Annotated in this window: 97 protein-coding genes, 1 other RNA gene, 1 pseudogene, 1 riboswitch and 1 other annotated feature (2 of these 101 only partly in view); of the genes and pseudogenes, 11 read left to right on the top strand and 88 right to left on the bottom strand. The window is 53.4% G+C overall.

Going from position 1 to position 115,343, the window contains the following annotated elements; all coding sequences use genetic code 11:
- From hpf to C6362_RS08740, 7 genes are all read right to left on the bottom strand, one after another.
- On the bottom strand, positions 1 to 38 hold the 5' end (the start) of the coding sequence (gene hpf, locus C6362_RS08770) for a ribosome hibernation-promoting factor, HPF/YfiA family (RefSeq protein WP_014017019.1). Its footprint begins 487 nt before the window's first position; the window shows 38 of its 525 coding nt (coding positions 1-38); its start codon is at positions 36 to 38; its stop codon lies off the left edge, out of view.
- 759 nt (positions 39 to 797) lie between these two features.
- Positions 798 to 1,892 carry an outer membrane insertion signal gene (locus C6362_RS08765; RefSeq protein WP_014017020.1) on the bottom strand — a complete coding sequence of 365 codons (1,095 nt, stop codon included), beginning with the start codon at positions 1,890 to 1,892 and terminating at the stop codon, positions 798 to 800.
- A gap of 167 nt (positions 1,893 to 2,059) precedes the next feature.
- Entirely contained in the window at positions 2,060 to 2,707 is a 648-nt protein-coding gene (locus tag C6362_RS08760) for a hypothetical protein (RefSeq protein ID WP_014017021.1), read from the bottom strand.
- Between the two features lie 90 nt (positions 2,708 to 2,797).
- Positions 2,798 to 4,135: an S-layer homology domain-containing protein gene (locus C6362_RS08755; protein WP_014017022.1), complete on the bottom strand. Its 1,338-nt coding sequence runs from the start codon at positions 4,133 to 4,135 to the stop codon at positions 2,798 to 2,800.
- 396 nt (positions 4,136 to 4,531) lie between these two features.
- Entirely contained in the window at positions 4,532 to 5,575 is a 1,044-nt protein-coding gene (locus C6362_RS08750) for a protein-tyrosine phosphatase family protein (RefSeq protein ID WP_014017023.1), read from the bottom strand.
- A 410-nt stretch (positions 5,576 to 5,985) separates the two neighbouring features.
- Positions 5,986 to 6,561, bottom strand: a complete 576-nt coding sequence (locus C6362_RS12205; RefSeq protein ID WP_014017024.1) for an RpnC/YadD family protein — start codon at positions 6,559 to 6,561, stop codon at positions 5,986 to 5,988.
- On the bottom strand, positions 6,558 to 6,770 hold the full coding sequence (locus tag C6362_RS08740) for a hypothetical protein (protein ID WP_014017025.1): 213 nt from the start codon (positions 6,768 to 6,770) through the stop codon (positions 6,558 to 6,560). The genes C6362_RS12205 and C6362_RS08740 overlap by 4 nt, the downstream gene beginning before the upstream one ends.
- Before the next feature lie 544 nt (positions 6,771 to 7,314).
- Between C6362_RS08740 and C6362_RS08735 the strand changes: the two genes are divergently transcribed.
- Positions 7,315 to 7,596 carry a transposase gene (locus C6362_RS08735; protein ID WP_014015018.1) on the top strand — a complete coding sequence of 94 codons (282 nt, stop codon included), beginning with the start codon at positions 7,315 to 7,317 and terminating at the stop codon, positions 7,594 to 7,596.
- On the top strand, positions 7,593 to 8,507 hold the full coding sequence (locus tag C6362_RS08730) for an IS3 family transposase (RefSeq protein WP_014015019.1): 915 nt from the start codon (positions 7,593 to 7,595) through the stop codon (positions 8,505 to 8,507). The genes C6362_RS08735 and C6362_RS08730 overlap by 4 nt, the downstream gene beginning before the upstream one ends.
- A gap of 886 nt (positions 8,508 to 9,393) precedes the next feature.
- On the opposite strand, the gene C6362_RS08725 is transcribed toward C6362_RS08730, so the two are convergent.
- From C6362_RS08725 to C6362_RS08660, 14 genes are all read right to left on the bottom strand, one after another.
- Entirely contained in the window at positions 9,394 to 9,612 is a 219-nt protein-coding gene (locus tag C6362_RS08725; RefSeq protein WP_014017026.1) for a DUF3006 domain-containing protein, read from the bottom strand.
- A gap of 1 nt (position 9,613) precedes the next feature.
- Positions 9,614 to 10,546, bottom strand: coding sequence for a ComEC/Rec2 family competence protein (locus C6362_RS08720; RefSeq protein ID WP_014017027.1), 933 nt, complete (start codon positions 10,544 to 10,546; stop codon positions 9,614 to 9,616).
- Between the two features lies 1 nt (position 10,547).
- Positions 10,548 to 12,200, bottom strand: coding sequence for a bifunctional ADP-dependent NAD(P)H-hydrate dehydratase/NAD(P)H-hydrate epimerase (locus C6362_RS08715; protein WP_014017028.1), 1,653 nt, complete (start codon positions 12,198 to 12,200; stop codon positions 10,548 to 10,550).
- A 528-nt stretch (positions 12,201 to 12,728) separates the two neighbouring features.
- Positions 12,729 to 13,097, bottom strand: a complete 369-nt coding sequence (gene acpS, locus C6362_RS08710; protein ID WP_014017029.1) for a holo-ACP synthase — start codon at positions 13,095 to 13,097, stop codon at positions 12,729 to 12,731.
- A 424-nt stretch (positions 13,098 to 13,521) separates the two neighbouring features.
- Complete coding sequence (locus C6362_RS08705) at positions 13,522 to 13,821, bottom strand: hypothetical protein (RefSeq protein ID WP_014017030.1); 300 nt, start codon at positions 13,819 to 13,821, stop codon at positions 13,522 to 13,524.
- Positions 13,822 to 13,830: 9 nt separating this feature from the next.
- The gene (locus C6362_RS08700) at positions 13,831 to 15,054 is read right to left on the bottom strand and encodes an aspartate kinase (RefSeq protein ID WP_014017031.1); all 1,224 of its coding nucleotides are present in this window, start codon (positions 15,052 to 15,054) and stop codon (positions 13,831 to 13,833) included.
- A gap of 291 nt (positions 15,055 to 15,345) precedes the next feature.
- An RNA gene (gene rnpB / locus C6362_RS08695) (RNase P RNA component class A) lies at positions 15,346 to 15,693 on the bottom strand.
- 516 nt (positions 15,694 to 16,209) lie between these two features.
- Entirely contained in the window at positions 16,210 to 16,857 is a 648-nt protein-coding gene (gene thiE, locus C6362_RS08690; protein ID WP_014017032.1) for a thiamine phosphate synthase, read from the bottom strand.
- A 217-nt stretch (positions 16,858 to 17,074) separates the two neighbouring features.
- On the bottom strand, positions 17,075 to 18,193 hold the full coding sequence (locus C6362_RS08685) for a Nif3-like dinuclear metal center hexameric protein (protein ID WP_014017033.1): 1,119 nt from the start codon (positions 18,191 to 18,193) through the stop codon (positions 17,075 to 17,077).
- Positions 18,178 to 18,867, bottom strand: a complete 690-nt coding sequence (locus C6362_RS08680; RefSeq protein WP_014017034.1) for a tRNA (adenine(22)-N(1))-methyltransferase — start codon at positions 18,865 to 18,867, stop codon at positions 18,178 to 18,180. Before C6362_RS08680 ends, C6362_RS08685 begins: the two co-directional genes overlap by 16 nt.
- A gap of 187 nt (positions 18,868 to 19,054) precedes the next feature.
- On the bottom strand, positions 19,055 to 19,372 hold the full coding sequence (locus C6362_RS08675; protein WP_014017035.1) for a hypothetical protein: 318 nt from the start codon (positions 19,370 to 19,372) through the stop codon (positions 19,055 to 19,057).
- A gap of 81 nt (positions 19,373 to 19,453) precedes the next feature.
- The gene (locus C6362_RS08670) at positions 19,454 to 20,992 is read right to left on the bottom strand and encodes an ArnT family glycosyltransferase (RefSeq protein WP_014017036.1); all 1,539 of its coding nucleotides are present in this window, start codon (positions 20,990 to 20,992) and stop codon (positions 19,454 to 19,456) included.
- 120 nt (positions 20,993 to 21,112) lie between these two features.
- Entirely contained in the window at positions 21,113 to 21,799 is a 687-nt protein-coding gene (locus C6362_RS08665) for a response regulator transcription factor (protein WP_014017037.1), read from the bottom strand.
- Entirely contained in the window at positions 21,796 to 23,277 is a 1,482-nt protein-coding gene (locus tag C6362_RS08660; protein WP_041647322.1) for a sensor histidine kinase, read from the bottom strand. The genes C6362_RS08665 and C6362_RS08660 overlap by 4 nt, the downstream gene beginning before the upstream one ends.
- A 186-nt stretch (positions 23,278 to 23,463) precedes the next feature.
- On the opposite strand from C6362_RS08660, the gene C6362_RS08655 reads away from it, so the two are divergent.
- Positions 23,464 to 25,026, top strand: a complete 1,563-nt coding sequence (locus tag C6362_RS08655) for a nitrite/sulfite reductase (RefSeq protein WP_014017039.1) — start codon at positions 23,464 to 23,466, stop codon at positions 25,024 to 25,026.
- Between the two features lie 111 nt (positions 25,027 to 25,137).
- Here C6362_RS08655 and C6362_RS08650 read toward each other — a convergent pair whose 3' ends face one another.
- A complete protein-coding gene (locus C6362_RS08650) occupies positions 25,138 to 26,493 on the bottom strand; it encodes an MATE family efflux transporter (protein WP_014017040.1) in 1,356 nt (451 codons plus the stop codon).
- A 195-nt stretch (positions 26,494 to 26,688) separates the two neighbouring features.
- On the opposite strand from C6362_RS08650, the gene C6362_RS08640 reads away from it, so the two are divergent.
- Positions 26,689 to 27,171, top strand: coding sequence for a transposase (locus tag C6362_RS08640; RefSeq protein WP_014017041.1), 483 nt, complete (start codon positions 26,689 to 26,691; stop codon positions 27,169 to 27,171).
- 233 nt (positions 27,172 to 27,404) lie between these two features.
- Here the strand turns inward: C6362_RS08640 and recO are convergent, their stop codons facing one another.
- Genes recO through C6362_RS08605 form a run of 7 tightly spaced genes read right to left on the bottom strand, consistent with a single transcriptional unit; the run spans position 27,405 to position 34,574 of the window.
- Positions 27,405 to 28,148: a DNA repair protein RecO gene (gene recO, locus C6362_RS08635; RefSeq protein ID WP_014017042.1), complete on the bottom strand. Its 744-nt coding sequence runs from the start codon at positions 28,146 to 28,148 to the stop codon at positions 27,405 to 27,407.
- Positions 28,138 to 29,487 (bottom strand): hemolysin family protein, encoded by a 1,350-nt coding sequence (locus C6362_RS08630; RefSeq protein WP_014017043.1) that lies wholly within the window; start codon positions 29,485 to 29,487, stop codon positions 28,138 to 28,140. Before C6362_RS08630 ends, recO begins: the two co-directional genes overlap by 11 nt.
- Positions 29,488 to 29,498: 11 nt before the next feature.
- On the bottom strand, positions 29,499 to 30,392 hold the full coding sequence (gene era, locus C6362_RS08625) for a GTPase Era (protein ID WP_014017044.1): 894 nt from the start codon (positions 30,390 to 30,392) through the stop codon (positions 29,499 to 29,501).
- Between the two features lie 18 nt (positions 30,393 to 30,410).
- Positions 30,411 to 30,884 (bottom strand): rRNA maturation RNase YbeY, encoded by a 474-nt coding sequence (gene ybeY, locus C6362_RS08620; protein ID WP_014017045.1) that lies wholly within the window; start codon positions 30,882 to 30,884, stop codon positions 30,411 to 30,413.
- Between the two features lie 14 nt (positions 30,885 to 30,898).
- On the bottom strand, positions 30,899 to 31,861 hold the full coding sequence (locus C6362_RS08615) for a PhoH family protein (protein WP_014017046.1): 963 nt from the start codon (positions 31,859 to 31,861) through the stop codon (positions 30,899 to 30,901).
- Between the two features lie 14 nt (positions 31,862 to 31,875).
- Complete coding sequence (locus C6362_RS08610) at positions 31,876 to 32,826, bottom strand: TIGR01212 family radical SAM protein (protein ID WP_014017047.1); 951 nt, start codon at positions 32,824 to 32,826, stop codon at positions 31,876 to 31,878.
- On the bottom strand, positions 32,823 to 34,574 hold the full coding sequence (locus tag C6362_RS08605) for a B12-binding domain-containing radical SAM protein (protein ID WP_014017048.1): 1,752 nt from the start codon (positions 34,572 to 34,574) through the stop codon (positions 32,823 to 32,825). Before C6362_RS08605 ends, C6362_RS08610 begins: the two co-directional genes overlap by 4 nt.
- Before the next feature lie 165 nt (positions 34,575 to 34,739).
- Between C6362_RS08605 and nadE the strand changes: the two genes are divergently transcribed.
- Positions 34,740 to 36,644 (top strand): NAD(+) synthase, encoded by a 1,905-nt coding sequence (nadE, locus tag C6362_RS08600; protein ID WP_014017049.1) that lies wholly within the window; start codon positions 34,740 to 34,742, stop codon positions 36,642 to 36,644.
- Positions 36,645 to 36,873: 229 nt separating this feature from the next.
- Here nadE and C6362_RS08595 read toward each other — a convergent pair whose 3' ends face one another.
- The 8 genes from C6362_RS08595 to smc all read right to left on the bottom strand — a co-directional run bounded on the left by C6362_RS08595 (position 36,874) and on the right by smc (position 48,238).
- Complete coding sequence (locus C6362_RS08595) at positions 36,874 to 40,026, bottom strand: efflux RND transporter permease subunit (protein ID WP_014017050.1); 3,153 nt, start codon at positions 40,024 to 40,026, stop codon at positions 36,874 to 36,876.
- A gap of 12 nt (positions 40,027 to 40,038) precedes the next feature.
- Positions 40,039 to 41,211: an efflux RND transporter periplasmic adaptor subunit gene (locus tag C6362_RS08590; protein WP_014017051.1), complete on the bottom strand. Its 1,173-nt coding sequence runs from the start codon at positions 41,209 to 41,211 to the stop codon at positions 40,039 to 40,041.
- Between the two features lie 2 nt (positions 41,212 to 41,213).
- The gene (locus C6362_RS08585; protein WP_014017052.1) at positions 41,214 to 41,804 is read right to left on the bottom strand and encodes a TetR/AcrR family transcriptional regulator; all 591 of its coding nucleotides are present in this window, start codon (positions 41,802 to 41,804) and stop codon (positions 41,214 to 41,216) included.
- A 133-nt stretch (positions 41,805 to 41,937) separates the two neighbouring features.
- Positions 41,938 to 42,441, bottom strand: coding sequence for an energy coupling factor transporter S component ThiW (gene thiW, locus C6362_RS08580; RefSeq protein WP_014017053.1), 504 nt, complete (start codon positions 42,439 to 42,441; stop codon positions 41,938 to 41,940).
- Positions 42,434 to 43,246 (bottom strand): hydroxyethylthiazole kinase, encoded by an 813-nt coding sequence (gene thiM, locus C6362_RS08575; RefSeq protein WP_014017054.1) that lies wholly within the window; start codon positions 43,244 to 43,246, stop codon positions 42,434 to 42,436. The genes thiW and thiM overlap by 8 nt, the downstream gene beginning before the upstream one ends.
- Positions 43,247 to 43,260: 14 nt before the next feature.
- The gene (locus C6362_RS08570; RefSeq protein WP_014017055.1) at positions 43,261 to 43,725 is read right to left on the bottom strand and encodes a YhcH/YjgK/YiaL family protein; all 465 of its coding nucleotides are present in this window, start codon (positions 43,723 to 43,725) and stop codon (positions 43,261 to 43,263) included.
- An 11-nt stretch (positions 43,726 to 43,736) separates the two neighbouring features.
- Complete coding sequence (gene ftsY, locus C6362_RS08565) at positions 43,737 to 44,681, bottom strand: signal recognition particle-docking protein FtsY (RefSeq protein WP_014017056.1); 945 nt, start codon at positions 44,679 to 44,681, stop codon at positions 43,737 to 43,739.
- A gap of 2 nt (positions 44,682 to 44,683) precedes the next feature.
- The gene (gene smc / locus C6362_RS08560) at positions 44,684 to 48,238 is read right to left on the bottom strand and encodes a chromosome segregation protein SMC (protein ID WP_014017057.1); all 3,555 of its coding nucleotides are present in this window, start codon (positions 48,236 to 48,238) and stop codon (positions 44,684 to 44,686) included.
- Positions 48,239 to 48,484: 246 nt separating this feature from the next.
- Between smc and C6362_RS08555 the strand changes: the two genes are divergently transcribed.
- Positions 48,485 to 49,438, top strand: a complete 954-nt coding sequence (locus C6362_RS08555) for a magnesium transporter CorA family protein (protein WP_014017058.1) — start codon at positions 48,485 to 48,487, stop codon at positions 49,436 to 49,438.
- Here C6362_RS08555 and C6362_RS08550 read toward each other — a convergent pair.
- The 9 genes from C6362_RS08550 to C6362_RS08510 all read right to left on the bottom strand — a co-directional run bounded on the left by C6362_RS08550 (position 49,430) and on the right by C6362_RS08510 (position 62,041).
- Positions 49,430 to 50,218 carry a ribonuclease HII gene (locus C6362_RS08550; RefSeq protein ID WP_014017059.1) on the bottom strand — a complete coding sequence of 263 codons (789 nt, stop codon included), beginning with the start codon at positions 50,216 to 50,218 and terminating at the stop codon, positions 49,430 to 49,432. The genes C6362_RS08555 and C6362_RS08550 overlap by 9 nt on opposite strands.
- 2 nt (positions 50,219 to 50,220) lie before the next feature.
- Positions 50,221 to 51,084, bottom strand: coding sequence for a ribosome biogenesis GTPase YlqF (ylqF, locus tag C6362_RS08545; protein WP_014017060.1), 864 nt, complete (start codon positions 51,082 to 51,084; stop codon positions 50,221 to 50,223).
- Positions 51,085 to 51,192: 108 nt separating this feature from the next.
- Positions 51,193 to 53,100, bottom strand: a complete 1,908-nt coding sequence (gene thrS / locus C6362_RS08540) for a threonine--tRNA ligase (RefSeq protein ID WP_106699296.1) — start codon at positions 53,098 to 53,100, stop codon at positions 51,193 to 51,195.
- 37 nt (positions 53,101 to 53,137) lie between these two features.
- Positions 53,138 to 53,356: a binding site (T-box leader), on the bottom strand.
- Between the two features lie 221 nt (positions 53,357 to 53,577).
- Positions 53,578 to 54,594, bottom strand: a complete 1,017-nt coding sequence (locus tag C6362_RS08535; protein WP_014017062.1) for an electron transfer flavoprotein subunit alpha/FixB family protein — start codon at positions 54,592 to 54,594, stop codon at positions 53,578 to 53,580.
- A 20-nt stretch (positions 54,595 to 54,614) separates the two neighbouring features.
- The gene (locus tag C6362_RS08530) at positions 54,615 to 55,427 is read right to left on the bottom strand and encodes an electron transfer flavoprotein subunit beta/FixA family protein (RefSeq protein WP_014017063.1); all 813 of its coding nucleotides are present in this window, start codon (positions 55,425 to 55,427) and stop codon (positions 54,615 to 54,617) included.
- Positions 55,428 to 55,500: 73 nt separating this feature from the next.
- Positions 55,501 to 56,652, bottom strand: a complete 1,152-nt coding sequence (locus C6362_RS08525) for an acyl-CoA dehydrogenase (RefSeq protein ID WP_014017064.1) — start codon at positions 56,650 to 56,652, stop codon at positions 55,501 to 55,503.
- Between the two features lie 349 nt (positions 56,653 to 57,001).
- A complete protein-coding gene (locus C6362_RS08520; protein ID WP_014017065.1) occupies positions 57,002 to 57,616 on the bottom strand; it encodes an NUDIX hydrolase in 615 nt (204 codons plus the stop codon).
- A 90-nt stretch (positions 57,617 to 57,706) separates the two neighbouring features.
- Positions 57,707 to 60,187 carry a leucine--tRNA ligase gene (gene leuS, locus C6362_RS08515; protein ID WP_014017066.1) on the bottom strand — a complete coding sequence of 827 codons (2,481 nt, stop codon included), beginning with the start codon at positions 60,185 to 60,187 and terminating at the stop codon, positions 57,707 to 57,709.
- 87 nt (positions 60,188 to 60,274) lie between these two features.
- Complete coding sequence (locus tag C6362_RS08510) at positions 60,275 to 62,041, bottom strand: glycosyl hydrolase family 18 protein (protein WP_014017067.1); 1,767 nt, start codon at positions 62,039 to 62,041, stop codon at positions 60,275 to 60,277.
- Between the two features lie 125 nt (positions 62,042 to 62,166).
- Between C6362_RS08510 and lgt the strand changes: the two genes are divergently transcribed.
- Positions 62,167 to 62,955 (top strand): prolipoprotein diacylglyceryl transferase, encoded by a 789-nt coding sequence (gene lgt / locus C6362_RS08505; protein ID WP_014017068.1) that lies wholly within the window; start codon positions 62,167 to 62,169, stop codon positions 62,953 to 62,955.
- A gap of 174 nt (positions 62,956 to 63,129) precedes the next feature.
- Here the strand turns inward: lgt and sufU are convergent, their stop codons facing one another.
- From sufU to mutY, 18 genes and pseudogenes are all read right to left on the bottom strand, one after another.
- Complete coding sequence (gene sufU, locus C6362_RS08500) at positions 63,130 to 63,567, bottom strand: Fe-S cluster assembly sulfur transfer protein SufU (RefSeq protein WP_014017069.1); 438 nt, start codon at positions 63,565 to 63,567, stop codon at positions 63,130 to 63,132.
- Positions 63,568 to 63,581: 14 nt separating this feature from the next.
- Entirely contained in the window at positions 63,582 to 64,802 is a 1,221-nt protein-coding gene (locus tag C6362_RS08495; RefSeq protein ID WP_014017070.1) for an aminotransferase class V-fold PLP-dependent enzyme, read from the bottom strand.
- Positions 64,765 to 65,901 (bottom strand): SufB/SufD family protein, encoded by a 1,137-nt coding sequence (locus tag C6362_RS08490; RefSeq protein WP_014017071.1) that lies wholly within the window; start codon positions 65,899 to 65,901, stop codon positions 64,765 to 64,767. Before C6362_RS08490 ends, C6362_RS08495 begins: the two co-directional genes overlap by 38 nt.
- A 15-nt stretch (positions 65,902 to 65,916) precedes the next feature.
- The gene (gene sufB, locus C6362_RS08485) at positions 65,917 to 67,374 is read right to left on the bottom strand and encodes a Fe-S cluster assembly protein SufB (RefSeq protein ID WP_014017072.1); all 1,458 of its coding nucleotides are present in this window, start codon (positions 67,372 to 67,374) and stop codon (positions 65,917 to 65,919) included.
- A gap of 14 nt (positions 67,375 to 67,388) precedes the next feature.
- The gene (sufC, locus tag C6362_RS08480; protein WP_014017073.1) at positions 67,389 to 68,126 is read right to left on the bottom strand and encodes a Fe-S cluster assembly ATPase SufC; all 738 of its coding nucleotides are present in this window, start codon (positions 68,124 to 68,126) and stop codon (positions 67,389 to 67,391) included.
- 164 nt (positions 68,127 to 68,290) lie between these two features.
- Positions 68,291 to 68,497, bottom strand: coding sequence for a hypothetical protein (locus tag C6362_RS08475; RefSeq protein WP_014017074.1), 207 nt, complete (start codon positions 68,495 to 68,497; stop codon positions 68,291 to 68,293).
- Positions 68,490 to 69,923: a thioether cross-link-forming SCIFF peptide maturase gene (gene scfB / locus C6362_RS08470; protein ID WP_014017075.1), complete on the bottom strand. Its 1,434-nt coding sequence runs from the start codon at positions 69,921 to 69,923 to the stop codon at positions 68,490 to 68,492. The genes C6362_RS08475 and scfB overlap by 8 nt, the downstream gene beginning before the upstream one ends.
- Before the next feature lie 69 nt (positions 69,924 to 69,992).
- Positions 69,993 to 70,133 carry a six-cysteine ranthipeptide SCIFF gene (gene scfA, locus C6362_RS08465; RefSeq protein WP_014017076.1) on the bottom strand — a complete coding sequence of 47 codons (141 nt, stop codon included), beginning with the start codon at positions 70,131 to 70,133 and terminating at the stop codon, positions 69,993 to 69,995.
- Between the two features lie 71 nt (positions 70,134 to 70,204).
- Positions 70,205 to 70,600 (bottom strand): hypothetical protein, encoded by a 396-nt coding sequence (locus C6362_RS08460; RefSeq protein WP_014017077.1) that lies wholly within the window; start codon positions 70,598 to 70,600, stop codon positions 70,205 to 70,207.
- Positions 70,601 to 70,821: 221 nt separating this feature from the next.
- Positions 70,822 to 70,983, bottom strand: a complete 162-nt coding sequence (locus tag C6362_RS08455) for a rubredoxin (RefSeq protein ID WP_014017078.1) — start codon at positions 70,981 to 70,983, stop codon at positions 70,822 to 70,824.
- A gap of 106 nt (positions 70,984 to 71,089) precedes the next feature.
- Positions 71,090 to 71,737, bottom strand: coding sequence for an RsiV family protein (locus C6362_RS08450; protein ID WP_014017079.1), 648 nt, complete (start codon positions 71,735 to 71,737; stop codon positions 71,090 to 71,092).
- A 39-nt stretch (positions 71,738 to 71,776) separates the two neighbouring features.
- Positions 71,777 to 73,603 (bottom strand): excinuclease ABC subunit UvrC, encoded by a 1,827-nt coding sequence (gene uvrC, locus C6362_RS08445; protein WP_014017080.1) that lies wholly within the window; start codon positions 73,601 to 73,603, stop codon positions 71,777 to 71,779.
- A gap of 3 nt (positions 73,604 to 73,606) precedes the next feature.
- Complete coding sequence (gene uvrA, locus C6362_RS08440) at positions 73,607 to 76,462, bottom strand: excinuclease ABC subunit UvrA (protein ID WP_014017081.1); 2,856 nt, start codon at positions 76,460 to 76,462, stop codon at positions 73,607 to 73,609.
- 174 nt (positions 76,463 to 76,636) lie between these two features.
- Positions 76,637 to 78,753, bottom strand: a pseudogene (gene uvrB / locus C6362_RS08435) (excinuclease ABC subunit UvrB).
- 11 nt (positions 78,754 to 78,764) lie between these two features.
- The gene (locus C6362_RS08430; protein ID WP_014017083.1) at positions 78,765 to 79,046 is read right to left on the bottom strand and encodes a hypothetical protein; all 282 of its coding nucleotides are present in this window, start codon (positions 79,044 to 79,046) and stop codon (positions 78,765 to 78,767) included.
- 11 nt (positions 79,047 to 79,057) lie between these two features.
- On the bottom strand, positions 79,058 to 80,059 hold the full coding sequence (locus C6362_RS08425) for a nucleoid-associated protein (protein WP_014017084.1): 1,002 nt from the start codon (positions 80,057 to 80,059) through the stop codon (positions 79,058 to 79,060).
- A gap of 16 nt (positions 80,060 to 80,075) precedes the next feature.
- Positions 80,076 to 81,308 (bottom strand): metallophosphoesterase, encoded by a 1,233-nt coding sequence (locus C6362_RS08420; protein WP_041647330.1) that lies wholly within the window; start codon positions 81,306 to 81,308, stop codon positions 80,076 to 80,078.
- A gap of 3 nt (positions 81,309 to 81,311) precedes the next feature.
- Positions 81,312 to 82,370: an A/G-specific adenine glycosylase gene (mutY, locus tag C6362_RS08415; RefSeq protein ID WP_014017086.1), complete on the bottom strand. Its 1,059-nt coding sequence runs from the start codon at positions 82,368 to 82,370 to the stop codon at positions 81,312 to 81,314.
- A gap of 323 nt (positions 82,371 to 82,693) precedes the next feature.
- Between mutY and C6362_RS08410 the strand changes: the two genes are divergently transcribed.
- Positions 82,694 to 83,920, top strand: a complete 1,227-nt coding sequence (locus tag C6362_RS08410) for an RNA-guided endonuclease TnpB family protein (protein WP_106699295.1) — start codon at positions 82,694 to 82,696, stop codon at positions 83,918 to 83,920.
- A 404-nt stretch (positions 83,921 to 84,324) separates the two neighbouring features.
- Here the strand turns inward: C6362_RS08410 and nadC are convergent, their stop codons facing one another.
- From nadC to C6362_RS08315, 19 genes are all read right to left on the bottom strand, one after another.
- Positions 84,325 to 85,176 (bottom strand): carboxylating nicotinate-nucleotide diphosphorylase, encoded by an 852-nt coding sequence (gene nadC, locus C6362_RS08405; protein WP_014017090.1) that lies wholly within the window; start codon positions 85,174 to 85,176, stop codon positions 84,325 to 84,327.
- Positions 85,145 to 86,488, bottom strand: a complete 1,344-nt coding sequence (locus C6362_RS08400) for an L-aspartate oxidase (RefSeq protein WP_014017091.1) — start codon at positions 86,486 to 86,488, stop codon at positions 85,145 to 85,147. Before C6362_RS08400 ends, nadC begins: the two co-directional genes overlap by 32 nt.
- Before the next feature lie 15 nt (positions 86,489 to 86,503).
- The gene (gene nadA / locus C6362_RS08395; RefSeq protein ID WP_014017092.1) at positions 86,504 to 87,409 is read right to left on the bottom strand and encodes a quinolinate synthase NadA; all 906 of its coding nucleotides are present in this window, start codon (positions 87,407 to 87,409) and stop codon (positions 86,504 to 86,506) included.
- Between the two features lie 391 nt (positions 87,410 to 87,800).
- Positions 87,801 to 89,159, bottom strand: a complete 1,359-nt coding sequence (locus C6362_RS08390) for an alanine/glycine:cation symporter family protein (protein WP_014017093.1) — start codon at positions 89,157 to 89,159, stop codon at positions 87,801 to 87,803.
- A gap of 1 nt (position 89,160) precedes the next feature.
- Positions 89,161 to 89,883, bottom strand: a complete 723-nt coding sequence (locus C6362_RS08385) for a glycerophosphodiester phosphodiesterase (protein WP_014017094.1) — start codon at positions 89,881 to 89,883, stop codon at positions 89,161 to 89,163.
- Between the two features lie 222 nt (positions 89,884 to 90,105).
- Positions 90,106 to 91,359: an NAD(P)-dependent malic enzyme gene (locus C6362_RS08380; protein ID WP_014017095.1), complete on the bottom strand. Its 1,254-nt coding sequence runs from the start codon at positions 91,357 to 91,359 to the stop codon at positions 90,106 to 90,108.
- A gap of 26 nt (positions 91,360 to 91,385) precedes the next feature.
- Entirely contained in the window at positions 91,386 to 92,798 is a 1,413-nt protein-coding gene (locus C6362_RS08375; RefSeq protein WP_014017096.1) for an aldehyde dehydrogenase family protein, read from the bottom strand.
- A 126-nt stretch (positions 92,799 to 92,924) separates the two neighbouring features.
- Entirely contained in the window at positions 92,925 to 94,247 is a 1,323-nt protein-coding gene (locus tag C6362_RS08370; protein WP_014017097.1) for a branched-chain amino acid transport system II carrier protein, read from the bottom strand.
- A gap of 89 nt (positions 94,248 to 94,336) precedes the next feature.
- Positions 94,337 to 94,435: riboswitch (SAM riboswitch) on the bottom strand.
- A 66-nt stretch (positions 94,436 to 94,501) separates the two neighbouring features.
- Positions 94,502 to 95,134: an endonuclease III gene (gene nth, locus C6362_RS08365; protein WP_014017098.1), complete on the bottom strand. Its 633-nt coding sequence runs from the start codon at positions 95,132 to 95,134 to the stop codon at positions 94,502 to 94,504.
- A gap of 1 nt (position 95,135) precedes the next feature.
- Positions 95,136 to 95,969 carry an ATP-dependent sacrificial sulfur transferase LarE gene (gene larE / locus C6362_RS08360; RefSeq protein ID WP_014017099.1) on the bottom strand — a complete coding sequence of 278 codons (834 nt, stop codon included), beginning with the start codon at positions 95,967 to 95,969 and terminating at the stop codon, positions 95,136 to 95,138.
- Positions 95,966 to 96,778, bottom strand: coding sequence for an ADP-ribosylglycohydrolase family protein (locus tag C6362_RS08355; RefSeq protein WP_014017100.1), 813 nt, complete (start codon positions 96,776 to 96,778; stop codon positions 95,966 to 95,968). The genes larE and C6362_RS08355 overlap by 4 nt, the downstream gene beginning before the upstream one ends.
- Positions 96,779 to 96,789: 11 nt before the next feature.
- Complete coding sequence (locus C6362_RS08350) at positions 96,790 to 98,241, bottom strand: nicotinate phosphoribosyltransferase (protein WP_014017101.1); 1,452 nt, start codon at positions 98,239 to 98,241, stop codon at positions 96,790 to 96,792.
- 202 nt (positions 98,242 to 98,443) lie between these two features.
- Entirely contained in the window at positions 98,444 to 99,379 is a 936-nt protein-coding gene (locus C6362_RS08345) for a transketolase family protein (RefSeq protein WP_014017102.1), read from the bottom strand.
- Entirely contained in the window at positions 99,379 to 100,200 is an 822-nt protein-coding gene (locus tag C6362_RS08340) for a transketolase (RefSeq protein ID WP_014017103.1), read from the bottom strand. Before C6362_RS08340 ends, C6362_RS08345 begins: the two co-directional genes overlap by 1 nt.
- A 229-nt stretch (positions 100,201 to 100,429) precedes the next feature.
- Positions 100,430 to 101,269, bottom strand: a complete 840-nt coding sequence (panB, locus tag C6362_RS08335; RefSeq protein WP_014017104.1) for a 3-methyl-2-oxobutanoate hydroxymethyltransferase — start codon at positions 101,267 to 101,269, stop codon at positions 100,430 to 100,432.
- Positions 101,238 to 102,134, bottom strand: a complete 897-nt coding sequence (locus C6362_RS08330) for a Rossmann-like and DUF2520 domain-containing protein (RefSeq protein ID WP_014017105.1) — start codon at positions 102,132 to 102,134, stop codon at positions 101,238 to 101,240. The genes panB and C6362_RS08330 overlap by 32 nt, the downstream gene beginning before the upstream one ends.
- A gap of 417 nt (positions 102,135 to 102,551) precedes the next feature.
- Entirely contained in the window at positions 102,552 to 103,943 is a 1,392-nt protein-coding gene (gene ltrA / locus C6362_RS08325) for a group II intron reverse transcriptase/maturase (protein WP_255411282.1), read from the bottom strand.
- Between the two features lie 476 nt (positions 103,944 to 104,419).
- Positions 104,420 to 107,215, bottom strand: a complete 2,796-nt coding sequence (gene ileS / locus C6362_RS08320; RefSeq protein ID WP_014017106.1) for an isoleucine--tRNA ligase — start codon at positions 107,213 to 107,215, stop codon at positions 104,420 to 104,422.
- A gap of 321 nt (positions 107,216 to 107,536) precedes the next feature.
- Positions 107,537 to 108,943: an alanine/glycine:cation symporter family protein gene (locus C6362_RS08315; RefSeq protein ID WP_014017107.1), complete on the bottom strand. Its 1,407-nt coding sequence runs from the start codon at positions 108,941 to 108,943 to the stop codon at positions 107,537 to 107,539.
- A gap of 171 nt (positions 108,944 to 109,114) precedes the next feature.
- Here C6362_RS08315 and C6362_RS08310 point away from each other — a divergent pair, with 171 nt between their 5' ends.
- From C6362_RS08310 to C6362_RS08300, 3 genes are all read left to right on the top strand, one after another.
- The gene (locus C6362_RS08310; RefSeq protein ID WP_014017108.1) at positions 109,115 to 109,606 is read left to right on the top strand and encodes an HD domain-containing protein; all 492 of its coding nucleotides are present in this window, start codon (positions 109,115 to 109,117) and stop codon (positions 109,604 to 109,606) included.
- A 14-nt stretch (positions 109,607 to 109,620) separates the two neighbouring features.
- Entirely contained in the window at positions 109,621 to 110,343 is a 723-nt protein-coding gene (locus C6362_RS08305; RefSeq protein ID WP_014017109.1) for an NAD-dependent protein deacylase, read from the top strand.
- 129 nt (positions 110,344 to 110,472) lie between these two features.
- Entirely contained in the window at positions 110,473 to 111,819 is a 1,347-nt protein-coding gene (locus tag C6362_RS08300; RefSeq protein WP_014017110.1) for an S-layer homology domain-containing protein, read from the top strand.
- 232 nt (positions 111,820 to 112,051) lie between these two features.
- On the opposite strand, the gene C6362_RS08295 is transcribed toward C6362_RS08300, so the two are convergent.
- The 5 genes from C6362_RS08295 to C6362_RS08275 all read right to left on the bottom strand — a co-directional run.
- On the bottom strand, positions 112,052 to 112,261 hold the full coding sequence (locus C6362_RS08295) for a hypothetical protein (RefSeq protein ID WP_014017111.1): 210 nt from the start codon (positions 112,259 to 112,261) through the stop codon (positions 112,052 to 112,054).
- Positions 112,262 to 112,266: 5 nt separating this feature from the next.
- Positions 112,267 to 113,058, bottom strand: a complete 792-nt coding sequence (locus tag C6362_RS08290; RefSeq protein ID WP_014017112.1) for a protein-ADP-ribose hydrolase — start codon at positions 113,056 to 113,058, stop codon at positions 112,267 to 112,269.
- Positions 113,045 to 113,947, bottom strand: a complete 903-nt coding sequence (locus C6362_RS08285) for an SIR2 family NAD-dependent protein deacylase (RefSeq protein ID WP_014017113.1) — start codon at positions 113,945 to 113,947, stop codon at positions 113,045 to 113,047. Before C6362_RS08285 ends, C6362_RS08290 begins: the two co-directional genes overlap by 14 nt.
- Positions 113,948 to 113,979: 32 nt before the next feature.
- Positions 113,980 to 114,618 (bottom strand): NAD(P)-dependent oxidoreductase, encoded by a 639-nt coding sequence (locus C6362_RS08280; RefSeq protein ID WP_014017114.1) that lies wholly within the window; start codon positions 114,616 to 114,618, stop codon positions 113,980 to 113,982.
- 303 nt (positions 114,619 to 114,921) lie between these two features.
- Positions 114,922 to 115,343 carry the 3' portion of an endonuclease MutS2 gene (locus C6362_RS08275; RefSeq protein WP_014017115.1) on the bottom strand. The gene runs 1,942 nt beyond the window's last position, so only the last 422 of its 2,364 coding nucleotides appear in the window; its start codon lies beyond the right edge, outside the window; the stop codon is at positions 114,922 to 114,924.

Raw genomic sequence — 115,343 nt, 5'->3', positions numbered from 1 at the left:
GTAATTTCTAAATTTTTACCTCTAACGATGGTTGCCATAAAACATCCCTTCCTTTCGTGGGGAGATCCTGTCTAAGAAATGTATGGCTTTCATTCCTTGTGGTCTCTTCCCTTATATGTATAGTATTCAACACGGAGATGCAAATTCCTTCTAAAAAAACAAAAAAATTTGAAATTTTTTTATTTTGGGCCTGACGGCCAGGCCGGTCGCAGGTCGTCTCGGACTCAGATGCCGCTTTGCGGCAACAGATTCAAACTAACAACATCGCCTCGAGTAACCCTCGACTCGTAAAAATAGTGGTTCGTGGTTCGTGGTTCGTGGCTCGTAAAAGCCCGCCATTATACCAGAATGGGCTGTGGGCAAATCTCACAGCGGGACGCCCTCTGGGCGTCCCCTACGCACACGGCCGATGGCCGTGCATTTTTTTGCGGTCTGTGCTCATTTCCATCGCCTGTATGCGATACTCGTAGGGGACGTCCTGAACAAGGCGTCCCGCTACGTGCTGAGGGTTTCCCGAAGCGTCGTTGTCAGTCTGAATCTGTCGCGGCGGAACGCCGCATCTGAATCCGAAGAAAAAGCCGTGGTAGCTCGTGGTTCGTGGCTCGTAAAAACATACCATTAAAACCGGATAGGCTGTGGTCAAATCTCTCTAGCGGGCTCGCCACGTGCGAGCCCCTACGAATACGGCCACGGGCCGTATGTGTTTATGCGGCTATCTGTGTCTTTTCCATTTTTGTGCAAAAAAAGACCACCCATTTCTGAGTGGTCTTTTTGTAATCTTCCTGCAAAAGGAAGGATTAGAATACGAATACGAACTGAGCACGTGTTTCTTCGCCCGGATCAGCATCGCCGTCTTTTGCGCTGGAAGCGAAGGACTGCATTACCTGGAACTGAGCATTCTTAGCGAAGGTGTAGTCGATACCAGCACCCCAAGATTTAACATTGTTCAAGAGGCTGCCTTCTCTCCAGCCATAGGTGAATCCAATGAAGTAGCCATTATCAGCGAAACCATCGTCAGCATTGAGGTATTCAACCCAAGCGTCCCAAGATTTCGGCGTAGCGAAGTTGGCAGCACCGTAGGTCAGGCGGCCAACCCATACTTCGGGATCGTCCTTAGAGCTGTCCGTATTGTTATATTTTTCATAGTTAGCCAAGGCATTCCATTTACCGAAATTAGCACTAGCATAAGCGCCCCAAGAATCATCAAAACCAAAGCTACCTGTACGATCCTTGCCACCAGCAATAGTATAATCGTTGTAGTAAACACCAACGGCCGAACCAGCTGCACGGCCACCGCCGAAGAAGCCATCTAATTCACCGTAGCCGGTCTTGACACCATCGGTATCCGTAGCCATCGAGTCTTCTTTAAATTTACCATAACCAGCGGTGGCAGCAAATTTGTCGTTGTGATACTGCAACTGAGCGCCGTCGAAGGTATCGCCATAGAGGAAGCCATAGCCGTGGCCATTGCCCATGTCGTATTCATAACGGCCTACAAGGAGGTCCCAGTTGTTGCCGCCGAAGTTGTAATCGACGTTAGCGAGATCCGTGTAGATGTCATTATCTTCATCAGAAGCCTGAGAATTATCGGAGAAGGTCTTGTCATCCGAGCTGATACCGTAAGTTACTTTCGTACGGTCGTTGACCTGAGCATTAGCGCGGACGCGGACACGGTAGGACCAGGAGTCATCGTTCTTCTTAGCTGCATTGACCGGATTGCCTTCTTTATCTTTATCGCCTTCGCTCTGGTGAATGTAACGGATACGAGCATCACCGGTGAGTTTTACGTTGCCGACGCGGTTTTCCAAAGCGCTTACGCGAACGCCGAGGTTATTGAGTTCGTCAGAATATTCGTCAGCGAGTTTGCTGATATTCGCATATTTCCAAGACACCAAATAAATCGCATATCTAAGCCATATATTATCAGTTATATCAATTTAACATATACACAAATGGCTATATTATTTCATTTACCATTATATGTGTAGAAAGTATAGAAACACTAAACATTCTTCAAAATTACTATAGTTTGCTTACTCAATATGTGAAAAAAAAGTTACTATAAATTGCCATAATTTTTTATAGTTAAATCAGAAGGTGTAACTACTAAAAACACAAACCAAAATAAAAAGGCGGCAACTCCCTTATAAAAAAAATACATCAACCTATCTATATGATTATCTTTAATATTAGGCAATGCAATTGCTATAATGAAAAACAGTGTTATTACCCATAAAATCATATGTATTGAATAAGCCGGCAGAATGGATTTTATACACATATCCAAAAATATACAGAGGACACCTGATACAATAAAGAAAAAAATACCTTCATTTTTGTTTTGAGCTATTCTCCATATCCATAAAATAAAGATTAAAAAGAATATCTCTAGTGCAATAGCAATAATAGATTGATATTCCAAAAAAATGGCTGAAGAATAGACGGAAAGCAACGTAATCCAAGAGCAGATTCCTAAACAAAGAAAAGGATGGCTTACTATTGTCCTTTCACAATATTCCACAATTTCATTTGGATAATTTTTAATCTGATAATAAATAATATTTTTTACACACTTTCTCATGTCAAAAAATATTATTTTTAAGTTTCTTATCAAGCTAAAAAAATGATTAATAGTCACAAAAACATAAACAGTCCAAAAAATAATTGCTAAGGAAAATATAGCAAAATTAACTTCACGAGATATCATAATTCAGCTCCTTCAGGCAAAATATTTCTCAAAAAAAAAGACCACCCATTTCTGAGTGGTCTTTTTGTAATCTTCCTGCAAAAGGAAGGATTAGAATACGAATACGAACTGAGCACGAGTCTGTTCTTCCGGATCTTTTGCGTTGCCGTCTTTGGTATTCGTGCCGAAGGACTGCATAACCTGGAACATAGCATTCTTAGCGAAGGTGTAGTCAGCGCCGACACCCCAGGATTCGATATTATCCATGTGGTTGCCCCATCTCCAACCATTAGTGGAGCCGCCGACGAAAGCACCATCTTCAGCATTGATGTATTCAACCCAAGCATCCCAAGATTTCGGTGTAGCGAAACCAGCTTTGCCATAAGTCAATTTGCCAATCCAAACGTTAGCGCTATCATCGTTGCCATTAGCAGTCTTGATATCCTTTGCATAACTTACGTTTTCATAGTTTGCTAAAGCATTCCATTTGCCAAGGTTCAAGCTAGCATATGCACCCCAGAGGTCATCAGCCTGGCCACCACGAGTTGCATCATTAGCGCTGAAGTCATTGTAATAAACACCGAGAGCCGAACCAGCTGCACGGCCGCCGCCGAAGAAGCCTTCCAATTCGCCATAGCCAGTCTTGGTACCTTCAAGACCTTCGTCATCGTTAGTTTTTGCAATACCAGCAATATCGCCTTCTTTAAACTTACCGTAACCAGCAGTAGCAGCAAACTTGTCGTTGCCATATTTCAACTGAGCACCATCAAAGGTATCGCCATAATTGTAACCATAAGCACGATCGCCGCCGAGAACATAATTATAACGGCCAACTTTCAAATCCCAGTTATTGCCACCGAAGTTGTAGTCAACATTAGCACGGTCAACATAGATACCGTTATTTTCCTGGTTTTCAGCATTACTAGCAGTACCGTTATCAGCGAAATTATGATTGTCAGTGCTTACACCAAATTCAACTTTTGTGCGATCATTGACTTGCGAATTAGCACGAACGCGAACACGGTAATCCCAAGAGTTATCATTTTCTTTGGAACCATCCTGATAACGATAACGGACACGAGCGTCACCGGTCAATTTAACGTTGCCAACGCGGTTTTCCAGAGCGCTTACGCGAACGCCGAGGTTGTTGAGTTCGTCAGCATATTCGTCAGCAAGTTTGTTGATGAGGGCACGCTGTTCGACAGAAGCTTTGTCCATGTGAGCCATAGCTTTTGCGACCATTTCAGCAGCTTCATAACGAGTGATGTTACGGTTGCCCTGGAAATACTGGCCGTCGACACCCTGGATGATGCCAGCGTCAGCGAGTTCTACGACGGATTTGTAAGCCCAGCTGTCAGACGGTACGTCGACGAACGGGTTAGCTGCGAAAGCGCAAGTTGCGCCAACAGCCATAGTTGCTGCGAGAGCTGCTAATACTTTTGTTTTCATGAGGATTACCCCTTTTCCAATAAAAAATAAGTTTCGTAAAAAGTCTTACACCGTTACTAGCGAGCGCCGAAACGTATTTTTTCCAAGGGTTCATTGGCGAGTTGTCCTAGTTTCCTCTCTTTTACTGCCTTGAAAAAGGTACTGTTTTTTTGCTCTTTTCGCAGGTGTTGCCTGCGTCTGCACCACACCTGTTGCGATTATTATACAACTTTTTTCGGCACTTGTCAAAATTTAATGCTTGCTACCCTCTTTTATCATCGCAAAAATTGGCTCAACAAAGCCATTTCCCCTTCATTTTTTAATCACCATTTTTAAAAACTCAAAGGGTGATTTTGCATAAAAATTTTATTTGTGTTTATTTATTCACAGTTCATTGTCTTTTATGGCAGTTTTATTTCAACTGTTATTGACTCTCATTCTTTTATTCTTCAGCCATTGCGACCACGACTGGCTCCATCCCTGTTTCGTCTGGTCTTGCACATACTGATAAAATAAAGACACCATTTCGTGTTTTTCATGATAATACGGTCCTTTCCAATCGCTCTGTTTAGGATGTGCCACGTCGTGCGGCGTGTAGTTGCCGCCGATTTCATACTGACGGTAGACGATGTCCTTATAGGGCAGGTCGGGATTTTTAATCATGTCGTACATAACCATGTAAGCCGTCGTCCGCCCGGCACCGGCTTCGCAATGGAAATGGAGCCAGGCGTCATCCGGCAAGGTGCGGACGAAAGCTAAGAAGGCGTCGATTTCGCCCGGCGTCGGCCAAAGGTGATCCGTGTTAGCCAGGCGGACGTAGTGGATGCCTTTGCTGTCTGCCATTTCCTGTTCCGTCTGGACATGGCGGACGACTATTGTCTGGGGATGAATGGGCAAATCGCCTTTCCCCTGGTCGTAGACGATGACGTCCTTTCCCAAAGCGGCCTGCAAGCGCTGCTGTTCATCAGCCAAGACGGCCGTCGGAGATTTGCCGATATTGCCCCAATCGTGGCGGCCATACCAGCTGACAGCCGTGCCGTTAAAGAAGCCATGCGATTCCTGCCGTAAGTCGACATCATAAATAGGGCCCTTGGTCTTCTTCCGCAACTCATGGACAAGGGCGTCGAACTGGCGGGCCGAAAACTGGCCGGACCCGGAAATACGCAAATCATCCAGTCCTTTCCGCGATGGAACATAAGACGAATCGACTTCCGATGCATATTTATGTTCCACCTTATGAAAAGGTGACTGACACGTGCGGAAATTCCGAGGCAAGCCCCCATTATTTTCCGCATCGACACGCCAGAAATGCCCTTCATAAGCGGCCGGCGCCAAAGCCGGCAAAGGCGTGCGTGCACCTTGAGAAAAAGTGATATTATCGCCATTTCCTTGACCTTGAATAACCATACCCATGGCCGAAAAAACAGCCAGGATGACTGCAATTTTTTTACATCTAATCATAATTTTTCCTTTCGATTGTAATAATTTGTTTTTATGCATTATACGTGTTTAGTAAAACGTGTGAGGGAATATATATAAAAGGGACCTGACCGCCCCGCAAGGCCGCCATTCGTAGGGGACGCCCAAAGGGCGTCCCGCGTGAATCCTGTGTACATCCCCAATGCCACAATGCGACGTTAAACTCAAGTAGACGACATCACCTCAGGAAACCCTCGGCTTGTGGAAAGGGCCCCATCCGGGGCCGTCGTAGGGGCCGGCCAAAGGGCGGCCCGCTATGCGCTGAGGGTTTCCCGAAGCGTCATTGTCAATTTGAGTTTGTCGCGGCGGAACGCCGCATCTGAATCCGAGGGAATTTCAACAAAAACACCGCCAATGGTTTCTTGCCCCGTAGCGGTGTTTTGTAATTATTCCTAAATCAATTTATTTTGTTTAGCAAGTTCCTTGATGATGGAAAGTGATAATTTGCTATACTTTGCTACTTTTTCTAAGGCCATCCCATCCTTCAACATTTCAAGAGCTAATTCCAATTTTCCTTCCCTTCTGCCTTCTTTTCTGCCTTCTTTTCTACCTTTCTCCCATCCTTCTTGTTTGCCTTTCATCAGGCCATCTTCGTAGATTCCTTCTCCTAAGTTGCACATGACTTCCAAATCCCCCTCTCCTTCTTGTGTCAAATCAATCCCAAAATCATTATGCAGGGTCGTAATCTTTTCACTGGCGTTCTTTGATGATTTGAACATCAAATCAAGCAGGTTTATCAGCCGGTCTTTGACTTTGCTGTTTCCCAGATAGACAAAGATGATGCCCATGAGGTCATAATTCTGACAAGGTTCCTTATAGCGGTGCAGCAAATGCTGTTCTTTCAGCTGATAGCGGTTGATAGCGCTTTTTCCCTGCGGGGCTTCCATGCAAATCCAGATGGTATAGACCTTCTTTATTTTATTGTAGTCGCTATTGGTAAATTCGGTTCCTTTTTGTGAAGAAATCAATTAGAAACCGGAACCGTACTGACTTCCGGCGTCCCTTCGATGTAGATATTGGCAATATCGTCGAGGCTGGCCGATTCAAATTCGGGAACCGTCCGTTTCAAGATATAAGCCAGCACCATTTTCTGTGACAAAACGCCTTTCGCTGCTTGATCATAGTCCAACGCGCCCACCAGCTGCTCCTTTACATCCTGCATCATCTCTTCATCCATCGGCCACACCTCCTTGAGTTTATTGTATCAGATTTCAATTTCTTTGTACAACCGGGAAATCGCTCATCGAGAAAAGCTCACCATTATGCTCGAATAGGCTGTGGTTGAATATCACAGAGCGGTCTGCCCAGCCACAGCTGTCCGTTTTGGCAGCCGTCCTGCGACTCCTATTAGTCGGCACCTGACGGGCCAAAAAGGCTTGGTACAGCCCCTACGCACAAGGCCGTTAGCCGTGTATTTGGGTTATATTCGGTAAACGGCCTTCCCAATCATCGCCTGTATGCGATATGTAGGGGGCGACCTGTCCAAGGCGGCCCGCCGTGACTTATGTGAACAGCCGGAATTTATGGCAAATGGCACACGGTCATAATATAATCATGAGTTTGACGCAGCTCGGCTGCATCGCAGGGACCGTCCTGTGAAGGCGGCCCGCTACGCGCTGAGGGTTTCCCGAAGCGTCGTTGTGGTGTTAGCATATAAATAGGACAAGTCAAACTGAGGTTCCTAATGGTGGTACAATAGGATTAACTAAGGAGGCCTCAGTATGGCAAAATTCAACAAAGAATTCAAAATCAACGCAGTTAAATATTATCATGAACATCGGGAACTCGGCTTGGTTGGCTGTGCTACGAATCTAGGTATTGCTCCACAAACCTTGTCCCGTTGGCAAAAGCAGCTGAAGGACAATGGCGAAATGCCTTATCGTGGTTCCGGCAACTATGCTTCGGATGAAGCTAAGGAAATCGCCCGTCTGCAGCGTGAACTGCGGGATGCGAAGGATGCGTTGAATGTCCTAAAAAAAGCTATCAGCATTCTGGACAAATGACCATTGCCATCTATCGCAGTGTCCAGGAAGAAGCCGAAAATGCCCATCAGGCAGAACGTCGTTTTTCGGTGTCCGGAGTGCTTTCTGAACTCGACGTTTCTTCTTCAGGATATTATGACTGGGCGGCGCGCAAACCATCGAAACAGGCCCAGCACCGCAAGGAGATGAAGAAAAAGATTCAAACTATCTACGACGATTCCAAGCAGATTTACGGAGCCCCGAAGATTGCCCAAGTTATGCAGCAGAACGGGGACAGTATCTCTGAACGCACAGTTGGCGTATACATGCGGCAAATGGGCATTCAGGCCTGCTGGGTAAAGCATTACACCGTAACGACCCGTAACAGTGACTTTGACGTGGCGCTGGTGAATATCCTTCAGGAATGCTTCAATCCTGAAGAACCGGATCAAGTATGGTGCAGCGACATCACCTATATCTGGACAGCTGAAGGTTTCGTCTATTTGGAAAGCATTATGGATTTGTTCTCCAGGAAAATCATCGCCTGGAATCTGGCCCGTAATCTGGACGTCGCCGGCATCGTCAAGATGCTGCAGGAAGCCAAACAATGCCGGAAACCCGGACAGCTGTTGGTTATCCATTCGGACCGTGGCTGCCAGTATGTTTCGCAGGCATATATTCGGGAGACATCCCAAATGCGCCGCAGCTATTCGAAGAAAGGCTATCCATGGGACAATGCCTGCATCGAATCCTTCCACTCCCTGATTAAACGGGAATGGCTCAATCGCTTCAAGATTCAAAATTATCAGCAAGCGTACTTGTTGGTGTTTGAATACATCAATACCTTTTACAACACCGTACGCATTCATAGCCATTGCAACTACATGTCACCGGATGACTATGAAAAGCTGTATGCTGATTTCCAGAAACATAATATGCGTCTGGGAATCTAAGAAACGAAAAACCTCAATTTAATTTGTCCGAAATCTTGACATAGGACCATTGTTAGTTTGAGTCTGTCGCGGCGCAGCCGCATCTGAGTCCGAGGAAAAGCCGTGGGCTCGTGATTTGTGGCTAGTAGCTTGAAAAGCCTGCTTATACTCAGATAGGCTATGGTCGAATCTCACAAGCGGGACGCCCTCTGGGCGTCCCCTACGCACAAGGCCGCTGGCCGTGATTTTTTTTGCGATCCATAGGACCGCGCAGACTGCGACCGACCGCCTGCGAACTGCGTTCATTTCATGAGTTTATTGCAGTGTAGCCGCATTCGTAGGGGCCGCCCAAAATATTCTAACACGTCAAGTACAGAACGGTTACCTGGACAGATGGTAGCGGCGGGCGGCCCGCTACGCGCTGAGGGCTTCCCGAAGCGTCGTTGTTAGTTTGAGTCTGTCGCGGCGCAGCCGCATCTGAGTCCGAGGGAAAAGCAGTGGCTCGTTGTTCGTGGCTCGTAAAGGCCTGCCATTATACTCGGACAGGCTGTGGTTGAATATCGCAGCGGGCCGCCCTGACCGGGACGGCCCCTACGCACAAGGCCATGGGCCGTGATTTTTTTGCGGTCCACAGGGCCATAGCGGCCTGCCATCTGCGACCGGCGAACTGCGTTCATTTCATGAGTTTGTTGCGGCGCAGCCGCATTCGTAGGGGCCGCCCAAAATATTCTAACACGTCAAGTACAGAACGGTTACCTGGACAGATGGTAGCGGCGGGCGGCCCGCTACGTGCTGAGGGCTTCCCGAAGCGTCGTTGTTAGTTTGAGTCTGTCGCGGCGCAGCCGCATCTGAGTCCGAGGAAAGGCAGTGGCTCGTAATCCGTAAAAAGCAAAAGAAAAAACCTCTCCTATTGGGAGAGGCTTTCTTTTAGGGTTGCGATTTCTTCGGCCAGGCGTTTTTCTTCTTCTTCGTTGCGTTCGATGGTGATGGTGAAGGCCATGCCTTCATCGGCGCCGTCTGGCAGGAGTTCGAGTGGAATCTGGAGCTGGTGTTCATCGTCGTTGAGGATGATGCAGGCTGTCTGTTCGGTAATGCGGTCGATACTTCCGATGAGTTCCTTTTTCATATCAGTGCTCCTTTGCGATGCTGTACGACGAGCCGTCGGTGGTGATGGTGATGGTACCGTTGCGGTCGGTGCGATAGACTTCGACGTTGTATTTCTGCAAGGTCTTCAAGGTCGGTTCATGCGGGAATTTGTACTGATTACCGGCAGCACAGGAGATGGTTGCCGCTTTCGGCGCGATGGCTTTGACGAAGGCGTCGGACGACGAGGTCTTGCTGCCGTGATGGCCGACTTTGAGGACGTCCGATTTGAGGTCGGCCGGTTTGTAAGCCTTGAGGATCTGGTCTTCCGCTTCTTTCTGGGCATCGCCAGTAAACATCATGGAGAACTGACCATAGGTCATCTTGCAGACGATGGAATTATTGTTAGTCAGGCCGCTTTCGGAAACACCTTGGGTATTTTCTTTGGTAAAGGGTTTGGCCGGCGACAGGACTGTGAATTTGACGTCATCACCAAGGGTGAAGGTATCGCCTTTCTTCAAGACTTTATAGGCGATGTTCTTGGCTTTGATGTTCTTCAGATAATTGCGGTACATGGCCGTATTGGCGCTCTGGCCATTGTCGTAAATCTGTTTGATTTTGAAATCTTTGAACAATTCTGCCATGCCGCCCATGTGGTCACCGTGGGGATGGGTGATGACGACGATGTCCAGGTCTTTGACCTTGCGTTCTTTGAGCTGTTTTACCAAATCAGCCCGGCTGTCGACGTCACCCGTGTCGATGAGCATGTTCTTGCCTTTATACTGGATAAGCGTCGCATCGGCCTGGCCGACGTTAAGGACGGACACGCGCAAATCTTTGTCAGAAGCCGTCAAAGACTGAACGGCTTTGGCTCCGCCAGACGAGCTGGACGAAGCGCTGTTGCCACAGCCGGCCAGGATGAGCATGAGGCTCATGACCAGGGCCAGAGCGGCTGTAAAGAAGCTTCTTTTTTTCACGTTATTTTCCTCCAATCAAGGGCTGCTGCAAAATGGGCAGGGCCAAATCTTCTTCTAAGGATGCCAGGACCTGCGGCAGGACATCGGCTGTTTCCATGGGGGTAAAACCATAAGGGCCGTGGTCCTTGCGGCAGGCATCGCCAGCAGCCCCGTGGAGATAGACACCGGCGCAGGCAGCACTGCACAAGTCGCTCATGCCCTGATGAGCTATCATAGCGGCAATCATGCCGGTCAGGACGTCTCCCATGCCGCCGCAGGCCATGCCGGCATTGCCTGTGGAATTGACGTAGACATTGCCCGTCTTGGCTGAAACGATGAGCGTCGGCGCCCCTTTGAGGACGAGGTTGACCTTCCATTCCGAAGCAAACTGCCGGGCTGCCGCGATGGGGTCCGCTTTGATTTCTGCCATAGACAGACCGCTGATACGCGAAAATTCAGCCAAGTGCGGTGTCATGATGATGCGGCTGCCGCGGGAAGCGATGAGGGCCTTTTCGCCGGCCAGCAGGTTGAGGGCATCGGCATCGAGGACGACCGGGCAGGTCACGGCGGCCAGGACTTTCAAGAGAAATTCTTTCGTCTCTGCATCACGGCCCAGGCCGGGACCCATGGCCAGGACGGACCAATTCTTGCTTTCGGCAATGATTTCATCGGCATCAGCGGCAGTAAAATGGTCGCCCGTACCGACGCCGCGGACCATGATTTCCGGCTGGACGCCGATGCAGTACGGCGCCGTCGCGCCCGGTACGCGGAGAAAGACCTTGCCTGCCCCGCTGCGGACGGCTCCATGAGCGGCCATGAGGGCGGCGCCGGCCATCTGGCTGCTGCCGGTGACGATGGCAATGGTACCGTGCGTCCCTTTATGGCTGTCCGGGCTGCGGGGTACGACGATTTCGGCGATATCCGATTCCTGCAACAAGTAAGCCGGATTTTCTTCGAGCTGCATGAGCAGCGGGCCGGGCATACCGATGGGATCGACTTCGACGTGGCCGGCACAGGCCCGGCCGGGATAAAGGACCAGGCCCCGCTTGAGGGCGCCAAAAGTGACGGTCATATCGGCAAAGAGCGGCCCGTCTTCATCATCGTCGCCATTGCTGACAGCGCCTGTATCAGAGTTGACGCCAGTCGGCATGTCGACGGCAATGACCGTGACGGCACCGGCGGCGGCAGCAGCATTGACTTCGGCAACGATGGAAGCAAGGGGCTGACGCAGGCTGCCGTGGAAGCCCGTCCCCAACATGGCGTCGATGACGACGGACGAGGCCAGGAGCCGTTTTTGCAGGAGCTGCCAGTCGGCATCGGATTGCGGCGCCGACAAGAGCAGGCACGTTTCCTCATCAGCCAGCTGCTGCAAGGTGTGCAAGTGCTGACGCGCTTCATCGCTATAATCTTCTTCCTTGCCGAGGACATAGACATAAACCCTGGCACCGGCAGCTAAAATATGGCGGGCAATGACGAAACCGTCGCCGCCGTTGTTGCCTTTTCCGCAAAAGAGGACGACGTCCTTGCCGTCCCAGCCGTCAAGCCAGGCACCGGCCCGTTCGGCCACGGCGTGGCCGGCATTTTCCATGAGGACAACCGGAGCCATGGCATATACGCCATGCATGGCGATCCGGTCCATATTCCGCATCTGAGCAGCAGTAGTAATTTTTTGCATAATATATTTCTCCTTTTTGTAAAGGGGTCTGATGGCCCCGCAGATTGCATACCGCCAGTCGCAGTCCGCCTTGGAATCAGATGCCGCTGCGCGGCGTCAAACTCAAAGTGACGATATCGCCTCGGGATACCCTCGGCTCGTGGAAAAGACCGTGGTTCGTAACTCGTGATTCGTAAAAACATACTATCAGGGCTGAATGGGCTATGGTTGTACCTCACAGCGGGACGCCCTTTGGGCGTCCCCTACGCACCCGGCTGTAGGCCGTGCATTTTTTGTGACCTGTGGCCGTGTCCTTTTCCATCGCCTGTATGCGATACCGTAGGGGACGCCTGAAAGGCGTCCCGCCACGGCTGTCCGTTTTGGCAGCCGTCTTGCGCCTTCCGCTGGTCGGCACCTGACGGGCCAAAAAGGCCGCAGCGAATCCTGTGAACAGCCGGAATTTATGACGAATAGCACACGGTCGTCATACAATCATGAGTCTGTCGCGGCAGAACGCCGCATCTGAGTACGAGGGAACAACGGCCCCTTCTACCCCAACACAGTGAAAGCAATGGCGTAATCGCCGTCGTGGGCGATGGACAGGGACGGAGGCTGTTCGGTCTTCAGTGGGACAGCCTGGGCGTAGTAGCCGTGGAACTGGTAATATGGGGCGCCCAGTGAATCATGACAGACTTCAACGTCCGTCCATTTCCCCTGGCGGAAACCCGTGCCCAAGGCTTTGAACAAGGCTTCTTTAGCGGCAAAGATGCCGGCCAGTGATTCAGCCCGCCACGTGCCATCGGGCCGCTGGCAATAGGATAATTCCTGGGCCGTGAAAAAGCGTCCTAGTGAATGGCCGTGACGCGATGCCATATCCGCAATACGGCTGATTTGTACGATATCGGTTCCACAATGCATCGGTTTCCTTCCTTTCGGGGAGAGATGGGGCCTAATTGGCCCCCGTTTTCGTTCATCGTTCGTGGCTCGTAAAAGCTCACTATTAGACCCGAATGGGCTGTGGTTAAATTTCACAGCGGGACGCCTTTTAGGCGTCCCCTACGCACAAGGCCAAGGGCCGTGTATTTTTTTTGCGGTCCACAGGACCGCGGCGACCTGCCATCTGCGACCTGCGTTTATTTCATGAGTCTGTCGCGGCAGAACGCCGCATCTGAGTCCGAACGAACAGCGGCATTATCTGACAGGAAATCAACCTCTCAGTCAGCTTTGCTGACAGCTCCCCTATCAGGGGAGCCATTGCGGACGGCCATCTGCGGCCTACGATTTCCCTCTTTTACCGCAAAAAGGAGGCTGCCGCATTGGCGGCAACCCCCTCTGTATTTCACTACCACTTCTGCATTCGGATACAAACGCCCAGTCCTTCCAGGATGACCCGGAAGGTCATAAAGGACACGGTCATATCGTCATGAAGGCCGCGGGCTACTTTATAGGAAATGGTGACGGTCTGGTTCTGGTAATCGTAACGGAAGCCGTGCAGGTTCGTTTCAAAGGTGTACTTCGGAGCCGGGATGGCAAACTGCGGCGGCTTTTCGACTTCCAGGCCGTGGGTCAGGCGTTCGAGGATGACCCGTTTGGGCAGTTCAGACTGCAGCATCTCTTCTGTAAAGCTATCCAATACAGACATGTATCCCCCTTAGTCTTCGTCGAAGAAGTGCGCGTGGATAGCTTTGACGGCTTTATCGATGACGTCTTCAGAAATGAGGCAGGTAATGCTGATTTCCGAAGTGGAAATGATTTCGATATTGATGCCGTTGTCACCGAGGACGCCGAACATGCCGGCAGCGATGCCCGGATGGCCGGCCATGCCAGCACCGACGACGGAAACTTTTGCCATTTTGTCATCGATGAGGACGTCTTCGACAGGCATTTCCTTACGCAGGTTAGCCAGGACAGCCTTAGCCTGTTCGAGGTCCGTGCGGGCGATGGTAAAGGTGATATCCGTAACGCCTTCGTTGGCAATGCGGACACTTTGGACGATCATGTCGACATCGACGTGTTTTTCTGCCAATTCAGCGAAAACGCGATAAGCAAAGCCCGGTTTATTGGGAATCCCTAAAACGGTGATTTTTGCAACATTTTTATCCGAAGCGACGCCGCGGATGAGATACTGTTTGACTTCCATAGAGCAATCCTCCTGTATCATAGTTCCTTCATCTTCAGAAAAAGTCGAGCGTACGTGAATGGGGACGCCAAAGCGGCTGCCCATTTCTACGGCACGGGGCTGCATGACACCGGCGCCGAGTTTCGCCATTTCCAGCATTTCGCCGTACGTAATCTGGTCGATTTTCTTCGCATTGGGAACGACACGGGGATCGGACGTATATACGCCGTCAACGTCGGTATAGATTTCACAAACATCAGCATGGATGGCACCGGCAATGGCAACTGCCGTCGTATCGGAGCCACCGCGGCCGAGCGTCGTAATATCACCATGACCGGTGATACCCTGGAAGCCTGCGACGATGACGATATTGCCCTGGTCCAAAGCCTTCATGATGCGGCCCGGTTTCAATGCCAGGATGCGGCCTTTGTTAAAGGCGTCGCTGGTCTTGATACCGGCCTGTGCTCCCGTAAAGGAAATAGCCTTCTGGCCAGCTTCCTGGAAAGCCATAGCCATGAGGGCGATGGAGACCTGTTCGCCCGTCGTCAGGAGCATGTCCATTTCACGGCCGTAAGTCTTCGAAGTGATCTGCTTGGCTAATGCTACTAATTCGTCTGTTGTATCCCCCATTGCTGAAACAACGATGACGATTTTGTCTTCCGGCTGTTTGCCTTTCAAGACTCGTTGTACAATAGCCCGCATTTTGTCCGGCGTCGCAACGGAGCTGCCACCGAACTTCTTAACGATTAATGCCAACTTAAATCCCTCGCTTTTGTTTGTTTAAGTATTCATTATCATGGTAATTCATTCTTATGGTTTATTACCATCTGAAACCACTTATTGAAATAATATCATGGACAAGGGGAAATGTAAAGGCGCTGTCGCATAAAGACAGCGCCTTTTGAGTGCTAAGTTTGTAGTTTGTAGTGAAGTTTTTTAAATTTAAAGTCATCTTCTACTACAAACTCCGTACTATAAACTATAAAGAGAAAGGGGTCTCGCATGATGGCAGGAACCTTCGCACGACAACCCCTTTACATTCACAAGGTGATGAGTAATCAGTAAGCCGAGTTTTGTTCTGCTTGCGCAGCAGCAATCATCTATCTAGACATACCGTTGCCGGCATGTTCAAGCGACACAACCCGGAAGATCAGCGGGCCGCTTCATCCCTCCCCTATTCGGTCTTGCTCCAGATGGGGTTTACCTAGCCGATGCATTACTGCACCGCTGGTGCGCTCTTACCGCACCGTTCCACCCTTACCACTTGCGTGGCGGTACACATTTCTGTGGCACTATCCCTAAAGTCACCTTCGCCGGCCGTTAGCCGGCATCTTGCCCTACGGAGCTCGGACTTTCCTCTAATGCAAAAGCACTAGCGATTGCTTTTCATACTCATCATTCGTATAGGATAGCATATTTATGGATGAGAGTCAAGGGCCTGACGGCCGCAGACCGCTCGCCTCGAACTCAGCTGCCGCTACGCGGCGACAAGCTCAAATTGACGACATCGCCGCGGGAACCCCTCGGCTCGTAAAAAATAGTGGCTCGTGGTTCGTGGCTCGTAAAAACCTACCATCATACAAGAATAGGTATGGCCAAATCTCATAACGGGCTGCCCAGCCACAGCTGTCCGTTTTGGCAGCCGTCCTGCGCCTTCCGCTGGTCGGCACCTGACGGGCCAAAAAGGCCGCGTGAATCTTGAGCACAGCCGGAATTTATGACAGGTAACACACGGTCGTAATACAATCATGAGTCTGTCGCGGCGGAACGCCGCATCTGAGTCCGAGCGGACGGCGATACTATTTGACAGGAAATCAACCTCTCAGTCAGCTTTGCTGACAGCTCCCCTATCAGGGCCATTGCGGACGGCGGCCTGCCATCTGCGCTATATTCGCTATATTCGCTTTATAGCTAACACCCCAATGTCTGGCGGATTTTTTCTACGGCGCCTTTGATATCCTTCTGGCCTACGATAGCGGAAATCATGGCGAAGGAGCGGAAGCCTTCGTCGTAGAGGCTGCGGATGTTTTCCAGGCTGACGCCGCCGATGGTGACGACGGGCAGTTCATAGTGCAGTGCATAGGCTTTGGCTTCCGGCGTGACGACTTCGTCGGCGTCTTTTTTGGACTGCGTCGGGAACATAGGGCCGAAACCGACGTAATCGGCGCCGTCAGCCAGGGCCTGTTTCATTTCGTCGATGGTATTGGTCGATACGCCGATGAAGACGTCCGGGCCGGCGAGTTGGCGGACAATCTGAGCCGGGGCATCGTCCTGTCCGACATGGATGCCATCGGCACCGCAGGCAATGGCCAGGTCCGTCGAATCGTTCATGATGAAAGTCACGTTGTGGTCGTGGCAGAGCTGGGCAATGGCCTTGGTTTCTTCGTACTTGGCGCGCCATTTCTTATGTTTTTCCCGGTACTGGATAATGGTGACGCCGGCAGCAATCAGTTCTTTGGCGACGTCCATATTGCTCCGGCCCAGGCAAAGCTCTTCATTGCCCATGATGGCATATACCGGATCTTCTAATAAATGTTTTACATGTTCTTCTTTAGTCATGATAGATTTTCCTTTCTATGGGAGATGTGGGGCCTGATGGCCGTGAAAAAGGCTGTGGCTCGTGGTTCGTGGCTCGTAAAATCCCGCCATTGGATAAGAATGGGCTGTGTTTAAACTTCACAGCGGCACTATCTGCCAGGAAATCAACCTCTCAGTCAGCTTTGCTGACAGCTCCCCTATCAGGGGAGCCATTGCGGACGGCGCGCCGCAAGGCACCTTACATATACTGCAGCATGTCTTTACTGGTCGGGTCGGTTTCGCAGGTGATGTTCCACTGGTTTTTAGCTGCGGCTTCTTCCAGGCGCTGGCAGAGGTCGGCTACGACGGGAAATTCGGTGCCGAAGTGGCCGCCGTCGGCGACGACGATGCCTTGGCGGATGGCTTCCTGGGCGTCATGGTATTTGACGTCGCCTGTAAGGTAGAGCTGGGCGCCGGCCTCTTTGGCCAGTTTAATGAAGCCGGCTCCACCGCCTCCGAGGAGAGCGACGCGGTGAACGGTGACGTCAGGGTCGCCGGCATAGGATAAGGCATCGCGATGGAGGAGGGTCTTGATTTTCTTCAAGACGTCCCTTGCCGGTTCCGGCGTCGGCCAGGTCCCGACGCGGCCCATCATGAAGGGATGGCCGGCATTTTTCAATGGATAGATGTCGTATGCCGGTTCTTCATAGGGATGAGCGGCCACCATGGCCTGTACGGTCTGATGGAGTTTGCTTTCGGGAACGATGGTTTCAATCCGTTCTTCTGCCGCCCTTTCGACTTTGCCGATTTCACCGATAAAGGGATGCGTCCCTTCATGGGCTTTGAAACGACCTTCGCCTTTGGCCGTGAAAGAGCAGTCACTGTAGTTGCCGATATAACCAGCACCGGCGTCAGCCAAGGCCTGGCGGACAGCATCGCCGTGGCTTTCGGGAACGTAGACGGCAATCTTATAGAGCTTATCTTCGGCAACGGGAACGAGGCCTTGCAAATCAGTCAAGCCCAGGAGACGGGCCAGGACGTCGTTGACGCCGCCGTCGGCACTGTCCAGGTTGGTATGGGCGCTATAGACGGAAATATGATGGGCCAGGAGCTTCTGATACAGGCGGCCGCTGTACGTATCGGTACGCAGGGACTTCAAGCCGTCAAAGATGACGGGATGATGGCTGACGATCATCTGGATGCCGTGTTCGATGGCATAGTCGACGGCTCCCATCATGACGTCCAGCGTGACCATGAGCTTATCGACCTTTTCATCGGGACTGCCGATGAGCAGGCCCGGGTTATCCCACGATTCTTTGAGCGATAAGGGCGCCCATCCTTTCAAGACGTTAACGATTTCACCTACGGTAGTTGACATTTCAATTCCCTCCAGAAGCGTAATTCGCTTTCTATTTTTTCAATTCGTTCGTGCACATCTTTGCGGCTCTTTCTCAGGCCTTCCAGGATATGCCCTTTTGTCTCCATGAGAATATCAATCTTACGGCCCAGCAAGGGGTCGCGGCGCTGCCAGTTCACGGGGCCGATATCATAGAGCCAGTCTGGCAAGGCGTCGGCCTGACCCGGTACAGCCCGCATCATTTCATAGAAGCGGCCGTCGTCGATAACCAGCCGTTCGTCTTCGATGTGCCAGCCGTGCTGGTAAAGATAGCGGCGCAAAATGCCGGCCTCGCTTTGGGGCTGGAGGACGGCAAAGTGCAGAGATTGCCAGACCTCATACGAGTTTTGCAGGATTTTGACCATCAGCGGGCCGCCCATGCCACAGATGACGGCGCCATCGACTTCCCCTGCCTGGATGCAGGTCAGGCCATCGCCAAGGCGGCAGTCGATACGGTCGGTCAAACCGGCACCGCGGACATGAGCTACAGCCGCGGCCAGCGGGCCGGGAACGATATCGGCAGCAATGGCCGATGGGCAGTGTCCGCTTTGACAAACGGAGACGGGGATATACGCGTGGTCGGTCCCGATATCGGCAATGACGGCTCCCTGCGGAATGAGAGACACAGCCGCAGCCAGGCGGTCCGTTAATTTCATGACATACACTTCCTTTATGACAGAATCTAATTGCACCCCCTATTATAACAGACGGGACGAGAATTAAAAGGGGCTGTCGCATGTGCGACAGCCCCTTTTTGTATGCAAGGAATTAAGCGGGCCGCCCTTTGGGACGCCCCTACGAAGCACGAGCCACGAGCCACTAACTACTAGCCACTATCCCCACTCACTTCGCCAGGGCGATGATGGTGGCTACGGCGGCTACGCCGATGGCGATGTTGGCCTTACGGTTGGCTTTATCGACTTTTTTCTGAGATTCTGATTTGTGGTCCTTTTCCCATTGTTTCCTGTCTTTTTCCCAATGTTTCCGGTTCTTTTCCCAATCGCCGTCGTGATGGCGGTAGTCGCGGTCATCGCGCTGTTCCCAGCGGTGGGAATGGCTATGCGGTTCGGCAGCCTGTGCCGTCAGGGCGGCGCCGCTGAAGGTCATGAAGGTGACGACCAGAACCAGCATCATGCGTACTATATAGTTGAATTTCTTCATCGTTATCACTCTCCCTTTCAAGGTTGACTATAGTATACGCACGGGCTGTTACAATTCAGTCACAAGGCCTTTCCAGGAGCCTTACAAATCCGATGCTTTTTGGTAAATGACCCAGACGCCCTTCTGAGCGCGCCACTGCCATGTCCCTGAGACGTCCTGCAGGAAACGGGCTTCATCGCGGTCGCGGACGACGGCTAGGACTTTGCCCTGGTCCGGCAGGTCTTCGATGGCCATGAAGGGCATGACGTTCTTGGCGTTCCAGCTGATGCCGCCGGGCAGCATCCTGGCGATGTTGTCCCGTTCCGCCAGGCGGTACGCCGTATGGCCGGAATAGTATGTCAAGGATACGGGATAGCGGCCACCATAGGTGACGACCGTCGTTTCGTCATCGGCCAGGCTGCTGACGACCTGGGCGGCGCCATACGCCGAGGCCTGTCGGCACTGGGGAACGATGACGGTAAAGGTCACAGCCACATAGATGGCGATGACGATGCCGGCCAGGTTGAGGACCAGTCGGTCATATTTCTTCAGATACGACGCAAAACCAATAGCCAAAGGAATCATATAGGGAAAGGTATAGGTCATGTATTTCGTCGCCATGAGCTGATAAGTCACAAAGATCGTAGCTGCCCAGACGATGAGGAACTGCGTCTTCATAGATAAAACAGGCAGGTGCAGCCGCTTTGCCCGCCAGGCCGCTGCGACTTTCCGGGACAGGCCATAGTCACGCCAAGCCAGGGGCAGCGTGAAGACCCAGGGCACGAAGCCTGCCAGGAAGACGGCACTGTAATAATACCAGACATTATATTGGGGATGTTCCGAGACGGTAGCCCGCAGGATATTATGGACGCCGATGAACTGACTGATGAAATCACTGCCGTGGAGGGCGTACATCGGTCCGTACCAGACCAGGGTCGTCGCCAGGAACAGGGTCAGGCCGGAAACGAGCTTGATATGCCGCAGCGCCTTGAGGTCCCGGCGCCATACGAGGAAGAGCAGGATGATGAGCCCCGGCTGGAAAAGGCCGATAGGTCCTTTGGTCAAGACAGCCAGGCCGGCAAAGAAATAGGCCAGGTAGTACCAGCGTGGCTTCCCTTCGCTGTAGGCAATGTAAAAAGCCATGAGGCAGGCCGAATAAAAGACGAAGAGCGTCATATCGGTAATGATGGCCTTGGACAAGTAAAAATATTCCACTGTCGTCAGCAAGATGAGGCCCGTCAGGAATCCCGTCTTCTTATCATACAGACGAGCCGTAAAGCCATAAGCCAAAACGATACCGGCCATACCGAACAGGGCCGGAAAAAAGCGGGCTGAGAAATCGCTGATGCCGAAGAGTTTGAAAGCAGCAATGATTTCCCAATAGAAGAAAATTGGTTTATCGTACCAGTAATTACCAAAGATGCGCGGCGAGAAGTAGTCGCCAGAAAGGAGCATTTCCTTGGCCGTCAGGGCATAATTCGATTCCACAGGGTCCGTGACGACCAGCAGGTGATTTGCCGCAAAGCAGAGAACCCCTGCCAGGACCAGGAGGATGACGGCTGGTGAAGCCAGGATTTTCTGCCACAAACGCTGCCATACCGACAGGGCCATGTCTTCCTTTTTCGCATGAAATTCATACATAACAAAAACTCCCCTTTCTATTCATGACCATTTTGTTGGTATCAGTATAGGAAGGGAAGTTAAATAAAAGATAAACAGAGCGACAATAAAGCGAGAAAGGACTAAAAAAAATCCGTCAACTCAGCTTCGGAAGCGGTAGCCTGCGCCCCATACCGTTTCAATATAGCGGGGGTTGGCCGTATCTTCTTCGATTTTTTCACGGATGCGGTTGACATGGACCGACACGGTGGCCGTTTCCCCCAGGGCCTCGCTGCCCCAGACGCGATCGAAGAGGGTTTCCTTGCTGAAGACGATGTCCGGATTCTTGGCGAAGAACAAGAGAAGTTCGAATTCCTTATTAGGCAAGGCCACTTCCTTCCCCTTGACAAAGACGCGGTGACCGCTTTCGTCGATTTCCAAATCCCCATAGCGCAGGACGTCACGATGGGTTTCACGGGATGTGAGCTGTTCATACCGAGCCAGATGGCCTTTCACCCGGGCTACGAGTTCATTCGGGCTGAAAGGCTTGACGATGTAGTCATCGGCGCCGAGGCCGAGACCGCGGATTTTATCGATATCTTCCTGCCGGGCCGATACGATGAGGATAGGGATATCCTTCGTCGCACGGATGGTACGGCAAATCTGGAAGCCATCCCGGCCAGGCAGCATGATATCCAGCAAGATGAGGTCGTAAGCCTCTCCCAAGGCTTTCGCTTCGCCTGTTTTGCCATCAGCGGCGATATCGGTACTGAAGCCATTGGCTTCTAAGTAGTCCCGTTCCAATTCGGCAATGCCCTGATCGTCTTCAATAATCAAGATACGTTTCATCTATGTGATTCCCCTTTCGGTAAAGAAATGCAAATAGTCAGGCCTTTAGGCACTGTCGCCTGGGCCCAGATTTTCCCTTTCATGGCTTGAATAATCTGCTGGACCACAGCCAATCCCAAGCCGCTTCCCTTGGCAACATTGGTCCGAGCCTTGTCAGTGCGGTAGAAACTTTCAAAGAGTTTCGGCAATTCCTTCTCTGCGACGCCGCAGCCGTCATCGGCAAAAGAAAGCAGGTACTCCCCTTCCCCGCTCTCAGTCAAGGTAATCGCCATATGGCCGACGGCCTGGTCTTTGTACTTCAAGCTGTTGCCCAGGATGTTTTCTATGACCCGCTGGAATTGTTGGCGGTCTATGGAAATAACGGCCTTTGTCAGGGAGGACTGGAAAGTCACATCCAGCCCTTGCTGATGGAAATGGTCAGCTTGTTCACTGATATAATCCGTTAAATATGCAGCGATGTCAACATTTTCCCAATGGAAAGGGACCTGCCCCAGGTCAAGTTTGGAAAAGAGGAAGAGTGTACGGACCAGGCTGGCCATGTGGTGCGACGTATCGACAATCATGTCCAGGTAATGGCGTTCTTTTTCTGGCGTATTGGCGATACCGTCGAGGATGCCGCTGGCATAGCCTTCGATTTTTGTCAAAGGCGTCGATAAATCATGGGAAATACCGGCCAGGAGTTCTTTGCGGTTCTGGTCGTATTTCTTCCGCGTATCCCGCGCTGCCCGCAGCTGGAGGCGCATCTTTTCAAAAGCCTGGCACGTATCGCCGATTTCGTCGTGCGATAAGATTGGGACGGGATGATCCAAATCGCCCTGGCTGATGGCATCGGCCATATTGCGCAGCCTTTCGACAGGATCGACAATCTGACCTGCCATCCATCGCGACAGCTTCAGACCGACGAGGATGGTCAGCAAGATAGTCAGGATAGTCAGGACATAAAAGGCGATTTTCAAAATATCCTTCGACGACAAGTCGATGTACTCGTTTTCAGGATAACTCGGTACGGCGCCGGCAACGGCCAAATGGATGTCCGTATGAGGAGAAATATAGTAAAAGCGCAGGCCTTCGCCAGTCCAGTTGAAGTCCGCATGACCCTGGCGATGGCCGGCCATGACTTGTTGGCGCAGGTACACCTTGTCGATGCCAGCCGTATCGTAAAGGTCTTCCTTATCGCGCCAAATAGACACATTGAGGCCTTGGTCTTCCAAATGGTCCGCAGCCTGGAGGAGACGGCCCATGTCGCCATGATACTGGTCGGCCCGGACGCGGAGGCGGCTCAGCTCGAATTGGATGGACATGTTCTGCCCGCTCTCTGGCCAGATGAAGGAAATGATATTGGCTCGATTGATATTGCCGAATTGCAGGGCCAAAAAGATGGCCATACTGACGACAGCCGTAAACAGGACAGGAATGAAAATCATGATGAAGTTGGAAAAAAGGAGGCGCTTGCGCAGCGGCCAGTCCCGGAGTTTCATAACACTCACCTAATCTTTCCTAATCTTTCTAAGTTTGTTATATTTTACACTATATTATTAAACAAAAATACAACAAAAGGCAAATTTCTGGCGAATCTTTTTGCCCTCTTTAAAAAAGTCTGTTATAATAAGACACAAATCTAGTATAGTTTTAAGAACTAGAATTAATTAAGGGGTGTTTATGAAATGACTCAGATCACGAAGGAAACAAAAGAAGAAATACGCAGCCGTTTCCCGCAGTTCGCCGAAGCGACGCGGGCTTTTTATGCCAAGGAATTGCCGCCGGCCAAATATAAGGGCACGTCGGGCAAGTTCGGCAGCTATGGCGAACGGGGGGCCCATAGCAACATGCTGCGCCTGCGTTTTTCTGGTGGTGCCATCGAACCGGCACACATCGCCTTTTTGAAGGATGTCCTCGACCGCTATGACATCGACCTCATCCACTTCACGACGGGTGAAGCCCTGCAGCTCCACCACCTGAACGAAAAAGAAGTCCTCGACCTCTATCAGGAATGTTTCGACCACGGCATTTACTGCGTCGGCGCAGGCAGCGACAACCCGCGTAACATCACGGCCAGTCCGCTCCACGGCGTCGCTCCGGGCGAATACTTCGACATGACGCCGTACATCAAGGCAGCAGCTAATTTCGTCATCAACTGTATTCCCAAGTTCAACTTGCCGCGAAAATATAAGATCAGTTTCTCCAGCGGTCTCGACAACGAAGGCCACGCTACCTTCAAGGACCTGGGCTTCGTGGCCCGTCCGGACCACACCTTTGATGTCTATGCCGGCGGCGGTTTCGGCCTCAACGGCTCGCGCTTCGGCATCCTCATCGACGAAGGCGTCGCTCCGTTGGATATTTCCTACTACATCCTGGGCTATGGCCGGGACGTCTACATGAAATACGGCGACTATGAACACCGCGGCCAGAACCGTTCGCGCTTCATCCTCAATAAGCTCGGCGACGATGCGTTCCGTCAGGCCGTCCGCGATGCCGTAACGAAAGCCAAGGCTGAAGACGATTACCGCCTGACCATTGAAGAAGAAACGCCCCTGGCCAAGAGCGGTGCCGACGACAGCATCCTCGAAAATGGCCGCATTGGCAAACAGAAACAGGAAGGTCTTTATTACGTCGAATACAAGCCTTTGGGCGGCACGCCGGAAGTAGCTGTCTTCCATGAACTGCTGAAGACGCTCCAGACCATGGAAGGCGCTGAAATCCGTCTCAACGCCGACGAAACGGCTTATATCATCAACCTCACAGCCGACGAAGCCCGCAAAATCGCAGCCCTTACGGCCGACGACACGGCGACGACGACTTTTGAACATTCCGTCAGCTGCATCGGCGCGACGGTCTGCCAGCAGGGCCTGCGCGATTCTCACGGCACCTTCGTCAAACTGGCCAAGATGTTCAAAGACCGCGGCATCGACAGCCACTTCCTGCCGAAATGCCATTTCTCGGGCTGTCCGTCGAACTGCACGGTCCAGCAGCTGGCTCCCCTGGGCCTGCGCGGTGCCAGCAAGAAAGTCGGCGACAAAATGGAACCGGCCTTCAACATATACGCCGGCGGCAACTACGCCATCGGCAAAGGCGTCATGGGCGAACAGATCGGCGTCATCACCATCGAACACCTGCCGAACTTCTTCCTGGCCCTCAACCAGGCACTCCTCGATGCCAACCAGTCCTACGACGAATGGTATCCGCAGCATAAAGAAAAACTCATAGAATTAGTCAATCAGTTTGAATAGAAAAAAAGGGCTTGTCGCACGACGACAAGCCCTTTTTGAGTATTAAGTTTGCAGTTTGTAGTTTTTAGTAAAGGTTTTTAAATTGTTAGTGGCTAGGGGTTAGTAGAACCTTTATGCTTCCACTCTTCTCTCAACACCTTTGGCTTTCATGGTGTGCATGACCCAGAAGTAGGAGCCGCCTGTGAACAGGCAGGCCATGACCCAGCAGATGGGACTGGCACAGCAGATGCCGAAGTAGCCCCACATGGCGGCCAGGACCAGGGCCGAAACGCTGCGGCCGCCCAGTTCCAGGATGCTGCTGATGAGGGGTACGCTGGAAATACCCATGCCCTGCAAGGCGTTGCGGTAGACGAAAATCTGGCCCAGGAAGATATAAAAAGGAACGGACATCTTCAGATAGAGGAAGGCCTGTTCCATGAGGATTTCGTCATGGTCCGTCGTGAAGACGCTGATGAGTTCCCGCCCATAGCTGTACATGGCAACGGCTGCGACCAGGCAGAACGCCAGGGACACGAGGGAGCACTGGCGGACGCCCTGGCGGATGCGGCCGTACTGGCTGGCGCCGTAGTTCTGGGCCGAATAGACGGCCATGGCGATGCCGAAGGAAATCATGGGCTGCAAGGCCAGCTGTTCGATTTTCGTCGCCGATACGAAGCCGGCAATGGTTTCGGGTCCAAAAGTATTGCAGACCGACTGGAGGACCAGGATGCCCATGGAGATGATGAGGAACTGGACGGCCATGGGCAGACCCAGGCGCAGGTGCTGCCAGGCAAAGGGCCAGTCGAAGGCCCAGTCGGCCCGGGTCAGGCGCAGCATGGGAAAACGGCGGCGCATGAAACACAGACAGAGTATGGCCGAAACGGCCTGAGCGATGACCAGGGCGATGGCCGAACCGGGAACGCCCCAGCCAAAGACGACGATGAACAGCAAGGCCAGGGCGATGTTCAAGAGGGACGACACGATGAGGAAATAGAGTGGAGTCCGGCTGTCGCCGAGGGCCCGGCAGATACAGGACAGGAGATTATAACTCATCATGGCCACCAGGCCGAGGACGACGATGAGCATATAATGATAGGCATCGTCGTATAAAACATCAGATATGTTCATAAGCCGCATGATGAGCGGCATGGCCAGGCTGACGCCAAGGGTCAGCAGAAGCGTCAAAGCCAGGGCCAGCATGGCTGACGTCGTCACAGACCGGCGCACGCCGTCCATATCTTCAGCGCCGAAGCGCTGGCCTGTGATGACGGAAAAACCGGACGACAAGCCGATGGTCAGACCAAAGACGGCCATGAAGACCGGCGCGACGGCACCGACAGCAGCCAGGGCATTGACACCGATGGTCCGGCCGACGATGATGATGTCGGCGATATTATAGAATTGCTGGAAAACGTTTCCTATCAAAAGGGGCACGGTAAAAGCCAGGATGAGGCGGATGGGATTGCCCGAAGTCATACTGCGAACCATAGAATCGTCCTTTCTGCACAACGTGCACGAAGTGAAAATATTTTTATTATACCACGCTGTCCAGCAAAAACAAGTTCTAATCTTTTTTTAATGAAGTTCTCCCTTTTTTTAATATTCCTCTCATAATTGTCCGGTACAATCGAAGCAACGACACAGCTTGTTTTAAAGGTTTTGTTATCTTGGAGGTGCAGTCCCATGTATCACAGACCGTTTTTTTCTATCCCCTCATGGCTGGAACCATTCTCCACCGTTCCCCGGTACCAGCTCATCACGCTCTGTACGTACCAAAAGGAAGAGACTTTAGGGAAAGTCCGGCGCCATCAGGGACAGCATGTCTGGCAGCCGACGGACTGGGGCATGGCTGCGACGCGGGCCCTCAAAGCCATGCAGCGGAACAACCAGATTGCCATCATCAAAGAATTTACGGTCATGCCCAACCACATCCACTTATTCATCTTTTATAAGAAATTCCATCCCCGCCTGCCAGAATGGTTCATCGAAAAGGTCAAAGAATTTCTGCTCTACTACATCGAGCCGCCCCGCGAATGGCCGTCTCCCATCTGGGAAGAGCCGGTAGAGGCTCAGATGGTCTATACAGATGCGGCTCAATACGCCGTCGCTGAAAGTTTAAAAGAATATGCCCATCACTGGAAATACGACCCGCTGCATAAACGGTGAAGGGAGCAAAAAGAGGCTGCCGCATGTGCGACAACCTCTTTTTAGTTGTTAGTTGTTAGTTGTTAGTTGCTAGTGGTTAGCGGATGGCTTTAAATTTAGGGTCCTCTTCTACAAACTCCGTGCTACAAACTATGTTGAAAGAGCAACCTCTCAGTCAGCTTCGCTGACAGCTCTCCTATCAGGAGAGCCAGGCGGGCCGATCCTACGAACCACTAGCCACGAACCACGAACCGCTAGCCACGAGCCACTAATAATTCCGGTGTCTTCATCTGGCGTTCGCTGCATTGGTTTACGTAGTTGTAGAGCAGGGCTTCCAGGAATTTCAAGTCCGATCCGCGCAGGTTCACTGTTTTTTCGGTTCCCCAGGGATAATGGACCAGGGTCTTCCAGGTCTGGCGGACAGTCGGCGTCAGTGGCAGTTCTTTCATGTTTTCCGGCATTTCGTCGTCGATGTAATAGACGGGCTGCTGGCAATAGCCCTGGCCCTGATAGAAGACGCGGGCCGTGTCGATGTCCGGCAGGAAGCCGGTCAAGGCCATGAGCTGCCAGCCGGCGATGAGGGTGACGATGCGGACGTCCTTGAGTTCAATGGCCCGGCCGTAGAGGCGGACCAGGTTATACAGGACTTCGTCGGCTTCGCCGCCGGCCATGAAGAGGACTATTTCGACGAAGATCTGCGAATAGACATAGCCGTCCCAGGTCAGCTGGCGAAGGCGCTTGTTGCTGCGGCAGTCGTATTCCGTCAAGGTGTAGACGCCATCCTTTTCAAAGACGTCGAAGGTCATCTCCGCCAGCGGAGCCAGCGTCCCATAACCCATCTTGCCCTGGGTACTGCGGCGGGCCAGGACATGGAGGATGCCGGCCTGCCGGGTCAGGACGGTGACGACGAGCTGCTTGGCACTGGTCTTGCGGACGGTCAGGATGATGCCTTCATAGGACCGCGACGGCTTGCGGCCGTAATACCCGCTACGCCTCATGGTCCGCCTCGGCGTCTCCTTCCTCTCCGTTTCCCGCCCCTTCCCTTTCCGGAAGGGGTTCCGCTTTCAGACGGACAATGCGGAACCGCTGCATTTCCAGGACCGTAAAGCGGTACATCCCGATAGTGACTTCATCGTGAACTTTCGGCGTATGGCCCAAGGCATTGAAGACATAGCCGCCGATGGTATCCGTATCGACGTCGTCTTCGACGGGGATGTGCAGCAATTCTTCTACGTCTTCCAATAAGACCGTGCCGGCAAATTCATAGGCACCGTCCGGCAGGGGCTGGATTTCTTCTTTTTCCTGGGTGTGTTCGTTCTGGATCGTGCCGACCAGTTCTTCCAGGATATCTTCCAGGCCGATGAGGCCGACGGTGCTGCCGTATTCATCGACGACCATGGCCAGGTAGGTCCGGCGCGTCCGCATGAGCTGCAGGAGTTTCGACGCCGGCATGATTTCCGGCACCATGAGGATGGGCCGCTTGATGAGATTCAAATTGCTGCGCTTATGGATGTAGAGGTCCATGATATCCTTGATATGGACCAGGCCCAGGACGTGGTCCTTGTCGTCTTCGCAGAGAGGATAGCGCGTATGGCGCGACTGGCGGATGGTCTGCATATGCTGACTCATCGTATCTTCCGTATAGAGGCAGACGATGTCCTGACGGGGCACCATGATTTCCTTGGCCAGGCGGTCGGCGAAATCGAAGACGTTGCCGATGAGTTCGCTTTCGACCTGATCAATCTTGCCTTCTTTATGGCTGGCCGTGACCAGCATGCGGATTTCGTCTTCAGAATGGGCCATGTCGATTTCATTGGTCACATCGAGGCCGCGGCCGGCCAGGATGGCCCGGCCCAGCCAGTTGCCGAAGAGGATGAACGGCATGAGCGGGCGGCTCCAGGGCTGGATGAAACGGCGCAGGGCCTTGAGGCTCTTTTCCGGGCGCTGGAGGCCGATGGACTTGGGGATGAGTTCGCCAAATACCCAGAGGATGAAACAGAGGACGATGCCGGCACAGATTTCGATGAGCCAGATGAGCCACGTGTGGCCGATGTAAGGCGCCAGGAGGCCGTACAGACCATAGAGGCCGCAAAAGCCGGCAGCCCCGGCGATGAGACCGGACAAGGCCATGCCGAGCTGGGCCGTCCCGAGAAAGACGATGGGCTTGTCATAGAGGGACAAGAGCGGCTTCAGCGACGTATCGCCATCGCGGACGAGTTCTTCCAGATATTCCCGGCGCAATTGGGCAAAGGCGAACTTGCCCGTAACGCAGATGGCGCTGACGGCCAGGCAGATGAGGAAGACGAGGAGACATTGGACGATTGATTGTACTTCCATCGTACTGCCCCCTACTCGTTCTTGTAGCCCAATTCACTGAGGGCGCCCGACTTGTTGCGCCAGTCCCGTTTGACCTTGACCCAGATGTCGAGGTAGACCGACGACCCCAGGAGGTTTTCGATTTCCTGGCGGGCCAGGTTGCCCACTTCTTTGAGGACGGCGCCATTCTTGCCGATGACAATGCGTTTCTGCGAGTCCCGTTCGACGTAGACCGTGACCCGGATATAGACCTTGTTCTTGCCGCGCTGGGTCATTTCTTCGACATAGGCGGCGATGGCGTGGGGTACTTCATCGCGGGTGCAGCGGAAGAGCTTTTCCCGGACGATTTCAGCGACTAAGAGCCGTTCCGGCTGGTCCGTAATCATGTCGTCCGGGAAATACTTCGGCCCTTCCGGCAGGATCTTGCGCAATTCGTCGACGACGGCATCGACATTGTCCCCTTTCAGCGCCGAAATGGGGATGACCTGGGCAAAGGGATAGAGTTCGGCATATTCCGTAATCTTTTTCAAGATTTCTTCCTTGCTCATGACGTCGATTTTATTGATGATCAAAAAGACCGGAACGCCGACGTCTTTCAATTTTTCCAGGACGAAGAGGTCGCCAGGGCCTTTCTTTTCATTGCCGGAAATGAGGAACAAGACGGCATCGATGTCGCGCAGGGACTGGTAAGCCGCTTCATCCATAAATTCCCCTAACTTGTGCTTCGGCTTGTGGATGCCCGGCGTATCGAGGAAGACGATCTGACATTCGTCGTCCGTATGGATGCAGAGGATGCGGTTGCGCGTCGTCTGGGCCTTATCGGAGACAATCGAGACTTTGTGTTTGATGATATGGTTGATGAGCGTCGACTTGCCGACATTCGGGCGGCCGACGACGGCGACGAACCCCGATTTAAATGATTCCATAGATATAGTGACTCCTCCTTATAATTCTTCGCCTTCGCGGACGTAGCCCAGGCGCTGTAAAATAAATTCTTCTTCTTTACGCATTTCGGCTTTATCGTCCGGTTCCATGTGGTCATAGCCGAGGATGTGCAGCATGCCGTGGATGGTCAGGTAGGCCAGTTCCCGTTCAAAGGAGTGGCCGTATTCATCGGCCTGTTCCTGGACTTTTTCCAGAGAAATGATGATGTCCCCCAAGAGGGCCGTGTCCGGGCCGTCATACCCGTCGTCTTCGCCTTCATTGAGGGCAAAGGACAGGACGTCCGTCGGCCGGTCGATATTGCGGTACTGCTTGTTCAGCTGATGGATGTAATCATTGTGGCACAAGAGGATGCTGATTTCCGCATTGGGCCCCAGGCCGTAGACCAAAGCTGCTTCTTCACAGACGCGGTCGATGACTTTTTCATATTCATCATGCTGGAACGACGGATCTTCGTAATTGATGTTGATATTCATGGATATCCCCCCAATCAGTGGTCTTGTTTATAATAAGTTTCGTAAGCCCGGATGATGCGGCCTACCATATCGTGACGGACGACGTCTTCATCGCTGAAATAGACCATGCCGACACCGCGGACGTCTTTGAGTATCTTTTCGGCTTCGGTCAGACCCGACATGCGCCGGTCGACGAGGTCGATCTGCGTGGCGTCGCCGTTGACGACAACCCGCGAGTGGTTGCCCATACGGGTGAGGAACATCTTCATCTGTTCCCGCGTCGTGTTCTGGGCTTCATCGAGGATGATGAACGACTCTTCCAGAGTCCGGCCGCGCATGTAAGCGAGCGGCGCGACTTCGATGATGTTGCGGTCGATCATCTTCTGGAACTGGTCGTAGCCGAACATATCGGCCAGGGCATCGTACAAGGGGCGCAGGTAGGGATCGATCTTTTCCTGTAAGTCCCCGGGCAGGAAGCCCAGCTTTTCCCCGGCCTCGACAGCCGGCCGGGTGAGGATGATCCGTTCAACTTCGCGGTTCTTCAAGTAAAAAGCCGCCAGGGTCACGGCCAGATAGGTCTTGCCCGTCCCGGCCGGCCCGATGCCGAAAGTGACCAGGTTCTTGCGGATGGAATCGACGTAGCGCTTCTGGCCCAGCGTCTTGGGTTTGATGAGACGGCCCCGGGCAGAAATGCCGACAGTGTCTTCATAAAGGTTGTGCAGGGCCTCTGACTGCCCTTCTTTGATGAGTCTGGCCGAATAGCGGACGTGCTGCGTCGTCAAGTACGTATTTTCCCGGAATAAGTAGCGCAGGACGCGGAAGACTTCGGTCACGCAGGCCACATCCTGTTCGCTGCCGACAATCATGGCCGTATCACCGCGGACGGCAATACGGCAGTCCGGAAATTCGCGCTGCATCGTCTTGAGAAATTCATCTTTCATGCCCAGGACGGCCCGGGCTTCACGCAAATCGGAAAATTGCAGTTTCTTTTCTACCAAAATGAGATGCTCCTTTATGTCATGAATTTACGGACGGCTTTGCCGTGCAGGTAGTCACAGCGGGCTCCCTGCCGGGTGTCCCGTCTTTCCAGTTCTTCGTCGATCATGTCGCGGATGCGCCACCAGCCCATGCCCCAGTTGGCGAAATCCGTCGCTTCTTTCGGCGCCCGGCCGATGAGGCGCTGGAAGACCGTATCGGGCCGGCTGTATTCGAGGAAGGCCACGACGCGGCGGACATATTCTTCGCAGGTCCAGAGCTTGATATCCCCTTGGGCGTACCATTCGGCCATGGCCGTGTGCTTGATGATGTACAGGGCGTGGAGTTTGACTTCGTCGGAACCGAGGGCAGCGATGATTTTGGCCGTTTCGATGGTATCTTCCATCGTGTCCCATGGCAGGTCGAGGATAACGTGCGTACAGGTCCGGAAGGGATAGGCCCGGAGCATGATCATGGCATCGATGTATTCCGCGACAGTATGACCGCGGTTGATTTTGACCAAGGTCTTATAGTTTACGGTCTGCAAGCCCAGCTCGACGAGGATATCGACGCCGTACTTTTCTTTGATATCGGCCATGATATCCAGATAGGTCCTATTGAGGCAGTCCGGCCGGGTCGCTACGGCCAAGGCGACGATATCGGGCTGGCAGGCGGCGACGAGGTAATCCCGGAAACGGTCCGGCGGCAAATAGGTGTTGGTGAAATTCTGGAAATAAGCGATGAACTTGTTGGCCTTGTATTTCGGCTTGATGTGGGCCATGTTCTGTTCAATCTGCTGGCCAATGGTCACCGTCGCCGGCAGGTTTTCATACCCGGCGCCGATAGAGCCGCAGAAGGCACAGCCCCGGACGCCCAGGGTCCCGTCGCGGTTGGGACAGGTATCGGGGATGCTGATAGGCAGTTTATAGACTTTTTCGCCATAAGTCTCTTTTAAATACGTCGAATAGACGCGATAGCGTTCGTTCACAATGATTCTCCTTTGACCGGGATAAGGCACCAATCGGCCCGGTCTTTCTTCTTTTCTGCCAATACATAGGCATCGTCTGCGGGCACGGCTCCATAGCGGCTCAATTCGGCCTTCAGGGCCGGGCTGGCCGGCCAGATGCGATAGCGCATCTTGATATCGCGCCAGTTGGTAAAACGATAGTCTTTCGCATAGGTCTGCAGCCAGGCTTCGTCGCGGAAGATGGCGTCGGTCTCACTGCGCGGCGCTTCGCTCCAGCCGAGGAAGCCGGCCTGGAGGCGGAAGCGGAAAAAGGTCAGCATATCCAGGGCCAGCAGTTCTTTGGCCAACGCCTTCTGGTCTGCCGTCAGCGGCAGGACTTCTTCAAGGCAGTGGCAGAGGAAATGACATAAGGACTCATCAGACAAGGCCTTTTGGTCATTATGCAGGACGAGCCACTCCCCTGTCAAGGCTTCGTAGAGTTTCATATAATCCGGTGCAAAGAGGCGGCCGAGCCAGTTGAAAAGATATGTGAATTTCCCGGAGTTATAGGTCCGTTCAAAGACGTCTTCCAGGACCTTCAGATAAGCTACTTTTTCATAAGGCAGCCACGTCGTCGCCAGGACTTCATACGGCCCCTGGGGATCATAGCGGTAATCGCCGGGATAGTCGCGGCGGATGCCGGAGCCCTTGAGGAGCTTCAAGAAGCCAATCTGCAGCTTGTGCGGACGGAGGGCATAGATATCGTTGAAGGACTGGCGCAGATGGTCGTAGTCTTCATAAGGCAGGCCGACGATGAGGTCCAGATGGAGGTGCATCGTCCCCAAAGCGACGAGGCGTTCCATGATGTGCGTAATGCGCGGCCAGTCATTATGGCGGTGGATGGCCTGAAGCGTCGGCTCATATGTCGTCTGGATGCCCATTTCCAGCTGAATCCGTCCTTTCGGCGCCCGGGCCAGGAGATCGATATCGTCATCGGTGAGGACGCCGGGCTCGATTTCCAAGTGGAAATTGATGGGCTTATCGACGCCGATCATGTATTCGATGAGGGGCCGATGATGAGCGGGACTGCAGTTAAAGGTGCGGTCGACGAACTTGACCTGATGGACGCCGGCATCGACGAAGGCCTGCAGTTCCTTCAGGACCAGCGGGACTGAGCGGAAACGGACGCGGTCGTTCATGCCGGACAGGCAGTACTGGCAGTGGAAGGGGCAGCCCCGGGAACTTTCATAGTACATGATGCGGTGGTCCAGTTCGCGGAAATCCTGGTGTTCATAAGGGAAAGGCAGGCTGTCCAGGTCTTCCACTTCCTGGAAGGTTTCATCGCCTTGGATGACGCCGTGGACGCGGCCCAGGACGCCGGGCACTTCCGTCCCGTCGCGGCCGGCGGCCAGGGATTTCAGGAAGGCCGGCACCATGTCTTCCCCTTCCCCCTGGAGGACATAGTCGATGTGTTCGTAGTCTTCCAGGATCTGCCGGGCCGTATAGGATACTTCCGGGCCGCCGACGAAGATTTTCGTGTCCGGGAAGACCTGTTTCACCAAGTCGATGAGATGGCAGGTCATGTCGATATTCCAGATGTAGCAGGAAAAGCCGATGGCATCAGCCCGAAAAGACGCGATGTGGCGCAGGATGTCATAGACATTCTGATTGATCGTGTATTCAGCCACAGCCACGTCGACGCCCTGGTGTTCGCAGGCCGTCGATAAACAGCGCAGGGCCAGGGACGATTGGATGAATTTGGAATTCAGGATAGTAAGCAGTGTGTTCATGGAAGACCTTCTTTGAATTGTTATATGTATATATAAGTATACCGCAAGGACGGCGTTCTGTCATGTCTTTTCCGCCCCTGGCCGGGGACAGCCTTTTCGCCGGCCCCTTTTTATGATAAGATGAGATAGTATATAGATTTTCCCCTATGAAAAGGAGGCTTTTCCTTGTTTAAAATAGCACTTGCCCAGACAAACGTCCACCCTGGCAATCCACGGCAGAACACGGCCGTCATGAAAGACTTCATTGCCAAGGCCAAAGCCGCCGGCTGCGACCTCATCGTCTTCCCGGAACTCGCCATCCCGGGCTACCTCATCGGTGACATTTGGGACCAGCCCGACTATATCGACGACTGCGCCCGCTTCGGCGAAGAAATCAAAGCCTTGTCGGATGGCATAGCCATCATCTTCGGCAACGTTGCCAAAGAAACGGACCGGGTCAACCTCGACGGCCGGACGCGGAAATACAACGCCATGTTCATCGCCTATAATGGCCGCTGGATTTCGCCGGCCCGTTCGCCTTACCCCTTCTACATCAAGACGCTCCTGCCCAATTACCGGGAATTTAGCGACATCCGCTACTTCACATCGCTCATCGAAGTCGCCCAGGAACGCCACGCCTTCCCAGAAGACTTCCTGTCGCCCGTCCAGATTGCCTTCGACGACGGCCGGAAATTCCGCATGGGCCCTCTCATCTGCGAAGACAGCTGGGATGAAAATTATCCCTTCAAGCCCATGAGCTATTTAGGGAAAATGTACGACATCGATATGTTCATCAACATTTCCAACTCGCCCTTCACCCTGGGCAAGACCCAGCGCCGCCACCGCCTGTTCGGCCAGGCCATCGACAAGGTCCACTGCCCGGCCATCTACGTCAACTGCACGGGCATCCAGAACAACGGCAAGAATATCTACACTTTCGACGGCGCCAGCAGCACCTACCAGAAAGATGGCTCGCAGCACGTCGAATGTACGCCGTTCACTGAAGAAATGACCATCGTCGATTTCGATGAAACGACGCAGCGCTTCGTCTCGCCGGCCCACTTGCAGCCGGAAAAGAGCCAGATCGATGACATCTACGCCAGCCTGCACTACGGCCTGAAATCCTTCATGGATGCCATTGGCGTCCACAAAGTCGTCCTCGGCGTCTCTGGCGGCATCGACTCGGCGGTCAACGCCGCCCTCTATGCGACGGTCCTGCCGCCGGAAAACATCCTCCTGGTCAACATGCCCAGCTGCTACAACTCGGACATGACCAAGAGCCTGGCCAAGGAACTGGCCGACAACATCGGCTGCCTGTATACGGTCGTCCCCGTCCAGGACAGCCTGGAACTGACGCGGAGCCAGTTCAGCCAGGCAAAGCTCAGCCAGGGCGGCCAGGACAAGGGGCAGCTGGAACTGACGAGCTTCATCGAAGAAAACATCCAGGCCCGCGACCGATCCAGCCGTATCCTGGCCGCAGCCGCTGCCGCGTTCGGCGGCGTCTTCACGTGCAATGCCAATAAAGCCGAACTGTCCGTCGGCTATGCGACCCTTTACGGCGACAGCGCCGGCTACCTGGCTGCCACGGCAGACTTGTGGAAGCATCAGGTCTACGACCTAGCCCGCTATCTCAATGAAACCGTCTTCCACCGCGAAGTCGTCCCGCAAGGCAGCATCGACATCGTCCCCAGTGCCGAACTGTCGGACAAACAGGATATCACCAAAGGCCAGGGCGACCCGATCATCTATCCCTATCACGATTACCTCTTCGCCGCCTTCGTCGAACGCTGGCAGCGGGCGACACCAGAATCGATTCTCGAATGGTACATCGACGGTACCCTGGAAAAGAACATCGGCTGCTCCGTCGACGTCCATCAGCTCTTCCCGACGGCCAAAGCCTTCATCGACGACCTGGAACGGTGGTGGCGCCTCATCGCCGGCTTCGCCGTCGCCAAGCGCATCCAGAGCCCCCCTATCCTCTCCATCAGCCGCCGCCCCTTCGGCAACGACCTGCGCGAATCCCAGCTGACACCGTACTACACGACGCGCTACCTGGAAATGAAAGAACGCCTTTTGGCAAATGAAGCGTAAAAAAACGCCTGCTGTTTCTGCAGCAGGCGTTTTTTCGTGGTTCGTTTGGCGTTTGCCGTGGTTCGAAAGATTCACCCAAATCCAAAGAATAAGGCTGTACACAGGATTCGCACGGGCCGCCGATTAAGGCGGCCCCTACAGCTCGCGGACTGCGTCCGCTTCGATGAACGACCCACGACAAACGAACCACAAAAGGGGCTTGTCGCTTAAGGCGACAGCCCCTTTTTCACTACATATCTTTCAGTCTTCCGACTTCTTGTTTAGGACGGACGCGTTTGTGTCCGAATGTTTCTACGATGATGAACATCATGGGGATGAGGAAGACACCGAAGATGGTGGCGATGGACGTACCGAAAACGACGGTAATCCCCATAGTGACTCGCGACGCAGCACCGGCGCCGGTAGCGATGGCCAGCGGGACAGAGCCGACGACGAAGGCCAGGGACGTCATGATGATCGGGCGGAGACGGATCTTGGCCGCTTCGATTGCAGCCGATACGGGATCCATGCCGCGTTCATCGACACGGACTTTGGCGTATTCGATGATCAGGATGGCATTCTTGGCGGCCAGGCCGATGACGGCCAGCAGACCGATCTGGAAGTACAGGTTATTCTGCTGGTTCATGAGATAGGCAAAGACCGAAGCCCCGAAGACGCCTGCCGGCAGGCTGAACATGACGGCAAATGGTACTTTCCAGCTTTCATAGAGGGCAGCCAGGACGAGGAAGACGAAGAGGATAGCCAGGGCAAAGACGTAAACCGTCTTGTTACCGGCTTCGATTTCTTCACGGCTCATGCCACTCCATTCGTAGGCATAGCCTTCACCGAGGGTGTCCTTGGCGACTTCTTCCAGGGCTTTCAGAGCATCACCGGAGCTATAGCCATTGGCCGGAGCCCCTTGGATCTTGATGGCCGGATAGTCGTTGAAACGGTTGAGGATCGACGCCGAACCGATAGCTTTCGGCCGGACGAAGTTGGCCACCGGCACGAGCTGGTTGGCGCTGTTGCGGACGTAGATGTGGTTATTGGCATCGATGGTTTCACGAAATTCCGGAGCGGCCTGGACGACGACCTTGAAGTTACGGCCGAACATGGTGAAGTCGTTGACCTGATAGGAACCGTAGAAGGACTGGAGCGTCGAATAGAGGTCGCTCAGGGAAACGCCTTCTTTGGCGACTTTATCGCGGTCGATGTCGAGCTGATAGCCCGGCGTATCGGCAGCGAAGGCCGTGTAGACCGAACCGATTTCCGGACGTTTGCGAGCAGCGGCGATGAATTTCTGAGCCGTCGCCGACAGTTCTGCCGTCGTATGGCTGCCGCGGTTTTCCAGCTGCATCGTAAAGCCCGACGACGTGCCCATGCCGTCGATAGGCGGCGGGTTCATGGCGATGACCGTAGCCTGGGGAATCTGATTGCCCATGGCCATGATCTTGCCGACCAGGGCATCGACGGACAGGGATTTATCTTTACGCTGATCCCAGTCGCTCATGCCGATGAAGGACGTAGACCCGTTCGATTTCGGCCCATTGGCCAGGATACTGAAGCCGACGACGTTCATGACATTGGTTACGCCGGGCTGCTGTTCCAGCCAATTACTAATCTTTTCGCTGACTTGTTTCGTTTCCGTCTGGGAAATGCCTTCAGGCAAGGTGACGTTCATCATGACGAAGGCGTTATCTTCTGACGGGACGAAGCCCGTCGGCATGACTTTGAAGACGCCTGCCGTAAGGGCGCTGATGATGACCAGGAAGGCCACGCACCATTTAAGGTGGAGCTGCAAGTGAGCCAGGCGCAGGCCATACCAGGCGATGAGTCTGTCGAAGGCATCATTGAATTTCTGGAAGAACTTGTAAATGCCCTTGGGATTGTCATTGGGTTTGTGAACATTCAAAATAGACGCACACATGGCCGGTGTCAGGGTCAGGGCGACGAAGGCCGAAATGAGGACCGACACGGCAATGGTCAGGGCGAACTGGCGGTAGAGGATACCACTCATGCCGCTGATGAAGCCGACAGGAACGAAGACGGCGGCCAGAACGCAGGCGACACCGATAACCGGGTTCTGTACGTTCTGCATGGCAATGATCGTCGCCTCCCGCGGACTTCGGGCGTTATACTTGATTTCATATTCGACGGCTTCGATGACGACGATGGCATCGTCGACGAGGAGGCCGATGGCCAGTACCATAGCGAACAGGGTCAAGGTGTTGATGGAGAAATCGAGGACCTTGAAGCAGGCAAAGGTACCCAGCAGGGATACCGGGACGGCGATGAGCGGAATCAGCGTCGACCGGCCACTCTGAAGGAAGAGGTAAACGATGAGGGCGACCAGCAGCAGGGCTTCGATGAAGGTTTCAATAACTTCGTGGATCGACGCCGTAACGAAGGTCGTGCTATCGTAGACAACTTTATAATCTAAATCAGACGGGAAAGAAGCCTTTGCTTTTTCCAGGACTTTACGGGCACCGCTGACGGACTGCATGGCGTTGGCATCGGCCGTCAGGCTGATCATGAAGCCGGCTGCCTTGCCGCCGCCCAGATCACTGGTAACGGAATAATCCTTAGAGCCCAGGCTGACGTCAGCAATATCGCCGACGCGGACCATGGTGCCGTCGGGATTGGTGCGGATGATGACGTTCTTGAACTGTTCTGCCGTCTGCAGACGACCGTCTGTACGCATGGTGTACTGATAGGTCTGGTTATTGGGCGACGGCTGGGAACCGATGGTGCCGACAGCGGCCTGTTTGTTCTGGGCGCTGATGGCCGAGATGACGTCGGTCGGCGTAATCTTCAAGATACTCATCTTCATCGGGTTGAGCCAGATACGCATGGCGTAGTCGGACCCAAATTCCTGGACATCGCCGATGCCCGGGACGGATTTCAATTCATCCATGAAGTACTGCGTGGCATAGTTCTTCATGAACGTCGCATCGTAAGAACCATTGGGCGACACGAGGGCGAAGACCATGGCCATGGAACTCGTCGATTTCTGGACAGTGACGCCGGTCTGAGTGACTTCCGACGGCAGCGTCGACTGGACCTGGCTGACGCGGTTCTGGGTGTTGACCGTATCCATATCGCCATCACTGCCGGACTTGAACTGGACCGTCATGGAATAAGACCCGTTATCGTTCGTCGAACTTTCCATATTGACCAGGTTATCGACGCCGACGAGCTGGCGTTCGATGACACTGGCTACGGTCGTGCCGACGACTTCGGCGTTGGCGCCGATATAAGTAGCCGAAACGCGGACCTGCGGCGGCGTGACCTGCGGATACTTGGCGACTGGCAGGGTCGCAATCGCCAACAAGCCGAAAATGGAAATCAGCAGGGAAATGACGATGGCGAAAATAGGCCGGTCGATAAAGAACTTAGATATCACGGTCTCGCCTCCCTACTGATTGGCCGACGAGTCCGACGACGTATCGGAACTGTCGTTATCGATGTCTTCCTTGGTCAGCAAGTGCTGGTCCAGGGAAGCGCCTTTGGCCTTCTGATAGCCGTCGACGATGATCGTATCGCCGTCCTGGAGACCATCGTTGATGATCCAGAACTTGCCGACTTTCTGGCCCGGCGTGACTTCGCGGTTCTGGGCTTCGCCATTGCCGTCGATGACGGAGACGTAATATTTCCCCAGCGTCTGCTGGACGGCGCGCTGCGGTACGGACAAGGCATTGCGCTGAATCTGTGTATCCGAGATGACCGTCGCATAGAGACCCGGGATGAGGAGATTGTCCGGGTTGTCGAAGACAGCCTTGACGACGATAGAACCGGAGTTGCCGTCCATGCCGTGGTTGACCTGGGTGACATGGCCTTCATAGGGATAGGTGGAACCATCGCTCAGACGGAGCAGGAGATGGTCGCCCCAGCTGCTGCCGGTACTATCAGCGGCCTGTTTGGTCATCTGCAGGTATTCCGATTCACTGATGGAAAACTCTACGTAGACCGGGTTCGTCGAAGAAATGGTGACCAAGGCCGTCGAACCGGCTGTGGCAAAGGTGCCGACGGGGACGTCGTCGACGTTCAGTTTGCCGCTGAACGGCGCATAGACGATGGTATCGTCGACGTTATCCTGAGCGGCATCGACCTGGGCCGCATTGGCTGCGACGACGGCCTGCTGCTGCTGCGTAGCCGCTTCCTGGTCGGTAACGGTCTGCTGCGGGATGGCATCCTGGCTGGCCAGGGTCTGGTAACGGCGCAGGTTCAGCTGCTGATTGGCCAGGTTGGCTTCGGACTGGGCCTGGGTCGCTTTGGCCTGGGCCAGGGCAGCGTCATAAGTCCGGCTGTCGAGGCGGAACAAAGGCTGGCCTTCCGTGACTTCCTGACCGCCCTGGACGTATTTCTCCACGACGCGGCCGGAAATCTTAGGCCGGACGGGCACTTTGTCCGTCGCCGTGACGGTACCGCTGTACTCGGCCTTGACCGGCGTGTCTGCGGCGACGACTTTATACGTGTTGACGGCAACAGGGGCCTTGGTCGCACTCTGTTGGGCACCACAGCCGGCCAGGAGCGCGGCAATGGTGAGAACGGTGACGCTCATCGTCGCAAATTTGCGTTTTTGTATCATCTTCACTTTCCTCCTATTTCTTTCGATTCCTGATTCTTAATGCCATAGAGCAAGACCTTGATGCAGCGCTTCATATAGTCACTAAAAGAGGAATCGTGATTGACATCATTAAAATAATCGATAATGTCGTCGGCTGCGCTATGCAAAAGGCGCAAGAACAGGAACTTATCAAAAGGCTTAAATTCGCCTGTCTCCTGAGCTTCATCGAGGAGCTGTTCCAAAAGGCGCCAGTCTTTTTCGTAGCGGGACTGCAGGCGGTTCCAGACATCGGGCATTTTCGTCAGAAGTTCCGATGCTTTCCGTACGGACAGGACCTGCCAGTTGTCACTGGGCACGTCGAAATAAGCGATGAGCTTGGCTTCGCAAGTCATGGTGCTGTCACTGACGATGCGCCGATGATAGGTATAGATCTTATTGGTAAAATCAGAGATAGCCTGCTCTATGATTTCTTGTTTCGACGAAAAATGTTCGTACAAGGTCCGCTTGCTGATGCGCAGGTTACGGGCCAGATCGTCCATGTGGAAATCAGCACCATGGCGGTTGATTTCACAAAGGGCTTCTGCCAGGATCTTGGCGCGGATATTTTCTGTCATGTAAACACGTCCTACTTAAAAAAAATACAAGGTGCTGTCATTGAAACTCAAACTACAAAACTCAGTACCAATTTATAGTTTAATATACAGCACCTTATAAGTCAATAAACAAGTCGATATTATTATTTCTTTGTTACTTCTTCAATTCTTCGGCAAATTTCCGGATGGGCAGGATCTTGTACAAGACGGCACCGCAGGCTGCACCGATGCAGGTATTGGGCAGGAAGGCGACGACGAAGAACCACAGGGCGACGACTTTGGAATCGAGGACGAAAGCGGCGACGGGATAAGCGATGAGGCCGCCCAGGATCCCGGTCCCGACGATTTCTCCGACGACGGCGCCCCAGATGGAATTTGTCTTCTTATACAAAAGGCCGGACAAGGCGGCGCCAATCATGCTGCCGGGATAGGCCAGGACGGTACCGACGCCCATGGCGATGCGGATGGATGAAATACAGAAAGCACCGGCCGTCGAATAGCGCCAGCCCACGAGGACCGACAAGAGGACGTTGATGAGGTGCTGCAGCGGGAAGACCCGGGCACCTCCGAAGGGAAAGGACACGAAAGGCGCCAGGAGGACGCCGATGGCGATGAAAATCGCCGTAACTGTCATTTTCTTGAGTTCACCATTATTCACGATTGATCAAAACCTTTCCATACTGTTGCAACAGCGTATCATTTAAGGCATAAAACGTATCAAAGAGACGGGCGTGGAAGGTCCCAGGTCCAGCCTGGCCGCCCCGTTCCAGAGCCAGCTCGCCGCCGATTCCCATGGCCAGGACGCCGGCAGCGGCCGCCGTGAAGGGATCGGTCACGGCCGCAAAGGACGCGATGAGGGACGTCGTCATACAGCCCGTACCGGTGACATAGGTCAACATGGGGCAGCCGTTGTGGACTTCTGCCGTCCGCTGCCCGTCGGCAATGACATCGACGGCACCGGTAATGGCGACGGTCGTCCCCAAATGCCTTGCCAGAGATGCTGCCAGGTCCGGGTCAGCCGCTCCGATGCGGCTGTCGACGCCGAAATCCTGACCGCTCTTATGGGCGGCCAGACAGGTGATTTCCGAAGCATTGCCGCGGATGACGGCCAGGGGCAGTTCGTCCAGCAGGCGCTGCGCAGCCTGGGTCCGGAAAGTCGTGCCGCCGGCGCCGACGGGGTCGAAGACGATGGGAACACCGTGAGCCGCAGCGGACCTGCCAGCTGCCACCATGGCTTCCAGCGTCCATTGCTGGAGCGTTCCCAGATTGAGGACCAGGGCCTTGGCGGCGGCCGCCATTTCAGCTACTTCCTCGACGGCATTGGTCATGGTCGGCGAGGCGCCGATGGCCAAGGTCGCATTGGCGCAGTCGGTCATGGTGACGAAATTAGTGATGTGGTGGATGAGGGGCCGCTGGCGGCGCAGTTCCTGAAGGGCCTGGGCCACAGCCGGGATGAGTTCCATCGTCAGGCCCCCTTTCAGACGTGGATCTTGAGGATGGCTTTTTTGATGGCCTTCCCCTGCCCATCGGGCGCACAGAGGCAGCGATGGCCGTCAGCCGGCGTAAAGACGGCATAGGTCCCGGGCGTCATGGCAATGACGGTATCGGCTGCGACATCGGGATTGTAGAACCAGGCATCGCTATCGGCCCGGCTGTCGTCGACGACGGGCCCGGCCTGGCATAAAGGCTGCCAGCCAATAGTTTCTTCGCCATCCAGGACATACTGGATATCGATGTAATCGCGATGGGCTTCCATCAGGCGCTGGCCGGCCGGTGCCGTTTCCGTGACGTCGACGTTCATGTAGTTCACCGTATCGAAGGTGTGGCGCCCGGGCTGCAAGTCCGACTTGGCCAGGGAGACCAGTTTTTCGATCCACGGCCGGATATATTCCGGCAGGAAACGGCTTTCCTTGTCATATTGGGAAATATTACCTACGAACATGAGGATTCCTCCTAATCTTCGTCGCTGGCTTCGCGGGCGGCGACGTTTTTATCGAACAGAGCATCGGCGAACTGAGCTGCATCGAAGGGGCGCAGGTCGTCGACGCCTTCGCCGACGCCGACCCAGCGGACAGGGACGCCTAATTCCCGTTTCACCGACAAGATGACGCCGCCTTTGGCTGTTCCGTCGAGCTTGGTCAGGACGACGCCCGTCAAGGGAACGACGTCGCCGAAGAGCTTGGCCTGGCTGACAGCGTTCTGCCCCGTCGTGGCATCGAGGACGAGAAGCGTTTCCTGCGGCGCCCCTTCGATGTTGCGGCCGGCGACGCGGGCCATTTTCCGCAATTCTTCCATGAGGTTGGACTTGGTCTGCAGGCGGCCGGCCGTATCGACAAGGAGGATATCCATGCCCTTGGCCTTGGCCGACGCCGTCGCATCGAAGACGACAGCCGCTGCGTCCGCCCCTTCCTGGTGCTTGACGATGGGTACGCCGACGCGGTCAGCCCAGATGGTCAGCTGTTCTGAGGCAGCGGCACGGAAGGTATCGCCGGCGGCGAGCATGACCGATTTCCCCTGCTGTTTGTAATACTTGGCCAGTTTGCCGATAGTCGTCGTCTTACCGACACCATTGACGCCGACGATGAAGATGACCCGCGGCCCTTCCGTTTCCGGGAGGGGTTCATCATTTTCATTGAGCAAGGCGACGATGCACTTTTCCAAATACGGTACGACGTCGTTGCCGTCTTTGATTTCCTTCGATTTGACGCCGGTCCGGATCTGGTCCAGGAGGTATTCCGTCGTTTCTACGCCGATGTCGCCGGTGAGCATGACCGCTTCCAGGTCATCGTACATGTCGTCGTCTATTTTGGCATAGCCGCGGACGACGGTTTCGATATTCTGGATGAGCGAGTGTTTCGTCTTTTCTAAGCCTTTTCGAAGTTTTGAAAAAAATCCCATAGTTATGTTCCTTCCTTTAACAATTCATCTACTTTGACAGTCAGCAGGCGCGATACGCCTTTTTCTTCCATCGTTACACCCAACAAGGTATTGGCCGCTTCCATGGTCTTGCGGCGGTGAGTGATGACGATGAACTGCGTCGCTCCGCTGTAATTCTTGAGGTATCGGGCCATGCGCTCGACATTGGCTTCGTCCAGAGCCGCATCGACTTCGTCGACCAGGCAGAACGGTGCCGGATGATAGGCCAAAAAGGCCAGGAGCAAAGCGATGACCGTCAGGGCCCGTTCGCCGCCGGAAAGGAGCGTCAGGGACTGCTGTTTCTTTCCTGGCGGGCGGATGTAGATTTCCACGCCGGCTTCCAAGATGTGTTCCTTGTCGGTCAAGGCCAGGTGGGCCGTGCCGCCGCCGAAGAGGCGGCTGAAGATATCCTGGAAATGGACGCCGATTTCTTTGAAGGCCTTGGCGAATTGTTCGGCCATGGCCGCGTCGATTTCAGCGACGACAGTCCGCAATCTTTCCCGCGATTCCTTCAAATCGTCGCACTGGCGGACGTAAAAGTCCCGTTTTTCCAAAGCCGTCTTGTATTCGTCTTCGGCAGCCGGGTTGATGGTCCCTAGCGCCGTAATCTGAGCCTTCAAGGAAGCGACCTTGTCATGAAGCTCTTTCAACGAGCCCTGACGGCGCCGTTCCATAGCTTCCTGGCGGCTCAGACCCTGCATGGCCAGCCGTTCTTCGTGATGGCTGATATCGCCTTTATACTTTTCCAGCTGGACTTCAGCCGCATGGCAGCGCTGCTGCCACTCCTGATGGCGCCGGCGAAGGTCGGCGACGACACCGTCCAGGGCCTGGCTTTTTTTCAGGGACTCGTTGCGGGTCCGGTAAAAAGCCTCTTTGGCCTGGTCACAGCGGACCGTATCGGCTTCTTTCACGGTAATATTTTTCGACAGTTCTGTCAACAGGCGGGCCGCTTCTTCCTGGCGGCGTACCAGGTCCTGGCGGCGCTGGGACAGGGCTTGTTCCTGGGCCGTCAATTCCTGCTGCCACGTATCATGCTGGCGCAGCTGGTCATCGCCGTGACGGACCTGTTCGGTCAGCTTGGCAACGGCAATCTGCCGCTCCGTCAAGGTCTGACGGCACTGGGCCGCTTCGGTCCTGGCGGCGTCACAGGCGTCCTGCCATTGCTGGACGTCGGCGGCCGGCCCCGTTTCCATCGCCGACAGCGCCGCTTCTTTCTCAACCAGCCGGGCCTGCATATCGGCCCGGTCCTTTTCCAGTTTTTCCACGCGCTCGTCGAAAGCAGCCAGGGTCTGACGGATGTCAGCCAGGGCCTTCTCTTCCTGGCCGGCCTGCCAGCGGGCCTGGTCCGCAGCCTGCCGGGCCTGGCGCAGCCCTTCTTCGGCCTGGGCCAGGTCCCGTTCAGCCCCTTCGGCCTGTTGGCGCAGGTCTTTGCCTTCGGCCAGCAAGGCTTCCAGGCGCTGCTGGCCGCAGCGGCACGTTTCCTGCAACTCCTGCAGCAGGGCCCGCCGGCTGATGAGGGATCCTTCCTGATTGCGGGTGCTGCCGCCAGTCAGGGAACCGCCGGCGTTGAACTGGGTGCCATCGAGGCAGACGATGCGCAGGCGATGACCGTATTTCCGGGCTACAGCCGAGCCCGTATCCATGGTGTCGGCCAGGAGGGTCTTCCCTAAGAGCGACGAAAAGACTTTCTCATATTTCGGCTCATAAGAAATGACGTCTGACGCGAAACCGAGCATCCCCGGCTCGCCAGCAGCCCGTTCTTCATCGGCCGTCCGCGACCGGCTGCGCAGCGTATCGAGCGGTAAGAAGGTCGTCCGGCCGGCTTTCTTTTCTTTTAAATAAGAAATAGCCTGTTTGGCAGCCCTTTCATCTTCAGCGACGACGTAGCGGACGGCACCGCCTAAGGCGACGTCGATGGCGACGGCGAATTTCGACGGGATCTGGCAGAGTTCGCCGACGGCACCGCACAAACGGCTGCGCCAGGGCTGACTGGCCGTCAGGACCACTTTGACAGCCCGCCCCAGGCCTTCGTGTTCCTGTTCCATACTCTGGAGGACGCGCATGCGCTGGGCGGCTGCGTCGATATCGCCGCGCAGGCGGCGGTATTCTTCTTCCCCTTGTTTTAGGCGCTGGCCTTTTGCACGGGCGTCGTGCCGCAGGGAAAGGGCCTGCTCTTCAAAGGCAGCAGCCTTTTCCTGCCAGTCTTTCTGCTGTATCCCGGCTTCCTGATGCCGCGCTTCGGCCTCTTTCAGGGCTTTCTTCTTTTCTTCCCACTGCTGCAGGGCCTGCTGGCAGGCGGCGTCATTCTCTTCCAGCCGGCGGCGCAGGTCTTCGCTGTCCCGGCGCAGCATGAAAGCGTCACGGCTGCGCTTGGAATTGGCATCGACCCGTTCCTGCAGGGCCTTGGCCGCCGCTTCAGCCTTGGCTTCGGCCTGGCCGAACAAGGTCTGGGTCAGGGCCAGGGCCTGTCGGGCCGCTTCCAGTTCAGCTGCTTTCTGCGCTTTCTGCGCCCGCAAGGCCTCTTTCTGTTCCTGCCAGGCATTCTGGCGCTGCTGCAGTTGTTCTGCATCAGCTCCTGCCTGGGCTTCGTTCTCGGCGAGTTCGGCCTGCCGCTGACGGCAGGCTTCGCGACGGTGGACGAGGCTGTCCAGTTCATTGTGAACGACCATGGCCTGTTCATCGAGATGGCGCAGTTTTTCGTCATCGGCAGCCATGGCGTCCAATAAGGCCTTGCGCTTGCCTTCGGCAGCGGCCAATTCCCGGGCTGCTTTCTGTTCTTCGGCTTCGGCCGTCATGCGGCCGTTCTCGGCCTTGGCCAGGAGGCGTTCGCTGTTGCGCAGTTCCTGCAAGGTCACGGTCCCTTCATAAGCCAGGCGTTCGCTGTCGAGGCAGCGGAATTTCTGCAGCGTTTCTGCCTGTTCCTGTAACGGTTCCAGCCGTTCTTCGAGGACGCTCATGAGGTCGCGGATGCGTTCCAAGTTGCGTTCGGTCTCGGCGATCTTGCGCAGGCCGTCGGCTTTGCGCCCTTTGAAGCGGCTGATACCGGCCACTTCTTCAAAGATGACCCGCCGTTCTTCCGGTTTGCTGTTGAGGATGCGGTCGACGCGGTTCTGACCGATGACAGCCATGGAATCCTGGCCGATACCCGTATCGGCAAAGAGGATGTGGATGTCTTTCAGGCGGCACGGCCGGCGGTTGATATAGTATTCACTGTCGCCGGACCGGAACAGGCGCCGCGTGACGACGACTTCAGTGAACTCCGTATCCAGGGCGTGGTCGCTGTTGTCGAAGTACAGTGAAACTTCGGCTGCCCCCTGGGGCCGGCGGGTCTGGGTCCCGGCAAAGATGATGTCTTCCGACTTCTGCCCCCGCAGCTGACGGACATTCTGTTCGCCCATGACCCAGCGGACGGCGTCAGAAATATTGCTCTTGCCGCTGCCATTGGGCCCGACAATGGCCGTAATGCCCTTGTCAAAGGTCAGCGTCGTCTTATCTGCAAAGGACTTGAATCCCCGCAGTTCCATTTTCAATAATTGCATAATGTCTACTCTCTCTGTGGACGGCCTCGACGGACACGGTACGGCGCCGCGCGGCAGTCCTGATTATTTACTCGTACAGTTAATCATACCATAATTACCGGCCTGCCGCTACTATGGCCTCCCTAGCCGACGATCGGCAAAGTTTCTGTAAAATATCGGGGAAAACCTTGACGAGTCCTGTCTTAATGGATTATATTAGAATTTGGGTTTGAAGGCCCTTATTCTGCAGAAAGGGAGAGTACCGTAATGATTCAAGTTTATAAACACAGCAACGGCCATCTGGAAGACAACATTTCCCTGGCATCGGCTGAAAAAGGTTCATGGATCCACGTCGTAAATCCGGATTCCGAAGATTTACAGCTCGTATCCATGGTCACGGAAATCCCCACTGATGTCCTGAAAACCGCCTTGGACACGGAAGAACGTTCGCACGTCGAAATCGAAGACAATTACATCTTCGTCGTCATCAACATCCCGATTATCTTGGAAACGGATAGTTATGACACCTTGCCGCTGGGCATTTTCATCACACCGGACTTCATCATCACCCTCTGTATTCAAGAAACAGAAGTCATGCGCGCTTTCACAGAGAACAAGTATCCCCTGTTCTATACCTTCAAGAAGACGCGTTTCCTATTCCAGATTCTCTATCGTTCGGCGACGCTGTTCCTGCGCTACTTGATGCAGATCAACCGCCGGACCGACGACATCGAAGAAATCCTGCGCCATTCCATGCGCAACAAGGAATTTTTCCTGCTCCTGGAATTACAGAAATCACTGACCTACTTCACGTCAGCCCTGCGCAGCAACGGCATCGTCATGGAACGGCTCATGCGCCTGCGCCGCAATACGTCGCTCCACCATCTCATCAAGATGTATGAAGAAGACGAAGACCTCCTGGAAGATGTCATCATCGAGAACAAGCAGGCTATCGAAATGGTCGAGATGTATTCCAATATTCTCATGAATATGTCCGATACCTTCGCCTCGATCATTTCCAACAACCTGAACCTGGTCATGAAATTCCTGGCATCCATTACGATCATGCTGGCCGTCCCAACGATCATCTTCAGCTTGTGGGGCATCAACGTCCCTGTCCCCTTCCAGGACACAGCAGCCGGTTTCTACTACGTCGTAGGCATTGCCATGTGCTGCACCATCGTCGCCGTCATCATGCTCTGGCGGAAGGACCTATTCTGAAAGGCCCTTCACCATGCTCTTGATGGGTTCAAAAGAGCGGCGGTGAATCGGACACGGTCCGTATTCCCGCAACGCTTCCATATGCATTTTCGTCAAATATCCCTTGTGGACGGCAAAGCCGTACTGGGGATATTTTTTATCGTATTCCACCATGAGCCGGTCACGGGTGACCTTGGCGATGATAGAAGCGGCGGCGATAGATGCGCTCAGGGCATCGCCATGGACTAAGGACTTGTGGGGCACGGTCAGTTCCCGGAGGGGCATGGCATCAACCAGGACCGCTTCCGCCGGCACAGCCAGGCCGTTGACGGCGTCGTACATGCCCTGCATGGTAGCGTGGTAAATGTCGAGCTCGTCGATTTCTTTTTCCGACTTGGCCACGCAGGATACGGCGACGGCTTCGGCCATGATCTTATCATAGAGCAGGTCCCGCTTGGCTGGCGGGACTTTTTTACTGTCATTGAGGCCGGGACATTCCCAATATGGCGGCAATATGACGGCGGCCACCATGACCGGTCCGGCTGCCGGACCGCGGCCAGCTTCGTCGATACCGGCCACGTGGTACAGGCCTTGGTTATAATAGGCCGTTTCCTGGGCATACATATGGAGGACCCGTTCCCGCTCAGCTTCTTCCCGGATTTTCTGGCGCATATAGGCAGCGGCCAGTTTGCGGACCGACACGCGGCTATCTTCTTTCATGGCTGCCAGGAGTTCCTGTACGTCATCGCCAGCGGCTAACTGAGCTTTAAGGTCGGCGACTCGGAATTTCTCGATATCCATGGTCAGTCCTCCCCTTCGAAATCGCCCAGGCGGTCCAGGGAAATGGCACCGATCTTGCCTTCACGAAATTCCTTGAGGATGAGTTTATAGGTCTTTTCCAGGTCGACGACGCCGCCCGATACGATACAGCCCCGCTTGCGGCCGATAGCTTCGATCGTATCCAGGGGCTTTTCACAGAGGCTGTCCAATTTATAGCGGCCTTTCAGTTCATCCGGATACTGGGCCGACAGCTGTTCGACGAGCTGCAAGAGGACCGTTTCCATATCGAAGACCGTGTCGGAAATGGCGCCCGTCGCAGCCAGGCGGTAGGCGCTGACCTGGTTTTCCAGTTTCGGCCACAAGACGCCCGGCGTATCCAGGAGGTCGAGCTGGTCGCCGATGTGGACCCACTGCTTGCCCTTCGTTTCGCCCGGTTTATCTGCCGTCTTGGCCGCACTGCGACGGGACAATTTATTGATGAGCGTCGACTTGCCGACATTGGGGATGCCCAGGATCATGGTCCGGACGGCACGGTTCTTGAGGCCCCTTGCCTTCCAGCGGGCCAGCTTCGGCGCTGCCAGGGAACGGACGAGGGAAATGAGCTGTTTCACGCCCTTGCCGCCTTTGCTGTTCAAGGCCAGGACTTTGCGGCCTTGCTGTTTGTAATGGGCCACCCATTCGTCGAGGACAGCCGGATCGGCCAGGTCGGCCTTGTTCAGGACGACGATGGACGGCTTGTCACCGATGAGCGACTTGATCATGGGATTGGTGCTGCTCATGGGGATGCGGGCATCGACGAGCTCGATGACGACATCGATAATCTTCAGGTTTTCTTGGATCAGGCGCTTTGCCTTCGCCATGTGACCGGGATACCAGTTGATAATCATGATATTTCCTCCTTGAAAAATAAGAAAAGGGATTGCCGCAAAGCGGCAGTCCCTTTTCGTAGTTCGTTTGGCGTTTGTCGTGAAACGACCCACGATGAACGATTTTAATTAGCCTTTTCTCGTTTTGTTCAGTTCGAGGATGTGGGCTACGACTTCGTCGATGGGTTTGTCGCCCAAGTCGCCTTTGCTGCGGTCACGCAGGCCGAAGCTGCCGTTTTCCATTTCCTTGTCGCCGACGACGGCCATGTACGGAACTTTTTCCATCTGGGCCTTGCGGATCTTGTAGCCGAGTTTTTCGCTGCTTTCGTCGACTTCGACGCGGATGCCCTGGGCTTCCAGTTTCTTGGCAACATCCTGGCAGTAAGCGAGGTGTTTTTCCGAAATCGGCAGGATCTTAATCTGGACCGGTGCAAGCCAGGTCGGGAAAGCGCCGGCATAGTTTTCCGTAAGGATACCGATGAAGCGTTCGATCGAACCGTAAACGACGCGGTGAATCATGACTGGACGATGTTTCTGACCGTCTTCACCGGTATAGGTGAGGTTGAATTTTTCCGGCAGGAGCATATCGAGCTGGATAGTACCGCACTGCCAGGTACGGCCGATGGAGTCTTTCAGGTGGAAGTCGATCTTCGGGCCGTAGAAAGCGCCGTCGCCTTCGTTGACGGAATAATCGAGGCCGAAGTCGTCCATGGCTTTGCGCAGGGCGTTGGTCGTCATTTCCCAGGTAGCGTCGTCACCCATGGAGTTGTCCGGACGGGTCGAGAGTTCAGCGTGATACGTGAGGCCGAAGGTAGCATAGACTTCGTCGAAGAGGCGGATTGTTTCCTGGATGACGTCTTCAATCTGGTTCGGCATCATGAAGATGTGCGCATCGTCCTGGGTGAAGCAGCGGACGCGGAAGAGGCCGTGCAGGGCGCCGGAAAGTTCATGACGGTGAACGAGGCCCAATTCGCCGACGCGGAGCGGCAGTTCCTTATAGGAGTGTGGTTCGTTGGCGTAGACGAGCATGCCGCCCGGGCAGTTCATCGGTTTGATAGCGTAGTCTTCGCCGTCGATTTTGGTGAAGTACATGTTTTCTTTATAATGATCCCAGTGGCCGGAAGTTTCCCAGAGCTGACGGTTCATGATCATCGGCGTCATGACTTCCTGATAGCCATAGCGGCGATGGACTTCACGCCAGTAGTCGATGAGCAGGTTGCGGACAATCATGCCCTTGGGCAGGAAGAACGGGAAGCCCGGGCCGTAATCGCTGAGCATGAAGAGGCCGAGCTGTTTGCCCAGTTTACGGTGGTCGCGCTTTTCTGCTTCTTCCATCATGTGCAGGTATTCGTCGAGTTCGGATTTCTTTTCAAAAGCGGTCCCATAAATACGCTGAAGCATCTTGTTGTGTTCATCGCCGCGCCAGTAAGCACCGGCAACAGTGCGCAGCTTAAAGGCCTTGACAGCACCGGTCGAAGCACAGTGCGGACCGGCACAGAGGTCGACGAAGTCGCCCTGGCGGTAGAGGGAGATGACAGCATCTTCCGGAAGGTCTTCAATGAGTTCTACTTTATAATCCTGACCGGCGTCTTTGAAGAGCTTCAAAGCATCGGCGCGGGACAAGACTTCTTTAGTGATAGGGAGGTTTTCTTTGACGATCTTGGCCATTTCAGCTTCGATAGCGGCGAAGTCTTCCTGTGTGAAACGGTGTTCTGTATCGAGGTCGTAGTAGAAACCGTTTTCAATGGACGGGCCAATAGCAAATTTAACACCCGGGAAGAGGTGCTGGATAGCCTGAGCCATGACATGAGATGCTGTATGGCGGAGGGTATCTTTCCCTTCCTGGTCGGCGAAGGTGAGAAATTCAACGGTCGAACCGTCGACGATAGTTTCACGGAGGTCCGTGACTTCACCATTGACTTTTGCTACTAATACTTTCTTTGCAAGACTATTGCTGAGCTGTTTGACAGCTTCGGCAAGAGAGATGCCATCGGGAAACTGTTTTTTGCTTCCGTCTTTTAATACTAATTCTGCCATTACAAACATCCTCCTTAATAAAAAAAAGCTCTCGTCCTCAAGGGACGAGAGCTTAACTCACGTGGTTCCACCCTAGTTCACCAGAAAAAAATTCCGATGTACTCAAGCGCGATAACGGGGCGGCCGGAATCCCCTACTCAGTTCGGAGATTCAGCTCCAAGGCGGTAACTCGCTAGGCTTCATAAGGCACTCACACCACTGTGCCTCTCTCTGGAATAAAGGGACTATCGAGTCATATCCTTTTCAAAGCTTCTTACATATCTCTATGTATGCGTAAATTATACGGCACGAGATGAGGCTTGTCAAGGGTGTGGTGTGCAAAGGTTTCGGATATCATACAAATATTCGTCTGGCAATCGTTTGTCGTGGGTCGTTTGCCGTGGTTCGAAGAATATTCGCCAAACGGCAAACGCCAAACGAACCACAAAAAGGCTACTGCAAATGCAGTAGCCTTTTTATTATGCACGGTTAGATAACTTATGCAATGCCTTTCTGTTTCTTGATGGCTTCCGTGAGGAGCGGGAGAACTTTGAAGACATCGCCTACGATACCATAGTCGCAGACTTTGAAGATCGGAGCATCTTCGTCTTTGTTGATAGCAATGATGCAGTCAGAACCAGTCATGCCTGCCAAGTGCTGGATAGCACCGGAAATAGCGCATGCAATGTAGATCTTCGGACCAACTGTTTTACCAGTCTGGCCAACCTGATGGAGAGCATCGATCCAGCCAGCGTCAACAGCTGCACGGGATGCACCAACAGCGCCGCCGAGGACGTCTGCACATTCTTTGAGGATACCGGTCTTGAACGGTTCTTCACTGTTCATGCCACGGCCGCCAGCAACGATAACGTCAGCGTCTTCGATTTTAACGCCTTCGCCGCCCAATTTGATGAGTTCGACGAATTTGGTCATGAAGTCAGCATCGGAGAGGTTAGCTTTCTTTTCGATAACTTCGCCAGTTGCAGAAGGATCTGCTTCCGGTTTTTTGAAGACATGCGGACGGACAGTACCCATCTGCGGACGGTTGTCCGGGCAGATGATTTCAGCCATGATGTTGCCGCCGAGAGCCGGACGGGTCCATACGATGGTCTTTTTGTCGTCGTCAACGCCGAGCTGCGTGCAGTCAGCGGTGAGGCCAGTCTTCAAGGAGTTAGCGACACGCGGGCCGAGGTCACGGCCGATGTTGGTAGCGCCAACGAGGAATACGTTCGGTTTTTCTTCATGGAAGAAATCGCAAATAACTTTTGCATAAGCCGTCGTATTGTAATGTTCGAGCTGAGGATCATCATAAACGTATACTTTATGAGCACCGTGAGCGATAAGTTCCTGAGCCAACGGTTTTACGTCTTTACCAATGAGGATTGCACCGACTTCGTCGCCGATGGTGTCAGCCAAGATGCGAGCCTGGCCCAACAATTCGAAAGATACATCACGTAATTTGCCTTCGAACTGTTCAGCAATTACATAAATGCCTTTATATTCTGCTAAATCCATTTTCACTGTTCCTCCTTAGATTAAATGATTTTCTGGGCAACCAGTTTTTCCATGACCTGGTCGACGATTGCCTGTTCGTTGTCATCTTCAACTTTGAGAACGAGACCACCGGATCTCTGAGGCGGTGTGAAAATCTTACGGACTTTAGTCGGAGAGCCAGACAAACCGATCTGAGCGTCGTCAGCTGCAACAGCAGCAGCGTCCAAGTTCGGGATTTCGCGGCGTTTTGCTTTCATCGTGCCACGAATGGTCGGGAAACGCGGTTCGTTCAAGTCTTTAACAGCCGTGATCAAAACAGGGAACTGAGCTTCCGTTACGATGTAGCCTTCTTCGTTTTCCTGCTGAACAGTAACTTTGTCGCCTTCGACTTTGATGTCGCGGGCATACGTAATCTGAGGAATACCGAGTTCGCAAGCGATCTGCGGGCCAACCTGTGCGGTATCGCCGTCAATAGCCTGTTTGCCGCAGAGGATGATATCGAACTGTTCGATACCTTTGTCAGCAGCCAATTTTTTGATAGCCTGTGCCAAAGCATAGCCCGTAGCTAACGTATCGGAACCACCGAGTTTGCGGTCGGACAGAAGATAAGCATCGTCAGCGCCCATTGCGAGGCCTTCACGAAGAACGTCTTTTGCCTGATCAGGACCCATCGAGAGAAGTGTGATTTTTACGTCTTTGTCAGCATCTTTCAATGCGAGAGCTGCTTCCAAAGCGTTCTGGTCGAAGGGGTTAAAAATGTTAGGAACACCAGCGCGGATGACCGTATGTTTTACGGGGTCAATCTTAACTTCTGCAGTGTCCGGAACCTGTTTGACACATACCAATATTTCCATTTACGTTTGCCTCCTAAAATCTTTTTTTATGTAACGGGCCCAGCAAAGGGCCAGGCCCGAGCATAAACTTCAATTATCTTAACAGAGCACCGCCTGTAACCATGAGCTGAACTTCGTTCGTGCCTTCGTAGATCTGAGTAATCTTAGCATCGCGCATGTGACGAGCAACCGGATATTCTTCGCTGTAGCCATAGCCGCCGAAGATCTGGACAGCTTCGGTCGTTACGCGCATAGCGACGTCGGAAGCAACGCGTTTTGCGATAGCAGCGTCAACGGTGAAGGGTTTGCCTTCCTGTTTCTTGCAAGCAGCTTTGTAAACGAGGTTACGAGCAGCTTCGATCTGCATCTTCATGTCAGCCAGTTTGAAGGAAATGGACTGGAATTTGCAGAGCGGTTTGCCGAACTGTACACGCTGTTTGGAGTATTCAACAGCATCTGCCAAAGCAGCTTCTGCAATGCCGAGAGCCTGAGCAGCAACGCCGATACGGCCGCCGTCCAAGGTCATCATAGCAATCTTGAAGCCTTTGCCTTCTTCGCCGAGCATGTTTTCAGCCGGAACTTTGACGTCCTGGAATACGAGTTCCATGGTCTGCGAAGTATGGATGCCCATCTTGTCTTCTTTCTTGCCGTAAGTAAAGCCCGGAGTACCGTCTTCGAGGATGAAGGCTGTAATGCCGTGGTTGCCTTTGCTCTTATCGGTCATAGCGAAGACAATGTAGATGTCAGCAGCGCCGCCGTTGGTGATGAAGATCTTGGAGCCGTTCAACGTGTAAGTGCCGTCATCGTTCTTCGTAGCAATGGTCTGCTGGCCGGAAGCATCAGTACCTGCGTTCGGTTCGGTCAAGCCGAAAGCGCCGAGTTTAGTGCCTTCAACCAAAGGAACGAGGAATTTTTCTTTCTGAGCTTCTGTACCGAACTGCCAAATCGGGTTAGCGCAAAGGGAAACCGTTGCCGACAAGGTGATAGCAACACCAGCGTCGTATTTAGCCAATTCTTCAACAGCGAGGATGTAGCTCAAAACGTCGCCGCCGTCATCGCCGGAACCGCCGTATTTTTCTTCGAAGTAAGCGCCGGTAATACCGAGGCTGAGCAATTCGTCGATGAGTTCTTTGTCATAAATACCTTTGTGGTCGCGTTCCGTAACGGTCGGTGCTAATTTCTTTTCGCCGAAATCATGAGCGAGTTTTAAGAAGTCCTGTTGAATATCTGTTAAGTTAAAATCCATGATGTTTCCACTCTCCTTAGTGTATAGTTAGTTTAGTAAAGCCATAAGATAAAAACCTGAACACTGAGGCGATACATTTCCAGGCAGGAAATCCTGTTTGGATATATATTCACACCGCCTCACTGCTTACAAGTGCATTGTACAACTTTTCACATGTTAAATCAATAGCAAAAAGCCTATAAACCACAATATCACTATTCCATTTTCTCATCCTAAAACTTTAACAAGACTTTTTTGTACTAATAGAGGTAAAAAGATTAAAATCTTCTTGACACGGTACGCCTTGTTTTTCCAATATACGCTATTGTACGTATACCTAACTATACTGGTTACAAATATTAAGGAAAGCTTACTGTTGTATTATAGCACGGATACCCCGGAAGTTGTCAAGGATATGTGCTGTAATTCCCCAAATTTTATAATTTTCATACGTATAAATCTTTACGTTATAAGTACGGCGCGGTTTCCAGCCCTTCTGGGATGACAGGGCCAGACCTTTCGGAAAGCCCGGTGCCGGCCGGGTGGCCAGTTCGATGCGGCCGATTTCCGGGTCATGCTCGTCGAACCAGGCTAAGGGAACGGTAAAAGTATGGTCCACTTCCCCCTGGCTGAGGACAAACCGGTCCGTATCCATATAAGCGGCAAAGGGCCATACCGTGACGCCTACAGGCGATTCCATGTAATCCAAAGGGCCCCAGACGTGGATATGAGACGGATCGACGCCGAGTTCTTCATTCGTCTCCCTGAGGGCTGCTGCCAGGGCGCTGTCGTCGCCATCGTCGATACGGCCGCCGGGGAAACAGACGTCGCCAGGCTGCCAGCCCAGCTTGCTGCTGCGCACTTCGAACACGACCTGTTCTTGCCCGTCTTTGTAAATAATCGGTACTAAGACGGCACAAGCCCGCGTATTCATGCAGGTATTCTGGCGGACAACGCGGTCCGGCCAGGGCTTAAAAGCGTTCATAGACGACTCCCTTCTAATAAAAAGACTAAGTTCAAAGAAGTACAAAGTAAAAGAGGCTGTCTTCACGCGACAGCCTCTTTTGAATTTTAACTATTTTATGACGATGTTGATGATTTTCTTCGGTACGACGATGAATTTAACCACTTTCTTATCGCCAATAAATTCCTTGATATGCGGTAAGGCCAGGACTTGTTCCTGCAAAGCGTCCTTATCGATATCGACGGCGACGGTCAGGCGGTCGCGGACCTTGCCATTGATCTGGACAGGCAGTTCGATTTCGTCGACGACGAGAGCCGATTTGTCGACTTCCGGCCAATCCTGGGCATGGACGCTGCCTTCAAAACCGCAGAGCTGCCAGAGTTCTTCCGTAATATGCGGCGTGAACGGTGCCAGAATTTTGAGCAGGTTCTTGTTGGCTTCCAGGGCAACGGCCTTATGGATGGTCTTGTTAGCGCCGACATAGGCATGCATGGCATTGACGTATTCCATGATCGAGCTGACAGCCGTGTTGAGGCCGTAGTTGCCATCGGTACCGCGGATATCTTCGGTGACCTTGGCCAGGGCCTTAAATTCCTGGAAACGCAGTTCTTTTTCAGCTTCTGTGTAATCCGTCCCATCCTGACCGGCTTTAGCCAGATCCTGGAACTGGTGGACAATGCGCCATACGCGATTCAGGAAGCGGTACGAACCTTCGACGCCCTGGTCGGACCAAGCCAGGTCGCGTTCAGGCGGAGCGGCGAAGAGGATGAACAGGCGGGCCGTGTCGGCACCGTATTTAGCGATGATTTCTTCCGGCGAGACAATGTTGCCTTTGGATTTACTCATCTTGCTGCCGTCGAGGAGGACCATGCCCTGTGTCAGGAGGCGTTCGAAAGGTTCGACGTTGTCAACGAGGCCGGCATCATAGAAGACTTTCATGAAGAAACGGGAATACATGAGATGCAGGATAGCGTGTTCGATGCCGCCGATATACTGGTCGACGTTCATCCAGTGGTTGGCTTTCTCAGGATCCCAGGCTTTTTCATCATTGCGGGCATCGGTGTAGCGGAGATAGTACCACGACGAGCAGACAAAGGTATCGATGGTATCCGTTTCACGCGTAGCCGGGCCGCCGCACTTCGGGCACGTGCAGTGGACGAAGTGTTCACTCGTAGCCAGCGGCGATACGGCACCGGCTGTGAATTTGACGTCTTCCGGCAGCTTGACCGGCAGCTGGTCTTCCGGTACGAGCTGTTCGCCGCATTTCGGGCAGTAGATGATAGGAATCGGAGCGCCCCAATAGCGCTGACGGGAAATGAGCCAGTCGCGCAGACGATAGTTGACGCGGCGTTTTCCTAAGCCCTTTTCTTCCATGTAGTCGATGATGGCTTTCATGGCCTTATGCATTTCCATACCCGTGAAAGGACCGGCATTGACCAGGACGCCGTCTTTGTCTTCATAGGCATGGTCCATTTCTTCCAGCTTCAGTTCGTGGTCTTTCGGCTGCAAGGTAATGATTTTAGGGATATTGTATTTCGTAGCGAACATCCAGTCACGCTGGTCACCGGTCGGTACGCCCATGACGGCGCCAGTCCCATAATCGTAGAGGACGTAGTTGGTGATCCAGATCTGGACACTCTTGCCCGTGAGCGGATGGACGCAGTCGATACCGGTATACATGCCGACTTTTTCCGATTCTGTGCTCGTCCGTTCGATATCGCTGGTATTGCGTACTTTTTCGCAGAAAGCTTCCAGTTCGGCCTTCTTGGGATTGTTTTCCAAAAGCTTGTGGACCAAGGGATGTTCCGGCGGCAGGACGACGAAAGTGACCCCATAGATCGTGTCCGGACGCGTCGTGTAGACGGCGACTTTTTCCTTCAGACTGGGGATATCGAAACTGAATTCCAAGCCTTCACTGCGGCCGATCCAGTTCTTCTGCATGGTCTTGACGCGTTCCGGCCACCCCGGCAGGAGCTTCAAGTCTTCCAGCAGGCGGTCGGCATAATCGGTGATCTTGAAGAACCACTGTTTCAGGTCCTTTTTGACGACCGGCGTGTCGCAGCGCCAGCATTTACCTTCGATGACCTGTTCGTTGGCCAGGACGGTGTTGCATTTTTCGCACCAGTTAACTTTCGCTTCTTTGCGGTAAGCCAGACCCCGTTTGTAGAGCAGTTCAAAGATCCACTGCGTCCATTTATAGTATTTTTCATGGCACGTAGCGACTTCGCGGTCCCAGTCATAAGACAGGCCCAGCGCCTTCTGCTGGCGCGTCATGTTGGCGATGTTGCTGTATGTCCATTCTGCGGGCGGGATATTGTGCTTGATAGCTGCGTTTTCTGCAGGCATACCGAAAGCATCATAGCCCATAGGATGCAAGACGTTATAACCGTTCATGCGGCGATAACGGGCAATGACGTCACCAATCGTGTAATTGCGGACATGTCCCATGTGCAGATTCCCAGACGGATACGGGAACATTTCCAATACGTAATACGGCGGCTTGCCGTTGTCTTCGCTGCAGCAGTCGCATTTACTTTCTTCCCATACGTGCTGCCATTTCTTTTCTATTTCCTGTGGAATATACTTTTCCAATTGTGAGAGCCTCCTATCCTGCCCCAGTCAAAATACAGACAGTCTGTATTACAGCGTCTTGAGTATTATTATAGTGGCAGGGCGGCGTCAAGTCAATTCATGTTTTGCAAAACGCTGCCAAAAATGTAACGGTTCAAAGCCCTTGCGCCAGAAAGCGGCACCGCCCAAGCCATATGCCTGGACCAGTCCGGCCTTAGCTTTCAAGGATTTTTCATCTTCGAACCAGATCTTGACGGTCCCCGTCGTCAGGGGTAGTTCCAGGTAATAGAGCTGCAGATCGTCATTCCAGACGACATAATCTTTATAAGCCTTGAGGATATCTTCGCTGTCGGCCATGGTCAGGGTGCGGACAAAGAGCTTGCTCTTGCCGCTTCCCTTATGGGCCGAAGACGTCGATGGTGTCGTCGTCAGCTTTTTGGGCGCTGTCTTGATATGGCGCGGCAGGACGCGGCGCTTATACGTTTCCCCGTCAAGTTCGACCGGCATGATGACCGGCTGTTTGGCCCGGCGGGCATTTTCCTGTTCTGCCGTCACGACCTGGACCAACATCGGCAAAGCGGGCGTTTCGGCTGCTTCGGTCTTTGCCTCGCCGTATTTCACACCTTTCATCGGCGGTGCGCCGACGACAGCCGGCCAGTCGCGGATATCTTTCGGTAAGTCGCGGCCATCGCTGGATTCATACCACAAGCGCATGTACAGGGGCATGCCCAGGAGGACTTTCGAAGGCGGTACGAGATCGATCGTATTCTGCACAGCCCGTTCGACCCAGGGATAGGAAGCGACAGGGCCGGCTTTGGCGCTGCTCCGGCCGAACTGGTCATAGGCCATGACCATGAGGTAGTCGAGATGCGGGGCCAGGGCCGCCCGGTCATAGACGAGGGACCAGTTGGGACTGTCCGAAAGAGGCGTGACATCCATGGAAAGCTTGATGCCGTAGGCATGGCAGGCCTGGGAAATCTTGGCTACAAAAGCCGTCAAAGCGTCTTTATCGCTGTAATTGATGTTTTCAAAATCGATGTTATATCCTTTGAAATCATATAATAAAGCGTAGCCGACGAGCTGGCGGACCATGGTATCCTGGAGGCGGCTGTTGCTCAGGATCTGATGGGTCAGTTTGGGGTTGAAATTATTGTCGAGCAAAGGCCACATGGCGTATCCCTTGCTGGTATACGTCGAAGCCAGCATATCGAAGTCGGGATTGCGCAGTTCGATGCCGCTTTCAGTCAGACGGAAAGCGCAGGGAGACATGACAGGCTGGTGTGTCTGTAAGGACGGCAGGTTGGCGTCTTCCTTCATGACAGGGTCCCAGAAGAGGACCGTCCCCATCTTCCCTTCTTTCACTGCTGCCGGGGCCGCATCCTGCACCTCGCGGAGTTCCGGTACCGTATGGACGGGCTGGGACGGCGGCAGGAGTTCGTTCTTTTCTGTCGTCCCGTTGCCCAGGACATAGCTGATGCCCAGTGGACGGCGGACATGGCGGATATTGATGGTCCGGCCGCCGCTGACAGCCCGTCCCGGCAAGGTCAGCTGTACATTTTCATTCTGCCAGGCCGTCGAACCGTTCCGGGCCTTCGGCAGGCGGAACCAGTACGTCCCCTTGGCATGGTCGGCTTCGCGGATGCCGTATTGTTCCAGCGCTTTATCCGAGACGAGCCAGCGGCCCTGGTCTTCGACGATTTCTAAATCTTTGATGGCTTCATTGGGAATCGGATTGGACACGACAGGCACGCTGAAAGCCGGGTCCGAGGCCTTGGCACTGTCGGTGACCGGGCCATTGGCCAAGGAAACAGCGCTCAGGGACAGACAGATCAAGGCGGCCAGGCAGGACGTCCGCATAACATGGTTGTATTTCATCGTCATTTGCTCCTCATGAGGATTGGAAAAAACTCTTCAATCCTGTATAATTCTATGGTAACCGTGAACCTATTCAGGTTCTGTTCACATTGTTTCATTATACCACAACAAAGGGGTGTTTTATATTGCATCAATATCTATTTTTTATCGGTTCTTTCCCGATCCGGGCTTACGGGCTGTTGTTCATGCTGGGCATCGTCTCTGCCGGTATCACGGCTTACTATATCATGAAGCACGACGGCCGGGGCTGGCACGTCCACATCTTTGATTTCACCATGTACTGCGGCCTGTCAGGCATCGTCGGCGGCCGGCTGTGGGACGTCTTCTTCTTCGACTGGCCGTACTACCACAACCACCTGGCAGAAATCCCCTACGTCTGGCAGGGCGGCATGGCCATCCAGGGTGGCCTGCTCTTCGGCGCCATCGCCGGCATCGTGTATACCAAATACCATCACATCGACACCTGGGCCTTTGCCGACCTCCTGGCACCGGCTATCATCCTGGGCCAGTCCATCGGCCGCATGGCCAATCTCATGAACGGCGACGCCTTCGGCCATCCTACAGGCGGTGACTTCGGCATCGTCTATCCCGACACGACGCTGGCTTATCACACCTACGGCAGTCAGCCCTTGTGGCCGGCCGAAATCTGGGAAGGCCAGGCCGACGTATTAGTCTTCGTCGCCCTCCTCCTGTACAGCTGCTTCCCCCACAAGAAGGGCCAGGTCTTCTGCCTGTATGTCATGCTCTACGCCGTCGAACGGTTCTTCCTGGAATTTCTCCGCGGCGACTACGTCAACCTGACATTAGGCTTGAAATCGGCTCAGATGACTAGCGTCATCGCCTTTGTCATCGCTCTGGTCATTTTCATCGTTCTACAGTTCAAGGGGAATGTGGATGAAAAAATCAGTGGCTAGTGGTTCGTGGCTAGTGGCCTGTTGGCTGCATCGTAGGGGCCGTCCTGAAAGGCGGCCCGCCTGAATCTCTGTACACGCAAAAGAGGCTGTTGCATTAAGCAAAAACATGTGCTTAATGCAACAGCCTCTTTTGATTTACGGGATTCCCACAAACGGGACGCTGGCGAGTATCTCCTACTTTTCTTCCCGTTCCAGGGCATCTTTCAGGGTATGCCATGCCAGAACGGCGCATTTTACGCGGGCCGGCATGTTGGAGATGTTCTTCAGAGCGATGGCATCTTCCAGTTCTTCCAACTTGTCATCATCTGTAACTTCCCTTTTGATCATATCCAGGAAGAGGTCGACCAGACGCAGGGCTTCTTTGACGGTCTTGCCCTTGATGAGGTCGATCATGATGTCCGCCGAAGCCTGGCTGATGGCACAGCCGTGGCCGGTATAGGCGGCGTCTTTGATGACGCCGTCCTGGATGTCGGCCTGGAGGGTGATGTCATCACCACAGCTGGGGTTATGGCCGTGTTCGCTGAGGTTGGCATCTTCCAGGGGATGTTTGTTTTCCTGACACTGATTGTGTTCCAAGATGATGTCGGAATACAATTCGTTCATATTTTCCATGACTCTCTATCTCCTTAGTCTTTAAAACCCATCTGCTTGCGGACGAGGGGCAGTTTTTCCAGGAAGTAATCGACTTCTTCCAGGGTATTGTAGATATAGAAGCTGGCACGGTTGGAAGCTTCTACGCCCAAATGAGCACCTAAAGGCTGAGCGCAGTGGTGGCCTGAACGGATGGCGATGCCGAAGCTGTCCAGGATGGTCGCTGCGTCATGAGGATGGACGCCGTCGATGGTGAAGGTGATGACGCCAGTCTTTTCAGCCGGATCCGTGCTGCCGATGATGTGGATATGGGGAATCCTCTTCATCCCTTCCAGGCAGTGGCGGGTCAGTTCTTCTTCATGGGCTTCGATATTGTCCATGCCCAAATCTTCCAGATAGTCGATAGCAGCGTGCAGGGCAACGGCGCCTTCGACGTTCTGGGAACCTGCTTCAAATTTAAAGGGCAGTTCGTTGAACGTCGTCGACTGTTCTTTGACGTATTCAATCATATCGCCGCCGAGGAGGAACGGTTCCATGCCTTCCAAAATGGCTTTCTTGCCGTAGAGGACGCCAGTGCTGGCAGAGCCGCACATCTTGTGGCCGGAGAAAGCGAAGAAGTCGCAGTCCATATCCTGGACGTCGGTCTTCATATGCGGCGTCGACTGCGCGCCGTCGACGATGGCAATGGCACCGACAGCATGGGCTTTGGCGACGATTTCCTTGACCGGGCGTTTCATGCCGAAGACGTTGCTGACGGCGGCAAAGGCGACGATTTTCGTCTTGTCGTCGATCTTGGCCAGGTCTTCTTCGGTGAAGTGGCCTTCTTCGTCGAGGTACATGTAATCGAGTTCAGCCCCGGTCTTCTGGCAGACGCGCTGCCACGTGACCAGGTCGGAATGATGTTCCGAAATGGGAATGACGATCTTATCGCCCTTCTTCAGGCGCGGTTCTGCATAGCTGCGGGCTACGAGGTTCAGCGCTTCTGTCGTATTGCGGACGAAGATGACTTCTTCCGTCGAAGCGGCATTGATGAATTTACGGACTGCTTCGCGGGCTTCGTCGTACAATTCACCAGCTTCGATGCTGAGGACGTGGGCGCCGCGATGGGGATTGCCGTTGTGGTGTTCCAGGAGGTCTACGATGGCGTGGATGACCTGGTACGGTTTCTGCGTCGTCGCAGCATTATCAAAGTAAACGATCTGATGTCCATTATGGACTTTAGTCAAGATGGGGAAATCTTTGCGTACATTTAGCATGACAATCACCTTTCTTGCGGCAGAACTGCATCTTTTCACGGACAGCCTGGAGCGCTCTATTTTCTAAATCTTTATCGCCCAAAGCATCGATGACCGGGCGGATGTTCGATTCGACGATGATCAGCTGGGCACCGCTTTCGTTGAAGCCGCGGCTCATGAGGTAGAAGAGCTTGTCTTTATCGATCTGGCCGGCACTGGAAGCGTGATTCCCGACGACGTCATCTTCTTTGCAGAGGAGGAGCGGTACGGAAATGGAATGGACCTTTGGGCTGAGCAGGATGCACGTATCCGATTCGGAGCCGACAGCCTTCTTGCCGCCGCGGAGGAAGTCGATGGTACCGCGGAAGAATTTCTTCGACGTATCGAGGAGAGCGCCTGTCGTCAGGATATCCGTATTGGTCTTGACGCCCTGCGTCGGAACCCAGTAAGAGAAGTCGACGATCTGGTCGTCATGGCCGAGGTACATGGCCTGGCTATTGAAATTACTTTCATCCTGCATGAGGTCTGTCTTGTAGTAGACAATGGCTGCTTTGCCGCCCAATTCGGCACTGACGTAGTCGATGGTGCTTTCTTTGCCGGCATCGCCATAGCGGTGTTCGACGTGGCGGACGTGTTCGCCGTTGAGCTGGACCTTGCTGATTTTGACGTGAGCGCCTTCGCCGGTCTTGACGAAGGTCAGGAAATTGACGGAACCGTCTTCGGCATCGCCGTCAAATTCCAGATAAACGGTCAAGTCGCTGTGGGCAGCCGCTTCGATTTTGAGCTGTGCCGTGAGCTGAGGCATATCGGCGCTGAGGCTGTATTTGAGATGGACCGACCCTTTCTGGTTTTCGCCGACGCTGACGGCGCAGCCGGAATTGGCCTGGTTCAGTGCTTTTTGAAGTTCTTCCGCATTGGAACCCTGGAAATCATTGAGGCCTACAATCTGGTTGCCTTCATAGAAAGCGACAGCTGCTTCGCCATCGTGACGTTCTTCCGGCGTGTAAGCCGGGAGAGCCTGGGCTTTCAAGGGGTCCAATTCCAAGTGATTGACCTTCATCCAGCGGAAGGTCGGACGCGGGAGTTGGTTGTACTGGATTTTTTCTGTCTTTACTGCCATGATGTTCCTCCTCCCCTATTTCAACGAACCTTTGAGTTCGAGATTGATCAGGTTGTTCATTTCGACGGCATATTCCAGAGGCAGGGCCTTGGATACCGGTTCGACGAAGCCCCGGACGAGCATAGCCCGCGCTTCATCTTCGCTGAGGCCGCGGCTCATGAGGTAGAAGATAGCATCATCGGAAATGCGGCCGATGGAAGCTTCATGGCCGAGGTCGATATTGTCGTTCTTGACGACGATAGCCGGAATCGTATCGGACTGCGATTCTTCGTCGAGCATGAGCGATTCGCAGCTGACGTTGGCTTTGGCACCGTCAGCCGGCGGATTGATGACGACACTGCCGCGATAGATGCAGACGCCGCCGCTCTTGCTGATGGATTTGGAGTTGATGTTGCTCGTCGTATTCGGCGCATTGTGGACGACTTTCGAGCCCGTATCGAGGTACTGGCCCTTGCCGGCAAAGGTGACGCCGGTAAATTCGCAATGAGCGCCTTCGCCCTGGAGGATACTCATGGGATAGAGGCACGACGTGTGGGAGCCGAAGGAACCGGTGACCCAGTTGATAGTGCCGTTCTTGCCGACGATGGCCCGTTTGGTATTGAGGTTGTACATATTCTTGGACCAGTTTTCGATGGTCGAATAGGTCAGGGATGCATCGTCACCGATGAACAATTCAACACAGCCCGCATGAAGGTTGGCGACATTGTATTTCGGCGCCGAACAGCCTTCGATGAAGTGGACCTTGGCTCCCTTTTCGACGATAATCATGGTATGTTCGAACTGGCCTGCACCCGGTGCATTGAGACGGAAATAGCTCTGCAGTGGGATGGAGACGTCGACGCCGGCCGGTACATAGACGAAGGAGCCACCGGACCAGACGGCACCGTGAAGGGCGGCGAACTTGTGATCCGTCGGCGGGACGAGCTTCATGAAGTGGGCCTTGACGATGTCTTCATATTTTTCAAGGGCCGTATCGAAGTCGGTGTAGACGACGCCCTGCTGGACCAGTTCGTCCTGGATGCTGTGATAGACGACTTCCGAGTCGTACTGGGCGCCGACGCCGGCGAGGGATGTCTTTTCGGCTTCCGGGATCCCCAGGCGGTCGAAGGTATCTTTGATGTCATCCGGTACGTCGTTCCAGTCAGCTTTCATCTGAGCGTTCGGGCGGACGTAGGTGACGATGTTATCCATATCGAGTTCGCTGATATCCGGACCCCAATCAGGATAGTCCATATGGTTGAAGATGTCCAGCGATTTGAGGCGGAAATTGAGCATCCATTCCGGTTCGTGTTTCTTTTCGGAAATTTCGCGGACGATATCTTCCGTCAGGCCGGCATCGGTCTTATAGGAATAGGTGAAATCTTTCTTAAAATTATACATATTGCCGAAATCAGCAAAGGTATCGATTTTCTGGCGTTCTTCTGCCAGTTTTTCTTTTTCCTGTTCGACAAGTTTTTCTTTGTTATCAGCCATAGCTGTACCTCCTACTATCCTTTGTATGCGTCGTAGCCGTTGGCTTCAATAGCCTGGATGAGCGATGCATCGCCGGTCTTGACGATCTTGCCGTCGATGAGGATATGAACGAAATCAGGTTTCAAGTGCTGTAAAATTTCACTGTGGTGGGTAATGACCAGGATAGAATTATTTTCATTGTGGTACTTCGATACCGTTTCCGATACGATGCGGACAGCATCGACGTCGAGGCCCGAGTCGATTTCGTCGAGCATGGTCAGTTTCGGTTCGAGCATGCACATCTGGAGGATTTCCGTCTTTTTCCGTTCGCCGCCGGAGAAACCATCGTTGACATAGCGTTCGGCATAGGATTTATCCATTTTCAGCTGTTCCATCTGAGCGTGGAGCTTCTTGCGGAACGGCATGATGCGCTGCTGCTGGCCCGATACAGTGCTCTTGGCGTTACGGATGAAGTTTTCAACGGAAATGCCCTGGACAGCGATGGGCTGCTGGAAGGCCATGAAGATGCCTGCTTTGGCGCGTTCGTTGACGGGAGCGTCCGTAATATCCTTTCCTTCAAAGAAGATCTTGCCGGCTGTGACGACATATTTCGGGTTGCCCATGATGGCATTGAACAGCGTCGATTTGCCGGCGCCGTTGGAACCCATGATGACATGTGTTTCGCCTGTGTTGATCGTCAGGTCGAGGCCTTTGAGGATTTCTTTGCCTTCGACAGCGATATGCAAGCCTTCTACTCGTAATAATTCACTCATCAGTATCACTCCTATAAAAGTTATGCGTTTTCTTCTACCCTGTCTGCCAGGATAAAACGCAAATTTCTGTATTGATAAAGTGTACTATTTAGATACACTTACTGAACTGTTCTTAATGTACTCCATAAACGCCATAAAGTCAACCTATTTAGTAGCGTTTCTGGTTATTTTTTATCAAATTTATTATGCATCCACCGGGTCCGTGCCTTGCTATGCATCCAAATCTGCATGACACAGACGACGACAGCCGCCGCCAGCAGGCCTAAGAGACCTGCCGACGGGCCATCGACGGCAATGGCATAAAACAGATAGGCATAGACGACGATCCACAAGAAGACCTTGAGCTTCATGAGTTTCGTCAGCTTATTCACAGGCGCCGCATCCTTCACAGTTTTCTTCGGGATCGCCGAAGAGGCGGGCTTTCTGGCCGCGCATGGCCAGGACAGCCTGGATGTACATGGCACATTCGATGCGTTTCTTCTGGATCTTGCAGCTCAGTTCATACGGCGTCTGGATATTGCCACCGTACTTGATATTGTTGGCATGGCAGCCGCCGCTGCAGAAGAACTTGGCCCAGCAGTCGCAGCAGATGGGCTTGTTGAGGACGTGCATGTCGCGGAAGAGCGGCGGCAGTTCCGTATTGGTCACGCCGTCATAGACATTGCCGATGACGTAGTCGTCCTGGCCGACAAACTGATGGCACGGATAGATATCGCCGTTGGGGACGACACACATGTATTCATGACCGGCACCGCAGCCGCGCAGGCGCTTGGCGATACAGGGACCGCGGTAGAGATCCATGATGAAATGATAGTAAATGAAGGGACGGCCTTCATCCATACGCTTCAAGTAGAAATCAGCCAGGCGGTCATATTCTTCGTAAATGCGGGGCAAATCGTCGTCCGTAATGGCATAGGACAGATCGTCACCGACGACAGGTTCCATGGACAGGCCTTCAAAGCCGAGGTCGGCCATGTGTTCTACGTCTTTGGTAAAATCGAGGTTGTATTTTGTATACGTCCCGCGGACGTAATATTCTTCACCATTGCGATGCTTGGCAGCATAGACCTGATTGTCCGCACAGGTCTTATAGGAGCCGTGGCCACCGGCGTCGGGGCGCATGCGGTCGTGGACTTCCGGACGGCCGTCGAGGCTGAGGATGAGGCTGATGTGGTTATCCGTCAAATACTTGACCTTGGCTGGGTCGAGAAGCATGCCGTTCGTCGTCAGGGACAGTTTGAAGACTTTATCGTGGATCTTTTCCTGTTCCCGGATGTATTCGATGGTCTGCTTGACGACGCCGAAGTTCATCAGCGGTTCGCCGCCGAAGAAGTCGATTTCGCAGTGCTGGCGTTTGCCTTCGGTGCTCTTGATGAGCAGATCGACGGCGTGTTTAGCTACGTCGAAGCTCATGAGTTCCCGCTTGTGCGTATCATAATCGCCCTGAGAGGCAAAGCAGTACTTACAGCGCAGGTTGCAGTCGTGCGCGATGTTCAGGCATAAGGACTTGATGACCGGTTCTTCTTCGGCAACGACCTTGAAGTTTTCCGTCATCGGTGCGAAGAGCATTTCCTTTTCGATGAGCCCGTCCAATTCCCCCAGGGTTTCATCTAAATCCTTTTTGTCATAAGTCCCGGCAAAAGCCTGATAGACAACTTCTTTATTGGTACCGTCATAGACGTCGAGGACATCGTAGGTCATCTTGTCGATGACGTTGATGATGCCGCTGTTGACGTCGAGGAGCATGTAAGTGCCGTTCTGACAGTATTTATGAATCATTGGTTTAATTTCAGCCATGAATAATGTTTCCTCCATACAAAAAGAAGGGGGTGCCGCGCGAGCGACGCCCCTTTTCCTTCACGTAACTTATTTTGTGCAGATCTGATTGCCAACGGTGCAAGAAGTTTTGCAAGCGGACTGGCAGGACGTCTGACATTCGCTGCAGCCAGCGTGCTGTGCCGTCTTCTGGATCGATTCTGTGTTGATCGTAATGATGTGTTTTGCCATGATATTCACCTCTCTATCAATGATTATTCCTTATTTTACCACATTCTCAGTGATTCTACAATATGACAGGATTACAAGAGTTTGAAGCCTTCAAAGAAGAAATTCTTGCCCATGCTGATGACGATGGATCGTTCATCGAATACGTCATTGGTATCGAAGAATACGTCGAAGCCTTTCTTATAAGTGGCATAAATCGAAGTGATGCGACTTAAATAACTGCGGATTTCCTCTGCTGTCACTTCCGGTTCGCCGTCAGAACGCCATTTCTTGTTCTTGAAATTCGCAATCAGCGGCGCGTGAGCGATGACACGGGAGCGATGCGCCAAAACCCAGTTCCAAACTTCTTCGCCGTACTGCTGCGCTTCCTCTTCATGGCCTTCATCGAGGCCATCGAGAGTGAACAGGACAGGCCGGCCTTCGTACATGATTTCATCCATGTAACTGCCTTTGACATATTTTAAATTCACAGAAGCACCCCCTGCAAAATCATGTGAAACATGACGAATATTTATGTCTAACAGTAATCATTGTATCGTGCTTCCGGAAGATTGTCAATAAAAAGAGCTTGCCGCATATGCGACAAGCTCTTTTTAAGTTTGAAGTTAAAAGTTTGATGTTTGATGTGGATGGTTTGAAATTTAAAGCCATCGCTTCAAACGTCATACATCAAACTTCACACATTCAAAAATTAGTCCATTTTTACGAAAGCGTCTTTGTCTGCGCCGCAGGTCGGACATACCCAATCTGCCGGGAGATCAGCGAATTTCGTGCCAGCTGCAACGCCGTTGTCTGCGTCGCCTTCAGCTTCATCATAAATATAACCGCAAATGCTGCATTCGTACTTATCCATGTTCTTTTCCTCCTGAATCAACGTATTAACGAATAATTCTTATTAATTATTTTTGACATGTTTATGATATCATATTGGGCAAAAAAAAGCAAGATTATTTTACGACTTATTTTGCCTGTCTTCCCATATTGATATCGATGATGCCCGACGAGTACGGAGCTACCTCATACTGGCCGAAGACGAAGTGGATATTGCGGCTCTTGTCGAGGTAGAAATTCTTCGGATCTTCCGTCAATCCATTGAAATATGACGACAGGACGTGGCCGCTCAAAGTCAGCTTATTCGTGATTTTCTGCAGGGTGAAATACTTTTCATCACCCGGTTTGACCAAATCCCGCCAGTTGGTGATCCGCTTGCCCGTCGCTACATCGAAGACGACGCCGGTCTTCCAGCTCGTCGGATGAGCGGCTCTGTCGAAATAGAGATAGCCTTCATCGAGGAAGGACAAATACTTGCCATCGTTCAAGGTGACGGTGTACGTCTTTTCTTCCGTCAATTTGATGCCCTTATCGCCCTGCTGGTCGAAAAAGGTCTTGGCCTGCTGCTGTTCATCGGTAAAATACTGGGCTATCAATTGGGCCGCTCCGGCGTTGTTGGTCATGGTAATGGCCGGGTACTGGATACTGAGGACGCTGCCATCGCTATGGGTATAGACGGCTTTCGGCGCATCCTGGATAAGGGCTGGCGAAGCAGCCATGGCGACGGCCCCCATGAGCCAGGCGCCACATAAAATGGTAAGGACTTTTTTCTTCATATAATCCCTCCTCTTTCATTTCTTTTTATTATACCATATTTATTGGGTCATTTTCCGCTTTTCATCGGTTCCCAGGCGGAAGAAATAATAAACATTTTCGGCAGCCTGGCGGTTCATGCCCGGCACGGCAGCCAGTTCCTCGATGGACGCCGCTTTCATGTCGCCTAAGGTCTTGAAGGCCGTCCACAAGGCCTTGCGCCGTTTGGGTCCGATGCCTTCGACGTGGTCCAGGATGGACACGAGGCTGCGCTTGCCCCGCAAATGACGGTGATAGGTAATGGCAAAGCGATGAGCTTCGTCACGGATGGCCTGCAACAGCTGCAGTTCCGGCGTGTGGTGACTGAGGATGATAGAATCGCTGCGGCCTTCGACGAAAACTTCTTCGATGCGCTTGGCCAGACTGATGACCGGCGCTTCGCAGCCGGCCTGGCGGATGACGGGCAGGGCCGCATGGAGCTGGCCTTTGCCGCCGTCGATGATGATCAGGTCCGGTACGGGCCAATCCTTTTCACCATAGCGCCGTTCCATGATTTCCGCCATGGACTTGAAGTCATCAGGCTTGCCCTGGACGGTCTTCAGCTTAAAGCGGCGATACTCCTTCTTAGCCGGCTGACCATGCTCGAAGACGACCATGGAAGCGACGGTCTCGATGCCCTGGGTATGGGAAATATCGAAGCACTCCATGCGTTCCGGCAGGCAGGGCAGGTTGAGGATCCGCGCCAGGCCTTCGACGGCACCGGTCGTCTTGTCCACGTCGTGCTGCCACTGCAGCCGTTTCTGTTCCAAAAGGCCGGCTGCATTTTCAGCAGCCATGTCCAGGAGTTGTTTCTTCGTCCCCCGCTGCGGGATGACGACAGTGACTTTCTTCCCCTTCTGCTGGCTCAGGCGGCGTTCGCAGCCTTCCCGGTCTTCCAGGCCTGGTACGACGATTTCTGCCGGGATGAAAGTCCCGTCGCCATAATACTGGTCAACGACGGCTTCCATCAGGGACGGCACATCGTCGTCGCTGCCGTTGTCCAGGGAAAACGTTTCCCGTCCCATGAGCTTGCCCATGCGGACCGTATAGATCTGGACGCATGTCTGCCCGGCCTGACGGGCCAGGCCGATGACGTCCATATCGCCGCCAGTCGTATTGACGATGTTCTGCTGTTCCTGGATGACGGCAATGGCCTTGATCTGGTCACGGTACATGGCAGCCTTTTCAAATTCCATGGCCTCCGCAGCCTCTTCCATCTTCTGCTGCAGCGCCTGGGAAACGCCGCTGTCCCGGCCTTCGAGGATATCCAGGGCCTGGCGGATCAGGACCCCGTAATCCCCTTTGGTGATATAGTGGACGCAGGGCGCATCGCAGTGATGCAAATGGTACTGCAAACATGGCCGGTCCGTCGGCATGGTCCGGCACGACCGGATGTGGTAGGCCCGCTGCATGAGCTTCAGGACGCGGTGGACGGCTGTCGAATCGGCAAAGGGGCCGAAATAGCGGGCGCCGTCGCGGCTGACGCGGCGGGTCATGAAGATGCGTGGGTAATCTTCCTGGACGGTGACCTTGATATAGGGATAGGTCTTGTCGTCGCGGAGCATGATGTTGTAGTGGGGATGGTATTTCTTGATGAGCGTATTTTCCAGGATGAGGGCTTCCATTTCCGTAGCGACGACTATCGTTTCCAAGTCCACAGCATGGCTGACCATGGCCGCTACTTTCGGCGCCCTGTTGGCATCGTGGCGGACATAGCTGGTCACGCGGTTGCGCAGATTGACGGCTTTGCCGACGTAAATGATTTTCCCCTTCTCATCTTTCCAAAGATAGACGCCGGGCTGGGTCGGCAGGTTACGAACCTTTTCCCGGACGGCTTCGCTGACAGCCATGGCTTATTCTCCCTTCTCGCCGGCCATGAGGGCCTTGGTGCGTTCCAGGACGGGCTTGAGGAATTTTCCCGTATACGAAGCTGGTACCTGGCAGATTTCTTCCGGCGTTCCCGTGGCGACGACGGTCCCGCCGCCGGCACCACCTTCGGGACCGAGGTCGATGAGATAGTCTGCCGTCTTGATGACGTCCAGATTGTGTTCGATGACGACGACGGTATCGCCGCCGTCAACGAGCATCTGCAAGACGTCCATGAGCTTGTGGATGTCCGCCGTGTGCAGGCCCGTCGTCGGTTCATCGAGGATATACAGGGTCCGGCCGGTACTGCGCTTGGACAGTTCCGTCGCCAGTTTGACCCGCTGGGCTTCACCACCGGATAAGGTCGTCGCCGGCTGGCCCAGGCGGATGTAGCCCAGGCCGACCTGCTGCAGCGTCTTCAACTTATTGACGATGCGCGGGATATTTTCAAAGAACTGGCAGGCGTCGTCAACGGTCATGTTGAGGACGTCGGAAATATTCTTGCCCTTGTATTTGACTTCCAGCGTTTCCCGGTTATAGCGGGCACCGTGGCAGACTTCGCAGGGAACGTAGACATCTGGCAGGAAATTCATTTCGATGCGGATGATGCCGTCACCCTTGCAGGCTTCACAGCGGCCGCCTTTGATATTGAAGCTGAACCGGCCGGCTTTGTAGCCGCGCACCTTGGCTTCTGCCGTCTGGCTGTAGAGCTGGCGGATGGCATCGAAGACGCCCGTATACGTGGCCGGATTGGACCGCGGCGTCCGACCAATAGGCGACTGGTCGATGTTGATAATCTTATCGATGTATTCGACGCCTTTCAAGGCCTTGAACTTGCCCGGCCGGTGCGGCGTTCCGTAAACGGCCTCAGCCATGCCCTTGTACAGGATTTCATTGACCAAGGTCGACTTACCCGACCCGGATACGCCTGTAACGACAGTCAGGGTCCCGATGGGGATGGACACGTTTATATGTTTTAAATTGTGTTCGGCTGCGCCGATGATTTCCAAAAAGTTCCCACTCCCCAGCCGCCGTACTTTCGGGACGGGAATGTACTTGGTCCCCTTCAGGTACTGGCCCGTCAGTGACTGAGAGCAAGCCATGATATCTTCGGCCGACCCTTGGGCGACGATGGTGCCGCCGTGTTCCCCTGCAGCCGGACCGATATCGACGATATAATCGGCAGCCCGCATGGTATCTTCGTCGTGTTCGACGACGATGAGTGTATTGCCCAGGTCGCGCAGGCGCTTGAGGGCTTCCAGGAGCTTGTCGTTATCCCGCTGATGCAGGCCGATAGACGGTTCGTCCAGGATGTAGAGGACGCCGACCAGGCCCGAACCGATCTGGGTCGCCAGGCGGATTCGCTGGGCTTCGCCGCCAGACAGGGTCCCGGCCGTCCGCGACAGAGTGAGATAATCGAGGCCGACGGTCTGCAGGAAATTCAGGCGGGCCTTGATTTCCTTGAAAATCTGTTTGCCAATGAGCTGCTGCTTTTCCGTCAATTTCAAGCTATCGAAGAAGGGAATCATATCGCTGACAGGCAAATCCGTCAATTCAGCGATGTTCAAGCCGCCTATCTTGATGGCCAGCGCTTCGTGGCGCAGGCGCGTGCCATGGCAGGTCGAACAGGGCTTGACGGTCATGAATTGTCCGAACTGGTCGCGCATCATATCCGATGAAGCCTCGCGGTAGCGGCGGCGGACCATGGGCAGGACGCCTTCAAAAGTCGTCGAGAACTGCTTTACCTGGCCGCGCAGGTTCTCATATTCAAAGACGCACAGGTCGTCAGAACCGTCCATGAGTTTTTCCTGCAGTTCTTCCGGCAAGTCGTCGTAACAATTATCCAGGGTAAAGCCATAAGGCCGCAGGAGACCGCCGAGCTGGCGCATGAACCACGAATCGGGATTACTGCTGAGAGCCGCTACAGCGCCGTCGGCAAAGGATTTCTTGCGGTCCGGCAAAACGAGGCGGGCATCGACTTCCATGGTACTGCCGATACCGGAGCAGGCCGGGCAGGCCCCGAAGGGACTGTTGAAAGAAAAGAGATGCGGTTCGATTTCCGGCAGGCTGACGTGGCAGTCCGGGCAGGCGAAATGCTGACTGAAAGTCAGGACTTCTTTCGTAGCCATACGGAAAATGTGGACGATGCCATCGGCCAGTTTAGCCGCCGTTTCCAAAGAATCAGTCAGGCGCGTCAAGATACTGTTCTTGATGACCAGGCGGTCGATGATGACGTCGATGGTATGCTTCTTATTCTTATCCAAGGGAATATCGTCGGACAAAAGGTAGACTTCGCCGTCGACGCGGACGCGGACGTAGCCGTCCTTGACCAATTTGGCCAGGAGTTTCTGATGGGTCCCCTTGCGGCCGTCGACGACAGGGGCCATGACCATGACCTTTTCGCCTTCGCCGAGGGCCATGACAGCATCGGCCATCTGCTCGATAGTCTGCTGGCGGATGGGCTTGCCGCATTTCGGGCAATACGCTTCGCCGACGCGGGCATAGAGCAGGCGCAGGTAATCGTAGATTTCCGTAACCGTCCCGACGGTCGACCGGGGATTGCGGCTCGTCGTCTTCTGGTCGATGGAAATAGCCGGCGACAGGCCTTCAATGTAATCGACATCAGGCTTATCCATCTGGCCCAGGAACTGCCGGGCATAGGCCGACAGAGATTCGACATAGCGGCGCTGGCCTTCGGCGTAAATCGTATCAAAAGCCAGGGACGACTTGCCCGAACCGGACAGGCCCGTAAAGACGACGAGCTTGTCCCGGGGAATCTTGACATCGATGTTCTTTAAATTGTGCTGACGCGCACCTTTAATGACAATATATTTATCTTCCATGATGCTCCTATACTCAATATTATATAAAACATGTCGGACTCAGCGGGTCGCCCACACGGCGACCCCTACAACGGAAATGTTCAAAAATTTAATCCATCACGGTAAACGATGAACGACCCACGACAAACGATAGGATAAAAGGGATGGCGTATGCCGACAAAAACCTTTGCATGACTATTTTCTTTTCGCGTCAGGCCGCTTTATCTTGCGGCGATAGCGGCGCTTGGGCATGTCGGCACCCTGCATGTCTTTGGGCAGGGTGTCGTCGTGGCTCATGTCGGCCAGCTGCTGGCGCAGTTCCCCTAAGCGGTCGCGCAGCTCCGCCGCTTTTTCAAATTCCAGATTCTTCGACGCTTCCTTCATCTGCAAGGTCATGGTCTTGATGACCTTATTCAGGGCTTCGCGGGTCATCTTGCCGCCTTTCTTCCCTTTCTGGCTGCCATAGGCCGCTTCATCTTCAGCGACTTTCGTCAGTTCGATGAGGTCGACGACGTCTTTTTTGACCGACTTCGGCGTAATATGATGTTTTTTATTATAAGCATCCTGGATTTCCCGGCGGCGCTGGGTTTCTTCCATAGCCTTGGCCATGGAATCGGTGATCTTGTCGGCATACATGATGACCGTGCCGTTGACGTTCCGCGCTGCCCGGCCCATGGTCTGAATGAGCGACGTTTCCGACCGCAGGAAGCCTTCCTTATCGGCATCGAGGATGGCTACCAGCGAGACTTCCGGCATATCCAGGCCTTCGCGCAGGAGGTTGATGCCGACCAGGACGTCGAAGACGCCGGCCCGCAGGTCGCGGATGATGTCGGCCCGTTCGATGGTAGCGATATCCGAATGGAGATAGCGCACGCGGACGCCCATTTCTTTCAGGTAGTCCGTCAAATCTTCGGCCATCTTCTTGGTCAGCGTCGTCACCAGGACGCGTTCGTCCTTTTCCGTACGCTGGCGGATTTCCCCCAACAGGTCATCCATCTGGCCGGCAATGGGACGGACTTCCACGTTCGGGTCCAACAGGCCCGTCGGCCTGATGATCTGCTGGGCCAGATTGGTCTGGACTTCCATTTCATAGGGCCCTGGCGTAGCGCTGACGTAGACGATCTGATTGATGCGTTCGACAAATTCTTCAAATTTCAAAGGCCGGTTGTCCAAGGCCGACGGCAGGCGGAAACCGTATTCGATGAGGTTTTCTTTGCGCGACCGGTCACCGGCATACATGGCCCGCAGCTGGGGCAGGGTGACGTGCGATTCGTCGACGAGGATGAGGAAATCATCGGGGAAATAATCGAGAAGCGTATACGGCGCCTGACCGGGCTTGCGACCGGCCAGATGGCGCGAATAGTTTTCGATGCCTGAGCAATAGCCCATTTCTTCCATCATTTCCATATCGTAGCGCGTGCGCTGTTCCAATCGCTGTGCTTCCAGCAAGTGGCCCCCGTCTTTCAGCACTTTCAGCCGTTCGTCCAGTTCCTGACGGATCGTCCCAAGGCCCGTTCCATCTTGTCCTTGGTCGTGACATAATGGCTGGCCGGATAGATGGCGACGTGCTTGCGTTCGGCAATGACTTCGCCGGTCAGGACATCGACTTCGGTCAGGCGGTCGATTTCGTCGCCGAACATTTCGATGCGGATGACGGAGTTGTCGAAAGCCGCCGGAAAGACTTCGATCGTATCGCCGTGGACGCGGAAAGTCCCGCGTTCGAGGTTCATGTCGCTGCGGCTGTACTGGATATCGACGAGCTTATGCAAGATCTCTTCCTGCGATTTTTCCTGCCCCAGGCGCAGGGATACGACGAGTTCGCTGTAATCTTCCGGGTCACCTAAGCCATAGATGCAGGAAACGGAAGCGACGATGATGACATCGCGCCGTTCAAAGAGACTCATCGTCGCCGAGTGGCGCAATTTATCGATTTCATCGTTGATGGACGCATCTTTCTCGATATACGTATCCGTCGAGGCAATATAGGCTTCAGGCTGATAGAAGTCATAATAGCTGACAAAGTAGCCGACTTCATTATCGGGAAAGAAGGATTTAAATTCGCTGCACAACTGGGCTGCCAAGGTCTTGTTGTGAGCGATGACCAAGGTCGGTTTCTGGACGGCTTCGATGAGCTTGGCCATGGTGAAGGTCTTCCCGGTACCGGTAGCCCCGACGAGGACCTGGGCCCACTGGCCGGAACGGACGCCTTCCGCCAGGGAGGCGATGGCCTCGGGCTGATCGCCCATCGGTTCATACGGGGCGACGACGTGAAAGGGATGAGACGTATCGTAATCTTTATTGTAATGGGACATATCCATAAGCGTTACCTCTTTTTAGGGCCCTTCTTCCAGTTCCTATAGAGAGACCAGGGCCAGAGAACCGTAACCAGGACGGTAAAGGCAAAACCTGCGTCCGACCAGTTGCGGGTAAACAAGACGAAATACGACCAGGCCAGGGCGGCAAAGCCGACGAGGTACAAGACCCAGGTACGGGTATCGAGCCCGTGGACAGGTCCCTTCTTCTTTTTAGGCTGTGCCGCTGCCGTCGTCCCTTCCGGAACAGCCGCAGTATGGCTGGCTTTTTTGCGCCGATTTTTGCGTGACATAGTAGTCCTCCTTATTTGTTGACGATTTTTCCGATATTCTTCAATTCAATGGACAAGGTCCCGTCGGGATTATTGATGAACTGGATGAAATCGGTATTTTCGATGTATTCTGAAGGAAAGGTAATTTCAATGCCCGTATCGGTCTTGATTTTATGGCTGCGGCCGGCTTTCTGGGCATATTCCTTTTCGATGGCCACGGCCTCGGGCAGTTTGGCTTCTTTGATTTGCTCTTCAAATTCCCGCTGCAGCACTGGCGAATCGCCGAAGACATCGCTGCCCAGGTCCTGGGGTGAAAAAGAATCGGCTGTTTCAGCATTTTCTACGAGATAGGTCTTGGCCTTCGACAAGGCTTCAACCGTACTGGCTCCGTGTTCTTCAGCCACTTTCTCGGCAATCTTGCTGACGACTTTCACGGCTTCCTTGCTGGAAATGACCGACGTACACTGCAAGAGCTTGTCCGGCAGGAGATAGACGTCTTCGCCATCCATTTTCCGCTTCTTGTCGACGAAATGGATGGAAAAATCACTCAGCCTGATGAGGGCATAGGCATCGGCTTTCTGCGCCGTCCCGGGCAAGATGGCGTAATGCTTGATGAGCTTGTTGTATACCGTCCCTTCGTCGTCGAGGATCTGATGGGTATAGGCCGTCTTGTTTTCCAGCATGAGGATGCCTACGTTGCGGACATCGTCGTCATCCTGGAAATCAATGACCAGGAGGTCTGTCGATTCCGGTTCGTCGCAGTGAGCCAGGAGCTGATAGAGTTCACGGGCCGTCTGGGATGCCAGGTCGTCGAAGGTCATCGTCCCGTCGGCCAGAGCCTGCAGCTTCATCTGAAAGGCACTGGTCGCATAGAAGACGCCTGTCTTCTGGGCGGCATCGCCGATGATGCGGTTCAGCCGTTTGCTGACGTATTCGTAGACGACATCGCTGCTGAAATCGAGGTCTTTCTGGGATACCACGCAGACATTAGTGTTGAAATCAAAAATATGGAGTACTGCTTTATTGATCATCATAATGAGTATTCATCCTTTACGCTTGTTTTCGTAATTCAAAGACACTGGCTTCTCGTGAACAGAGGACGCGGAAAGGCAGCCAGTGGCCCGTACCGCGGTTGACATAGCCCTTGCACTCGCCTTTCTGGAACAGGCCGCGGAGGTATTTGAAGCCCAAGGCCGAAACCAGCGGCGCAATGGGCGCGAACTGGGCACCGTGCGTATGGCCGCATAAGGTCAAGGGGATGTGGTGGGCAAAGCCCTCATCGATAAAGGCCGAATGGTGGGCCAGCAGGACGACAAAAGCGTCTTCCGGCACTTTGGCCAGGGTTTCCCGGACGTACTGTTCCCGTTCTTTGGCAAAGGCCTCGTCGCCTTTGGCAAAACTATAATCAGCAGCCGCAATATAAAAAGACCGGCCGTCGCGGCCATTACGCCCTTTCAAGCCCTGACCGCAGCCACGGCTGGCCTGAAAAGAGGAATTGCGCAGTACCCGCACCGGCGTCGCTTCGAGCATGGCCGTGATGGCATTGAAATCGCGGTAATACTCATGGTTGCCGTAACAAAAGTCGATGCCGTCGGGAAAGCGATGGACATTGGCTTCAAGGATGGCCCTGGCTTTCGGCAAAAGGGCCAATTCATCAATGAAGTCGCCTGTGATTTCTAAACGGTTCACGCCCTGGGCAGCTACGGCATCCAAAGCTTCCTGCAGTCTCCGGGGACTGAAGAAGAGCCCCATGTGCAGGTCTGACAGCTGACCGATTTTATAGCCGTCGAGATAATCTGGCAGATTTTTGTATTTCAAGACGTGATACGTCGTGTCTAAATCGCGTTCGCCTAAGAGATTGCCGGCCCCGCTGGTAGCCAGAGCCACTGCCGGGACCAGGGCGGCCAAGCCTTTGAGGAAAGCCCGCCGTGTCACGCCGGACGCCCGCCGCTGCCGCCGTCGCCGGCGGCGCCTGGGACGACAGAAGAATCGGGCTATGGCAACGACGGCCAGGCAGGGAAAAGCCAGGAGACAGGCCAACAGCCAAATCAGGCCGGCCATGGCCTTGCGGTCGTATAAGCCATCCCAGCCAGAAGCGACGAGGCCGGGAAAGAGGTCTTCATAGTGATAGAGGCCGAAGGCCGACAAGACAGCCAGCAGCAAGGCCACCAGGAGCAGCAGCCAGCGATGGCCCGTTCGGACGACATAATCCCATAACAGGGCCGAGACGACGCAGATACAGGACGTAATGACCATGAAATTAATAAAAAAAAGCCCTTTCATCAATTATACCATGGCAGTAATCTTGCCATGCGGCCCGGCCCAGGGCAAGGACGCATAAGCTTTACAGTCGATCCACTGCCAATCCTCCTCTTCTTCGAGTTTTCCCTGGGTGATGCGACCTTCATAAATCGTCATCTGCCAGGTCTTATGCGAAAAGACGCTCTTCAGAGAGCCTATGGACTGGTCATCGGCAGCCAGGGTCAGTCCTTTCTGCGCCAAGAGCTGACCGACAGCATGCAGGCCTTCCTCCCCTTTCCCCTGGGCATTAGGAAATTCCCACATCGACGCCAGCAGGCCCGTCGGCGGCCGGCGATGAACGAGCCACTGTTTCCCCTTACGGACGACGACGACAGTAATATCTTCGACAGGCGATTTCTTCTTGACCAGGCGGATGGGCAGCTCACATTCTTTCCCAGCCCGATGAGCCAGGCAGAGCTCTTGTAAAGGACAGTAGGGACAGCGGGGATGCTTAGGGATGCAGATCATAGCTCCTAAGTCCATGAGAGCTTCGTTAAAGGCTCCAGGCGCTTCGTCCGGAAGTTGCTCTGCGACGAGAGCTGTGACTTTCTTCTTGACCGGTGTCGACAAGATATTTTCTTCAATATCATAAAGGCGGGCAAAGATGCGCAGGACGTTGCCATCGACAGCCGGTTCTTTCTGTCCATAAGCCAGGCTTAAAATAGCGCCGGCTGTATAATCACCAACGCCTTTCAAGGATTGCACGTCTTTTTTATTTTCCGGCACGTGGCCGCCGTATTTGGCCTGTACTTCCTGGACGGCCTGGTGGAGATGGCGGGCCCGCGAGTAGTAGCCCAAGCCCTGCCACTGCCGCAGGACTTCATCTTGAGAAGCCGCCGCCAAGGCGGAGATGGTCGGAAAATGGTCCATCCAGCTGTCATAATAGGGGCGGACTGTTTCGACTTTCGTCTGCTGCAGCATGATTTCCGAGACCCAGACCTTATACGGATCCCGCGGCGTTTCATCGCGCCAGGGCAGGTCCCGGCCATGGGCGGCAAACCAGTCGAGGAGCAGCGGGCTCCAATGTTCTTTCTTTATATCCATATAAATAAGCCTCTTTCTTTCTACACTATTAACTACTAGTATAGAAATCCAGAGGCTTTTTGTCAAACACGTGTTCTCTAAGTTTCATCACGTTTCAGAATGGGCACCGCCGCGGAGACGCAGGTTCTCTTTCTTAGGCTGAACAGCTTGGCGTCCTTTCTGATACTTTTCATCACTATGGTGCGGCGGAGACTCGTGACTTTAGTCATGAGAGGAGCCGCACCTCCCCTCCTTTCAATAATAAATAATAGACTTTTAGCAAAAAAATTATGATATAATAATTTTGATGAAGTAGTATAGATTTTAGAAAGGCAGGTGAAAAAATGTCTAACCTAACTAAAACAATAAAACTTCGTATACACGCTACTCCCGAACAAGAGACGCTGTTCCGTCAGATGACTGAACAATACCGTCAGGCTTGTAACTTCGTGTCGCAGTACATATTCGACCACCGATTTAACATGACCTACCAAAGTCTCAACAGAGAGCTGTACAGTGACCTGCGCAGCCAGTTCGGTCTGAAATCGCAGCTAGCCCAGTCTTCTATCAAGACGACGATTGCCAGATATAAAACGGTAAAACAACAGCTCTTCCAAAATCCTTACAGATATAAGGATGAGAATGGCAACTGGCAACGCATTACCAAGACATTGGAATGGCTTTGGAAGCCGATATTCTTTACTCGTCCGCAAGCTGATTTGGTCCGTAACCGAGATTACAGTTTCGTTGATGATGGTCAAATCCTATCTATCAATACACTCGGCAAAAGAACCAAATGCACTTTTGAGGGCGAACATTTCGCTGAATACCTTGATGGCGCTTATGACCTTGGAACAGCAAAACTGGTCGAACTCAAAGGGTTATGGTATCTCCACATTCCCGTAACCCAAGCTGTCGAAGATTTTCAGAAAGAAAACGTCCGTCATGTTGTCGGTATTGACCGCGGATTACGTTTTCTTACTGTTAGTTACGACGAACAGGGCAAAACTGAATTCGTCTCTGGTAAGAAGATGGCTACTAAACGCCATAAATTTCAGGAAGTCCGCCGTCAGCTCCAGTCTAAAGGTACAAAATCAGCAAAGCGTAGACTCAAAGCCATTTCTGGACGAGAGAACCGTTGGATGTCTGATGTAAACCATCAGATTTCTAAGACACTCGTTGAAAAATACGGCAAAGATACGCTGTTTGTGCTTGAAGATCTGACCGGTGTTAGCTTCGAAGAGTCCCATCTTTCAAAAACGGCTAAACAAAATTACGACCTGCGCAGCTGGGCGTTCTATCAGTTGGAGCAATTCCTGACCTATAAGGCTCATGAAAATCGTTCCGAAGTTCTGAAGGTATCTGCTAAGTATACCTCTCAACGTTGTCCCAAATGCGGTACTATCCACAAAGAAAACCGTGACCATCACAAACACTTATATCGTTGCCAGTGTGGTTACAGATCTAACGATGACCGTATCGGAGCTATGAATATTCAGCTCCTCGGAACTATGTGGATTTCCGGAGATAACCATCCTCGTTATGAAAGAATAACAACTGCTTCGGAGTAAACTCCTTAGCAAAGCGGGTGTTGTCAGCCCCCCCGATGATGTAGGCGGATTTAGGAAGACATCTTTTAGATGTCGTTAGTACCTATGTAGTTCCGACTTACAAGCTCCCGACTTTAGTCGGGAGTAGTTGACACTGCTGCAGCATTTTCCATTCGCGGAAATTTTCTGCCATAATCTTTTCCATTCGCCATACATACATGTGAAGGCCCCCTCTCAAGATCGGATAATACCAAAAACAGAAAAGACAACGACATCAATCATGACATCGTTGTCTTTTCTTTGATTCTATTATATCGCTATTTCATCCCTTGTCAAGGGACTAATGTATTGCAACAAGCAACAAAACGGTGTTCCACGTGGTCGCCCCTACGAGCCATGAACTGCGAATCACGAACTACGGGCCACTATATCCGATGAAGGTGTTTCAGGGATAAGTCCAGGATAGGCGCGGAATGGGTCAAGGCGCCACTAGAGATGTAATCGACGCCGATATCGGCCAAGGCGGCAATATTTTCTTTGGTCACGTTGCCGGAACATTCCGTTTCAGCCCGGCCGTCGATGAGGGCTATCGCTTCTCTCATCATGTCGTGGCTCATATTATCCAGCATGATGATGTCGGCGCCGGCTTCGACGGCTTCGCGGACCATGTCCAACGTTTCCGTTTCGACTTCGATTTTACGGACAAAAGGCGCATAAGCTTTGGCCAAGGCAACGGCCTTGGCTACGCCACCGGCAGCGCTGATGTGATTGTCCTTGAGGAGGACGCCGTCGGACAGGTTATAGCGATGATTCTTACCGCCGCCAACCGTGACAGCATATTTTTCAAAGACCCGCATATTCGGCGTCGTCTTGCGCGTATCGACGAGGGTAATCCCAGTTCCTTCCAGCAGGGATACGACCTGATGGGTATAAGTCGCTATGCCGCTCATGCGCTGCAAATAGTTGAGTCCTACCCGTTCGGCCGATAAGATGGCCTGCATACTGCCGACAACTTTAGCCAGCTTCTGGCCTTTGTGGACTTCATCGCCGTCTTTCGTAAAGAATTCAAACCACACCTTGTCATCCAACAGCGTAAAGGCCCGGGCAAAGACATCGAGGCCGGCAATGATGCCATCTTGTTTGCACAGGAGCTCCGCTTCACCCTGACAGTCTTTCGGCAAAATGGCATTAGTCGTCACGTCTTCACTCGTAATGTCTTCCTGAAGGGCCTGCAAAATCAATGGGTCAGCCTGCAATTTCATGGTTACGCTGTTCATCACATTCACGCTCCCTTTCCATTTCATCTAAGACCTGGTGGCGGTATTCTTCAGCCAGTGTATCTTCATGGCTGCGGATAAAGGCTTCTGACGATGCACAAGCTTGGGTGAAATCGGATTCACTGACAATCTGCTTAGGCTGCTTATCCATTTCGGCGATATGCTGGGCTGCGCGCTTGCCGAAGACCAAGCTTTCCAAGAGGGAATTGCTGGCCAGGCGGTTACGGCCGTGGACGCCGTTGCAGCTCGTTTCGCCGACGGCATAGAGGTGGTCCATCGTCGTCTGGCTGTACTTATCGACGTGGATGCCGCCCATGAAGTAGTGCTGGGCCGGCGTGACCGGGACCCAGTCTTTGGTCGCATCGATGCCGTCTTCCAGGCAGCGTTCATAGATATGTGGGAAATGATGCTTAATGACGTCTTCGCCGAGAACGGTCATATCGAGCCAGACAAAAGGACGGTCATCTTTCTTCATCTGTTTGCGGATTTCTGCCGTCATCAAATCGCGGGGCAGGACTTCATTGGCAAAACGCTGTCCATCTTTACCGCGCAGTTTGGCTCCTTCGCCGCGGACCGATTCGGAAATGAGGAAGCTCCGGCCAGGTTTCTTAGAATAAAGCGACGTCGGATGGATCTGGACGTAGTCGATGTGTTCCAGTTCGACGCCGTGGCGCATGGCAATAGCCAGGGCATCGCCTGTAAGATGGGGGAAATTCGTCGAATGGTCGTACAAGCCGCCGACACCGCCGCTGGCCAGGATCGTTTCATCGGCCTGGATGGCCCGGTACTGGCCTTGGCTATCGCGGGCGATGATGCCCAGGCAACGGTTTCCGTCGGTGACGATGTCAACCATAGTCGTGAAATCGCGAATGGTCACATTGGGCAATTGACGGACAGCGGCTAAGAGATGGCTGGTGATTTCCTTGCCCGTAATATCTTCATGGAACAAGATGCGGGCCCGCGAATGGCAGCCTTCCCGCGTGTAGTCGAGCGAACCGTCGGCCTTGCGGGCAAAATCGACGCCGTAGCCGATGAGTTCGTCGATGACCGGCCGCGACGAGCGAATCATGATATCCACCGATTCGCGGCGGTTTTCATAATGACCGGCTTTGAGCGTATCTTCCATGAAGCTGTCGTAGTCGTCCTTATCGTGAAGGACGCAGATGCCCCCTTGGGCTAAAAAAGAATCGCTATTTTCCACTTCATCTTTGGTGATCATGAGGATTTGTTTATCCTGCGGCAGGTGCAGGGCGGCAAAGAGGCCGCTGGCACCGGTACCGACGATGACAATATCTGTTTTTTCTGTTTCCATGACATATACCTTCTTCTATTTGGCTAATTCCAGCATCCGTTCCAATGAACGGACGGCTTTACTAGCGACGGCCGGATCGACGTGGACTTCATTCGTTTCATCGCGCAGGCAGTCGCGGACTTTTTCTAAGGTGACCTTTTTCATATTGATGCAGTACGCATCTTCCATAGCCGGATAAAAAGTCTTATCGGGATTGCGCGTCTCTAATTCATAAAAGACGCCGCCTTCCGTACCGATGATAAATTCCTTGGCGTCGGACTTCCCGGCATAATCGATGATTCCCGACGTACTGCCGACATAATCGGCCAGGGCCAGCACTTCTTTACGACATTCCGGATGGGCCAGGAACAGGGCCTGGGGATGAGCAGCCTGGACCTTCTTCACATAAGCCGGATCGACCGTATCGTGGCGCGGGCAGAAACCGTTGTTGAGGATAAAATGCTTATCCGGGACCTGTGTCGAAACGTAGTGACCCAGATTCTTGTCGGGCGTAAAGAAAATATGCTTATTCGGCAGCTTCCTGACGATCTTGACGGCATTAGACGAAGTAACACATACATCGGATACGGCCTTGACAGCTGCCGTAGAGTTGACATAGCAAACGACGGCCAGGTCATCATACTGGGAACGGACCTTTTCAATCGTCTCCACATCAGCCATATGGGCCATGGGGCAGCTGGCCGTCGCATCCGGCATGATAACTTTCTTCTCAGGGTTCAGCATCTTGGCACTTTCGCCCATGAAATCGACACCGGCAAAGACAATGATCTTGGCATCCGTTTCAATCGCCTTCTTGGCCAGACCAAAAGAATCGCCGACAAAATCGGCATATTCCTGCACTTCATCAGGAACATAATAATGAGCAAGGATAATCGCCTGCTTCTCTTTCTTCAGCGCTGCAATCTCATCTTCGATATACACAAAACTTCATCCTTTCAGGGAAAAGGTTGCCCCACAAAGACGACTCTTTATGTGACAACCTCTCTTGTTCAAAGTACATAACGGCTCACCCCGGGACAGGACAACCCGTTTTTTGTTTACCCTATTATACCGTATCGGTAAAGATTTGACAATACTACTGTCAAGACAGCGTAAGATGTAAAAAAGAGACTGCCGCAAAAGACAGCCTCTTTTTACGTTGATCGTAGGTCGTTCATCGTTTGTCGTATGGGATTAAAAATATCCATCCATCGCGATGAACGATAAACTACGAACAAAAACTTTTTTAATTGGTTAGCGGATGGCTTTAAATTTAACTTCAACGCTACCTTACAAATTACGATGGGATAGACAAAACTGCCTGTGATATCCGCTATTTATGGTCGTAGTATTTCGGATCACTGAAATATTCCTTTGTCTTAGCCCGTACCTGCGGGAAGAGAATGAGCAGGGCAATCATGTTAGGGATGACGACTAAGCCCATCGCTACGTCCTGGATGCCCCAGACGAGATTGATTTTTCCTAAGGAGCCGACGAGACACAAGAAAGGAAAAATGTATTTGACGACATTCGTTACTTTATTGCCGAAGGCATACGTAAAGCTCTTGGCGGCGTTCCACCACTGCCCCATCAAGGTCGTAAAGCAGAAGATGAGCAGAGCCAATGTGCCTGCGTGTTTCAACGGTTCCCAGACGGTTCCAAAAGCGTTGAGAGCCAATACTGTTGCCGAATTGCCGGAATGCTGCATATCAGTGACGCCGACTACAAAAGCCGTAATGCTGCAAATGACAATGGTATCAAGAAAGACTTCAGCAACCCCCGTAATTCCTTCATCGACGGGATGCGGTACAATCGAGCAGCCATGAGCAAACGGAGCGGTCCCTTCCCCAGCTTCATTGGAGTACATGCCGCGGGCAATCCCGTACTGCATGGCTTTAGCAATAACATAGCCGCCAGTACCGCCAGCTACAGAATCAAAAGACCAGGCCTGAGTAAAGATTTCAACAAATACATGCGGCAGCTGTTGAATATTCAGCAGGACAACTAATACACCGATGACGATATAAAAGATGGACATAGCCGGAACGAGGTTCATGGCCAGATTAGCCAGACGTTTCAAGCCGCCCAGAGTGATGCATAAAAGCAGGATGATGAGGACGACACCGGTCATGTACGTCGGGACGCCGTAATTCGAATAAAGGATGCCTGAAATCGTATTGGACTGTACCAAGTTAGCCCCCATCATTTTCGTACACATCAGCACGGCAATGACGACGCCGAGCCAGGGCATTTTAAGGCCATCGCGGATATAGTACATAGGACCGCTGAGAAGGTTACCGTTTTCATCTTTGCCGCGATACATCTGGGACAAGACGATTTCACCATATTTCAAGGCCATGCCGAAAAAGGCAGCTACCCACATCCAGAAAACGGCTCCCATGCCACCAGACAAAATAGCCGTGGCGACCCCGACAACGTTGCCGCCGCCAACATTGCCCGCCAGTGTGACCATCATCGCTTTGAAAGTGGAAATAGATCCATTCCCTTTATCTTCATGACGGGACTTATAAGAATCGATGAGGGTCCGGCGAATAATGAAACCAAAATGGCGAATCTGGATAAATCCGTTAGAAACAGTATATAAAACCCCTAAGGCCAGCAAAACAAAAACCAGCCATCTTCCCCATAGCCAGGAGTCAATCAATTGTACAATCGCCTCTAAATTTTCCATGTCATACTCCTTCCAAGACGCGCTTCACCATATCCGGGAAATTGCCAATGACGCAATCGACACCATAATCACGCAGCTGCCTTACACTTTCTTCGTCATTGACAGTAAACGTATTGATTTCAATATGATGTGCCTTGACTTCGGCCACCGTTTCTGCTGTCAAACTGCCATAATACGGATGATAACATTGAACTCCAACACCTTCTGTATAGGCCCCAGGATTGATGAGCCACGTTTCCGTCAACAAGCCATATTTTAAATCAGGTGCCAAGGCTTTCATACGCAGAACACTTTCATGATTGAAACTCGAAATGATGACTTTATCTTCTAAATGATAGCGTTGCAACACAGGCCATACTTTAGCTTCAATCCCTGGATAAGGATAGACACCTGTCTTCAATTCAATGTTCGTCACCAAGGGCGTCCCAGCTACCCATCGGCAATATTCGTCAAAAGTCGGAATGGTCTGAAAGCCTACTTCTTCTGAATAGATATACGAAGCATCGAGTTTCTGCAATTCTTCCAGCGTATAATCGCGGACATTGCCCGTGCCATTCGTCGTCCTGTCGACCCGTTCATCATGGATGACCACGAGCTCACCATCTTTCGTCAGCTGTACATCCATTTCAATTCCATCGGCACCACATTCTAATGCCTTGCGGAAAGCGAGCATCGTATTTTCCGGATATTTGCCGCTAAATCCGCGATGTGCAAAATTCTTCATAAAAAAACCTCCTAGTAATGATTCTGTGTCCATTATAGAGTATATCTGCTTGACGAATCAAGAAAAATTTTTCATATTATAATTTACAATATTTTACAACTTACAATATGTTTTATACCCATATAAAAAGGACCTACCACACCAACATGTAGTAAGTCCCTTCAAGATTTAAGATTTCAGCCACTCTCTAACAACGAGCCACTAACCACTAGCCACTATTCCTTATCCATGGATCAAGTCGAGCATGGCGTGGAGTTTGTCGATAGTTTCTGCTGCTTCCTGGCGGATGTCTTCCGGGTCGCGGGTGATGCGGGCGACGCCGCTGTCCATGGCAGCTTTGGCGACAGCGGCGGCGACGGCCGGAGCGACGCGTTTATCGAAGGCGTCGGGAATGACATGGTCTTCGGCCAGTTCGTCATCACTGACCAGAGAGGCGATGGCATAGGACGCAGCCAGTTTCATGTCTTCGTTGATGCTGCGGGCCCGGACGGCCAGGGCGCCGCGGAAAATGCCCGGGAAGACCATGACGTTGTTGATCTGGTTCGGTGCATCCGACCGGCCGGTGCCGACGACTTTGGCACCGGCTGCCTTAGCGGAAGCATAGTCTGTTTCCGGAATGGGGTTGGCCATGGCGAAGACGACGGCATCGTCAGCCATGGACTGGATGATTTCCTTAGTAAAGATATGCGGGGCCGATACGCCGAGGAGGAGGTCGGCGCCTTTGACGGCATCGGCCAGGGTCCCATGGGCATGGGACGGATTGGTCAGGGAAGCCAGTTCAGCCTGGACAGGATTGAGGCCTTCCATGCCATCATAGAGAATCCCCGGACGGTCGACCATAGTGACGTTCCGGGCACCGGCGCGGACCAGGAGGCGGCCGATGGAGGCACCGGCTGCACCGGCGCCGTTGATGACGATGCGGGCCGTCTTCAAGTCCTTATGGACATAGCGGAAAGCACCGATGACGCCGGCCAGGGCGGCAATGGCCGTACCGTGCTGGTCGTCATGGAAGACGGGGATGTCCATTTCCTTCTTCAAGGTCTGTTCAATTTCATAGCACTTCGGCGAAGCAATGTCTTCCAGGTTGATGCCGGCAAAAGACGGCTGCAGGCGTTTCACCGTTTCGATAAATTTCTTCGGGTCCTTCGTATCCAGGCAGATAGGGACAGCATTGACACCGCCAAAGACCTTGAACAGGACCGATTTCCCTTCCATGACCGGCATGGCCGCTTCCGGCCCGATGTCGCCCAGGCCGAGGACACGGGTCCCATCGGATACGACAGCAATCATGTTGCCGCGGCAGGTCAGGTCAAAAGACAGGTCCGGATCTTTCGTGATTTCCCGGCACGGCTGGGCAACGCCCGGCGTATAAAGGATACTCAGGTCGTCGTGGGTCTTGAGGACTTCCCGGGGGATTGTTTCAATAATGCCGTGTTTGCCGCGGCGGATTTTCATGGCTTCTTCATCAAAATTCATAACGCTAAAACTCCTCCTGTAACTGATTATGCATTAAAAATGGCCTGAGGTTCTGTAAATTCCAGCATCCCATCCTTGCCGCCTTCACGGCCGATTCCGCTGTCCTTGAAACCGCCGAAAGGCGCTGTGACGTCACGCGGGCTGTCGTTGACGTAGACATTGCCCGACAGGATAGCCGCTGCCACTTTGGAAGCTTCGGCTTTATCCGGGCCCCAGACGGCCGCATTGAGGCCATACGGCGTATCGTTGGCAATGGCCAGGGCTTCCTCAACCGTATCATAGGTAATGACGCAGAGGACAGGCCCGAAAATCTCTTCACGGGCAATGGTCATATCGTTGGTCACATCCGTAAAGATGACAGGCTTGACATAGTAGCCTTTTTCCGGAGCTTCCGGACGGCTGCCGGCCAAGAGGGTTGCCCCTTCTTCCATGCCTTTGGCGATGTATGTATCGACGGTCTGCCACTGGTCATACGAAACGACAGGGCCGATTTTCGTCGTTTCCAGGGACGGGTCGCCGACCGTGTATTCCGGCAGTATCTTCAGCATGAGCTGTTCAATCTTGCCCTTTTCTTCCCGAGGGATGATTAGACGTGACAAGGCTGTACAGGTCTGGCCGCTATTGAGGAAAATAGAATTGAAGCACTGGCGGATGGCTTTTTCATAGTCCGCCCCTTTCAAGAGGATGAAAGGCGACTTGCCACCCAATTCCATGCTGATGCGCTTCATAGAGCCCAAGGCGCGTTGGGAGACCTTGATGCCAGCTGCCGTCGAGCCGGTAAAAGAAACCATGGCGATATTCGGGTCATCACAGATGGCATTGCCGACCTGGCTGCCCCGGCCGGCGACGAGGTTGAAGACACCTTTTGGGAAACCGGCCCGGTCAAAGGCTTCGGCCAGATAGTACGCCGTCACCGGCGTGTGCTGGCTCGGCTTGAGGACGACCGTCGCTCCGACGAGCAGAGCTGGGACGACTTTCTGGATAATCTGGCCTAAAGGATAATTCCAAGGGGTGATGCAGCCGATAACGCCTAAAGGCCGACGATAGACGACGGATTGAGATAAATGTTCGACCAGTGGCAATTCTGGTGCCAAGTCGATATACGACTGGGTCCGCACGAACTGGTAGCCGATATGGTTAGTCCGGGCAAAGGCCACCGGTGCCCCTAATTCCTTGACGACAGCGTCGACGAGCTGCGGTTCCAGTTTAATCATCTGGACCAGCAAATTTTTCATATACGTGATGCGGTCTTCCAGCGGCATAGCCGACCAGGCCGAGAAAGCCATGGCCGCGGCCTTGGCAGCCGCAGCAACATCATCGGCACCGGCCGCAGCGACCGTAGCAAAGACGCTCTTATCCGCCGGATTCTCGACCTCGATATATTGGCCGGATAAAGGTGCCACCCACTGACCATTGATGTATAATTTCTTCAAATCCATGAAACTACCCCCTTTTACTCGAGATTATTCTTTAATTATAGAGAGAAGTCCTCGATTATGCAAGTCAGAAAAATAGACTGCCCAAAAGGCAGTCTATTTTTAGTGGATAGTGGTTAGTGGTTAGTGTTATTTCGCTTCGGCTTCTACCGGTTCTTTGCTGGAGACGAAGTGGCCGATGAGGGAACCGCCGATGAGTCCGATGATGAAGGGCACGATCCAGCCGAAACCGTAGGTCGACAGGGGCGTAGCCGTAACGATGGCCTTAGCAAAGCCCAGGCTGCTCAGGCCCGGCAGGGATTCCAGGAGAGCAAAGAGCGTGACCAGGTATACCGAGCCCTTGTAGGCGCCGTTATTGGGCATGAAGCGACCGATGATGCCCAGGATCAGGAGGGCCAGGCACGGCGGGTAGCAGACACCGAAGATCCAGCCGATGTAGGTGACGATACCGTCGACGCCGAGGAGGGCCGTCAGGGCCGACAAGATGCAGCAGACGACAGCCACTTGTTTGTAGCTGACGCGTTTGCCCGTAGCCGTGCTGGTGAACTCAGCTACAGCCGCAACCTGACCGATGGCCGTCGTCAGGCAGGCCAGGACGACGGCTATGCCCATGGGAACCATGACCCACGTGCCGACGCGCTGGATAATGGCGACCAGGAGTTCCGCACGGCCGATGGTCTGGGCATAATCGCCGCTGACGCAGGCACCCATGTAGAGCAGGCTGCCGTAGATGATGAGCAGCAGGATGAAGGAAACGATGCCGCAGTAGATGAGGACTTTATTGCGCTGGCCGACAGTCGTATAGCCTTTGCCGTAAATGGAACTGATGAAGACAGCAGCCATGATAAAGCTGACCAGGACGTCGCCCGTGTTATAGCCGCCAAGGAAGGCGTTGACGAAGGGATGATCCACAGCCGGATCGACGGGCGTCCCCAAGGGATTGAAGATACCGGCAAAGGCGACGATGACCAGGATCAGGGCCAGGAGGGGCGTCAGGTATTTGCCCATGCGGTCCATGACGTTATTCTGGTCAGCGACGAAGAAGAAGCTGATGACGAAATAAACGATGACCAGCGGGACGAACGGTGCCGACGGCAGGTTGCCCTGAATACCGAGCTGGATGGCCGTCGCGCAGGTACGGGGAATGGATACGAAGGTACAGACCAGCATGAGTGCTGCCAAAAGGATATTATACGTATTCTTCCCTACCCGTCCGGTAATGGCATGGACGTCGCCGTTGAGGCCTATGATGATGAGTGTAAAAATCGGCAGGAAAATACCGGACAGCGTCAAACCAGCCAAGCCGGACAGGAAATCACTGCCGCTGTTCAAGCCGAGCTGAGGCGGGAAAATCAAGTTGCCTGCACCGAAATAGGTAGCGAAGAAGGCAAACCCCAGGATGAGCACATCCAGTCCCCGGATGGCCTTGCCGCCAGAAGAATTGTTGTTCATGAAGATACCCCCTAAGAATAAATGTGAAAATAAGTACGTAATACGCCAAAAGAAAAGAGGCGCTGCCTCCAAGCTGCGCCTCAGTCATAACGATATCTTTCAGGAATAGCCTGTAGGAATTGGCACCTTACCGCTGGCAGGTTGCCGCAGCGTCATCGGGCCCGTCCCTCAGCTGCTCTTGATATTACTTATGAAATTTTGTCTGTATTGGTAATATTTTATTAAATTTTTAATTACTTGTCAATGATTTTATTTTATTTCTGACAACTCGGACAAAGATCGGCTAAAAAGCAGTTGTCACACAAGGGCTTACGGGCTTTGCAGACCCGGCGGCCATGCCAAATGAGCCAATGATGGGCCCGGCTCCACCATTCCTTGGGAATAGCCTTCTGCAGTCCCTTTTCGACTTCCAGCGGCGTCTTGCCTTCCGCCAGCTGCAGGCGGTTGGATACGCGGAACACGTGGGTATCGACGGCAATGGCCGGCGTATCGAACAAGATACTGACCAGGACATTGGCCGTCTTGCGGCCGACGCCAGGCAGCTTCACCAGTTCATCGAAGGTCTGGGGCACTTCGCCGTGGTATTTCTCACAGAGGATGGCACAATTAGCCAGGATATTCTTGGCCTTGCTGTGATAGAGGCCGCAAGTCCGTATCTTTTCTTCCAGGCCTTCCAACCCTAAAGTCAGCATCTTTTCCGGCGTATTATATTCCGGGAACATGCCAGCCGTCACGATATTGACCCGCTCATCCGTACACTGGGCCGACAAGATGACGGCAATCATCAGTTCAAAGGGCGAGTTATAATGCAGGGCCGGCTTCATGATACCGTACTGGTCCTGAAAACGCTGTAACATTTCATCTTTTACTTTCTTAGAAATAGCCATATTATTTTACTTCCTCATCCGTATTGATCACGTCGTTCAAGCTCCCCATTTCATAGCCGCCCAAATCGAGGGTGACGTAGGTAAAGCCCGTATCTTTGATGGCCCGGACGATTTCCTGGCGATGAGCCAGGATCGACGGGATTTCATCGACAGCCACTTCGATGCGGGCTACATCCCCGTGATACCGGACGCGCAGAGACCCCTGGATATAAGGAGCTACCGCCGCTTCGGCTGCATCGATCTGGGCCAGGCGGTGCGGCGTCAGTTCCACACCGTAGGGAATACGGCTGGCCAGGCAGGCCGCACTCTGTTTATTCCAGGTCTGGAGGCCGAATTCCTTCGATAAGGCCCGGATATCCGCTTTGGCTAACCCCGCTTCGATCATCGGGCTGCGGACGAAGTCAGACAATTCTTGCAATGCCTTCATGCCGGGACGATAATCGCCGAGGTCGTCGACATTCCCCCCATCGACAACCCACTGATAGCCTTCGGCCTTGGCCAGCTCCACCAGTGAGGTAAAGCGTATCTTTTTGCAGATATAGCAGCGGTCTGGCGGATTCTTGATGAATTCCGTATCTTCGAATTCCGTCGAATGGACCAGACGGTGCTCGACGCCGATGACCTTAGCCATGGCTTTGGCGTCAGCCGCTTCACTGCCCGGCAGGGTTGCCGAAACAGCCGTCACGGCCAGGACGCGGTCTCCCAGGGCCTGGTGCGCTGCATAGGTCAGGAACGTGCTGTCGACGCCGCCGGAAAAACCGATGACGACGCTGCCCATATCCTTTAAAATCTGCTGGAGTTTTTCATATTTCTTGCCTGTCTCTGTTGAAATCAAAAAGAGTTCCCCCTCGAACCAATATAATCTTGATAGAATTGCCGGATGACGCCCTTCATTTCTTCGTCATCGACATAAGGCAGCGCCTGCTGCCATAACGCCTGAGGCACGCCATAATAGGCTTCGGCGATACTGCCGGCAATGGCTGCCTGCGTATCCGTATCGCCATTGAGCCAGATGGCCTTGCGAATCGTATCTTCATAATCCATCCCTTCCAGGAAACATTCGATAGCTTCAGGCACACTGTCGTCCGTCGTACAGGTAAAGCCATAAGACGGACGGATCTGAGCCAGGGTTTGGGACAAATCATAGAAATACTTTCGGAGATACGCGGCAATCTCCGCTTTCCCCTTCCCCTGCCGGGCCAGGAAAATGGCCGAGGCGACGGCGACGGCCCCCTTGATGGCCTGCGGATGGTCATGGCTGACGACGGCCGTCAGTTCAGCCAGTTCCTGCGCTTCATCAAGGGAAGCGGCTACCCAACCGGCCGGGCTGACGCGCATTGCTGCCCCATTGCCATAACTTCCATAAGCCGGCGCTTCGTCGGCCAGGAACCAGCGGCGGAACATGCCGCCGAAACCGGCATTGGGATATTTCCGGCACCAGTAGCGGAGCTGTCTCCGCAGCGGCCCGACATAGCCACAGTGAGAAGCCTTCCCCTCCATCAAAGCCGCCGCTACGGCTACAGTCGTCACCGTATCGTCGGTAAAGCGGCTGGCCCTGGTAAATAAAGGGAAATCTAAGGAATCTGCTGTTTTATCAAATTCATAAACAGAACCGGCGATATCGCCAATGATGGCACCTTTCATGCAATCATCTCCTAAAAGAAATGGGCTGATTCTTCTTTCAATACTTTATCGCGCAAAGCCGACAGCTTCGTACTGCGCTGGACCCACATTTCTTCCGGGTTGACCAGGCGCAGGTATTCCGGCCATAAAGTCTGGATCTGCTGGTCGGCATAGGCCATGATTTCCTTGAGGTCCGGTTTCTGATAGACCAGTTCACCTTTCTGGAAAATCGGGATGAGCATCTTCTGGACGCGGTAGGTCCCGCCGGGAATGGTCCGCGAACGCCACGGGGCTTTGTCGCTCTGAAGGAGGAGGTCCTTCGATTCGTCGATGCTTTCGCCTTCGAGGATAATGATGTCGGCCTTCATCTTGCCCGTCTCTTTATCGTAAATACGCAGGACGTTCTTCAGGCCCGGATTGGAAATCTTTTCCACATTATCGCTCATCTTGATTTTAGGTACGAACTTCCCGTCGTCATACTGGCCGACGAGTTTAAAGACGCCTCCCAGGGAGGGGCTGTCCTTAGCGGTAATCAAATTCGTGCCGACGCCCCAGGAATTGATGACACAGCCCTGGGCTTTCAATTCGGAAATGAGGTTTTCATCGAGGTCATTGGAGGCAGCAATGATGGCATCGGGGAAGCCGGCTTCGGCAAACATCTTATGGGCTTCTTTCGACAAATAAGCCAGGTCGCCGCTGTCCAGGCGGATGCCATAAGCCTTAGGCAGGGTGCCGGCCGCTTTCATTTCCTTGAAAATCGTGATGGCATCTGGCACCCCCTGTTTCAGGGTATTATACGTGTCGGCCAGGAGAATGAGGTTGTTCGGATACTGGCGGGCATAAGCGCGGAAAGCTTCCAGTTCTGACGAGAAGCTCATGATCCAGCTGTGGGCCATCGTCCCTAAAACGGGCATGCCGAACTTAGCCCCAGCCAGGACGTTGCTGGTCCCGTTAAATCCGCCGATCATAGCCGACCGGGCACCGTAGACGCCGGCCGATTTCCCCTGAGCCCGGCGCAGACCAAATTCCATGAGATTATCCTTGCCAGCCACCGTCCGGACGCGGCGAGCCTTGGTGGCAATAAGGCTTTCATGGTTCATGATCATGGACATGCATGTTTCTAACAATAACGCTTCGTCTTTCTTCGTCTGGACGCGCAGGAGCACTTCCTGCGGAAAAGCGACTGTTCCTTCAGGCATAGCATAAATGTCACCTGTAAAGCGCAGGTCCTTCAAGTATTCGAGAAATTCGTCCTGGAAGAAGCCCGTACTCTTCAAATAGGCCAGGTCGTCCTCACTGAAATGTATATTGTGTACATAATCGATGAGATGTTCCAGCCCGGCGACGACCGTATACCCCCCTTGGAAGGGATTGGTCCGGTAGTAACGGTCAAACACGCATTGTTGTTCGTGCTTGCCTTCAAAAAATAAGCCCTGCATCATCGTCAACTGGTACAGGTCTGTCAATAATGCTTTCGTATACAAGATAACTCGCCTCCAAAAAGTAGTTATTCCTATTATACATCAGTTAACGATAAAGGAACAACGAATTACCGATTTTGCATACATTGAAAAATCCTATACGGACTTGGCATGATAAAAGGCGCTGTCGCATGAAGACAGCGCCTTTTTTTAGTGGTTAGCAGTTAGTGGCTAGTGGCTAGCGAATCACGAGCCACGAACCACTTCACTTCCTCTTCAACACTTTGTGGACAGCCTGGATGACGTCACTGGACGACAAATTATAGGCTTTCAGGAGATCGTCCGGTTTTCCTGATTCACCGAAGCGGTCCTGGATGCCGACGAGTTCTACGGGGACGCAGCAGTGCTGAGCCAGGGCTTCGCAGATAGCGCCGCCCAGGCCGCCCATGATCTGGTGTTCTTCACAGACGACGACGGCCCCCGTTTCGGCCGCACAGGTACAGACCGTATCCAGATCCAGCGGTTTCACCGTATGGATATTGACGACGCGGGCCGAAATGCCTTGGCGATCCAGTTCGTCAGCCGCCGTCAAGGCTTCATGGACCATGAGGCCGTTGGCGAAGAGCGTCACGTCGCGGCCATCCCGGAAAATGGCTGCCTTGTAGAGGTCAAAAGGCGTATCCTTATCGGTAACGACGGGCGCCGGATTGCGGCCGAAGCGGACATAGGACGGTCCCTTGATGTCGTAGACAGCCAGGGTAGCCTTATACGTTTCCCACCAGTCACACGGCGTAATGACCATCATATGCGGGATGACCCGCATGAGGGCGATATCTTCCAAAGCTTGATGCGTAGCCCCGTCAGGGCCGACGGAAATGCCGGCATGGGCCCCGCCGAGTTTGACGTTGAGGTTATTATAGCAGACGGTATTGCGGATCTGCCCCCAGGCTCGGCCTGTCAAAAAGACGCCATACGTCGAAACAAAAGGTACGAAACCGGTCAGAGACAAACCGGCCGCTGTGCCGACCAGGTCTTGTTCCGAAATACCAACATTGATATATTTTTCAGGATATTCATGGCGGATCCATTCGGTCCGCGTCGATTTAGCGACGTCCGCATCGAGGACCAGGACATCGTCATGAAGACGACATAATTCCAACAGGGCCTTCCCATAGCCGTCGCGCATCGGTACTCGTTCCATTACGGCACCTCCGTTGTCAATTCATCCATAGCCAGGCGGTACTGGGCTTCATCCGGTGCCGCACCATGCCATTGAGCCTGATTTTCCATATACGATACGCCTTTGCCCTTCACGGTATGGGCCAGGATGACCGTCGGCTTGCCTTCATAAGTTTTCGCCGCACTGTAGGCCTCATACAAGGCATCCGTATCGTGACCGTCGACGCGGAGGACATGCCAGCCAAAGCTTTCCCACTTGGCGTCCATGGGTTCCATATTTTTAATCGATACCAGGGAATCGACGAGCTGTAAGCCGTTGCAGTCCACAATCAGACAAACATTGTCCAAATGGTGCTGGGACGCAAAGGCCGCGGCTTCCCAAATCTGGCCTTCCTGCTGTTCCCCATCGCCGATGAGACAGAAGACCTGCGGCATTTCGTGGCGTATCTTCAAGGCCAGGGCGATACCGTTGGCAATGGACAGGCCCTGCCCCAGAGAGCCGACAGCGCAGTCGAGACAAGGCAGTTTTTCCAGGTTGGGATGCCCCTGGAGCGCGCTGCCGACAGTCCGCAGCGTATCGAGCAATGCCAGGGAAAAATAGCCTTTATGCGCTAAAATACTGTAATAAGCCGGCGCAGCATGGCCTTTCGATAAGACAAAACGATCCCGTTCCGGCGCATGGGGCCTGTCGGGAAAACACGTAAAGACATCGGTAAAATAAAGTGTTGCCATAATTTCGACAGCCGACAGCGAGCTGCCGGGATGGCCAGAGCCGGCACGGTAAATAGACCGCACCGTATCCCGCCGTATCTGCGTACACACGTCATGTAGATCATGCTTCATGAAGCATAGCCTCCTATGTCAGGCCGTCAAGAAAAAAACGCCGCGTACCCCCTATGTCTGGCGGCGATACGCGTGCGTTCGGACATACGACCTCTTTTGTTCGTTTCCATTTCTTGAGTTTATTGTACAATGATTATATACGCAAGTCAAACGGAATATACCATTTAGCTATGTTTTATAACTGTATAGCAAAGGTCGTTTTCATTATATGAATGAATAGCATACTTTCCTATTCTTTCATGGCTTTGACGACTTCCGGGTCTACGGCGAAGCCGTGGGCTTCGTCAGGGAAGCTGCGGTCTTTGACGTCGTGGATGTACTGGCCTACGGCATCGACGATGGTCTGATGGAGGTCGGCATAGGTCTTGACGAATTTCGGACGGAAGCCGCTGCTCATGCCCAAGAGGTCCGTGCATACCAGGACCTGGCCATCCGTACCGTTACCGGCGCCGATGCCGATGGTAGCTGCCGTGTGGAGGGCTTTGGTGATTTCCGTAGCGATATCCGTCGGGACACATTCCAAGGTGATAGCAAAGGCACCGGCTGCCTCCAGTTTCAACGCATCGGCAATCAGTTGCTTTGCCGTTTCGCTGTTCTTCCCCTGGACGCGGAAGCCGCCGAGCTGATGGACGGACTGCGGTGTCAGGCCGATGTGGCCGACGACGGGGATGCCGGCTGTCGTCATGGCTTTGACAGCTTCGCAGACACTGGCGCCGCCTTCGAGCTTGACGGCATCGCAGCCCGTTTCTTTCATGAGGCGGCCGGCGTTATGCAGGGCCTGCTGGGTGCTTTCCTGATAACTCATGAAAGGCATGTCACCGACGACCAGGGCCCGTTTGACACCACGGACGACAGCCGCCGTGTGATGGATCATATCTTCCATGGTGACCGGCAGCGTCGATGTATGGCCCATGACGACATTGCCCAGGGAATCGCCGACGAGGATCATATCGATACCGGCTTCATCGACATTCTGAGCCATGATGTAGTCATAAGCGGTAATCATGGAAATCGGCGTGCCTTCTTGTTTCATTTTCTTAATGGTCAGATTGGTTACTTTTTTGTTCATGATGGACTCCTTCTGCCATCGCAAGGATTCTTGTCAGCTCGTCGTGCTGTTGTGCTGTAATCGTTTCGTTCTTTAAGGCTAAGTCGGCGGCGGCACGGCCAAAAGCGCAGTACGGATGTATCAGTTCAGCCGGCATGACCGCCAAATGCTTGACGACAGTACCGGCATCACCGCGGGACACAGGTCCCGTCAAGGCCGTCCGCCAGACCTTTCGTTCCCGGACATTCTGCAAAGTCCCATCGACGAGCGGCATGAGTGCCTTTGCCGCATCGCCGTCACTCTCTGTCCAGCGTCGCATGAGCTGCTGAGCCAGGGCCAGGGCCGTCACGACGTAATTGGAACAGAAACAGGCTGCTGCATGGTAGAGCATCCGTTCTTCAGGCGGCACGAAAAAAGGCGTACTTCCCAAGGTACGGACGATGTTTTCTGCACCCCCCCGGGCCTGTTCGTCCCCGTCGACAGCCATGTAAATCCCCTTCAGCCGTTCCGCTGACGGTTCGGCAAAACTTTGCAGCGGATGGATGCTCCCTGTATGGATTCCCAAAGAAGCCAGCGCTTCGAGGGGTGATAAATCCATAGCACCGCTGCAATGGAATACGCAGCGGTCAGACAACTGGCGCTCCCCTTTCAAAGAAGCCGCCAGCTCACGGCTCACGGGAGCCAGGACATCGTCGCGCACTGTCAGCAGCAGGACATCGCAGTGCCGGATGAGGTCAGCGCCATCAGTATAGGCCGTGGCATGGAGCCGGGCAGCCTGCTCCTGTGTATGTTCTGCTGTAGAACAAAGGATGCCTTCCACAGCAGAAGGAAAAGCTAAAACAAAAGAAGCGCCGACTCTGCCGGCGCCGATAATACCTAAACGCATGATAACTCCCTCAAAAAAAAGCGCACTCCACCCGGGAATGCGCGTAAAAAGCCTACGTTTACAAGAATTCGTCCCGGTCTTTCGATCCAAGCGATATGCTATAAAATTATGATAGATTGATGACCCGGATTTTATACGGTACGGATCCAAAAGATTCCGTCCAACCCGAATCACATGTACAGGATACTACATTTGTGAAACTTTTACCAATAACTTTTAGGAATAGGTGAGTATGATAGTGGTTCGTGCCCTATAGGGCCGACCACGTGAGGCGCCCGTCCTGAAAATATTCACGAAAACGAGATACGCCAATTCTAATAATGGGCTAGCCACGAGCCAATCGAGTAGGAGGGATTTCTGAGTAGAAATCCCGACCTCTCACACCACCGTGCGTACCGTTCGGTACACGGCGGTTTCCTAGTTTTCGCATACTTGCTTGTAATAGCTCGTCATGGTTATGTAGCCAAGGCGGGCTATTTCTTTATTCGTAAGAACTGAGTTCAGCATTGCCGCTGCTCGCCACGGACCTTTTCGGCAGTTAGCCATTTCCAACACTACCCACTTGGGCGCGCCGTATTGGCTTATCATCCGGTGTTTCGTCCGTACCTTCTTCCATTGTTTCCAGTATATGGTTCGTATTTTGCGTCGAATCCATCTGTCAATTTGAATTAGCAGTTCCTTCATATTCGCTAGTTTAAAGTAATTCACCCATCCCTTTATGAATCGTTTCAATAGAAGGGCTCTCACTTCGTTTCCTTTTCCATTGCTTCGTTTCAATATAAACCGCAAACGGTCTTTCATCTTAGTAATGGATTTCGGATGCACCCGGAGTCGGCATTTTCCATTCTTTCGGTAGAAGCCATATCCCAGATATTTAACATAGCGGATGTGGGCTACGTGCGTCTTATTTCGATTCACCTTGAGAAATAATTTCTTCTCAATATATCGAGTGATGCTTTCCAAGGTCCTTTCGGCACTTCTTCTGCTTTTGCAGAGTATCATGCAGTCATCTGCATAGCGGACAAATTTATGTCCGCGCCGTTCCAGCTCCTTATCCAGCTCATTCAGCATGATGTTACTCAAGAGCGGACTCAATGGCCCTCCTTGGGGAACCCCCTGTTCACTTCGTTCGAACATCCCATGCCGGATAACACCAGCATGGAGATATTGGTGTATCAGCGAGATGACCCGGCCGTCTTTTACGCTCCTTGACAGAACTTCTATCAATTTGCTTTGGCAGACATTGTCGAAAAATTTCTCCAAGTCCATGTCTACGACGTAGACATAGCCCTCATCTGCATAGGCCTGGCATTGTTTCAACGCATCGTGGGCGCCCCGTTTGGGACGGAACCCGAAACTGCTATCTGAAAACTGTGGCTCGTAGATAGGCACAAGAACCTGCGTAATCGCCTGTTGTATCATGCGGTCTACGACCGTAGGGATTCCTAATTTCCGGAATTTCCCTTTTTCCTCTTTGGGTATTTCAACCCGACGGACTGGCTGGGGCTTATATTTCCCATTCCGTATTTGCTGAAGGAGGTCCAGGCGATGTTCCCGCAGGTAGGGTAGAAGTTCATCTACACTCATCCTGTCGACCCCGCCGGTTCCTCGATTAGACTTTACCTTCTTATAGGCACCATTTAAGTTGTCTCGTGATAAAATCTGCTTCAACAGACTGTCCGCTGGCAAGCTTGCAATGATGTCGTTGTGTTCAGCAATCCTCGCATGGGCAGACGCTTCCACATATCCCGATTGTTCCGCAACCTCTTTTTGTGGACAGCCTTCTTGATGAAGTTTTCTGTCTTTCATTCCATGATTGGTTACTTTCATTAACTAACATCTCCTAGGATTCGGCCCTTTCCTCATGGTCTATAGCCCATAAGGTACTATGGCCTCGGCTGACTCCTCATGATAAATCTTATTTCAACCATGATGTCCAATCTATATGGCACCATCATGTCCATGAGGCCTCCCCGGGTAAGAACGCACTCTTTCTCTCCATGTGTCTGCCACATCTACTATTCATGGTTCCGTGTAGCTATGGGACTTCAACCTGTTAGGCGGCCTTATCCCCATGACTAGCCTTATGTGATTTCTGTTCGTCAGACCAGAGATTTGCCTCGACCTTCCTTCAGATTCCATCTCACGATGGACACCCTTGGTTCTGGCTATAGCCTTCCCGCTACCGGGCGGCTTAGGGACTTTCACCCATTAGAGTGCGCCCATGCCGGGCGCACCTAAAAAAGGCGCTGTCTTCATGGGACAGCGCCTTTTTCATTCAACTTTTATTCACTTAATACGGCGGCGCAGCGGGCGCAGAGGGTCGGGTGATTTGGGTCAGAGCCGACGGTATCGCTGTGGATCCAGCAGCGTTCGCATTTTTCAGCTGTCGACGGGACGACGACGACTTTCATATCAGCATGGTCTTCACCGGCAACGGCATCAGCCGGAGCTTCGCCTTTGACCAGTTTGGCTTCGCTGACGATGAGCAGCGTAGCCAGCTGATCCTGCCACTGGCTGAGGAAATCGTAATCTTCGCCATCGGCATAGATAGTGACGGCAGCGTCGAGAGCATGGCCGATCTTGTGTTCTTTACGAGCGCCTTCGAGGACACGCGTCAAATCGCGGCGGTACGACAAGAACTGAGCCCAGCGGGCATCGAGGTCGGCGTCGAGGTATTCTTTATGAGCTTTCGGCCAATCCGTGAGGAGGACACTTTCTTCCTTGCCTTCGACAGCCGGCATGTTCTGCCATACTTCTTCTGCCGTGAAGGACAGGACCGGTGCGACGATCTTGACCAGCGTATCGAGGATGACGTACATAGCCGACTGGGCGCTGCGGCGGATCTGGGAATCAGCCTTTTCCGTGTACAGGCGGTCTTTGATGACATCCAGGTACATGGCACTCAAATCGACGGTGCAGAAGTTGTGGATAGCGTGGTACATGACGTGGAACTGGTAATTTTCATAAGCGTCGGTAACTTCTTCGAAGACCTGTTCCAGGCGCAGGAGAGCCCATTTATCGAGGTCCGTCATGTCCTGGTAGGCAATCATATCCTTAGCCGGATCGAAGTCAGCCAGGTTGCCCAGGAGGTAACGGAAGGTGTTGCGGATCTTGCGGTAGACGTCGGAGAGCTGTTTCAAGATCTTCGGCGACAAGCGGATATCACCCTGATAATCAGCCGACGATACCCACAGGCGGAGGACATCAGCACCATATTTTTCGATGACTTCCTGGGGAGCGACGGTGTTGCCGACAGATTTACTCATCTTGCGGCCTTCGCCGTCGACGGTGAAGCCGTGGGTCAAAACCGATTTATACGGTGCATAGCCGTTGACAGCGACCGACGTGAGCAGGGAGCTGTTGAACCAGCCGCGATGCTGGTCCGAGCCTTCCAGGTACATTTCGCAGGGATAATCGAGGTCCGGATCGTTTTTCAGTACGCCCTGATGGGTGCAGCCGCTGTCGAACCAGACGTCCATGATATCCGTTTCCTTGCGGAAGTGTGTACCGCCGCAGTGCGGGCATTTATAGCCTTCCGGCATGAGTTCCTTGACGTCGTGCATCCACCACGTATCGGACCCTTCTTCGGCAAACATCTTCTGCAAGTGAGCGATGGTTTCGTCGTTGATGATGTGTTCCCCGCAGTCTTCGCAGTAGAAGATAGGAATAGGCACGCCCCAGACACGCTGACGGGAAATGCACCAGTCACCGCGGTCGTGAATCATGTTGTAAATGCGGTCGTGGCCCCAGGACGGAATCCATTTGACTGTATCGATTGCGTCGAGTGCTTTCTGGCGGAAACCGTCAACCGAAGCAAACCACTGTTCCGTAGCGCGGTAGATGATCGGTTCCTTGCAGCGCCAGCAGTGCGGATACTGATGGCGGAAAGTGCTCTTGGCAAAAAGGGCGCCCAGTTCAGCTAATTTTTTGATGACCGGTACGTTCGTATCGAAGACAAACTGACCTTCAAAACCAGGAACCTTGTCGGTATAACGGCCTGTGCCGTCGACAGTACCCAACGGTTTGAGGCCCCAAGCAGCATATTTCTTGCAGACATCAAAGTCGTCCTGGCCATGGTCCGGAGCGGTATGGACGAGGCCGGTACCAGCTTCGAGCGTGACGTGGTCGCCGAGGATGATGGGAACCTTGCGGTCGTAGAAGGGATGCTTGAAGACCAAGCCTTCGAGCTGCTTGCCTGTCATGACGTCCGGCAGGACTTCGTAGTCTTCGACTTTGCCAGCTTTCATGGTCGGTTCGACCAAATCTTTGGCCATGAGCAGGTATTCATCGCCGATGCGGACCCAGACGTATTCAAAGTTTTCGTTGGCACTGATGGCAACGTTGCAAGGAATGGTCCAAGGCGTCGTCGTCCAAATGAGGGCGAAGACTTTGTCCGGGTCAGCGCCTTTCGGCATATGGCAATTGAGGTCGACGGACTTGAATTTAACGTAAATGGAGAAGGACTTATCATCCTTGTATTCGATTTCAGCTTCAGCCAGGGCCGTTTCGCAGTGCGGGCACCAGTAAACAGTCTTCAGGCCTTTGTAGATATAGCCTTTCTTGGCCATTTCGCCAAAGACACCGATCTGAGCGACTTCGACGGGTTTGCGCAAGGTCAGGTACGGATGGTCCCAATCACCGAGGACGCCGAGGCGGATAAAGTCTTTCTTCTGTTCTTCTACGCGGGCCAAGGCGTAGTCACGGCATTTGGCGCGCAAGTCGAGCGGTGCCATTTCGTGGCGGTTCAAGCCCGTATCTTTGATGACGGCATGTTCGATAGGAAGGCCGTGCGTATCCCAGCCGGGAACGTATTTCGTGTAGCAGCCCTGCTGGGTCTTATATTTGAGGATAATATCTTTTAATACTTTATTCAATGCATGGCCGATGTGGATTTTGCCATTGGCATACGGAGGACCGTCGTGAAGAATAAACTTGGGCGCACCGTCCCGTTTCTTCAAGCGTTTTTCATAAATCTTGTTGTCCTGCCAGAATTTCAAAAAGTCCGGTTCCCGTTTCGGCAAGTTGCCGCGCATGGGGAAATCGGTCTGAGGCAGATGTAAAGTCTTACCGTAATCCATTATGTTTCCTCCTCTGAATCTGTGAAAAAAAATAACGTCTCCGTCCCAAAAGGGACGAAGACGTAATCACCGTGGTACCACCCTATTGACTGCCGGAGCAGCCACTTTGACGCGCAATAACGACGCGACCCGGCAGCTGGTTCGCAGCTGCAGCTCCCAAGTGATCCGCCAGCATACGGCCTTTGCCGGGCTCTCACTATCCCCGGTTCGCTGAAAAGGCGTAGGCGACACTGGCCGTCTTGTTCATCGCTTTTCATTTTTTATGACAATTACTTGTACATAGACGTATTGTAAAGGCTTCTCCCCCATTTGTCAAGAGGATTACTTCCAATATTGGACCGTACTTTCATCGATACCGATGGAAGCCGCCTTGAAGACAGGGTTCTTGCCTTCCTTCTTCTGCTGCTGGTAGTCGCGCATAGCTTTGACAGCCGTATTGCCCAGGATGAAGCAGGCCGGGATGTTGATGAAGCACATGACAGCCATGAGGATATCGGCAATATCCCAGACAGCGGCCATGGACATGCCGGCGCCGACGAAGACGACGAGGACGCAGACAATACGGAAGGTATTGACGAAACCGTGGGACGGAGCCCCCTTGTGGATAAAGCGGATGCAGTTATCGACGTAGAACAGGTTGCCGATGAGCGTAGAGAAGCCGAAGAGGAGCATACAAATCGTAATCAGGAGCGGACCGAAGCCGCCGAAGACGGCTGTCGCTGCATTCTGGACATAAGCCGCACCGGCTACTTCCTTGGTGATGGGCACGCCCGAGAAAAGGCCCATGAAAGCCGTGGCACTGCAGACCAGGAGGGTGTCGATGAAGACCGACAGCATCTGGACCAGGCCCTGTTTAACCGGATGGCTGACATCGGCTGCGGCTGCCGCATTCGGGGCCGAACCGATACCGGCTTCATTGGAATAGAGGCCGCGCTTGATACCATAGATCATGCAGGAGCCGGAGATGCCGCCGAGGATGGACTGGAAATCGAAGGCATCGGCAAAAATCATGGCGAAGACCTGCGGCAGGCTGGTGATGTGGAAAAGGATGACGATGAGGGCTGCCAGGATATAGACGCCGCCCATGACCGGAACCAGGACCGATGTGACCTTAATGATACGCTGGCCGCCGCCGATGAGGCAGTATGCGACGAGAGCGGCAAAGACAGCGCCGATGATCCACGGCGTCGTCGTCGGGTCGTAGAAACTGTAGACGAGGAACGTCGACTGCATGTTGAACGAGCAGAGCAGGTTAAAGCCGCCGGCATAAGTCACGATCAGGGCAAAGGCAAAGAGGACGCCGAGCCAGCGCTGATGCATGGCCGTTTCAATGTAATAGGCCGGACCGCCGTAACTGTGGCCTAAGGGATTGCGGCGCTTGTAAATCTGAGCCAACGTACTTTCAATAAAGGCCGTCGCCCCGCCGATGATGGCTAGGAGCCACATCCAGAAGACAGCGCCGGGACCACCCAGGCAGATTGCCGTCGATACGCCGATGATATTGCCCGTACCGACACGGGACGCCGTCGAAACCATAAGGGCCTGGAAAGACGATACTTTCCCGGCTTCTGTCGGTTTTTCCATGACGACACGGATACTCTCCGGGAACAGGCGCAGCTGGACACAGCGCGTCTTCCAGGAAAAAATAAGGCCGGCTGCGATGAGGATGACCATTAAAATAGGATAATAAAGGACATCATCGAGATAGTTCAGGACAGCCATAATCATAGAATCACATCCTTACTATAAAACAAAAAAAGTATAAAATAAATAAAGAAGTTCTTTAAAAATGATAAAGGATTCTATGATAATTTGTCAATAGGTTATGGAGGAATGGTCCTACCCCGTTCCTATCCTCCCGACCCTGTAGTATAATGAAAAGGAAAGGCAGGGATTCCCATGACATCTATTGAACAAGTAATACAAAAAGCCATCGCCTTCGACCACGGCGACGCCCGGCGCATCCACCATTTCCTCAAGGTCTACGCCTACGCCGACACCATCGGCCGCCTGGAAGGACTGCCGGCAGACCAGCAGGACATCCTGCGGACAGCCGCCGTCCTCCACGACATCGGCATCCACGCAGCCGAAGAAAAATACGGTTCCTCGTCGGGCAAATACCAGGAAATCGAAGGTCCCGCCCCGGCCAGGGCCATCCTGGAAGAACTCGGTGCTGACGAAAAGCTCATCGACCGGGTCTGCTTCCTCATCGCCCACCACCACACCTACGACGGCATCGACGGCCTGGACTACCAGATACTCCTGGAAGCCGATTTTTTGGTCAACGCCTATGAAGACCAGCTGAAACCGGAAGCCATTGCCACCTTCCGCGACAAGGTATTCCGTACCCCATCGGGTCTGCAATTATTAAAAGATACGTATCATGTGTGAAAGGAGCCCTTACGATGACAGATATTGAAAAATTCGTCGACATGGTCAAAAATTCCGATAACATCGTCTTCTTCGGCGGCGCCGGCGTCTCGACGGAAAGCGGCATCCCCGATTTCCGCAGCACCGACGGCCTGTACAACCAGCACTATAAATACCCGCCCGAAACGATCCTCAGCCATTCCTTCTTCATGGACAACACGGAAGAATTTTACCGCTTCTACCGCGACAAGATGCTGGCCCTCGACGCCCAGCCCAACATGGCCCATATCAAACTGGCCGAACTGGAAAAAGCGGGCAAACTAAAAGCCATCGTCACCCAGAACATCGACGGCCTGCACCAGAAAGCGGGCAGCCAAAACGTCTTGGAACTACACGGCAGCGTCCATCGTAACTTCTGCATGCACTGCAACAAGTTCTTCGACGCCGAATACATGAAGAATTCCACAGGCATCCCCAAGTGCGACGCCTGCGGCGGCATCATCAAGCCTGACGTCGTCCTCTATGAAGAAGGCCTGGACAACGACGTCATCGAACAGTCCCTGTACTACATCAGCCACGCCGATATGCTCATCATCGGCGGCACGAGCCTCGTCGTCTACCCAGCAGCCGGTCTGGTCCGTTACTACCGCGGCCATAAACTGGTCTTGATCAACAAATCCAGTACGGACATGGACAGCGCAGCCGACCTGGTGCTCCACGACCCGATTGGTGAAGTCTTCAGCCACGTAAAATTATAAATAAAAAGTAAACTTTCTTCTCATTTGACACACAATCATAACGTGCCGTAGTATACTAAATGCAATGTATAATTTTATGCGTTTTTCTGCATACGCAAAAAGAACGAGAAGAAAGAAGGTCTTTGATTCGTGAAGAAACAAGTAGTCTGTACCCTGACAGCCGCCTTAGCTGTCACTTCCCTGTCGGCCTTAGCCGCGAATCCCTTTGTCGATGTCCCGTCTGACAGCTGGGCTTACAAGTCCGTCGTCGAACTGGCCGACGCCGGTATCATCCAGGGCGTCGACGGTCAGTATTTCCAGGGCCATCGCAACATCACCCGCTACGAAGCCGCTGAAATGGTCGCCAAGGCCATGGCCCATATGGACAAAGCCTCTGTCGAACAGCGGGCCCTGATCAACAAGCTGGCTGACGAATATGCCGACGAACTGAACAACCTCGGCGTCCGCGTGACCAACCTGGAAAACCGCGTCGGCAACACCCGCGTTTTCGGCGATGCCTTCGTCCGTTACCGTTACCAGAACGGCAACAAGAAGAACGACAATTCCTGGGATACGCGCTTCCGCATCCGTGCCCAAGGCCAGGTCAATGACCGCACCAAGGTCACAGCCGGTGTCAGCACGGGCTTTCGCCCCTTCGCCAGCAACAAAGCCGCTTCTGACGAAGGCAACAACCCCTATATGGATTTAGCCAAAGTGGATTACAACTTCGGCAGCAAGAACTGGGAACTCAGCGTCGGCCGCAATGACGTCTACCGCATCGGCCGCGACGCCTATGGTCTGCAGTACTTCGATGCCCTGGACGGCGCCGAACTGCGCTATCACAACGATAACCTGGCCATCACCACGGGCTACGGCAAATTCAAGGACGGCAAGAAGCCCGGCGTCGATACGGTGAAACCTATTTCCGACGCCCATTCGGACCACTTCAGTACCGACGGCTTGAAGACGGGCTACGGCGAAATCGACGTCTTCTTCGGCGGCGGCAAAGCAGCCCGTTCCGAAGCCGGCATTTACTACAACCGCCTCCACCAGTCCAACCACAGCTCGGGAGAAGACTATTTCGCCAAATACATTGCCGGCTACTTCGCCCGCGGCAACTACGGCAAGTGGAGCGCCCTGGCCAACTACGAACACATCGGCTTCAACGCAGGTGTCAAGAACGTCGACGGCCAGGATTACGGCGACGCCTGGATGGGCAAACTCCAGTACGGCAATGCGTCCTTCGCCGCTCCCGGCAGCTGGGATACGTGGCTGGAATACCTCGACCTCGACGACGGCTCCTTCCTCGGCGGCAACCCCTTCACGTGGCGTTTCTCCAGCGACATGGATAACCAGCGCAGCTGGGGTATCGGCGTCGACTACATCGTCGCCAAGAACCTGAAATTCAGCGTCATGCAGTCCTTCGCCAGCCAGGCCAAGACCGGCAGCCAGGATCCCCACGAAATGACCCGCATCCACTTCCAGATGCTGTTTTAATGTTCGTGGCTCGTGGCTAGTGGTTCGTGGTTCGTTTTTGCGGCCTTATGGCCGCACCGTAGGGACCTGTTTGCTCGGACTCAGAAGCGGCTTTGCCGCAATAGACTCTGGAAATCAGGCGCAGGAGCGCCCAAAGGCTCCCCTTCATAGGGGAGCTGGCCGCCAACGGCGGTCTGAGAGGTTCTTCGGAAGAGGTTGGCATCGGCCGCCTGGTAAGGCGGCCCGCAGGGTTCTATCTGGCCGGAGCTGCTTGGTAATCGCCATTTTCTGAATAGGTATGTGATACTGGGCCTCTCAGCTCAGTCGTGTTTATTTGCTGATTTACAACAGCTTGATAATCACCATTTTCCGAATAACCTTGGTGAACAGGGGCAGTTGCAAAAGCAGCCATTCCGCTTACACTGAATGCTCCAAAGAGGACAGCTAAAATAATCTTTTTCATAATAATCATACTCCTTTATGTAAATAACGATTATATATCCTATAATCTTCCTCGGTAAAAACGTTGAAGACGACTTCTATCGGCTCATGTTGCCGCAGCCACTGCGATACGTTGGTTACGGCAATGTGGGCCGCTTCTTTTTTAGGGAAGCCGAAGACGCCTGTCGAGATGCAGCAGAAGGCCAGGGACTGGCAGCCTTTGGCGGCGGCCAAGTCGAGGCAGCTCCGATAGCACGAAGCCAGCTGGCCTTGGGTCTGTGGCGTCAAAGCCCCCCGGACGATAGGTCCGACGGTATGCAGGACGTAGCGGCAGGGCAGGTTGTAAGCCGGCGTGATTTTCGCCTGGCCCGTCGCCTCAGCATGGCCCTGGGCCTGCATGATAGTAAAACATCGTTCCCGCAAAGCCACGCCGGCCATAGTATGGATCATATTGTCGATACACGAGTGGAGCGGTCGAAAACAGCCCAGGAGCTGGTCATTAGCGGCATTGACGATGGCATCGACAGCCAGCGTCGTAATATCTCCTTGCCAGAGATGCAGATGCTCATGGCTAGGAATGGCCGGCAGATAGCGGCCATCGGTAATCCCTTTTTCCCGCGTCAGTCCCTGGAGGACAGCCGCTTCGGCAGCTAGGAACTGCGGCGACGGCACATGTTTCCCCGGCTGGCGGACGTTGCACAAGGCCCGGTAGAGCTGGAACGCCTGACCATCGTCATCGGGAATGTCATAAGCGGCGTATTCCGGCATTTCCTGCTGAAGCTGGTGAATCAAAAAAGCAAGTTGTTCATGACGGTTCATGACTCTCCCCCCTTTCTAAGGCAGTGAGTACATCGGCGATATCCCCTTCGATGCCGATGGCCTGCCGGCGGATCCATTCCGGACTGCGGGCATCACTGGCATTGACGCAGGCGTAGATGGCCTGCGGATTAGCCTGGGTGTACTGCCAAAAAGGAATCTTGATGATTCCCGGCGTATTCATGCCGACGCCTAATTCCAGGTAGAGCACACGTCCCTGCCGATGGTCCTGCAAAAACTGCTGATACCGGCGGGCCGCCGCCTTCCAGCCTGCATCTTCGACGAACGTGTCGTCACAGCGCAGGTTGGGCACCAGGTCCTGGCCATCTTCGGGGCTGCGCGGCCAGAGCGCCGCCGGGACCTGCATGGAGACGGTCCCCTTTTCCGGCGGCACGAAGCAGTGATGTGAGTCATAGACGAAGCCCTGGGCCTCCATCATGGCGACGATGACCGCCTCATTATCATAGGTCCTGGCCGTCACGGGATATTTCTCCTGGAACAGGCCGTAATCCCCTTGCGTATAGAACAAGCGCTTTTTATCGAAACGGGCTTTCTGGAACTGATGGTCCACATTGGTCGTCAAGACGAAATAATCCTTGTCCCGCACCAGGTCATACAAACGGCGATAGACATCGGTCGGTGCCGGGACGTAGCGGTTGATGTAAATGGCCCGGCTCCACCAGGCCCAGTATTCGCGAACATCGGAAAAGTGGAAAAAGCCGCCGGAATACATGTCGCGGATGCCGTATTTCCTGATGAAATCCGAGAAATACCGGCGGAACCGTTCACCGGAATAGGTCAGGCCCGCTGCCGTCGAAAGGCCCGAACCGGCACCGATGACGACGGCCGCTGAATCATGCAAAGCCCGTTGTAACTGCTGAATCTTTTCCATTCCCGGCACCTCCTTCAATAGCGATGAAAAACTTAGGCCCGGACGACGCTGATGCGCTGATTGATGTGATGGCCCTTTTCGATTTCGTCGACCATGGCGATGGCATAGTCGGCATAGGAAATAATCGATTCGTTACGGCTGTTCAAAGTCAATTCTTCGCCGCCCAGGATGTATTTCCCCGTCCGTTCGCCATCGGCCTGGAAGTCCGCAGCCGGGCTGACATAAGTCCATTTGACATCGTCGTGCTGGCGCATAGCCTTTAAAACCTCAGCGGCAGCTGCTGCCAAAGGCTTGAATTCATCAGGGAAATCCGGTGCTTCGGCCAGGACAGTCGTGTGTTCTTTATTAGTAAAGAGTGAGCCAGCCCCGCCGACGATGAGCAGGCGGACTGGGCTGCCGCTGAGGATCTGGCAGAGATGTTCCGTCGTCGTCATATAACCAGGCAGGGTTTCCGGCGTCCAGGCCCCAAAGCCGTCGACGACAGCATCGAAACCAGCCAAATCAGCCGCCGTCAAATCGAGGATATCTTTCTGTACATAATGCTGGGCATCAGTCATATTTTCTGCCTTGCGGCCAAAAGCCGTCACATCGAAACCGCGGCGGACCGCTTCAGAAATAACCTTACGAGAAACACGACCACCAGCAGCAACAACAGCAATTTTCTTATTCATAATAGACTACCTTTCTGCGCACAGCGCAATGCAAATATATGTTGAAATGGAATGTTCCTTGTTGTAATTAATTTATTTACAATTAGGATAGTTGTAATATATCACATTACAGCTATCTCGTCAACCCTTCTTCGGAAATTAGTGTAACTTTTTTTATTACATAGCAAAAAGAGCTTGTCGCATACGACAAGCTCTTTTAAGTGGCTAGTGGTTAGCGGATGGCTTTAAATTAAAAACCATGCCTCAAACATAAAAGAGAAAAGACCCTCGCATGATGACAGAAACCTCATGCGCCCCCTTCCCTTAGAAATAGACCAGGGTGACGCCGGCACCGCCGCCGTCTACGTCGTCGAGCTGGTATTTCTTGACGAATGGCTGGTCGTCGAGGAAGGCGTGGATCTGACGGCGCAGGGCACCGCTGCCCTTGCCGTGGATGATTTTGACCGGGCTGAAACCGGCAGCCAGGGCCTGGTCCAGGAAGCGTTCGACTTCCGGCAGGGCTTCGCTGAACGTCTTGCCGATGATGTTCAACTCCGTCGCCACGCTGGACGTGCGGATAGGCCGGTATGACGAAGCGGCAGCCGCTTTCTTTTCGGCCTGTTTTTCTTTCTTCAATTCGTCCAAGTACGGCGCGCTGACATCTTTGAACTTGACGCGGACCGTCATGCCCCGGACGGAGACGGTGAGCTGTTTGCTGCCGATGTCTTCGACCGTGCCGACACTGT

It is taken from the genome of Megasphaera elsdenii DSM 20460, from assembly GCF_003010495.1.
GTDB lineage: Bacteria > Bacillota > Negativicutes > Veillonellales > Megasphaeraceae > Megasphaera > Megasphaera elsdenii.
Note: the sequence above shows the minus strand (reverse complement) of the source record. Positions and strands in the feature narration are given on the sequence as shown.

Bases quoted from the DNA above. Each gene is read 5' to 3' on its own strand.
- C6362_RS08760 (WP_014017021.1), bottom strand. From the start codon at position 2,707: ATGATATCTCGTGAAGTTAATTTTGCTATATTTTCCTTAGCAATTATT.
- C6362_RS08755 (WP_014017022.1), bottom strand. From the start codon at position 4,135: ATGAAAACAAAAGTATTAGCAGCTCTCGCAGCAACTATGGCTGTTGGC.
- C6362_RS08750 (WP_014017023.1), bottom strand. From the start codon at position 5,575: ATGATTAGATGTAAAAAAATTGCAGTCATCCTGGCTGTTTTTTCGGCC.
- C6362_RS08740 (WP_014017025.1), bottom strand. From the start codon at position 6,770: ATGGATGAAGAGATGATGCAGGATGTAAAGGAGCAGCTGGTGGGCGCG.
- C6362_RS08735 (WP_014015018.1), top strand. From the start codon at position 7,315: ATGGCAAAATTCAACAAAGAATTCAAAATCAACGCAGTTAAATATTAT.
- C6362_RS08730 (WP_014015019.1), top strand. From the start codon at position 7,593: ATGACCATTGCCATCTATCGCAGTGTCCAGGAAGAAGCCGAAAATGCC.
- C6362_RS08725 (WP_014017026.1), bottom strand. From the start codon at position 9,612: ATGAAAAAGGAACTCATCGGAAGTATCGACCGCATTACCGAACAGACA.
- C6362_RS08715 (WP_014017028.1), bottom strand. From the start codon at position 12,200: ATGCAAAAAATTACTACTGCTGCTCAGATGCGGAATATGGACCGGATC.
- acpS (WP_014017029.1), bottom strand. From the start codon at position 13,097: ATGCATTGTGGAACCGATATCGTACAAATCAGCCGTATTGCGGATATG.
- C6362_RS08705 (WP_014017030.1), bottom strand. From the start codon at position 13,821: ATGTCTGTATTGGATAGCTTTACAGAAGAGATGCTGCAGTCTGAACTG.
- thiE (WP_014017032.1), bottom strand. From the start codon at position 16,857: ATGACTAAAGAAGAACATGTAAAACATTTATTAGAAGATCCGGTATAT.
- C6362_RS08685 (WP_014017033.1), bottom strand. From the start codon at position 18,193: ATGTCAACTACCGTAGGTGAAATCGTTAACGTCTTGAAAGGATGGGCG.
- C6362_RS08680 (WP_014017034.1), bottom strand. From the start codon at position 18,867: ATGAAATTAACGGACCGCCTGGCTGCGGCTGTGTCTCTCATTCCGCAG.
- C6362_RS08675 (WP_014017035.1), bottom strand. From the start codon at position 19,372: ATGAAGAAATTCAACTATATAGTACGCATGATGCTGGTTCTGGTCGTC.
- C6362_RS08670 (WP_014017036.1), bottom strand. From the start codon at position 20,992: ATGTATGAATTTCATGCGAAAAAGGAAGACATGGCCCTGTCGGTATGG.
- C6362_RS08665 (WP_014017037.1), bottom strand. From the start codon at position 21,799: ATGAAACGTATCTTGATTATTGAAGACGATCAGGGCATTGCCGAATTG.
- C6362_RS08660 (WP_041647322.1), bottom strand. From the start codon at position 23,277: ATGAAACTCCGGGACTGGCCGCTGCGCAAGCGCCTCCTTTTTTCCAAC.
- C6362_RS08655 (WP_014017039.1), top strand. From the start codon at position 23,464: ATGACTCAGATCACGAAGGAAACAAAAGAAGAAATACGCAGCCGTTTC.
- C6362_RS08650 (WP_014017040.1), bottom strand. From the start codon at position 26,493: ATGGTTCGCAGTATGACTTCGGGCAATCCCATCCGCCTCATCCTGGCT.
- C6362_RS08640 (WP_014017041.1), top strand. From the start codon at position 26,689: ATGTATCACAGACCGTTTTTTTCTATCCCCTCATGGCTGGAACCATTC.
- recO (WP_014017042.1), bottom strand. From the start codon at position 28,148: ATGAGGCGTAGCGGGTATTACGGCCGCAAGCCGTCGCGGTCCTATGAA.
- C6362_RS08630 (WP_014017043.1), bottom strand. From the start codon at position 29,487: ATGGAAGTACAATCAATCGTCCAATGTCTCCTCGTCTTCCTCATCTGC.
- era (WP_014017044.1), bottom strand. From the start codon at position 30,392: ATGGAATCATTTAAATCGGGGTTCGTCGCCGTCGTCGGCCGCCCGAAT.
- ybeY (WP_014017045.1), bottom strand. From the start codon at position 30,884: ATGAATATCAACATCAATTACGAAGATCCGTCGTTCCAGCATGATGAA.
- C6362_RS08605 (WP_014017048.1), bottom strand. From the start codon at position 34,574: ATGAACACACTGCTTACTATCCTGAATTCCAAATTCATCCAATCGTCC.
- C6362_RS08590 (WP_014017051.1), bottom strand. From the start codon at position 41,211: ATGATACAAAAACGCAAATTTGCGACGATGAGCGTCACCGTTCTCACC.
- C6362_RS08585 (WP_014017052.1), bottom strand. From the start codon at position 41,804: ATGACAGAAAATATCCGCGCCAAGATCCTGGCAGAAGCCCTTTGTGAA.
- thiM (WP_014017054.1), bottom strand. From the start codon at position 43,246: ATGGAACTCATCCCGGCTGTGGCCCAGGCCCTTCAGGAACTGCGCCGC.
- C6362_RS08570 (WP_014017055.1), bottom strand. From the start codon at position 43,725: ATGTTCGTAGGTAATATTTCCCAATATGACAAGGAAAGCCGTTTCCTG.
- ftsY (WP_014017056.1), bottom strand. From the start codon at position 44,681: ATGGGATTTTTTTCAAAACTTCGAAAAGGCTTAGAAAAGACGAAACAC.
- smc (WP_014017057.1), bottom strand. From the start codon at position 48,238: ATGCAATTATTGAAAATGGAACTGCGGGGATTCAAGTCCTTTGCAGAT.
- C6362_RS08555 (WP_014017058.1), top strand. From the start codon at position 48,485: ATGATTCAAGTTTATAAACACAGCAACGGCCATCTGGAAGACAACATT.
- C6362_RS08550 (WP_014017059.1), bottom strand. From the start codon at position 50,218: ATGGATATCGAGAAATTCCGAGTCGCCGACCTTAAAGCTCAGTTAGCC.
- ylqF (WP_014017060.1), bottom strand. From the start codon at position 51,084: ATGATTATCAACTGGTATCCCGGTCACATGGCGAAGGCAAAGCGCCTG.
- thrS (WP_106699296.1), bottom strand. From the start codon at position 53,100: ATGGCAGAATTAGTATTAAAAGACGGAAGCAAAAAACAGTTTCCCGAT.
- C6362_RS08535 (WP_014017062.1), bottom strand. From the start codon at position 54,594: ATGGATTTAGCAGAATATAAAGGCATTTATGTAATTGCTGAACAGTTC.
- C6362_RS08530 (WP_014017063.1), bottom strand. From the start codon at position 55,427: ATGGAAATATTGGTATGTGTCAAACAGGTTCCGGACACTGCAGAAGTT.
- C6362_RS08525 (WP_014017064.1), bottom strand. From the start codon at position 56,652: ATGGATTTTAACTTAACAGATATTCAACAGGACTTCTTAAAACTCGCT.
- C6362_RS08520 (WP_014017065.1), bottom strand. From the start codon at position 57,616: ATGAACGCTTTTAAGCCCTGGCCGGACCGCGTTGTCCGCCAGAATACC.
- C6362_RS08510 (WP_014017067.1), bottom strand. From the start codon at position 62,041: ATGAAATACAACCATGTTATGCGGACGTCCTGCCTGGCCGCCTTGATC.
- sufU (WP_014017069.1), bottom strand. From the start codon at position 63,567: ATGGAAAATATGAACGAATTGTATTCCGACATCATCTTGGAACACAAT.
- C6362_RS08495 (WP_014017070.1), bottom strand. From the start codon at position 64,802: ATGCTAAATGTACGCAAAGATTTCCCCATCTTGACTAAAGTCCATAAT.
- C6362_RS08490 (WP_014017071.1), bottom strand. From the start codon at position 65,901: ATGGCAGTAAAGACAGAAAAAATCCAGTACAACCAACTCCCGCGTCCG.
- sufB (WP_014017072.1), bottom strand. From the start codon at position 67,374: ATGGCTGATAACAAAGAAAAACTTGTCGAACAGGAAAAAGAAAAACTG.
- sufC (WP_014017073.1), bottom strand. From the start codon at position 68,126: ATGAGTGAATTATTACGAGTAGAAGGCTTGCATATCGCTGTCGAAGGC.
- scfB (WP_014017075.1), bottom strand. From the start codon at position 69,923: ATGGCTGAAATTAAACCAATGATTCATAAATACTGTCAGAACGGCACT.
- scfA (WP_014017076.1), bottom strand. From the start codon at position 70,133: ATGGCAAAACACATCATTACGATCAACACAGAATCGATCCAGAAGACG.
- C6362_RS08455 (WP_014017078.1), bottom strand. From the start codon at position 70,983: ATGGATAAGTACGAATGCAGCATTTGCGGTTATATTTATGATGAAGCT.
- C6362_RS08450 (WP_014017079.1), bottom strand. From the start codon at position 71,737: ATGAAGAAAAAAGTCCTTACCATTTTATGTGGCGCCTGGCTCATGGGG.
- uvrC (WP_014017080.1), bottom strand. From the start codon at position 73,603: ATGGCTGTCAGCGAAGCCGTCCGGGAAAAGGTTCGTAACCTGCCGACC.
- uvrA (WP_014017081.1), bottom strand. From the start codon at position 76,462: ATGGAAGATAAATATATTGTCATTAAAGGTGCGCGTCAGCACAATTTA.
- C6362_RS08430 (WP_014017083.1), bottom strand. From the start codon at position 79,046: ATGTCACGCAAAAATCGGCGCAAAAAAGCCAGCCATACTGCGGCTGTT.
- C6362_RS08425 (WP_014017084.1), bottom strand. From the start codon at position 80,059: ATGATGATCAATAAAGCAGTACTCCATATTTTTGATTTCAACACTAAT.
- C6362_RS08420 (WP_041647330.1), bottom strand. From the start codon at position 81,308: ATGAAAGGGCTTTTTTTTATTAATTTCATGGTCATTACGTCCTGTATC.
- mutY (WP_014017086.1), bottom strand. From the start codon at position 82,370: ATGGATATAAAGAAAGAACATTGGAGCCCGCTGCTCCTCGACTGGTTT.
- C6362_RS08410 (WP_106699295.1), top strand. From the start codon at position 82,694: ATGTCTAACCTAACTAAAACAATAAAACTTCGTATACACGCTACTCCC.
- nadC (WP_014017090.1), bottom strand. From the start codon at position 85,176: ATGAACAGCGTAACCATGAAATTGCAGGCTGACCCATTGATTTTGCAG.
- C6362_RS08400 (WP_014017091.1), bottom strand. From the start codon at position 86,488: ATGGAAACAGAAAAAACAGATATTGTCATCGTCGGTACCGGTGCCAGC.
- C6362_RS08390 (WP_014017093.1), bottom strand. From the start codon at position 89,159: ATGGAAAATTTAGAGGCGATTGTACAATTGATTGACTCCTGGCTATGG.
- C6362_RS08385 (WP_014017094.1), bottom strand. From the start codon at position 89,883: ATGAAGAATTTTGCACATCGCGGATTTAGCGGCAAATATCCGGAAAAT.
- C6362_RS08380 (WP_014017095.1), bottom strand. From the start codon at position 91,359: ATGAATTTTGATGAAGAAGCCATGAAAATCCGCCGCGGCAAACACGGC.
- C6362_RS08375 (WP_014017096.1), bottom strand. From the start codon at position 92,798: ATGGATTTGAAGAAATTATACATCAATGGTCAGTGGGTGGCACCTTTA.
- C6362_RS08370 (WP_014017097.1), bottom strand. From the start codon at position 94,247: ATGAACAACAATTCTTCTGGCGGCAAGGCCATCCGGGGACTGGATGTG.
- nth (WP_014017098.1), bottom strand. From the start codon at position 95,134: ATGGCTATTTCTAAGAAAGTAAAAGATGAAATGTTACAGCGTTTTCAG.
- C6362_RS08355 (WP_014017100.1), bottom strand. From the start codon at position 96,778: ATGAAAGGTGCCATCATTGGCGATATCGCCGGTTCTGTTTATGAATTT.
- C6362_RS08345 (WP_014017102.1), bottom strand. From the start codon at position 99,379: ATGGAACGAGTACCGATGCGCGACGGCTATGGGAAGGCCCTGTTGGAA.
- C6362_RS08340 (WP_014017103.1), bottom strand. From the start codon at position 100,200: ATGAAGCATGATCTACATGACGTGTGTACGCAGATACGGCGGGATACG.
- panB (WP_014017104.1), bottom strand. From the start codon at position 101,269: ATGAACAAAAAAGTAACCAATCTGACCATTAAGAAAATGAAACAAGAA.
- C6362_RS08330 (WP_014017105.1), bottom strand. From the start codon at position 102,134: ATGCGTTTAGGTATTATCGGCGCCGGCAGAGTCGGCGCTTCTTTTGTT.
- ltrA (WP_255411282.1), bottom strand. From the start codon at position 103,943: ATGAAAGACAGAAAACTTCATCAAGAAGGCTGTCCACAAAAAGAGGTT.
- ileS (WP_014017106.1), bottom strand. From the start codon at position 107,215: ATGGATTACGGTAAGACTTTACATCTGCCTCAGACCGATTTCCCCATG.
- C6362_RS08315 (WP_014017107.1), bottom strand. From the start codon at position 108,943: ATGATTATGGCTGTCCTGAACTATCTCGATGATGTCCTTTATTATCCT.
- C6362_RS08310 (WP_014017108.1), top strand. From the start codon at position 109,115: ATGACATCTATTGAACAAGTAATACAAAAAGCCATCGCCTTCGACCAC.
- C6362_RS08305 (WP_014017109.1), top strand. From the start codon at position 109,621: ATGACAGATATTGAAAAATTCGTCGACATGGTCAAAAATTCCGATAAC.
- C6362_RS08295 (WP_014017111.1), bottom strand. From the start codon at position 112,261: ATGAAAAAGATTATTTTAGCTGTCCTCTTTGGAGCATTCAGTGTAAGC.
- C6362_RS08290 (WP_014017112.1), bottom strand. From the start codon at position 113,058: ATGAACCGTCATGAACAACTTGCTTTTTTGATTCACCAGCTTCAGCAG.
- C6362_RS08285 (WP_014017113.1), bottom strand. From the start codon at position 113,947: ATGGAAAAGATTCAGCAGTTACAACGGGCTTTGCATGATTCAGCGGCC.
- C6362_RS08280 (WP_014017114.1), bottom strand. From the start codon at position 114,618: ATGAATAAGAAAATTGCTGTTGTTGCTGCTGGTGGTCGTGTTTCTCGT.